116 protein-coding genes and 1 tRNA gene (2 of these 117 only partly in view) are annotated in these 111657 nt (G+C 63.4%); 57 read left to right on the forward strand and 60 right to left on the reverse strand.

Going from position 1 to position 111657, the window contains the following annotated elements; translation table 11 throughout:
• From rpoN to ptsN, 3 genes are all read left to right on the forward strand, one after another.
• Window positions 1-435: the end of an RNA polymerase factor sigma-54 gene (gene rpoN / locus MESAU_RS08905; RefSeq protein ID WP_015315718.1), read on the forward strand. 1089 nt of this gene lie to the left of the window's left edge; the window shows 435 of its 1524 coding nt (coding positions 1090-1524); its start codon lies beyond the left edge, outside the window; it ends in the stop codon at window positions 433-435.
• A 264-nt stretch (window positions 436-699) separates the two neighbouring features.
• Window positions 700-1284: a ribosome hibernation-promoting factor, HPF/YfiA family gene (gene hpf / locus MESAU_RS08910; RefSeq protein WP_015315719.1), complete on the forward strand. Its 585-nt coding sequence runs from the start codon at window positions 700-702 to the stop codon at window positions 1282-1284.
• A 57-nt stretch (window positions 1285-1341) separates the two neighbouring features.
• Window positions 1342-1806, forward strand: coding sequence for a PTS IIA-like nitrogen regulatory protein PtsN (ptsN, locus tag MESAU_RS08915; protein WP_015315720.1), 465 nt, complete (start codon window positions 1342-1344; stop codon window positions 1804-1806).
• 71 nt (window positions 1807-1877) lie between these two features.
• Here the strand turns inward: ptsN and MESAU_RS08920 are convergent, their stop codons facing one another.
• Window positions 1878-2135 carry a BQ00720 family protein gene (locus MESAU_RS08920; RefSeq protein WP_015315721.1) on the reverse strand — a complete coding sequence of 86 codons (258 nt, stop codon included), beginning with the start codon at window positions 2133-2135 and terminating at the stop codon, window positions 1878-1880.
• A gap of 64 nt (window positions 2136-2199) precedes the next feature.
• On the reverse strand, window positions 2200-2625 hold the full coding sequence (locus MESAU_RS08925; protein ID WP_013893014.1) for an Hsp20 family protein: 426 nt from the start codon (window positions 2623-2625) through the stop codon (window positions 2200-2202).
• 333 nt (window positions 2626-2958) lie between these two features.
• Here MESAU_RS08925 and MESAU_RS08930 point away from each other — a divergent pair, with 333 nt between their 5' ends.
• Window positions 2959-3903: a nucleoside hydrolase gene (locus MESAU_RS08930; RefSeq protein WP_015315722.1), complete on the forward strand. Its 945-nt coding sequence runs from the start codon at window positions 2959-2961 to the stop codon at window positions 3901-3903.
• Between the two features lie 280 nt (window positions 3904-4183).
• Here the strand turns inward: MESAU_RS08930 and MESAU_RS08935 are convergent, their stop codons facing one another.
• The 9 genes from MESAU_RS08935 to MESAU_RS08975 form a co-directional block, all read right to left on the reverse strand.
• Complete coding sequence (locus tag MESAU_RS08935) at window positions 4184-4798, reverse strand: LysE family translocator (protein WP_015315723.1); 615 nt, start codon at window positions 4796-4798, stop codon at window positions 4184-4186.
• An 89-nt stretch (window positions 4799-4887) separates the two neighbouring features.
• Window positions 4888-6333 (reverse strand): amidase, encoded by a 1446-nt coding sequence (locus tag MESAU_RS08940; RefSeq protein ID WP_015315724.1) that lies wholly within the window; start codon window positions 6331-6333, stop codon window positions 4888-4890.
• Between the two features lies 1 nt (window position 6334).
• Window positions 6335-7240 carry a ribokinase gene (locus tag MESAU_RS08945; protein WP_015315725.1) on the reverse strand — a complete coding sequence of 302 codons (906 nt, stop codon included), beginning with the start codon at window positions 7238-7240 and terminating at the stop codon, window positions 6335-6337.
• 86 nt (window positions 7241-7326) lie between these two features.
• Window positions 7327-7809: a hypothetical protein gene (locus tag MESAU_RS08950; protein ID WP_015315726.1), complete on the reverse strand. Its 483-nt coding sequence runs from the start codon at window positions 7807-7809 to the stop codon at window positions 7327-7329.
• Window positions 7784-8302 (reverse strand): hypothetical protein, encoded by a 519-nt coding sequence (locus MESAU_RS08955; protein ID WP_015315727.1) that lies wholly within the window; start codon window positions 8300-8302, stop codon window positions 7784-7786. The genes MESAU_RS08950 and MESAU_RS08955 overlap by 26 nt, the downstream gene beginning before the upstream one ends.
• Window positions 8269-8661 (reverse strand): hypothetical protein, encoded by a 393-nt coding sequence (locus MESAU_RS08960; protein WP_015315728.1) that lies wholly within the window; start codon window positions 8659-8661, stop codon window positions 8269-8271. Before MESAU_RS08960 ends, MESAU_RS08955 begins: the two co-directional genes overlap by 34 nt.
• Window positions 8662-8681: 20 nt before the next feature.
• Complete coding sequence (locus MESAU_RS08965) at window positions 8682-9152, reverse strand: hypothetical protein (RefSeq protein ID WP_015315729.1); 471 nt, start codon at window positions 9150-9152, stop codon at window positions 8682-8684.
• A 222-nt stretch (window positions 9153-9374) separates the two neighbouring features.
• Window positions 9375-10253, reverse strand: coding sequence for a methylated-DNA--[protein]-cysteine S-methyltransferase (locus MESAU_RS08970; protein WP_015315730.1), 879 nt, complete (start codon window positions 10251-10253; stop codon window positions 9375-9377).
• Window positions 10254-10462: 209 nt separating this feature from the next.
• Complete coding sequence (locus MESAU_RS08975; protein WP_015315732.1) at window positions 10463-10957, reverse strand: DUF2244 domain-containing protein; 495 nt, start codon at window positions 10955-10957, stop codon at window positions 10463-10465.
• Between the two features lie 22 nt (window positions 10958-10979).
• Here MESAU_RS08975 and nth point away from each other — a divergent pair, with 22 nt between their 5' ends.
• The 3 genes from nth to MESAU_RS08990 all read left to right on the forward strand — a co-directional run bounded on the left by nth (window position 10980) and on the right by MESAU_RS08990 (window position 12615).
• The gene (gene nth, locus MESAU_RS08980) at window positions 10980-11792 is read left to right on the forward strand and encodes an endonuclease III (RefSeq protein ID WP_015315733.1); all 813 of its coding nucleotides are present in this window, start codon (window positions 10980-10982) and stop codon (window positions 11790-11792) included.
• Window positions 11793-11866: 74 nt separating this feature from the next.
• On the forward strand, window positions 11867-11971 hold the full coding sequence (locus MESAU_RS29975; protein ID WP_245262998.1) for a YdeI/OmpD-associated family protein: 105 nt from the start codon (window positions 11867-11869) through the stop codon (window positions 11969-11971).
• A gap of 110 nt (window positions 11972-12081) precedes the next feature.
• Window positions 12082-12615 carry a GNAT family N-acetyltransferase gene (locus MESAU_RS08990; protein ID WP_015315734.1) on the forward strand — a complete coding sequence of 178 codons (534 nt, stop codon included), beginning with the start codon at window positions 12082-12084 and terminating at the stop codon, window positions 12613-12615.
• A gap of 183 nt (window positions 12616-12798) precedes the next feature.
• Here MESAU_RS08990 and MESAU_RS08995 read toward each other — a convergent pair whose 3' ends face one another.
• Entirely contained in the window at window positions 12799-13563 is a 765-nt protein-coding gene (locus MESAU_RS08995; protein ID WP_015315735.1) for an IclR family transcriptional regulator, read from the reverse strand.
• A gap of 184 nt (window positions 13564-13747) precedes the next feature.
• Between MESAU_RS08995 and MESAU_RS09000 the strand changes: the two genes are divergently transcribed.
• The 5 genes from MESAU_RS09000 to MESAU_RS09020 all read left to right on the forward strand — a co-directional run bounded on the left by MESAU_RS09000 (window position 13748) and on the right by MESAU_RS09020 (window position 18989).
• Window positions 13748-14725 (forward strand): Bug family tripartite tricarboxylate transporter substrate binding protein, encoded by a 978-nt coding sequence (locus tag MESAU_RS09000; protein WP_015315736.1) that lies wholly within the window; start codon window positions 13748-13750, stop codon window positions 14723-14725.
• A gap of 151 nt (window positions 14726-14876) precedes the next feature.
• Window positions 14877-15413, forward strand: coding sequence for a tripartite tricarboxylate transporter TctB family protein (locus MESAU_RS09005; RefSeq protein ID WP_015315737.1), 537 nt, complete (start codon window positions 14877-14879; stop codon window positions 15411-15413).
• A gap of 4 nt (window positions 15414-15417) precedes the next feature.
• A complete protein-coding gene (locus MESAU_RS09010) occupies window positions 15418-16941 on the forward strand; it encodes a tripartite tricarboxylate transporter permease (protein WP_015315738.1) in 1524 nt (507 codons plus the stop codon).
• Window positions 16942-16956: 15 nt separating this feature from the next.
• Window positions 16957-18141: a CaiB/BaiF CoA transferase family protein gene (locus MESAU_RS09015; RefSeq protein ID WP_015315739.1), complete on the forward strand. Its 1185-nt coding sequence runs from the start codon at window positions 16957-16959 to the stop codon at window positions 18139-18141.
• Window positions 18138-18989, forward strand: coding sequence for a citryl-CoA lyase (locus MESAU_RS09020; RefSeq protein WP_015315740.1), 852 nt, complete (start codon window positions 18138-18140; stop codon window positions 18987-18989). The genes MESAU_RS09015 and MESAU_RS09020 overlap by 4 nt, the downstream gene beginning before the upstream one ends.
• 3 nt (window positions 18990-18992) lie before the next feature.
• On the opposite strand, the gene MESAU_RS09025 is transcribed toward MESAU_RS09020, so the two are convergent.
• Together MESAU_RS09025 and MESAU_RS09030 are read right to left on the reverse strand one after the other, a co-directional pair.
• On the reverse strand, window positions 18993-19469 hold the full coding sequence (locus MESAU_RS09025) for an NUDIX hydrolase (protein WP_015315741.1): 477 nt from the start codon (window positions 19467-19469) through the stop codon (window positions 18993-18995).
• 126 nt (window positions 19470-19595) lie between these two features.
• Entirely contained in the window at window positions 19596-19904 is a 309-nt protein-coding gene (locus MESAU_RS09030; RefSeq protein WP_015315742.1) for a hypothetical protein, read from the reverse strand.
• A gap of 71 nt (window positions 19905-19975) precedes the next feature.
• Between MESAU_RS09030 and MESAU_RS31085 the strand changes: the two genes are divergently transcribed.
• Together MESAU_RS31085 and MESAU_RS09035 are read left to right on the forward strand one after the other, a co-directional pair.
• Window positions 19976-20308, forward strand: a complete 333-nt coding sequence (locus MESAU_RS31085) for a hypothetical protein (protein ID WP_015315743.1) — start codon at window positions 19976-19978, stop codon at window positions 20306-20308.
• A gap of 36 nt (window positions 20309-20344) precedes the next feature.
• Window positions 20345-20926 carry an invasion associated locus B family protein gene (locus tag MESAU_RS09035; protein ID WP_015315744.1) on the forward strand — a complete coding sequence of 194 codons (582 nt, stop codon included), beginning with the start codon at window positions 20345-20347 and terminating at the stop codon, window positions 20924-20926.
• 58 nt (window positions 20927-20984) lie between these two features.
• On the opposite strand, the gene coaBC is transcribed toward MESAU_RS09035, so the two are convergent.
• From coaBC to ubiE, 3 genes are all read right to left on the reverse strand, one after another.
• Window positions 20985-22457, reverse strand: a complete 1473-nt coding sequence (gene coaBC / locus MESAU_RS09040) for a bifunctional phosphopantothenoylcysteine decarboxylase/phosphopantothenate--cysteine ligase CoaBC (protein WP_015315745.1) — start codon at window positions 22455-22457, stop codon at window positions 20985-20987.
• 88 nt (window positions 22458-22545) lie between these two features.
• Window positions 22546-24120 (reverse strand): 2-polyprenylphenol 6-hydroxylase, encoded by a 1575-nt coding sequence (ubiB, locus tag MESAU_RS09045; protein ID WP_015315746.1) that lies wholly within the window; start codon window positions 24118-24120, stop codon window positions 22546-22548.
• Between the two features lie 70 nt (window positions 24121-24190).
• Complete coding sequence (gene ubiE / locus MESAU_RS09050) at window positions 24191-24967, reverse strand: bifunctional demethylmenaquinone methyltransferase/2-methoxy-6-polyprenyl-1,4-benzoquinol methylase UbiE (RefSeq protein WP_015315747.1); 777 nt, start codon at window positions 24965-24967, stop codon at window positions 24191-24193.
• A 133-nt stretch (window positions 24968-25100) separates the two neighbouring features.
• On the opposite strand from ubiE, the gene MESAU_RS09055 reads away from it, so the two are divergent.
• From MESAU_RS09055 to MESAU_RS09065, 3 genes are all read left to right on the forward strand, one after another.
• Entirely contained in the window at window positions 25101-26075 is a 975-nt protein-coding gene (locus MESAU_RS09055) for an adenosine deaminase (protein WP_015315748.1), read from the forward strand.
• Window positions 26076-26217: 142 nt separating this feature from the next.
• The gene (upp, locus tag MESAU_RS09060) at window positions 26218-26847 is read left to right on the forward strand and encodes a uracil phosphoribosyltransferase (RefSeq protein ID WP_015315749.1); all 630 of its coding nucleotides are present in this window, start codon (window positions 26218-26220) and stop codon (window positions 26845-26847) included.
• A gap of 121 nt (window positions 26848-26968) precedes the next feature.
• The gene (locus MESAU_RS09065; protein WP_015315750.1) at window positions 26969-27532 is read left to right on the forward strand and encodes a TIGR02281 family clan AA aspartic protease; all 564 of its coding nucleotides are present in this window, start codon (window positions 26969-26971) and stop codon (window positions 27530-27532) included.
• Between the two features lie 6 nt (window positions 27533-27538).
• Here MESAU_RS09065 and deoA read toward each other — a convergent pair whose 3' ends face one another.
• The 6 genes from deoA to MESAU_RS09095 all read right to left on the reverse strand — a co-directional run bounded on the left by deoA (window position 27539) and on the right by MESAU_RS09095 (window position 33778).
• The gene (gene deoA / locus MESAU_RS09070; protein ID WP_015315751.1) at window positions 27539-28858 is read right to left on the reverse strand and encodes a thymidine phosphorylase; all 1320 of its coding nucleotides are present in this window, start codon (window positions 28856-28858) and stop codon (window positions 27539-27541) included.
• Window positions 28858-29667, reverse strand: coding sequence for a purine-nucleoside phosphorylase (locus tag MESAU_RS09075; protein WP_015315752.1), 810 nt, complete (start codon window positions 29665-29667; stop codon window positions 28858-28860). Before MESAU_RS09075 ends, deoA begins: the two co-directional genes overlap by 1 nt.
• Before the next feature lie 13 nt (window positions 29668-29680).
• Window positions 29681-30073: a cytidine deaminase gene (gene cdd / locus MESAU_RS09080; protein WP_015315753.1), complete on the reverse strand. Its 393-nt coding sequence runs from the start codon at window positions 30071-30073 to the stop codon at window positions 29681-29683.
• Between the two features lie 63 nt (window positions 30074-30136).
• Window positions 30137-31108: an ABC transporter permease gene (locus MESAU_RS09085; RefSeq protein WP_015315754.1), complete on the reverse strand. Its 972-nt coding sequence runs from the start codon at window positions 31106-31108 to the stop codon at window positions 30137-30139.
• A 1-nt stretch (window position 31109) separates the two neighbouring features.
• Complete coding sequence (locus MESAU_RS09090) at window positions 31110-32249, reverse strand: ABC transporter permease (RefSeq protein ID WP_015315755.1); 1140 nt, start codon at window positions 32247-32249, stop codon at window positions 31110-31112.
• On the reverse strand, window positions 32246-33778 hold the full coding sequence (locus tag MESAU_RS09095; RefSeq protein WP_015315756.1) for an ABC transporter ATP-binding protein: 1533 nt from the start codon (window positions 33776-33778) through the stop codon (window positions 32246-32248). Before MESAU_RS09095 ends, MESAU_RS09090 begins: the two co-directional genes overlap by 4 nt.
• Window positions 33779-33994: 216 nt before the next feature.
• Between MESAU_RS09095 and MESAU_RS09100 the strand changes: the two genes are divergently transcribed.
• Entirely contained in the window at window positions 33995-34201 is a 207-nt protein-coding gene (locus tag MESAU_RS09100; RefSeq protein ID WP_123151274.1) for a SlyX family protein, read from the forward strand.
• 22 nt (window positions 34202-34223) lie between these two features.
• Complete coding sequence (locus tag MESAU_RS09105) at window positions 34224-34622, forward strand: hypothetical protein (protein ID WP_015315757.1); 399 nt, start codon at window positions 34224-34226, stop codon at window positions 34620-34622.
• On the opposite strand, the gene MESAU_RS09110 is transcribed toward MESAU_RS09105, so the two are convergent.
• The 4 genes from MESAU_RS09110 to MESAU_RS09125 form a co-directional block, all read right to left on the reverse strand.
• Window positions 34601-35077: a GNAT family N-acetyltransferase gene (locus tag MESAU_RS09110; RefSeq protein WP_015315758.1), complete on the reverse strand. Its 477-nt coding sequence runs from the start codon at window positions 35075-35077 to the stop codon at window positions 34601-34603. The genes MESAU_RS09105 and MESAU_RS09110 overlap by 22 nt on opposite strands.
• Before the next feature lie 101 nt (window positions 35078-35178).
• Window positions 35179-36168, reverse strand: a complete 990-nt coding sequence (locus tag MESAU_RS09115; protein ID WP_015315759.1) for a BMP family lipoprotein — start codon at window positions 36166-36168, stop codon at window positions 35179-35181.
• A gap of 243 nt (window positions 36169-36411) precedes the next feature.
• Window positions 36412-36735, reverse strand: a complete 324-nt coding sequence (locus MESAU_RS09120; RefSeq protein ID WP_015315760.1) for a hypothetical protein — start codon at window positions 36733-36735, stop codon at window positions 36412-36414.
• Window positions 36736-36866: 131 nt separating this feature from the next.
• Window positions 36867-37595 (reverse strand): hypothetical protein, encoded by a 729-nt coding sequence (locus tag MESAU_RS09125; protein WP_041163322.1) that lies wholly within the window; start codon window positions 37593-37595, stop codon window positions 36867-36869.
• 372 nt (window positions 37596-37967) lie between these two features.
• Between MESAU_RS09125 and MESAU_RS09130 the strand changes: the two genes are divergently transcribed.
• Window positions 37968-38057: transfer RNA gene (locus tag MESAU_RS09130), tRNA-Ser, on the forward strand.
• A gap of 396 nt (window positions 38058-38453) precedes the next feature.
• Here the strand turns inward: MESAU_RS09130 and MESAU_RS09135 are convergent.
• Window positions 38454-40220, reverse strand: coding sequence for an ATP-dependent nuclease (locus tag MESAU_RS09135; RefSeq protein ID WP_157163626.1), 1767 nt, complete (start codon window positions 40218-40220; stop codon window positions 38454-38456).
• Between the two features lie 541 nt (window positions 40221-40761).
• Here MESAU_RS09135 and MESAU_RS09140 point away from each other — a divergent pair.
• Window positions 40762-41064, forward strand: a complete 303-nt coding sequence (locus MESAU_RS09140; RefSeq protein ID WP_015315762.1) for a DUF982 domain-containing protein — start codon at window positions 40762-40764, stop codon at window positions 41062-41064.
• 106 nt (window positions 41065-41170) lie between these two features.
• On the opposite strand, the gene MESAU_RS09145 is transcribed toward MESAU_RS09140, so the two are convergent.
• Window positions 41171-41407, reverse strand: coding sequence for a DUF6894 family protein (locus MESAU_RS09145; RefSeq protein WP_015315763.1), 237 nt, complete (start codon window positions 41405-41407; stop codon window positions 41171-41173).
• Window positions 41408-41630: 223 nt separating this feature from the next.
• Here MESAU_RS09145 and MESAU_RS09150 point away from each other — a divergent pair, with 223 nt between their 5' ends.
• From MESAU_RS09150 to MESAU_RS09185, 8 genes are all read left to right on the forward strand, one after another.
• The gene (locus tag MESAU_RS09150; RefSeq protein ID WP_015315764.1) at window positions 41631-42350 is read left to right on the forward strand and encodes a Crp/Fnr family transcriptional regulator; all 720 of its coding nucleotides are present in this window, start codon (window positions 41631-41633) and stop codon (window positions 42348-42350) included.
• Window positions 42351-42721: 371 nt separating this feature from the next.
• Window positions 42722-42811, forward strand: a complete 90-nt coding sequence (gene kdpF / locus MESAU_RS09155) for a K(+)-transporting ATPase subunit F (RefSeq protein ID WP_015315765.1) — start codon at window positions 42722-42724, stop codon at window positions 42809-42811.
• A 20-nt stretch (window positions 42812-42831) separates the two neighbouring features.
• Window positions 42832-44535 carry a potassium-transporting ATPase subunit KdpA gene (kdpA, locus tag MESAU_RS09160; protein ID WP_015315766.1) on the forward strand — a complete coding sequence of 568 codons (1704 nt, stop codon included), beginning with the start codon at window positions 42832-42834 and terminating at the stop codon, window positions 44533-44535.
• Window positions 44536-44542: 7 nt separating this feature from the next.
• Window positions 44543-44758, forward strand: coding sequence for a hypothetical protein (locus MESAU_RS09165; protein ID WP_015315767.1), 216 nt, complete (start codon window positions 44543-44545; stop codon window positions 44756-44758).
• On the forward strand, window positions 44755-46848 hold the full coding sequence (gene kdpB / locus MESAU_RS09170) for a potassium-transporting ATPase subunit KdpB (RefSeq protein ID WP_015315768.1): 2094 nt from the start codon (window positions 44755-44757) through the stop codon (window positions 46846-46848). Before MESAU_RS09165 ends, kdpB begins: the two co-directional genes overlap by 4 nt.
• An 11-nt stretch (window positions 46849-46859) precedes the next feature.
• Entirely contained in the window at window positions 46860-47423 is a 564-nt protein-coding gene (gene kdpC / locus MESAU_RS09175) for a potassium-transporting ATPase subunit KdpC (protein ID WP_015315769.1), read from the forward strand.
• Window positions 47424-47480: 57 nt separating this feature from the next.
• A complete protein-coding gene (locus MESAU_RS09180) occupies window positions 47481-50216 on the forward strand; it encodes a sensor histidine kinase (RefSeq protein WP_015315770.1) in 2736 nt (911 codons plus the stop codon).
• Entirely contained in the window at window positions 50213-50902 is a 690-nt protein-coding gene (locus MESAU_RS09185; protein WP_015315771.1) for a response regulator transcription factor, read from the forward strand. The genes MESAU_RS09180 and MESAU_RS09185 overlap by 4 nt, the downstream gene beginning before the upstream one ends.
• Before the next feature lie 24 nt (window positions 50903-50926).
• On the opposite strand, the gene MESAU_RS09190 is transcribed toward MESAU_RS09185, so the two are convergent.
• From MESAU_RS09190 to MESAU_RS09225, 8 genes are all read right to left on the reverse strand, one after another.
• A complete protein-coding gene (locus MESAU_RS09190) occupies window positions 50927-52363 on the reverse strand; it encodes an MFS transporter (protein ID WP_015315772.1) in 1437 nt (478 codons plus the stop codon).
• Between the two features lie 277 nt (window positions 52364-52640).
• Window positions 52641-53123: a DUF992 domain-containing protein gene (locus MESAU_RS09195; protein ID WP_015315773.1), complete on the reverse strand. Its 483-nt coding sequence runs from the start codon at window positions 53121-53123 to the stop codon at window positions 52641-52643.
• A gap of 90 nt (window positions 53124-53213) precedes the next feature.
• Window positions 53214-53690, reverse strand: a complete 477-nt coding sequence (locus MESAU_RS09200) for a DUF992 domain-containing protein (protein WP_015315774.1) — start codon at window positions 53688-53690, stop codon at window positions 53214-53216.
• A gap of 208 nt (window positions 53691-53898) precedes the next feature.
• Window positions 53899-54741 carry a tetratricopeptide repeat protein gene (locus MESAU_RS09205; protein WP_015315775.1) on the reverse strand — a complete coding sequence of 281 codons (843 nt, stop codon included), beginning with the start codon at window positions 54739-54741 and terminating at the stop codon, window positions 53899-53901.
• A gap of 139 nt (window positions 54742-54880) precedes the next feature.
• The gene (gene rpsU / locus MESAU_RS09210) at window positions 54881-55147 is read right to left on the reverse strand and encodes a 30S ribosomal protein S21 (RefSeq protein ID WP_010911429.1); all 267 of its coding nucleotides are present in this window, start codon (window positions 55145-55147) and stop codon (window positions 54881-54883) included.
• A gap of 175 nt (window positions 55148-55322) precedes the next feature.
• A complete protein-coding gene (locus MESAU_RS09215; protein ID WP_015315776.1) occupies window positions 55323-55709 on the reverse strand; it encodes an SET domain-containing protein in 387 nt (128 codons plus the stop codon).
• A 127-nt stretch (window positions 55710-55836) separates the two neighbouring features.
• Window positions 55837-56595, reverse strand: coding sequence for an SDR family oxidoreductase (locus tag MESAU_RS09220; protein WP_015315777.1), 759 nt, complete (start codon window positions 56593-56595; stop codon window positions 55837-55839).
• Between the two features lie 102 nt (window positions 56596-56697).
• Window positions 56698-57072 (reverse strand): DUF2568 domain-containing protein, encoded by a 375-nt coding sequence (locus MESAU_RS09225; protein ID WP_245262952.1) that lies wholly within the window; start codon window positions 57070-57072, stop codon window positions 56698-56700.
• Window positions 57073-57269: 197 nt separating this feature from the next.
• Here MESAU_RS09225 and MESAU_RS09230 point away from each other — a divergent pair, with 197 nt between their 5' ends.
• From MESAU_RS09230 to MESAU_RS09265, 8 genes are all read left to right on the forward strand, one after another.
• Window positions 57270-58523 carry a sarcosine oxidase subunit beta gene (locus MESAU_RS09230; RefSeq protein WP_015315779.1) on the forward strand — a complete coding sequence of 418 codons (1254 nt, stop codon included), beginning with the start codon at window positions 57270-57272 and terminating at the stop codon, window positions 58521-58523.
• Window positions 58524-58525: 2 nt separating this feature from the next.
• A complete protein-coding gene (locus tag MESAU_RS09235; RefSeq protein ID WP_041163669.1) occupies window positions 58526-58948 on the forward strand; it encodes a hypothetical protein in 423 nt (140 codons plus the stop codon).
• Between the two features lie 11 nt (window positions 58949-58959).
• Window positions 58960-59256, forward strand: coding sequence for a sarcosine oxidase subunit delta (locus tag MESAU_RS09240; RefSeq protein ID WP_015315781.1), 297 nt, complete (start codon window positions 58960-58962; stop codon window positions 59254-59256).
• The gene (locus MESAU_RS09245) at window positions 59253-62246 is read left to right on the forward strand and encodes a sarcosine oxidase subunit alpha (RefSeq protein ID WP_015315782.1); all 2994 of its coding nucleotides are present in this window, start codon (window positions 59253-59255) and stop codon (window positions 62244-62246) included. Before MESAU_RS09240 ends, MESAU_RS09245 begins: the two co-directional genes overlap by 4 nt.
• Window positions 62239-62820, forward strand: a complete 582-nt coding sequence (locus tag MESAU_RS09250) for a sarcosine oxidase subunit gamma (RefSeq protein ID WP_015315783.1) — start codon at window positions 62239-62241, stop codon at window positions 62818-62820. Before MESAU_RS09245 ends, MESAU_RS09250 begins: the two co-directional genes overlap by 8 nt.
• A gap of 58 nt (window positions 62821-62878) precedes the next feature.
• Entirely contained in the window at window positions 62879-63103 is a 225-nt protein-coding gene (locus MESAU_RS09255; protein WP_041163323.1) for a hypothetical protein, read from the forward strand.
• A 76-nt stretch (window positions 63104-63179) separates the two neighbouring features.
• Window positions 63180-63965 carry a ThuA domain-containing protein gene (locus MESAU_RS09260; protein ID WP_015315785.1) on the forward strand — a complete coding sequence of 262 codons (786 nt, stop codon included), beginning with the start codon at window positions 63180-63182 and terminating at the stop codon, window positions 63963-63965.
• Window positions 63965-65014 carry a Gfo/Idh/MocA family protein gene (locus tag MESAU_RS09265; protein WP_015315786.1) on the forward strand — a complete coding sequence of 350 codons (1050 nt, stop codon included), beginning with the start codon at window positions 63965-63967 and terminating at the stop codon, window positions 65012-65014. Before MESAU_RS09260 ends, MESAU_RS09265 begins: the two co-directional genes overlap by 1 nt.
• A 49-nt stretch (window positions 65015-65063) precedes the next feature.
• Here MESAU_RS09265 and MESAU_RS09270 read toward each other — a convergent pair whose 3' ends face one another.
• From MESAU_RS09270 to MESAU_RS09295, 6 genes are all read right to left on the reverse strand, one after another.
• On the reverse strand, window positions 65064-65312 hold the full coding sequence (locus MESAU_RS09270; RefSeq protein WP_015315787.1) for a DUF680 domain-containing protein: 249 nt from the start codon (window positions 65310-65312) through the stop codon (window positions 65064-65066).
• Between the two features lie 187 nt (window positions 65313-65499).
• Entirely contained in the window at window positions 65500-66144 is a 645-nt protein-coding gene (locus tag MESAU_RS09275; RefSeq protein WP_015315788.1) for a TetR/AcrR family transcriptional regulator, read from the reverse strand.
• Window positions 66145-66235: 91 nt separating this feature from the next.
• The gene (locus MESAU_RS09280; RefSeq protein ID WP_015315789.1) at window positions 66236-67012 is read right to left on the reverse strand and encodes an SDR family NAD(P)-dependent oxidoreductase; all 777 of its coding nucleotides are present in this window, start codon (window positions 67010-67012) and stop codon (window positions 66236-66238) included.
• Window positions 67013-67015: 3 nt separating this feature from the next.
• Window positions 67016-68050, reverse strand: a complete 1035-nt coding sequence (locus MESAU_RS09285; RefSeq protein ID WP_015315790.1) for a phosphotransferase — start codon at window positions 68048-68050, stop codon at window positions 67016-67018.
• Window positions 68047-68532, reverse strand: a complete 486-nt coding sequence (locus MESAU_RS09290; protein ID WP_023770549.1) for a MaoC family dehydratase — start codon at window positions 68530-68532, stop codon at window positions 68047-68049. The genes MESAU_RS09285 and MESAU_RS09290 overlap by 4 nt, the downstream gene beginning before the upstream one ends.
• Window positions 68533-68571: 39 nt before the next feature.
• The gene (locus MESAU_RS09295) at window positions 68572-69387 is read right to left on the reverse strand and encodes an SDR family oxidoreductase (RefSeq protein WP_015315792.1); all 816 of its coding nucleotides are present in this window, start codon (window positions 69385-69387) and stop codon (window positions 68572-68574) included.
• Window positions 69388-69500: 113 nt separating this feature from the next.
• Here MESAU_RS09295 and MESAU_RS09300 point away from each other — a divergent pair, with 113 nt between their 5' ends.
• From MESAU_RS09300 to MESAU_RS09325, 6 genes are all read left to right on the forward strand, one after another.
• A complete protein-coding gene (locus tag MESAU_RS09300; RefSeq protein WP_015315793.1) occupies window positions 69501-70742 on the forward strand; it encodes an acyl-CoA dehydrogenase family protein in 1242 nt (413 codons plus the stop codon).
• Between the two features lie 45 nt (window positions 70743-70787).
• On the forward strand, window positions 70788-71825 hold the full coding sequence (locus MESAU_RS09305; protein ID WP_015315794.1) for a zinc-binding dehydrogenase: 1038 nt from the start codon (window positions 70788-70790) through the stop codon (window positions 71823-71825).
• A gap of 209 nt (window positions 71826-72034) precedes the next feature.
• Window positions 72035-73201, forward strand: coding sequence for a glycosyltransferase family 87 protein (locus MESAU_RS09310; RefSeq protein WP_015315795.1), 1167 nt, complete (start codon window positions 72035-72037; stop codon window positions 73199-73201).
• Window positions 73194-74180 carry a glycosyltransferase family 2 protein gene (locus MESAU_RS09315; protein WP_015315796.1) on the forward strand — a complete coding sequence of 329 codons (987 nt, stop codon included), beginning with the start codon at window positions 73194-73196 and terminating at the stop codon, window positions 74178-74180. The genes MESAU_RS09310 and MESAU_RS09315 overlap by 8 nt, the downstream gene beginning before the upstream one ends.
• Window positions 74177-74995 (forward strand): ChbG/HpnK family deacetylase, encoded by an 819-nt coding sequence (locus MESAU_RS09320; protein WP_015315797.1) that lies wholly within the window; start codon window positions 74177-74179, stop codon window positions 74993-74995. Before MESAU_RS09315 ends, MESAU_RS09320 begins: the two co-directional genes overlap by 4 nt.
• The gene (locus MESAU_RS09325) at window positions 74992-75399 is read left to right on the forward strand and encodes a GtrA family protein (protein WP_015315798.1); all 408 of its coding nucleotides are present in this window, start codon (window positions 74992-74994) and stop codon (window positions 75397-75399) included. The genes MESAU_RS09320 and MESAU_RS09325 overlap by 4 nt, the downstream gene beginning before the upstream one ends.
• Before the next feature lie 6 nt (window positions 75400-75405).
• Here the strand turns inward: MESAU_RS09325 and MESAU_RS09330 are convergent, their stop codons facing one another.
• The 3 genes from MESAU_RS09330 to MESAU_RS09340 form a co-directional block, all read right to left on the reverse strand.
• The gene (locus MESAU_RS09330; protein ID WP_015315799.1) at window positions 75406-78537 is read right to left on the reverse strand and encodes an efflux RND transporter permease subunit; all 3132 of its coding nucleotides are present in this window, start codon (window positions 78535-78537) and stop codon (window positions 75406-75408) included.
• Window positions 78534-79694 carry an efflux RND transporter periplasmic adaptor subunit gene (locus MESAU_RS09335; protein ID WP_015315800.1) on the reverse strand — a complete coding sequence of 387 codons (1161 nt, stop codon included), beginning with the start codon at window positions 79692-79694 and terminating at the stop codon, window positions 78534-78536. Before MESAU_RS09335 ends, MESAU_RS09330 begins: the two co-directional genes overlap by 4 nt.
• Window positions 79695-79894: 200 nt before the next feature.
• Window positions 79895-80722, reverse strand: a complete 828-nt coding sequence (locus MESAU_RS09340; RefSeq protein ID WP_015315801.1) for a MurR/RpiR family transcriptional regulator — start codon at window positions 80720-80722, stop codon at window positions 79895-79897.
• A gap of 145 nt (window positions 80723-80867) precedes the next feature.
• On the opposite strand from MESAU_RS09340, the gene MESAU_RS09345 reads away from it, so the two are divergent.
• The 14 genes from MESAU_RS09345 (at window position 80868) to MESAU_RS09410 (ending at window position 96040) form a co-directional block, all read left to right on the forward strand.
• On the forward strand, window positions 80868-81686 hold the full coding sequence (locus tag MESAU_RS09345) for an N-formylglutamate amidohydrolase (protein WP_015315802.1): 819 nt from the start codon (window positions 80868-80870) through the stop codon (window positions 81684-81686).
• A gap of 22 nt (window positions 81687-81708) precedes the next feature.
• Window positions 81709-83250 carry an amino acid permease gene (locus MESAU_RS09350; RefSeq protein ID WP_015315803.1) on the forward strand — a complete coding sequence of 514 codons (1542 nt, stop codon included), beginning with the start codon at window positions 81709-81711 and terminating at the stop codon, window positions 83248-83250.
• 95 nt (window positions 83251-83345) lie between these two features.
• On the forward strand, window positions 83346-84716 hold the full coding sequence (locus MESAU_RS09355; protein WP_015315804.1) for a glutamine synthetase family protein: 1371 nt from the start codon (window positions 83346-83348) through the stop codon (window positions 84714-84716).
• Between the two features lie 83 nt (window positions 84717-84799).
• Complete coding sequence (locus tag MESAU_RS09360) at window positions 84800-85231, forward strand: DUF7662 domain-containing protein (protein WP_015315805.1); 432 nt, start codon at window positions 84800-84802, stop codon at window positions 85229-85231.
• Window positions 85228-85647 carry a type II toxin-antitoxin system VapC family toxin gene (locus MESAU_RS09365; RefSeq protein WP_015315806.1) on the forward strand — a complete coding sequence of 140 codons (420 nt, stop codon included), beginning with the start codon at window positions 85228-85230 and terminating at the stop codon, window positions 85645-85647. Before MESAU_RS09360 ends, MESAU_RS09365 begins: the two co-directional genes overlap by 4 nt.
• The gene (locus MESAU_RS09370) at window positions 85648-87045 is read left to right on the forward strand and encodes an aldehyde dehydrogenase family protein (RefSeq protein ID WP_041163324.1); all 1398 of its coding nucleotides are present in this window, start codon (window positions 85648-85650) and stop codon (window positions 87043-87045) included.
• A 16-nt stretch (window positions 87046-87061) separates the two neighbouring features.
• Window positions 87062-88234 (forward strand): iron-containing alcohol dehydrogenase, encoded by a 1173-nt coding sequence (locus MESAU_RS09375; RefSeq protein ID WP_015315808.1) that lies wholly within the window; start codon window positions 87062-87064, stop codon window positions 88232-88234.
• Window positions 88235-88477: 243 nt separating this feature from the next.
• Window positions 88478-89584 carry an ABC transporter substrate-binding protein gene (locus MESAU_RS09380; RefSeq protein ID WP_015315809.1) on the forward strand — a complete coding sequence of 369 codons (1107 nt, stop codon included), beginning with the start codon at window positions 88478-88480 and terminating at the stop codon, window positions 89582-89584.
• 64 nt (window positions 89585-89648) lie between these two features.
• Window positions 89649-90566, forward strand: a complete 918-nt coding sequence (locus tag MESAU_RS09385) for an ABC transporter permease (RefSeq protein ID WP_015315810.1) — start codon at window positions 89649-89651, stop codon at window positions 90564-90566.
• On the forward strand, window positions 90563-91354 hold the full coding sequence (locus tag MESAU_RS09390; protein WP_015315811.1) for an ABC transporter permease: 792 nt from the start codon (window positions 90563-90565) through the stop codon (window positions 91352-91354). The genes MESAU_RS09385 and MESAU_RS09390 overlap by 4 nt, the downstream gene beginning before the upstream one ends.
• A gap of 30 nt (window positions 91355-91384) precedes the next feature.
• Entirely contained in the window at window positions 91385-92449 is a 1065-nt protein-coding gene (locus MESAU_RS09395) for an ABC transporter ATP-binding protein (RefSeq protein WP_015315812.1), read from the forward strand.
• Between the two features lie 159 nt (window positions 92450-92608).
• Window positions 92609-94162 (forward strand): cation:proton antiporter, encoded by a 1554-nt coding sequence (locus MESAU_RS09400; protein WP_015315813.1) that lies wholly within the window; start codon window positions 92609-92611, stop codon window positions 94160-94162.
• A 116-nt stretch (window positions 94163-94278) separates the two neighbouring features.
• A complete protein-coding gene (locus MESAU_RS09405; protein ID WP_015315814.1) occupies window positions 94279-95187 on the forward strand; it encodes an endonuclease/exonuclease/phosphatase family protein in 909 nt (302 codons plus the stop codon).
• Window positions 95188-95194: 7 nt separating this feature from the next.
• Complete coding sequence (locus tag MESAU_RS09410; protein WP_015315815.1) at window positions 95195-96040, forward strand: EamA family transporter; 846 nt, start codon at window positions 95195-95197, stop codon at window positions 96038-96040.
• Between the two features lie 4 nt (window positions 96041-96044).
• On the opposite strand, the gene MESAU_RS09415 is transcribed toward MESAU_RS09410, so the two are convergent.
• The 14 genes from MESAU_RS09415 to MESAU_RS09480 form a co-directional block, all read right to left on the reverse strand.
• The gene (locus MESAU_RS09415; protein ID WP_015315816.1) at window positions 96045-97262 is read right to left on the reverse strand and encodes an MFS transporter; all 1218 of its coding nucleotides are present in this window, start codon (window positions 97260-97262) and stop codon (window positions 96045-96047) included.
• A gap of 90 nt (window positions 97263-97352) precedes the next feature.
• Window positions 97353-97670, reverse strand: a complete 318-nt coding sequence (locus MESAU_RS09420; RefSeq protein ID WP_015315817.1) for a Dabb family protein — start codon at window positions 97668-97670, stop codon at window positions 97353-97355.
• 11 nt (window positions 97671-97681) lie between these two features.
• On the reverse strand, window positions 97682-99310 hold the full coding sequence (locus tag MESAU_RS09425) for a GMC family oxidoreductase (protein ID WP_015315818.1): 1629 nt from the start codon (window positions 99308-99310) through the stop codon (window positions 97682-97684).
• 12 nt (window positions 99311-99322) lie between these two features.
• Entirely contained in the window at window positions 99323-100084 is a 762-nt protein-coding gene (locus tag MESAU_RS30910; RefSeq protein WP_015315819.1) for a 3-ketoacyl-ACP reductase, read from the reverse strand.
• A 205-nt stretch (window positions 100085-100289) separates the two neighbouring features.
• A complete protein-coding gene (locus MESAU_RS09435) occupies window positions 100290-101807 on the reverse strand; it encodes an FAD-dependent oxidoreductase (RefSeq protein ID WP_015315820.1) in 1518 nt (505 codons plus the stop codon).
• A gap of 107 nt (window positions 101808-101914) precedes the next feature.
• Window positions 101915-103030, reverse strand: a complete 1116-nt coding sequence (locus tag MESAU_RS09440; RefSeq protein WP_015315821.1) for an ABC transporter ATP-binding protein — start codon at window positions 103028-103030, stop codon at window positions 101915-101917.
• 4 nt (window positions 103031-103034) lie between these two features.
• On the reverse strand, window positions 103035-103976 hold the full coding sequence (locus MESAU_RS09445; RefSeq protein WP_015315822.1) for a carbohydrate ABC transporter permease: 942 nt from the start codon (window positions 103974-103976) through the stop codon (window positions 103035-103037).
• The gene (locus MESAU_RS09450; RefSeq protein WP_015315823.1) at window positions 103973-104923 is read right to left on the reverse strand and encodes a carbohydrate ABC transporter permease; all 951 of its coding nucleotides are present in this window, start codon (window positions 104921-104923) and stop codon (window positions 103973-103975) included. The genes MESAU_RS09445 and MESAU_RS09450 overlap by 4 nt, the downstream gene beginning before the upstream one ends.
• Before the next feature lie 88 nt (window positions 104924-105011).
• Window positions 105012-106265, reverse strand: coding sequence for an ABC transporter substrate-binding protein (locus MESAU_RS09455; RefSeq protein ID WP_015315824.1), 1254 nt, complete (start codon window positions 106263-106265; stop codon window positions 105012-105014).
• Between the two features lie 58 nt (window positions 106266-106323).
• On the reverse strand, window positions 106324-107835 hold the full coding sequence (locus tag MESAU_RS09460; protein ID WP_015315825.1) for an aldehyde dehydrogenase family protein: 1512 nt from the start codon (window positions 107833-107835) through the stop codon (window positions 106324-106326).
• 17 nt (window positions 107836-107852) lie between these two features.
• Entirely contained in the window at window positions 107853-108629 is a 777-nt protein-coding gene (locus MESAU_RS09465) for an enoyl-CoA hydratase/isomerase family protein (RefSeq protein WP_015315826.1), read from the reverse strand.
• On the reverse strand, window positions 108622-110223 hold the full coding sequence (locus MESAU_RS09470; protein WP_015315827.1) for an acyl CoA:acetate/3-ketoacid CoA transferase: 1602 nt from the start codon (window positions 110221-110223) through the stop codon (window positions 108622-108624). Before MESAU_RS09470 ends, MESAU_RS09465 begins: the two co-directional genes overlap by 8 nt.
• The gene (locus MESAU_RS09475) at window positions 110220-111236 is read right to left on the reverse strand and encodes a Gfo/Idh/MocA family protein (RefSeq protein ID WP_015315828.1); all 1017 of its coding nucleotides are present in this window, start codon (window positions 111234-111236) and stop codon (window positions 110220-110222) included. Before MESAU_RS09475 ends, MESAU_RS09470 begins: the two co-directional genes overlap by 4 nt.
• Window positions 111233-111657: the 3' end of a LacI family DNA-binding transcriptional regulator gene (locus MESAU_RS09480; protein WP_015315829.1), read on the reverse strand. It continues 634 nt past the right edge of the window; 425 of the gene's 1059 nt are visible here — the last part of the coding sequence; the start codon falls outside the window, past its right edge; the stop codon is at window positions 111233-111235. Before MESAU_RS09480 ends, MESAU_RS09475 begins: the two co-directional genes overlap by 4 nt.

The raw sequence follows: 111657 nt of genomic DNA on the forward strand, positions 1-111657 counted from the left end.
GTGGCCTCGGAAATCGTGCGCCAGCAGGACGCCTTCCTGGTCCATGGCGTGCGCCAGCTGAAGCCACTCAACCTGCGCACGGTGGCAGACGCCATCGGCATGCACGAATCGACGGTCAGCCGGGTGACCGCCAACAAATACATGCTCACCCCGCGCGGCGTGTTCGAGCTGCGCTATTTCTTCACGGCCTCGATCGCGGCATCGGGTGGTGGCGATGCGCATTCCTCGGAAGCGGTGCGTGATCGCATCAAGCAAATGATCGACGAGGAGAAGCCCGTCGATGTGCTGTCGGACGATGCTATTGTCGACATGCTCAGGGAAAGCGGCGTCGATATCGCCCGGCGCACGGTCGCCAAGTACCGGGAGGGCATGAATATTCCCTCCTCGGTACAGCGCCGGCGCGAGAAACGGGCGCTCGCCAGCGCCGGCCGCTAGGCGTTCACGATTTCCACAGCTTTCAAGTTTCATTGACAAGCCACGGTGAAGTGGCTAGAAGCCCGCCCGCATGAGACGGGCTTGATGCCCGCTAGCGGATGGTCCGTCACGACAATGACCCGGGACGGTCAAGAAGGCGGCTTGTGATCAACCGGAAAGTTCGGATTTAAATCGGCGCGAGTGACGCCGCAAAGCTTGTGCGCACGGATCACGAGTATAAACTCGGGCCAGTTTGAAGCCTGAGCAAGGAAGGTCAGTTTTCAGATGAATCTGCGCATTTCGGGAAAGCACATGGATATCGGCGATGCGTTCCGTACACGCATCAACGATCGTGTCGGTGAAGCGATCGGCAAATATTTCGATCGCGGCTTCGCGGGGCATGTCACCGTCATCAAATCGGGCTCGCGCTATTCCGCGGATTGCATGATCCGGCTGGATTCCGGCGCCTCGCTGCAGGCCACCGGCGATGCCCAGGACCCGACACTCGCCTTCGAGGCCGCGGCCGATCGGCTGGAGACCCGGCTTCGGCGATACAAGCGCCGTCTGAAATCGCACAATTCAGGCAATGGCAATGGCGAGTTGACCGACATCGCTTACACGGTGATGGCACCGCTTGCCGATGACGATGAGGAAATCCCGGAGGATTTCGCACCGGCCATCGTCGCCGAATCGACCATGACGCTGAAGACCATGTCGGTGGCCTCGGCGGTCATCGAACTCGATACCAAGGACAGTCCCGTGCTTGTTTTCCGCAATGCCGGAACCGACCATCTCAACATCGTCTATCGCCGGCCCGACGGAAACATCGGCTGGATCGATCCGTCCACGACCAAAGTCGCACAGGGATAAAAGCCAGCCGCACGAGGGGTGGGGACTGGCGCGGCAGGCGAACAAGGATTTTCAAGCATGGATCTGAGCGATCTTATCAGCGTTCCGGCGATTTTGCCGGCGTTGAAGGCGAACTCCAAGAAGCAGCTACTGCAATTGCTGTCCGAGCGGGCAGCAACGATTTCGGGCATTCCGGAACGGGAGGTGTTCGACACCATCCTGCAGCGCGAGCGCCTGGGCTCGACCGGCGTCGGCAACGGCATCGCCATCCCGCACGGCAAGCTCGCGGGCGTGAAGCGCATCGCCGGCGTTTTCGCCCGGCTGGAGACGCCGGTCGATTTCGAATCACTGGATGACCAGCCGGTCGATCTGGTGTTCCTGCTGCTGGCGCCCGAAGGGGCGGGTGCCGATCATCTCAAGGCACTGTCCCGCATTGCGCGCGTGCTGCGCGACGCCGACACCGTGGCCAAGGTCAGGGGCACGCGCGACGCCGCGGCGATCCATGCGCTTTTGTCGGATACGCAGGCCTCGCACGCGGCCTGAAGCCATCTTTTTAAATATTGCTCCAAGGGCCGCCATGAGCGGCCCTTTTCAGTTCAGCCAACCAATTGTCTTTAATGAATGGCGACGGTGGTCAGGTCGTTTTCCATGGCGCCGGCCAGCGCGCGGTCACGCGCGTCGGAAAGCAGGATCGGCTGGCCATTGGCCCCAAACAGGGCCCACAGCTCCATGCCGGGCGCGATTTCACCGATGTTGGGGAAGCGGCCGAGCAGTTCGTCGCTCGAGACCTTGCGCAGATAGGCGACAGAGCCTTCGCCGAGATGGGCGAATTCGCCGCTGGTCATGGTGATGGTTTCGTCAGTTCTGGTCATTTCAAGCCTCCTTGGCGCGAGGACGCCGCTCAAGGCCATCCCGCATGAGAGCCATCGGTGAAGATCAGTCTTTCACCGATATGTTTATTTTCCGTACCAGCCGTTCCGACTCCGGCCGATCAAGGTCGATCGACAAAAGGCCGTTCTTCAGCTCCGCCGCGATCACACGCATGCCGTCGGCCAGCACGAAGCAGCGCTGGAACTGGCGTGCGGCAATGCCGCGATGAAGGAATTCGCGCTCGGTATCGTCGGTCTGGCGACCGCGCACGACCAACTGGTTTTCCTCCGTTGTCACATCGAGATCGCTTTCGGCGAACCCGGCGACGGCGAGTGTAATGCGCAGCCTTTCGGCCTTGCCGTCGGCACCGCTCAGGCGCTCGATGTTGTAGGGAGGGTAGCTGTCACCGGACTTCGCCAGACGCTCCAGGGTCTTTTCCATGGCGTCGAAACCCAGGAGAAGCGGGCTGGAGAAAGGCGTCATTCGGCTCATGTTACACTGTCCTCTCAAGAGCGACATAAACTGGAAAAACCCAAATGGCATTTTTCCCGATGGTCTTGATATGGTCCGCCCCGCGACCAAGTTCAAGCCACCAAAAGACCCGCCCAAGGAGACCATGTCGCGGACCCACGGAAATAGCCCAGGATCATCGTGGACTCACAGGAATAATCGACATGGCGCTTGAATCGACGCGCGGATGCAAGGAGAAGCGCGCAGGCCGGAACCGTCCCCCGTCAAGCGGTTCAGCAGCTTTGCAGCCGGTTGGCGTCTTTCGGGCGCAGGACCGGCCCGGTGAGCTGATGGCCAGCCAAACAAGGAATTGAAATGCCCCAACCACGCAAGATCATCATCGACACCGATCCCGGCCAGGACGACGCCATCGCCATTCTGCTGGCGCTTGGCAGTCCTGAACTGGAGATCGCCGGCATATCGGCCGTCGCCGGCAACGTGCCGCTGAAGCTCACCGAAAAGAACGCCCGCAAGATCTGCGAACTGGCCGGCCGGCCCGAAATCAAGGTCTACGCCGGCGCCATCCGTCCGTTGGCGCGCGAACTGGTCACGGCCGAGGAGGTCCATGGCAAGACCGGCTTGAACGGACCGGATTTGCCCGAACCGACAATGAAGCTGCAGGACCAGTATGCCGTCGATTTCATCGTCGAGACGCTGATGAAGGAAGAGAGCGGCACCATCACGCTCTGCCCGCTCGGACCGCTCACCAATGTTGCGCTGGCGCTGATCCGAGAGCCCCGGATTGCGCCGCGCATCAAGGAAATCGTGCTGATGGGCGGTGGCTTCTTCGAGGGCGGCAACGTCACGCCCACGGCCGAATTCAACATCTATGTCGATCCGCATGCCGCCGACGTCGTCTTCCGGTCCGGCATCCCGATCGTGATGATGCCGCTCGATGTCACCCACAAGGCGCTGACCACGTCCAAGCGCATCGAGGCGTTCCGCAAGCTCGGCACCAAGGTCGGCATCGCCGCCGCCGAGATGTTGGAATTCTTCGAGCGCTATGACGAAGGCAAATACGGCACGGATGGAGGGCCGCTGCACGACCCCTGCGTCATCGCCTATCTCCTGAAGCCCGACCTGTTCAAAGGCCGCCATTGCAACGTCACCGTGGAAACCGCCTCCGAACTGACCATGGGCATGACCGTGGTCGACTGGTGGGGGGTCACCTCCAGGGAAAAGAACGCCATGGTGATGCGCGACATCGACCATGATGGGTTTTTCGCGCTGCTGGTGGAAAGGCTGGGGCGGCTTAACTGACGTTTGGAATCGCCGACAAGCGCGCGGTGTCACCGGCGCGCGTTGTCACCCATTGAGCAATCGATAGGTGTCGACGCCGCGCTTGTGGTGTTGACGTTCAATAGGAACGAGTGAGCCAAAAGAAAGTGGTGCCGATCACTGCGTCGCTGTACTCGTATTGCCAAATAAGCAAGCGATCCCGAAAGGAAACGTTTGATTTGCGCATAGTGAAGAGTTGTGCAGCAGCGTACAATTCTTCAATATGTCTCCGCAAAAATTTATGGAGAAGGCGCTTTCGCCGTTACTTTGCCTTCGAAAACGCCAGCCACAGGCCGCCGCCGACCATGAAGCTGCCGCTGATCCGCGACAGGAGCTTGATGCGGCTGGCCGACAGCATGCGCCCGGCGCGGCCGGCGGCGAGCGCATAGGTCGAGTCCGACATGGCGGCGAAGATCATGGCGGTCAGGCCCATGATGACGATCTGCAGTGGGTAGTTGCCGGCGGGAGAGATGAACTGCGGAAAGAAGGCGCCGAAGAAGATCAGCGTCTTTGGATTGCTCAGCGCCACGGCCAAGCCCTGCAGGAAGAAGCCGCCGCGTGGTTTGCGGGCGGTTCCGTCGGCGTTCAGCGTGCCCTTCGAGCGGAACATCTGCACGCCCATCCAGATCAGGTAGGCCGCGCCGATCAGCCTGACCCACTCGAACCAGTGGCCCATGCCCGAAATCAGCGTGTTGAGGCCGATGCCGACGATGGCGATCATGACTGCAAGGCCGGCTTGCGTGCCGACGACGTTGGCGAGGCCGGCGCGGGAGCCGTGGCGGATGCTGTTGGCGATGATCAGGGTCACCGTCGGCCCAGGCACCAGGATGATCACGATGCAGGCAAGAACATAGGCGGCGTAGAGTTCCAGCGACATGATTTTCCTCGCATGCCGCTATCGCGGCCTGTCAGGCGACAATCAATGCATGGCGGCGAAGACAACGCAAGCTGGCGCGCCGGTCTGGCTCAGGCTCCGGCGGGCCAAGGCAGCGTCGTCTCATAGGCAGCCGCGGCCTTCAGCACGGCGAGGTCGCCGCGTGGCTTGCCGACCAGCTGCATGCCCATCGGCCGGCCCCTGTCGTCGAAGCCGACGGGAACATTGACCGCCGGGCAACCGCCCAGGGTGGCGAAGGCCGAAACCTGCATCCAGCGATGATAGCTGTCCATTGCCCGCCCCCCGACCTCGCGCGGCCAATGGGTGCCGACATCGAACGGAAAGACCTGCGCGGTCGGCAGCGCGATGAGGTCGAAGCGGTCGAAGATCGACAGCAGCGTGCGGTACCAGGAGGTTCGGACGACCGAGGCCGCGCGTATCTGCGGCGCCGTCAGCCGCATCGCGTTTTCCACTTCCCATACGGCTTCCGGCTTCAGCAGGCCACGCCTGGCGGGGTCGTCATAGTGTACTTTCAGAGCGCAGCCGCTGCTGGCCTGGCGCAGCGTCACGAAGGCCTGCCAGAGTGCCTCGAAATCGAAATCCGGTCGCAAGGGCTCGGTCAGGAAAGATACATCCGTGAACCGTGCGAGTGCTGCCTCGCATAAGTCGAGGATGCCGGGCTCGATCGGCAGATGGCCGTCGAGATCGCCGAGCCAGGCGATACGGCCACCGGTCGCCGCCGTCGCCAGGCCTTCGAGGAAGGAGCCTTGCTTCTCATAGGAGAGAGGCGCCTGCGGATGGTAGCCGGCCTGCACGTCGAGCAAGAGCGCCATGTCGGCGACGTTGCGGCCCATCGGCCCCTCGACGCCCATCTGCGCGTGGAAGACCTCGAAGTCGGGACCGCTGGGCACGAGCCCCTGTGACGGCCGGAAACCGTAGACATTGTTCCAGGCCGCCGGGTTGCGCAGCGAGCCGCCGAAGTCGCTGCCATCGGCGACGGGCACCATGTCCAGCGCCAGCGCCACCGCCGCTCCGCCGCTTGAGCCGCCCGCGGTCAGCGCCGGATCGAAAGCGTTCAGCGTCGGCCCGAAAACATTGTTGTAGGTGTTGGAGCCGAGCCCGAATTCGGGAACGTTGGTCTTGCCGATGATGATGGCGCCGGCGTCGCGGATGCGTTCGACGAAGAAATCGTCTTCCCGCGGCACGAAATCGGCGAAGATCGGCGAGCCGAACGAGGTCCTGAGGCCGGTGGTCGAGGCAAGGTCCTTGATGGCGATGGGTAGGCCAAAGAGCGCGCCGGTGCCATCGGTCCGGCTGATATCGGCGGCATCGGCCTCGCGCAGTATGTCGGCACGGTCGCGCAACGAGACGATGGCGTTGACCAGCGGGTTGACCGCATCGATGCGATCGAGGAACGCCGTCACCACCTCGCGCACGGAGAGCTTCTTTCGGCGGATCGCGTCTGCAAGTTCGACAGCCGACAGGCGGCAGATGTCGCTGGCCGCCGGTACGGCATGCTTCGTGCGGGGACGCATCATTTCAACCGGCCTCTTGCAGCGCCTGGTCGACATCCTTGGCCAGTGGGATCGCCGGTTGGGCGCCGGGCTTAAGGCAAGCCAGCGAGCCGGCGGCGCCGGCACGCGCCAATGCCTGTTCGAGCGTGAGGCCCGACGACAGGCCGGCGGCGAAATAGCCGCAGAAAGTGTCGCCGGCCCCGACCGTGTCGACCGGCGTGATCTGCAAAGCAGGGAGGGTCAGGAATTCGCCTGGCGTTGCCGCCATCACGCCGTCGCCGCCGAGCGTGACGACGATGATGCGTCCAGTCTTGCTGGCATAGTCGCGCATGCGCGCTGCACGATCGCGGCCTTTCAGGGCAAGGGCTTCGCCATAGAGGTCGAATTCGGTTTCGTTCGCGACCGCATAGTCGGCCTTGCCGAGGAAGGCGGCTGCCCCGCCATGGAAAGGGGCCGTGTTGAGGACAGTGATCGCGCCGGCCACCCTTGCCTGGTCGAGGGCCGCATCGACCGTCGCGAGCGGAATCTCGTGCTGCAGCAGCACGACGTCGCCCTTTGTCAGAAAAGCCTTGGAGAGGTCGCCGGGCACCACGGAAGCGTTGGCGCCGGGCACCACGGCGATGATGTTTTCGCCGTCATCGCCGACCATGATCAGCGCCGTGCCGGTCGAGGCAAAGGTCTCTCCCACGCCCGACAGGTCGACCTTGGCCTCGCGCAGCAAAGCCAGTGCCTCGGGGGCGAAATTGTCCTTGCCAACGGCGCCGACCATGCGCACCTGAGCGCCGGCACGCGCGGCGGCGAGTGCCTGGTTGGCGCCCTTGCCGCCGGGGGCCGTCGTGAAGCTGGAACCGCTCACCGTCTCACCGGGGCTCGGCAAGCGGTCGACATTGGCGATAAGGTCGAGGTTGATCGAACCGACTACGATAATCAAGAAGTGCCTCCTGCTGATGCGCGGAAGCTATCCTGCCAAGCCGTTCGATGCCAGACCACGCGAATGGTCCAGCGTGATTTGCCGCCTCATTCACAAAGCACAGTGACGATGCCCTGATAGTTGCCGGCGGGAAAGATACCGCTCGACTTGGTGGCGGTGAGGTCGATCTGCATGGCGTGGGTGCCATTGGCGACCCTTTGCGGCACGCCCCCATTGTTGTCGACCCCCGAGCCATCGAGGCGGAAGACCGAGGCGAAGGTCACGTTGGTGCCGCCGCCGCTCGGCGCGGAAGAGAATGCGGCAGGCGCCGGCGCTGAAACCGAATAGCAGTCCAGCAAGTTGAGCAGCGAGCACAGCAGGGAACTTGCCACCACGGTGGCGCTGGCGCTTGATCCGCCTGCCTGCTTGGAGCCCAGTATGCCGATAGCCGGATTGGCGGTCATCGTGCCCGATGCCCCGACCATGATGGTGCAGGTGCCGATGATCGCGGCCTGCGCCGGAAGGCAGCAGCCGGCGAGAGCGGCCATCGCGAGCAGCGCGCGGCTATTTCTTCTTCTTTTTCTTTCCATCGCCGCTTCCGGTCCTGATGCTCCAGCCTTCGTTGGCCCATCCGGGTGACGCGGCCACGGGCGTGGGAGCGCTGGCGGCCACGCTCGCGGTCGGCCCGTCACCGCCCAGGCCCATCTTGAGGAGCTTCAGCTCCAGCTGCAGGCGCTCGACCTCAAGCTCGTAGAGGCGGCTGCAATCGACGCGCTTCGGCGTACGCCCGATCGGAATCACCACGCGGCCGTAGGTGGCGACGTCGTTGTTCGCCTGATTGTTGCCTCTGATGACGCCCAGGTCGAGATAGGCACCGGTGCCCGATACGGCGGACCGGCAGGTGGTTCCGTCGGAAGCGTGGACCTCATCCTGCCCTTGGGGCAAGGTCACGCCGGGCAAGTTGAAGCCGCTCTCATTCTGATTGAGGTTGTAGACATCCTCGGCCAGAACCGGCGAGATCCCTGCCCAGGTTGCCGCAAACGCGACTGTCAGGACTTGCGGTGCCCAAAAAACTTTCCGCATATCTGTGCCCTTATCTGCGTCTGTTGATTGGGAAAGGGGATGCTCTCGGTACAGATACGCACTTTACGCTCGGCAGCGCCGCCGAAGGGCACGACCACAAGGACAGGACGGGAAGCCTGCGAGCCCAGTTGGAAAACGCTCGGAGAGATCTTGGCATCCACTGGCTGAAAATTCTGATCGTAAACGTGGATTTCGACCTTGATCTTCTGGCCGTAGGGATTGGCGGGAAACACGCGGACCGCGAAGGCGTCGGTGAAACTGTTGACCTCACCCCGCATCGGCGACATCGACTGGGCGTTGGCGGCAAGGGCCGGCAGGCCGACGGCCAGCGCCGCCGCCAGGATTCGTGCATGTTTCAAGGACCCCTCCTTCGCGACGGCTATTCGCAACGCAGTGTTACCGTTGCCTGATAGTTTCCGGTGGCGAAGCGGTTGCTGCCGCCCTTGGTGCCAGCGAGATGGACCGAGACAAGGTCGGCGCCGGGGACAGCGAGGGCGGTGGCGGCCCCCGTTTCAGCGGTCGTGTGGGCGCCGCTGGCCGAATAGGTCGGTGTCCAGGTGGTGGCGGTGCTGTCGGCGGCGGGCACGGTGGTGAGGGTCACCGGATCTACGCTAAGTGAAACACCTCCGGTGGTGGTGAGCGTGACTGTTCCAGCCGAACCGCCGCTGTTGTGGGAGCTCAGCGACTGAAGGTCGGCGCTCACCGTCATGGTGCCGTTGGTGCCGACGACAAGCGTACAGGTCGCGGTGACCGTGCCATTGAAGATGACATTCTGCGTTGTGGCCATCGCCGCGTGGTCCAGGCACGTGACCAGCAAGGCTGCACCAAACACGGTGCGGAACAACTTCATCGAGATTCTCCTATTAAGTCGGATCGCCCGAATTAATATGGGTCATCATCGCTTTATCGTGGTTAATTTAGCGTAAACTTAAATACGATATCGAAATAACGCTCGTGAAGAAACCGGCGGTTGTCCACGGTTGTATCCAGAAGTTCCAAAATCAAGCGCAATAATACTGCGTATTTCCAAATACTCATATATTTTCTGTGGCAGAAAGCAAAAATCGACATTTCACGACGAAATCTGCCCCGCCTCCCAACCGAGGATGGCGCGCTTGCGGGTCAGGCCCCAGTGATAGCCGGTGAGATCGCCTGATTTGCCGATGGCGCGGTGGCAAGGCACCACGAAGGAGAGCGGGTTGGCGCCGTTGGCGGCGCCGACCGCGCGGCTGGCGCTCGGCGCACCGATGCTGGCCGCGATCGAGGAATAGGTACGGGCCTTGCCCATCGGAATCTGGAGCAGCGCCTCCCAGACGCGGACCTGGAAGTCGGTCCCGATCATGACGACATGAAGCGGCTGATCGGCGCGCCACAGCGTCGGCTCGAAGATGCGCGCGGCATAGGGCCCTGTCGCTTCCCTGTCCTCGATATAGAGCGCGTTCGGCCAGCGGCCGGACATGTCGGCAAAAGCGGTGCGTTCCTCGCCCCCGTCGCAGAAGGCGAGGCCGGCAAGCCCGCGGTCGGTGGCCATGATCAAGGCAGTGCCGAACGGGGAGGTGTGATAGCCGTAGCGGATGGTGAGGCCAGCGCCGCGCGTCTTGTAGTCGCCCGGTGACATAGCCTCATGGGTGACGAACAGGTCGTGCAGCCGGCCGGGGCCGGACATGCCCAGTTCGAAGGAGGTTTCGAGCAGAGGCATGCCGGAATCGAGCAGCCTGCGCGCATGGTCCAGCGTCACCGCCTGCAGGAAGGCCTTGGGCGACAGGCCGGCCCAGCGGGTGAAGAGTTTTTGCAAGCCGGTCGGCGTCTCGCCGACCTCCTCGGCCAGTTCTTCCAGCGATGGCTGGTCGCGATAGTCGAGACTGATCTTTTCGATGGCGCGGCGTACGATTTCGTAGTCGCTGCCCTCAGGCGTGATGTCCTTCTTGAGGACTGCCGTGTGTGTGCTCATGGACTGTCTCCTTGGGCTGGAATATCGCCCCTCGGGGCGCCGATCGCCACCCGAAACCTGCCTTCTTGCAGCACTTGCCCAGATAGACTCGGGATTCGAGCCAGGGAGCCGCTGATGGCTGGCGAAAAAGTCCATCTGACAGGGGCAAAAGAGACCTTGCTCATGACACTCTACGGCAAGGCTTTCCCGGAAATTCCCTGGAATTGCTTTTAGCGCGCCTTGGCGGTCGCCAGCGCGCGCGAGAAGGCGGTGGCGAAGCTCTCGCGCGAATCGGGGTCGAGGAAGCCGCCGATCGGCACGTTCTGGCCTTGTGCCTCCACGGTCATTCTGATGATGCCGATCTCGGCGTGCCGGGCGATCGAAAACCGTACCCAGAACGGATTAAAGCGATGCGCTTCCGACCTTCCCGAGGGGGCCGTCTTGCGAATGTCGAGGCTGGTGCGCGAGACCGACACTTCCTCGCGGGCGCGTGCAGCCCGGTAATTGACGCGGAAGGCGATGTAGACGGCCACCACGTCGAGGCCGAAGAAGCCGAACACCGGCCAGGCACCGCGCGACAGGAAAAACGCACCCGTCACCAGCCAGCCGACCATCAGTGCGCCCATCAGGATCAGGAAGCCCGTCCTGCCCAGCGACCGGTGCGGGGTCAGCAACGCGTGAAAGAAGGGCTCGTCAGCCTGAAACGAGGCGTTTGTGTCACTCATGACAGACTATTATAGGAGGGAAATGGCGCGTCCCAAGTCCAATGAGTCTTCCATGCCCGAAAAAGAGCTGCCGGCCGGACGCCGTGATGGCTCCAATGCCAAGGCGCGCCCTCGGCCGGCGCGGCGCTCGTCCCGCTACAGCCCGGCTGAAGTGCATGAGATTTTCCGGCGTTTTTCGGTGCAGCGGCCGGAGCCGAGGGGCGAACTCGAACACGTCAATGCCTTCACGCTGCTGGTGGCGGTGGTGCTTTCGGCGCAAGCGACCGATGCCGGTGTCAACAAGGCAACGCGGGCTCTGTTCAAGGTTGCGGACACGCCGCAAAAGATGCTGGCGCTCGGTGAAACCAAGGTCGGCGACCATATCAGGACCATCGGTCTCTGGCGCAACAAGGCCAAGAACGTCATCGCCCTATCGCAGGCGCTGATCCGCGACCATGGCGGCGAGGTGCCGGATGACCGCGATGAACTGGTCAAGTTGCCCGGTGTCGGGCGCAAGACCGCCAATGTCGTGCTCAACATGGCCTTCGGCCAGCATACGATGGCGGTCGACACGCATATCTTGCGCATCGGCAACCGGCTTGGCCTGGCGCCCGGCAAGACGCCGGAACAGGTCGAGCAGGGGTTGTTGAAGATCATCCCGGACGAATATATGCGCCATGCGCATCACTGGCTGATCCTGCACGGCCGCTATGTCTGCAAGGCGCGCAAGCCGGATTGCCCGGCCTGCGTCATCGCCGATATTTGCAAGGCAGAGGTGAAGACGACCAGCATTCCGGCGCCCTTGGTGCCGATCGCCCCGCTTGAAACTGTCGCCGCCGACGATCAGGCGCCGTAGCCGCGCGCCATCGCCGCCGCGAACACCGGGATCAGGCTCGGCCGGACTATCAGAAGAACGACTATCTGGGCTGGATCGGCCGCGCCAAGCGTCCGGACACCAGGCGAAAGCGGCTCGACCAGATGCTGGACGAGTTGCAGCGAGGCGGTGTCTACATGAATATGGTCTGGCACGGCTGAAGTTCTGCTTCGATTACTTAGGCCTTCCCTGGATGATGGCGCGTATCGCCCTGGCCCTTGCACCGCACCAGCGATTTGCTAAGCGCTGAAGATCAGCGAGGCATATCGTCATGAAAAATCCGCACGGTGTTCCGGTCATCGAGACCGAGCGAACCATTCTAAGGGCGCACCAACTGAAGGATTTCGACGCCTATATCGCCATGTGGGCCGACCCCGTCGTCACGCGCTTCATCGGCGGCAAGCCGCGCACGCGTGAGGAAAGCTGGATGCGCTTCCTGCGCCATGCCGGCCTGTGGTCGCTGCTTGGCTACGGCTTCTGGGCCATCGAGGAGAAAGCGACCGGCCGTTTCATCGGTGAGGCCGGGTTCCACGATCTGAAGCGCGACATGGAGCCGTCGATCGAAGGCATCCCCGAGGCGGGGTGGGCGCTCGCCCCGGCCGCGCACGGCGCCGGTCTTGCCACGGAGATCGTCAGCCGCGTGCATGGCTGGGGCGACGAGACGTTCGGCCGTGCCAGAACCGTCTGCATCATCGATCCCGAAAATACGGCTTCGCTGAACGTCGCCAGGAAGTGCGGCTATATCGAGCTGACGCAGACCCTCTACCATGATGCGCCGACCATGCTGCTGGAGCGGCTGCCCTGAGGGGGTGTCAGGCGAGGCGAGGGCGCCGACAATCACCCGGCCAGGCGCTACAAACGCGCAATCCGGACGGAAAACCGCTGCACACCTTGACCTGCCGCAACCGGCCTTGGGCGCGCAGCTTCCTTACAGGGGCGGCGAGCGGAAGTTGGAGGCCTTTCCGACGCCATAACCGCGGAGCTAGGGCTAAGCCTCCGTCGCGAGGCTCGCCTGCTCCAGCATGGAGGCATCCTCGCCGAAGGCGCGAGTGGCGCGGGCCGCCGCCTCGAGCAGCGGGCGCTTCATGCGCTCAAGGAACGCAGCGTCGACGCGCGTGCTTGGACCAGCCAGCGTCAAGGCGCCAAGCAGCGCGTGTCCCGGCCCGAAAACCGGCGCCGAGACGCCTGCCGTTTCGGGGTCGCGGTCACCCACAGCGAGACAATTGCACGTTTTGCGGATGGTTTCGTAGGGTTCGCCCTGCTGTCCCGAAAACGCCGCCAGCACGCGCCCGCCCGAACCGGCCAGCAGAGGCAATACGTCGCCTTCGCGTATCGTGTAGCGGATCGGATGCTTGGATTCGACCCGGTAAAGACAGGTGCGCACGTCTCCCGAGCGGACGTAGAAGGCAACACTCTCCCAACTTCGTTCGGAGAGAGCGCGCATGATCGGCAACAGGATGTCCACCGCCACCACCGAACGCTGGTAAAGCGCGCCCAGCCGAAAGGCGGCGGGTCCGACGCGATAGCGCCCATCGTCCAGGCGCTCGAGCAGTTGCCCGCGCAACAGCGAATTGGCGAGCCGCAGGATCGTGCTTTTGTAAAGACCGGTGCGCATCGCGATTTCAGCAAGACTTAGCGAGCGGTCGGCCGTGCTGAAGGCATCGAGGATGGCGATCGCCCGGTCGAGTGCCGCAACACCTTCGACGGAGGTACGCCGGATTTCCGCATCAGCCGAGTTGCCTGGTAAGTCCATTGCGGTTCCCAATTCGGTGAAGCCCGAGCGGAACAACTCTGTCGCGCCACCGGACCGTTCTGTCCAGCAGAATGTCGTTCCTGTTGACGGAACAAGGTAAAATCTGCTTGAACTTGATCACGGGTCTGTGAACAGGCGCGTTTTGGCAGGCACCGGAGGAGGTGTCGTGATCTGGAGGAATCCCATGCTGAACAGACGCAGATTTTTGATGAGTACGGCGGCGGCTGGCGCGGCCGGGCTGGTGGCATCGCATTTCTCACCCGCCTTCGCCGAAGGTGCGCCTCAAGTCCAGATCTTCGTGCCGGCGGCGCCCGGCGGCGGCTGGGACCAGACGGCGCGCACGATGGATCAGGTGCTGCGCGGCGAGAAGCTCATCTCCGGCTCGCAGATCACCAATGTCGGTGGTGCCGGCGGAACGGTAGGGCTGCCGCAGTTCATCAATCAGTGGAGCGGCAAAGGCAATGCGCTCATGGTCGCGGGCATGGTCATGGTGGGCGCCATCATCGCCAACAAGGCGGCCAACAACCTGACCCAAGTCACGCCCATCGCCCGTCTCACCGGGGAGTTCGAGGCGCTGGTGGTGCCGGCGGACTCGCCGTTCAAGACGGCCGCCGATTTCGTCGCGGCACTCAAGGCCGATCCGACGAAGGTTCCTGTCGCGGGCGGCTCGGCCGGTGGGTCCGACCACATCCTGTTCGGCCTGATCGCCAAGACGGTCGGCGTTCCGGCTCCCAGCCTCTCCTATGTACCGTTCGCGGGCGGCGGCGAAGCTCTGTCGGCATTGCTCGGCAACCAGGTGGCGGCCGGCATTTCCGGCTTCGGCGAGTTCTCCGAGCAAGTCAAGGCGGGCGCGCTCAGGTTGCTCGCCATTTCGGCCGACAAGCGCCAGGACGGCATCGACGCGCCGACGCTCAAGGAAGCCGGTATCGATGTGGAACTGTTCAACTGGCGCGGCGTCTTCGCGCCGCCCGGCATTTCCGACGCCGACAAGGCGGCCATGATCACGCTGGTCGAAGCCATGGCCAAGAGCGATGCATGGGCGACCGAATGCAAGAACCGCAACTGGACGTCCATCCTGCTCACCGGCGACGACTATGCCAAATTCGTCACTGAGGATTCGGCTCGCATCGAGGCCATCCTCAAGGATCTCGGTCTCGCCTGATTTCCCCAAGGGGGCGGCTCGTGCCGCCTCCTCCTTTTCTCGACGCATCGATCGCATGCGGCCATGCAGCGTGAAGGTACGACGAAGCCGGCTGCTGGAGGCGGCTGTTTTGGCCACCTGATCGTAGCCATCCATAGCGGGGAGGACATTCATGAGCACCACCGACCAGCAGGCAGTGCCGCCGCGACTTGCCGTACCGGAATTGTTGATCGGCGTCGGCCTCCTGGCCTGCGCCGGGGCCGTGGCCTGGCAGACGCTGGCGATCCCGGTCTCGCCGCTCTATTCCAAGGTTGGTCCGACCGTCTTTCCCTATCTGACCATGGTCGGCCTGATTGTGCTTTCCCTGCTGCTCATCCTCGCCGCGCTTCGCGGCGGCTGGCAGCCGGAGGAGGAAAAGGAAACGCCGACCGACTGGAAGGCGATGGGCTTCGTCGTCATCGGTCTGCTGGCCAATCTTGTGCTCATCCAGCCGCTCGGTTTCACCGCCGCGTCGGTCATCATGTTCGTTCTCGTCTGCTACGGCTTCGGCAGCAGGCATACGCTGCGCGATGTGCTCACCGGCCTGGTGCTGGCGCTGGCTGCTTATTTCGGCTTTGCCAAGGCGCTCGGCGTCAACATCGGCGCTGGTGTCGTCGAGAACCAGCTGAACATGGTGATCGACGCGTTCACCAGCACGCTGGGAGGCTGACGCCATGGATACGCTCGGCCATCTCGCACACGGTTTCGCGGTCGCTTTCAGCCCGACCAATCTTTTGTGGTGCCTGCTCGGGACGACGCTTGGCACCGCCATCGGCGTGCTGCCTGGCCTTGGGCCAGCACTGACCATCGCGCTGCTCTTGCCGATCACCTATCAGGTGGCGCCGGAGGCGTCCTTCATCCTGTTCGCCGGTATCTATTACGGCGCCATGTATGGCGGCTCGACGACGTCGATCCTTCTCAACACGCCCGGCGAGAGCGCAACCATCGTGACGGCGCTGGAAGGCAACAAGATGGCCCGCTCCGGCCGCGGCGGCGCAGCACTCGCCACCTCGGCGATCGGCTCGTTCGTCGCCGGCACACTCGGCACGCTCGGCGTCGCCTTCCTGGCCCCGGTCGTGGTCAAGTTCGCGCTGGCCTTCGGCCCGGCGGAGTATTTCTCGCTGATGGTGCTGGCATTCATCACGGTTTCGGCGGTGCTTGGGTCGTCGTCGGTGCGAGGCTTGACCAGCCTGTTTGCCGGCTTCGTAATCGGGATGATCGGCGTCGATCTGCAGACGGGCCAGCCGCGCTTCACCTTCGGCATGACCGAGTTGCTCGACGGCGTCGACGTCATCATCGCCGCCGTCGGCCTGTTCGCGGTTGGCGAGACGCTCTACATGGCCTCGCGCCGCTATGCCGGCAAAGACGAGATCGTGCCGCTGAAAGGCTCGCTCTACATGACGGCGGCCGAATGGGGGCGTTCGTGGAAGGCCTGGCTGCGGGGAGCGGCGATCGGCTTCCCAATCGGCGCCATGCCGGCCGGCGGCGCCGAGATCCCGACCTTCCTGTCCTATGCCATCGAAAAGAAACTGTCGAAGCACAAGCAGGAGTTCGGTACGGTCGGCGCCATCGAAGGCGTTGCAGGGCCGGAAGCCGCCAACAACGCGTCCGCCGCCGGCGTGCTGGTGCCGATGCTGACGCTTGGGCTGCCGACCTCGGCGACGGCGGCGATCATGCTCTCGGCCTTCCAGAGCTACGGCATCAACCCCGGACCGCTGCTGTTGACGACACAGGCCGATCTCGTCTGGGGGCTGATCGCCAGCCTGTTCATCGCCAATGTCATCCTGGTCATCCTCAACCTGCCGCTGATCGGTCTGTGGGTGCGGCTGCTGAAAATTCCCGCGCCGCAGCTTTATGCCGGGATCCTGGTGTTCGCCACTGTCGGCACCTATGGCATCTCGCAGTCGCCGATCGATCTCGTCATCCTCTATCTCCTGGGCGCCGCGGGCTTCCTGATGCGGCGGTTCGATTTTCCGACCGCGCCCGTCATCATCGGCATGATCCTGGGACCGCTCGCCGAAACCCAGTTCCGCCGGGCGATGACCATCTCGAACGGCGACTGGTCGGTGTTCTACAAGCATCCGTTGTCGCTGACCCTGCTGACGCTCGCCTTCATCGGCCTGGTCGGGCCGCATGTCTGGGCCTTCATCGAAAACCGGCGGCGGCGCGGTCCCGAACATGTGCCGGGCGATGCCTGAGCGATCTGAAAAGATATGACAGACCTGCTTTCCGGTATCCGCGTCCTCGACCTGACCAATGTGCTCGCCGGGCCGTACTGTGCCTATCAGCTGGCCTTGCTGGGAGCCGACGTGATCAAGGTCGAGGGGCCGCAAGGCGGCGATCTGGCGCGCCAGCTCGGCGGCTCTCCAAAGCTCAACAATGCCGGCATGGGCGCATCCTTTCTGGCCCAGAACGCCGGCAAACGATCGGTCATGCTCGACCTCAAGAAGGACACGGATCGCGGGCGCTTCCTCGACCTGGTCGCCAGCGCCGATGCGCTGGTGGAGAATTTTCGGCCCGGCGTGATGAAACGCCTCGGGCTTGACTACGAGATGCTGAGGGTGGTCCGCCCAGGCCTCGTCTATTGCGCGATATCGGGTTTCGGGCAGAGCGGGCCGATGCGCGACAACCCGGCCTATGACCAGATCATCCAGGGTCTTTCCGGGATCATGAGCATAACCGGCACGCCGGAAACCGCGCCGCTGCGCGTCGGCTATCCCGTCGCCGACACGCTGGGAGGCTTGGTCGGCGCGTTCTCGATCGCCGCGGCGCTGGTCAGGCAGAAGACATCGGGCGAGGGCGCGTTCCTCGACGTGTCGATGCTCGAATGCACGCTTTCCGCGCTTGGCTGGCCTGTTTCCAATTACCTGACGGCAGGGGTCGATCCCAAGCCGATGGGCAATGAGAACATGACGGCGGCTCCCTCCGGCGCCTTCCGCACCGGCGACGGGCTCATCAACATCGCCGCCAACAAGCAGGAGCAGTTCGTGACGCTGTGCCGGCTGATCGGACGGCCGGAACTGGCGTCGGACCCGCGCTTTGCCGAGCGCGAGACCCGCAAGCAGAACCGTGCCGCGCTCAAGGTCGAGATCGAGGATGCTCTGGCAAGCGATCCGGCGGCAATTTGGGAAGAGACGCTCAACCGAGCCGGCGTGCCGGCGGGCCGGGTACTGACGATCCCGCAAGTGCTGACCGAACCACAAGTGCTCGAACGCCAGGTGACGGCTCGTTTCGAGGATGTGGCTGGCATGGATGGGCCGCTGACCGTCCTGCGCGGCGGGTTCATGGTAGACGGTACGGCACCGTTGCCGACGCGGCCGCCGCCTGTGCTGGGCGAGCACATGGACGAGGTGTTCGCCAGCCTGCCGCCGCGCGCCAAGGCAAAGGCCCTGACATGAGCGGCGTGGAGAAGAAAACAGGCCGCGCGCGCGGCGAGGAATGGTGGCAGACCGGCATCATCGAGATGAGCCCCGGTGTGATCCGGCTGCGCGGCTACGAGATCCAGGACCTGATCGGCCGCGTCAGCTTCCCGGCTGTCATCTGGCTGATGCTGCGTGGCGAATTGCCCAGCGAGGACGAGGCGGCACTGCTCGGCATTGCCTTGGGGGCGGCCGTCGACCACGGGCCGCAGGCGCCGTCGATCGCCATCGCCCGCATGGCGGCGACCTGCGGCGTCGGCATCAACAGCGCCATGGCCTCGGCCATCAACGTGCTGGGCGACGTGCATGGTGGCGCCGGCGAGCAGGCGCTTTCCTTCTATGGCGATATTGCCGTGGCGCTCGATGGCGGCACGGGCCTCAACGAAGCGGTTTCGACACGTCTCGACCGGCTCTTCGGGCAGGAGAAGGGCTATGTGCCGGGGCTTGGCCATCGCTTCCATCCTGTCGATCCGCGCGCGCCGCGCCTGCTGGAACTGGTCAGAGATTTTGCCGCGCGTGGCGTGGTCAACGGCCGCTTTGCCGACATTGCCGAGGCGATCGAGGCCGACGTCGCGCGGCGCAAGGGCAAAAAAATCCCGCTCAACATCGATGGCGCCACCGCCGTCATCTATGGCGAACTCGGCTTTCCGCCGCCGCTGACGCGCGGACTCTTCGTGCTGTCGCGTTCCGTCGGCATCCTGGCGCATGCCTGGGAGCAATCTCAGCAGTCCGAGCGCAACAAGGGGCCGCTGCCGCGCGAATGGCTGTGGGCCTATAGCGGCCCGCCGGCACGGCCGCTTCCTGAAGATGAGGGCGCGGACAATTGAGGCTTATGCCTGCTCGAGCGGCGCGGGTCCGGGAAACTTCAAGGTGTTCACCAGCGTCGAGAGATCGGGCTCGTCGATGAGCATCGCGGCGTCGGCCGGCGCCAGCCAGGCCCGCTGCCGCCGCTTGGCTTCCTGCCAATCGGCAAGCTCTTCCGTCACTTCCAGCAGAAACACGACGACGTCGACGCGGACAAAGCGGTTGGCCAAGCGTTTCCAGTAGGAATAGGTGCCCGCCGGCTGCTTCAGCGTCTTGCCGAGCACGCCGGCTTCCTCCAGTGCCTCGATGGTGGCTGCCTTGCGTCCGCTCTTGCCTTTCATCGGCCATCCCTTGGGCACGATGAAGCGTCTCGTGGTTCTCGATGTGACCAGCATCACCTCGATGCCGCCATGCGCGTTCAGCCGGAAGGGGATCGCCGCCACCTGGCGGATCCTTTCGCCTTTACTGGCCAGGCGTACGGCCTTCTTCTTGGTGGCTGCCATCTCGATAATCCAGTCGCTGCAATGCCCCTTAACGTGCTGCGACGCCTTTGCAAAATCCAAACTGCCGCAGGGGCACCTGAAGTGCCCTATCATGTAAGTCGGCTAAATAAAAGAAGCTGCCGTTCGTCAGCGGCAGGTGCTCACGGCGGTGTTGCCGATTATCTGCGTCTGGCAGCTCGGCCTAACCTGCGGCACGACCGGCGGCGGTTGCTGGACGATGATGCGATCCTGGGCACGATACTGCTGTTGCTGCTGCTGAAACTGCTGCCGCTGAACCCGGTTTTGCAAGGCCTGCAGATCGTTCTGCTGGATGACTGTGTTGTTTCTGACCGTGGGATTGAGCACCTGCGCGGAAGCGGGCATCGCAAAGCCGGCGCAAACCGCTCCAGCCAGCACCACCAATCTTGATATCATCGATGAACGACGCGCACACATCCATCTATTCCTGCAAAAAAATCTCATCACACCAGATATATAGGGCTTTTGCCCGACGATGCCATGCGAGAATGCCGATCACCCTCACACCAACCGCGCCCGCTCAAGGGCTGCCACCCGCGCAGGCTGCGTGTTTCCGGCAAGGAAGAAGGGTCGGTTGCAGGTTTCAACTTTTTTCCACCAAGGAGTGGGAGATCGAAGGCCGCTTCGGCGCGGCGGAGAATCTGCTGGCACCCCCTGCATTGCACTTGACGGAGGCGATCGATTCGCCGCTCTATCGGGTCGGCGCCGGCCTCGAGCTGAATTGCGTCGATGGCGTCGGCATGTCCGTCAGGTATAATGGCGCCTTCGGGGAAACGGTCAAACAGAATGCAGTCAGCGCGTCTTTCAAGGTCAGTTTCTAGGCTGGCTCGAGGCGGAGCCGGGCGGGAGAGATCTTGATGAGGAAATACGCGTATTTTGCAGCAGTGCTGGGTGCTGCCTGCATCGCAGGCCTGCCGGCCATGGCGGCGCAAACCAAGGGCGACAAGGTGGCGGCAACGCCGCCCGCCGCAGCTGACGTGCCGAAACTGCCGGGTGGTGCTTCGGCCTTGTCCGAAACCCATGGCGACTGGACGGTCAATTGCCAGATATCGGGCACGAACAAGGTCTGCAGCCTGTCGCACCAGCAGTTCAACAAGCAAAGCAACCAACGGCTTTTGGCGATCGAGCTGTCGAGCAAGACCGGCGAGGATGCGACCGGAACGCTTGCCCTGCCTTTCGGTCTGGCGCTTGCCAAGGGTGTCGCGCTGACCATCGACGATCAGAAGCTCGACGGCAGCCTGCCGTTCAGCACCTGCCAGGTGGTCGGCTGCCTGGTGCCGGTGGCGTTCGATGCCAATGTCACGCCGCTGCTCAAGAACGGCACCACGCTCAAGATCGATGCGTTCGCGGCCGACACGGGGCAAGTCGTAAGCTTTTCCATTCCGCTCAATGGCTTCGGCGGTGCGCTTGCTCGCACGGCGGAGCTTTTGGCCAACTGACGGCTTGGCTCACCGCAAGCGACAGTGTGTTGGCGGCAAACGCTTCCGCCGGCACTTGTCAGACGACGATGGTTTTCAACCGCTCGGCGATGAGCGCGGCAAGCCGTGCCGCCACCTCGTCCTTGGTCATTTCAGGCCATTCCTCGACGCCGGCCTTCGACACGATCCGCACCCGGTTGCGATCACCCCCCATCACGCCTGAAGGACCGATGCCGCTTTGGTGCGACACATCGTTGGCGACGATGAGATCGGCCCCTTTCTTCGTGAGCTTGGCCTCGGCGTTGCGCAACAGATCCTGCGTTTCGGCGGCAAAGCCGACGACCAGGCCTGGTCGATGCTTGTGATGGCCGACACCCGCCAGTATGTCGGGGTTTTCGACCATGCGCAGCACCGGCGGGCCTTCGCCCACGACCTTCTTGATCTTCTCACCGGCTGAATTCTCGGTGCGCCAGTCGGCAACGGCGGCGACGAACACCGCGGCGTCGGCGGGCAGAAGCTGTTCCACAGCGTCGCGCATTTCCTGCGCCCGTTCGACATGGAGGGTCTTCACTCCGGCCGGATCGGCGATGGTGACGGGACCGGAGACGAGGCGCACATCGGCGCCGAGCCTTGCCAATGCCGCGGCGATGGCGTGGCCCTGCTTGCCGGACGAGCGGTTCGCGATATAGCGCACCGGGTCGATTGGCTCGTGCGTCGGGCCCGACGTGACGATGATCTTGCGCCCCGCCAGTGGCCTGGGGCCGGCATCGAGCAGCGCCTCGACCGCGGCGACGATCTCAAGCGGTTCGGCCATGCGGCCTTCGCCGGCCTCATTGCTCTCTGCCATCTCACCCTTGGCAGGGCCGACGAAGGTGATGCCGTCCTTGCCCAAGCTCGCGCGGTTGCGGCGGGTGGCGGGATGCGACCACATCCTGGGGTTCATCGCCGGGGCCATCAGCACCGGCTTGTCGGTGGCGATGAGCACGGTCGAGGCCAGATCGCTGGCATGGCCATTGGCGAGCTTGGCCATCAGGTCGGCGGTGGCGGGCGCCACCACCAGGAGGTCCGCCTCGCGCGACAGCCTGATGTGGCCGACATCGTGCTCGTCATTGCGGTCGAACAGGTCGATGAAGACATGGTCGGCGGAGAGCGCACCGACCGAAAGCGTGGTGACGAACTCCTGCGCCGCCGATGTCATGACGACGCGCACCGCCGCGCCGCGCTCGCGCAGCCGGCGAATGAGATCGAGCGCCTTGTAAGCGGCGATGCCGCCGCCGATTATAAGCAGGATGCGCTTGTTGGAAAGCGTGCCTCGCGGCAAGCTCTTGCCTGCTAATGCTGACGCCGGGGTCGGGGTGCCTTGCGAAGTGGCCAGTTTGTGCAGCGCTTTCTCGATCTGGTCGAGACGGCCAACAGGGCCGACCTGGCCGTTGACGGCGGCCCGGATCATCACCCGCGCCTGTTCTTCCATGGAGCGATCGTTTTCCGCCGCCAGGCGGCGCAGCAACTCCTTGACCTCATCGTCCAGGTTGCGGATCGTGATGCTGGCCATGTGATTGCACTCTACTCATCCTACTTGATGGCGATGATAGCAATGCAATCAAATTGCCGCAAGCAGCTGGCTTGCCGCGATTGCGGGTCTAATGAAGCTTCCAGGCAATGTAGACCAGCGTCAGCGCGATCACCCATAATGCGACACGGCCGGAACGGCTGTAGCGCGCTTCGGCCTTGCCTATGGCGCGGGCGGTCGCCTCATCGAAGCGCAGGCCGTGCTCGGCCATCAGGTCGATCTCTCGCGACAGCCGTTCCGTACGGGCCGCGAGTTCCGGCGCCTGGCGGATCAGCGTCAGTATTGCCTTGCCGCCGTCGCGCGCGTCGGCCAGCAGGCCGCGCGGCCCGAGGTTCCCGGCTATCCAGCCGCCGACCACCGGTTCGGCGGTCTTCCACATGTTGAAAGCCGGATCGAGCGTGCGCGCCACGCCCTCGACAACCACCATGGTCTTCTGCAGCAGGATCAATTCCGGCCGTGTCGCCATGTCGAAGAGTTCGGTCACCTCGAACAGCAGCGTCAGAAGCTTGGCCATCGAAATAGTTTCGGCGGGTTGGCCGTGGATCGGCTCGCCGATGGCGCGGATCGCCTGCGCGAAGGCAGAGACATTGTGCTGGCGCGGCACATAGCCGGCCTCGAAATGGACTTCGGCGACGCGCAGATAGTCGCGTGTGATGAAGCCGTAGAGGATCTCCGCGAGGAAGCGGCGCTCCTTCTTGCCGAGGCGCCCGGCAATGCCGAGATCGACGGCAACGATGGTGCCGTTCGCCTCGACGAACAGATTGCCCGGATGCATGTCGGCGTGGAAGAAGCCGTCGCGCAGCGTATGGCGCAGGAAGGACTGGATGAGGTTGGTGGCGATTGCCTTCAGGTCATGGCCGGCGCTTTGCAGGCCGGCGATGTCGTTCATCTTGACGCCGTCGACCCATTCCATGGTCAGCACGTCGCGGCCGGTGCGTTCCCAGTCCACCGAAGGGACGCGAAAGCCAGGGTCTTCCCTGGTGCTTTGGCCAAGTTCCGAGAGCGCGGCCGCCTCGAGGCGCAGGTCCATCTCGATCCTGGTGGTCTGCGCCAGCGTCTCGGTCACCTCGACCGGCCTCAGCCGGCGCGACGACGGTATGTATTTCTCCTGCAGGCGGGCGGCGAGGAAATAGCTTTCGAGGTCCTGGAAGAAGCGGCGGCGCACGCCCGGCCGGATGACCTTGACCGCTACCTTCCTGGCGACGCCACCATCGACGGTTTCAGCGGCATGGACCTGAGCGATGGAAGCCGCGGCGACCGGGTCGCCGAACTGCTTGTAAAGATCGCCGAGTTTGCGCCCGAGCGAGGCTTCGATGGCGGCCACCGCTTCCGCCGTCGGGAAGGTGTGCATCTTGTCCTGCAGCATGGCGAGATCGAGCGCCATGTCGTTGCCGACGACATCGGGCCGCGTCGCCAGGAACTGACCAAGCTTGACGTAGGATGGGCCGAGCCGGACCACCGCCTTGGCCAGCCGATCGCTGCGCTCATAGGCGAGCGCGCGACGGCGGGTGAACAGCCGCGCCAGCCGCCAGCCGAATTTCGGCAGGCCGGATAGTTCCTCGCCGGGCAAGGCGGCAACGACGCCCTCGCGCACCAGCACCCAACCGGCCCGTACGAGCCGGAACGCCGCGCTGACGGTGCTCATGGCCGCGTCCGCCCTACCGGTTCATCGAACTGGCGCAAGGCTCGTCGCGTGAGGAAGATCGGCGACGGCTTCAAAGCTTCCAGCCCGAATGCAGGGCCGCTATGCCGCCGGAATAGTTGCGGAAGGAGACGCGGTCGAAGCCGGCCCGAGAAATCATCGCCGCGAAGTTTTGCTGATTGGGGAATTTTGCGATCGATTCGACCAGATAGGAATAGGGCTCGCCGTCCCCGGTGACCAACTTGCCGATCCTGGGGATGGCATTGAACGACCAGGCTTCGTAGACCTTGTCGAGGAGCGGCATCTCGACCTCGGAGAACTCCAGGCACAGGATACGGCCGCCGGGCTTCAGCACGCGGAACGCCTCGCCCAGGGCCACGTCGATATGCGGGACATTTCGAATGCCGAACGCGATGGTGTAGGCGTCGAAGCTGGCGTCGGGGAAGGGCAGTTCCTCGGCGTTGGCCTCGACGAAATCGGTGTTGCCGGACAATCCCTTCTTATCGGCCCTGTCGCGCCCGACGGCGAGCATCGAGCCATTGATGTCGAGCACGGTGGCATGGGCATGGCCATGGCTGGCATCGACGATGCGAAAGGCGATGTCGCCGGTACCGCCGGCAACGTCGAGCACGCGCCAGCCCGCGCGCTTGGGCGGATTGAGCCAGGCGACCATGGCATCCTTCCACAGCCGGTGCAGGCCAGCAGACATCAAATCGTTCATCAGGTCGTAGCGGTCAGCGACCTTGTGGAAAACATCGTTGACCAGGGATTGCTTCTCGCCTTTCCCTACACGCTTAAAACCATAGGAGGTTTCCATGCCGCCGGCGGCCGTGGTTCTCTCAACTGACATTTTTTTGATCCGTCATAAAACCGGCGGGACCATAGCCGATCGATGATGCGGGCGCTATTGTTTAAGGCGCGGTGTTCAGCCGCGCTTCCAGGTGGTGGGTTTCAAGACCTGGACTGACCGACGGGATGTTTGAATGCCTCTGAAAGCGGAACTGCACTGCCACATCGAAGGGGCAGCGGCGCCCGATCTCGTCATTCGCCAGGCGCAGAAATACGGCAAGGACACCTCGCCTTATATCCAGAACGGTTCTTTCGTCTGGCACGATTTCACCTCCTTTCTCGCCGCCTATGACTTCTCCGCCGACCTGTTCCGGACCGAGGAGGATTATGCGCGGCTGGCCGACCACTATCTGACCAGCCTGGCCCGCGATGGCGCCATCTACTCCGAGGTGTTCACCTCGCCCGACCACGCGACGAAAGCCGGGCTGTCATCCAAGGCCTACACCGATGCGCTCGGCGAAGGCATGCTGCGCGCCAAGGCAAAGACCGGCATCGAGGGCCGCATGATCGTCACCGGCGTGCGCCATGTCGGTGTCGAGTCGATCGAGCGCGCGGCACGCTTCGCGGCGCGTTGCGGCCATCCGCTGGTTACCGGGTTCGGCGTCGCCGGCGACGAGCGCATGGGCGAGATGGAGGACTATGTCAGGGCTTTCGAGATCGCGCGCGAGGCCGGGCTCGGCATCACCGTCCATGCCGGCGAACTGACGGGCTGGGAAACCGTCCAGGCGGCACTCGACCATATCCGCCCGTCGCGCATCGGCCATGGCGTGCGCGCCATCGAAAACCCCGACCTTGTCCGGCGCATCGCCGACCAGGGTGTCGTGCTGGAATGCTGCCCCGGCTCCAATATCGCGCTCAAGGTGTTCGACAGTTTCGCCGACCATCCCTTTCCCGCCCTGCAGGCGGCCGGCTGCAAGGTGACGCTCAACTCCGACGACCCGCCCTATTTCTGGACCTCGCTGAAGCGCGAATACGATATCGCCGCCGAACATTTCTCGATGAGCGAAAAGGCGCTTGCCGCCGTCACCAGGACCGCCATCGAAGCCGCCTTCGTCGACAGGAAGACCAAGACAGCGCTTCTTGGTCGGTTGGACGCGAAAGTTCGGTGAACAGTGAGTAGTCAGTAGTCGGTAGTGACGGTGCACGCATCGAGCGGTTGAAGGCCGGCGCTTTCACTGACGCAGGGACTCGCAAATCGGCTCACTATTCACTACTCACTGTTCACCACTCACTATTCCGTCGGAGCACATCATGAAGGGCGTCACCGTCGTCGATCATCCGCTTGTCCAGCACAAGCTGACCATCATGCGCAAGAAGGAGACCTCGACGGCCGGCTTCCGGCGGTTGCTGCGTGAGATATCGCTGCTGCTCGGCTATGAGGTCACCCGCAATCTCGAACTGACGACGACAACGATCGAAACGCCTATGGAGACGATGGAGGCTCCGACGCTGGAGGGCAAGAAGCTGGTCTTCGCCTCGGTGCTGCGCGCCGGCAACGGCCTGCTCGAAGGTTTGCTCGACCTGGTGCCGGCGGCCCGCGTCGCCCATGTCGGCCTCTACCGCGATCATGAAACGCTGGAGGCCGTCGAGTATTTCTTCAAGGCGCCGAGCGACCTCGCCGACCGGCTGGTCATCGTCGTCGACCCGATGCTGGCGACAGCCAATTCGGCGATCGCGGCGATCGACAAGTTGAAAGAGCGCGGCGCCACCAACATCCGCTTCCTGTGCCTGCTGGCGGCGCCCGAAGGCATCGAGCGCTTTACCAAGGCGCATCCGGATGTTCCGGTCTTCACCGCGTCCATCGACCGCCAGCTCAACGAGAAGGGCTACATCATGCCCGGCCTTGGCGATGCCGGCGACCGCATGTACGGGACGAAGTAATACCCGAGCAATGTGCTTGGTATTTTTTACCAGGCGTTTACGCAAAGACGTGGTTCCGGCGCGCGTTAAAGCGGCAAACACCATCCGGCGCTAATGATCAGCTCTTCACAAAGGCCGATCCATGCTGCGCAAGCTTCTCATTCTCAGCGTCTTTGCCGGTGCGTCGGCATCGATCCCGGTCGTCTACCAGTCGAATCCGCGAATATTCGAAAACCTGCTGAAATCGGCGGTGACGGCCAAGCCAGCGGCCGAGACGCAACCGGATGTCAGCCTGGCCTCCGTTCCCGACAAGCCGGTAGCGCCGCTGCCGACCGGCCGGAAGGTCGTGGTCGCGGCGGACGGGCGCGGACACTTCTCGTCGACCTTCAGGCTCAACGGCCGTCAAGTCGACGGCATGATCGACACCGGTGCGACGCTGGTCGCGGTCAATATGTCGACGGCACGCCGGATCGGACTGTCGCTCAATCCCTCCGATTTCAGCCACGAAGTCAACACCGCCAACGGCACCATCAAGGCAGCCGTGGTGACGATTGATCGTCTGCAGATCGGCAGCATCAGCGTCGAAGGTGTGCAGGCGATCGTACTCGACGACAGGGCACTGCGCACCAACCTGATCGGCATGAGCTTTCTCAACAGACTCGGCAAATACCAGGCCGAAAACGGCACATTGCTGCTGGTTCAGTAGGTCCACTCAGCCACGCGGCAGAATCCGCCGGATGACCGACTTGTCGGCGGCCGGCTTCGAAGCGCCGATCGCATAGGCTGAAAGCACGGTCGCGGCTGCCGTCTCGGCATCGGACGGTGAGCGGGCGTGGATCAGCGCCAGCGCATCTCCGGCGCGTACTTCCGCGCCTATGGGCAGCAGCCTGGTGATGCCGACCGAGGGGTCGATCCTGTCGTCGGGCCGGGTGCGCCCGCCGCCCAGGCCGACGACCGCGAGACCGATGTCGCGGGTGGCGATGCCAGTGACGAAACCCTCCGACGTCGCCTTCACCGCGATTTCCGTTGCTGCTTCCGACAGATATTTCTCTGGCTTCTCGATGAAATCGGCGGGGCCGCCAAGCACCGTCACCATGCGCGCGAAGGTGGCGGCTGCGCGGCCGCTGGCGAGTGTCTCGGTGGCGCGTCGCATGCCGTCCTGGTTCGACGACACCAGTCCCGCCGACTGCAGCATTTCGGCTGCCAGCGCCAGCGTCACGTCCTCCAGCCGCCGGTCGCGCAGGCGGCCGGTCAGGAAATCGACGGCATTGCGCACCTCGACGGCATTGCCGGCGGCGGAGGCAAGCGGTTCGTTCATGCCGGTGATCAGCGCCGAGACTTTCAGTCCGGCGCCGCTGGCGACCTCGACGAGGCTATTGGCAAGCGCGGTCGCATCTCGGGATTTCTCCATGAAGGCGCCATTGCCGACCTTGACGTCGAGCACCAGCGATTGCAGGCCCGCCGCGAGCTTCTTCGACAGGATCGATGCGGTGATCAGCGGCACGGACTCCACGGTTCCGGTCACGTCGCGGATGGCGTAGAGCCGGCGATCGGCAGGTGCCAGGTCGGCGGTTTGGCCGATGATGGCGCAGCCGGTTTCAAGCACGGCTTTGCGGAACAGCGTGATGTCGGGTTGGCTGATATAGCCGGGAATGGCATCCATCTTGTCCAGCGTGCCGCCGGTATGGCCGAGGCCACGGCCCGAGATCATCGGCACATAGGCACCGCAGGCGGCAACGATCGGCGCCAGCATCAGCGAGACATTGTCGCCGACACCGCCCGTGGAATGCTTGTCGGTGACAGGGCCTGGCAAATCCGACCAGTCGAGCACGTCGCCGGAATCGCGCATGGCCAGCGTCATCGCCACCGCCTCGTCGCGGTTCATGCCGTTGAAGAACACCGCCATGGCAAAGGCCGCGACCTGGCCGTCGGTGACGGTACCCGACGTCACGCCGTCGATGAAGGCGGCGATCTCGTGAGGCGCCAGCCTGTGGCCGTCGCGCTTGTGACGGATGATTTCCTGTGGAAGCATCAGCTCTCCAGCAGCCCGTCACGGAACACGCGCTGCAGCACCGTTGCCAGCCGCGATCCGCCAACCGGCGCCATGTCCTTGGTTTCCTGGTGCGAAAGCTCGGCTCCGGTCATGCCGGCGGCCAAATTGGCGATGACCGAACAGGCAGCGACGCGAAGGCCGAGGAAACGCGCGAGAATCACTTCCGGCACGGTCGACATGCCGACGGCGTTGGCGCCCATGATGCGCGCCATGCGGATTTCGGCCGGCGTCTCGAAGCAGGGGCCCGAGAACCACATGTAGACGCCCTTGTGAAGCGCAGTGCCGGTCGCCTTCGCCGCGCCTTCGATCGCGTCGCGGATGCCGGCATCATAAGCTTCGGTGAGGCCGACGAAACGGCGGTCGCTGGGCTCGCCGATCAGCGGGTTGGTGCCGGAGAAGTTGATATGATCAGTGAGCAGCATCACCGAACCCGGCGGCATATCCGGATCGACCGAGCCGGCCGCGTTGGTGAGGATCAGTTTCGTGATGCCGATGCCGGCGAGCACTTCCAGCACCGGACGCATCGCCGCGGCGTTCCCATGCTCATAGTAGTGGGCGCGGCCGGACAGCATAAGCACGGGAACGCCGGCAAACAGCCCGGCGACCACTTGGCCGGCGTGGCCGCTGACACCGCTCCTGGGAAAGCCGGGCAGGTCGGCATAGGAGACGCGGATCGGATTCTCGATCCGGTCGACCAGGCCGCCCAGGCCCGAACCCAGCACAAGCGCGGTCGACGGCGCCAGGCCGTCCAGCCTTTCGATAAGGTGGTCGACCGTTTTTTGCGTCATATCAGCCAGCTCTTCATTTCAGAATGTCGCCGCGGAAGCCGTAGGGCAGCATGTCGCCCATGGTCACGGTTTCGGCCACCCCAGTGTTGTCGCAGAGATAGAGCTTCGTTTCCGGGCGGCAGAATTCGGCCAGTCGCTGGCGGCAGCCGCCGCAAGGCGAGCATTTGGCCATGCGTTCGGCAAGGACAGCGATTTCAACGATCTTGCCGCCGCCGCCCATGATATAATGGCCAAGCGCGGTGGTCTCGGCGCACCAGCCTTCCGGATAGGAGGCGACCTCGATATTGGCGCCTGTGAAGACGCGTCCGTCCTCAGTGCGTATGGCGGCACCCACCGGGAACTTGGAATAAGGCGCATAAGCCTTAGCCATGGCAGCCTTGGCCGCTTCGAACAGATCATGCGACATTCAGATGTTCTCTCCGATGATCGTGTGCAAACCCGGCGCTCGTCCGCGCCGAACTGTCGACCTTTAGCGTTCCTTGACATAGGGCACGCCGCCGGCGCGCGGCGGGATGGCCTTGCCGATGAAGCCGGCAAGCAGGATGACGGTGAGGATATAGGGCAGGGCCTGCATGAACTGCACCGACACCTTGCCGACAATGGGCAGCGGTGTTCCCTGCAGGCGGATCGACGCCGCGTCGAGGAAGCCGAACAGAAGGCAGGCGAACATGGCGTTGACCGGCTTCCATTTGGCGAAGATCAGCGCGGCCAGCGCGATGTAGCCCTTGCCTGCGGTCATGTCCTTCACGAAGCCGCCATTCTGCACCATCGAAAGATAGGCGCCTGCAAATCCGGTCAGGATGCCCGTGCAGATCAGCGCGCGATAGCGCAGCCAGGCGACCGAGATGCCGGCGGTGTCGACCGCGGCCGGATTCTCGCCGACCGCGCGCAGCCTGAGGCCAAAACGCGTGCGAAACAGCACCCACCAGGTGAACGGCACCATCGCAAAGGCGAAATAGACGAGGATCGAATGGCCGGAGATCAGTTCGGCATAGATCGGACCGATGATCGGCACGCCCCTGATTGCATCGGCGCCGGGCCAGATGATCGCCTCGAATCGTTCGCCCGGTTGCAGCGCCGGCGTGCGGCCACCCTGCTGGAACCATGCCTGGCCGAGAATGATGGTCGATCCAGCGGCGACGAAGTTGATCGCAACGCCCGAAACGATCTGGTTGCCGCGATGGGTGATCGAGGCAAAGCCGTGCACCAAAGCGAAGGCGACAGAGATCAGGATCGCCATGCCGAGACCGATAAGCGCCGAATGGAACACGGAAGCCGCGGCAGCACCCGCGAAGGCGCCGACCAGCATCTTGCCTTCGAGGCCGATGTCGAAAATGCCGGCCCGCTCCGAATAGAGGCCGGCGAGGCAGGCAAGCAGCAGCGGCACCGACAGGCGGATGGTAGAGTCCAGCACCTGGATGATCGCGTTGAAGATATCCATCTCAGGCGCCCTTCCCGTTGACAGCCTGCATGCCCACCGATTTCGGGCTGAACGAGGCGAACAGAGCCTGGATATAGGGCCTGAACATATGCTCCAGCGCGCCGGCGAAGAGGATGACCAATCCTTGAATGATGACGATCATGTCGCGGCTGATTGCCGGCATCTCGAAGGCGAGTTCGGCGCCGCCCTGGTAAAGCATGCCGAACAGGATCGCCGCCAGCACGATGCCGACCGGATGCAGGCGGCCCATCAGCGCCACGGCGATGCCGACGAAACCGGCGCCCGAAACGAAGTCGATCGCGACATTGTGCTGGTCGCCCATCACAGGGTTGAGCGCCATCATGCCGGCCAGCGCGCCCGAGATCATCATCGCTGTGATGATGATGCGCGTTTCCGAAATACCGGCATAGCGGGCCGCCTTCGGGCTGTGGCCATAGGTGCGCATCTCATAGCCGAGCTTGGTGCGCCAGATCAGCAGCCAGACCAGGAAAGCCATCACCAGCGCCAGCAGGAAGCAGATGTTGAGCGGGGCCGAGCGGATCTTGGCGCCGAACAATTCGATGATCCAGTTCAGTTTCGGCAGCTCCGCGCCGGCGAGGAAGTTGCGCGTCTGCGGCGCCTGCGACCCTGCCGGCTTCAGCGGGCCGACCAGCAGGTAGACCATGATCGAGGCGGCGATGAAGTTGAACATGATCGTCGTGATGACGATGTGCGAGCCCCGCTTGGCCTGCAGATAGGCGGGAATCAGGGCCCACAATGCGCCCACGAGCGCCGAAGCGACGATGGCCAGCGGAAATGTCAGCCACCAGGGCAGTGTGCTGTCGAAGGAAAGGCAGACGATGGCGATGCCGAGGCCGGCGATGTAGGCCTGCCCCTCGGTGCCGATGTTGAACAGTCCGCAATGCGCCGCCACCGCCACCGAAAGCCCGGTGAATATGAAGGTCGTGGCGTAGAAGAGGGTGAAGGCGATGCCGGTGCCCTTGCCGAAGGCGCCTTCGACCAGGATGACGGCGGCACGGAAGGGGTTTTCGCCGACCAGCATGACGACGAAGCCAGCGACGATGAAGGCGACCGACAGGTTGATCAGCGGGATCAGCCCGTAGTCGGCCCAGGCCGGCAATTTGGCGTAAGGCGTGCTCATTGCGCCGCCTCCCGATGCTCGACACCGGCCATCAGCAGGCCAAGCTCGCCTTCGGTCGCGTCGGGGCCGCGCTCGCCAACGACCCGGCCGGCAAACATCACCAGGATGCGGTCGGAGAGCGAGCGGATCTCGTCTAGCTCGACCGAGACCACCAGCACCGCCTTGCCCTGGTCGCGCATGGCGATCAGGCGCTTGTGGATGAACTCGATGGCGCCGACGTCGACGCCCCGCGTCGGCTGGCCGACGATCAGCACGCCGGGGTCCTGCTCGATTTCACGCGCGAGCACTATCTTCTGCTGGTTGCCGCCGGAAAAATTGGCCGTCTTCAGGCGCGGATTGCCGGGACGAATGTCGTATTTCTCGATCTTGTCCCTGGCATCGGCCATGATGGCATCGATGTTGAGAAACGGTCCTCTGAGGTAACGGGGATCGTCGTGGTAGCCGAGGATGGAATTCTCGTTCTCCTCGAAGGCCAGCACCAGCCCGACATGGTGGCGGTCTTCCGGTACGTGGGCGAGGCCGCGGTCGCGCAATTCGCCGGGATCGGCCTTGCCGGTGAGATCGATCGGCTTGCCGTCGAGCGTCACGGACCCGGAAACGGCGCGCCTGATGCCGGAAATCGCCTCAAGCAACTCGGATTGCCCGTTGCCGGCGACGCCGGCGATGCCGACGATCTCGCCGGCTCTGATATCGAAGGAGACGTCGTCGACCATGGTGACGCCACGGGAATCCCTGACCGTCAGGTTCTTGACCGCGAGCTTGACGGCACCGGCCTCGGCTTCGCCCTTTTCGACCCTCAAGAGGACACGCCGCCCGACCATCAGTTCGGCCAGTTCCTCGACGGTGGTTTTCCTGGTCTCCCGGGTCGCCACCATCGTGCCCTGACGCATCACCGACACGGTGTCGGTGATGGCCATGATCTCGCGCAGCTTGTGGGTGATCAGCACCACCGTCTTTCCCTGTTCCTTCAACTGCCTGAGGATGCGGAACAGGTGGTCGGCCTCGGCCGGCGTCAAAACGCCCGTCGGCTCGTCGAGGATCAGGATTTCGGCGCCGCGATAAAGCGCCTTCAGGATTTCCACACGCTGCTGCAGGCCGACCGGCAGTTCTTCGATGATCGCATCGGGATCGACGTCCAGCCCGTATTCGCGCTCCAGCCGGTCAAGCTCGGAGCGCGCCTTGGCGATGCTGCTCTTCAGAAGCGCATCGGTTTCGGCGCCGAGGATGATGTTCTCCAGCACCGAGAAATTGTCGACCAGCATGAAATGCTGGTGCACCATGCCGATGCCGAGCGCGATCGCGTCGTTGGGTGTCTTGATCGATGCCGGCTTGCCGCCGACGCGGATCTCGCCGCTGTCGGCCTGGTAGAAACCGTAGAGGATCGACATCAGCGTCGACTTGCCGGCGCCGTTCTCGCCGACGATGCCGTGGATGGTGCCGCGCGCGATCTCCAGATTGATGTCGCGGTTGGCGCGCACCGCGCCGAAACTCTTGTTGATGCCGATCAGTTCGATTGCGGCTTGCGCCATGCAGCCTGTCCCACTCTTATTTTTTTATCGCTTGGTCAAAACGCCTAGCATGGCACTCCGCCCATGCCAATTGTCCGGAGCAGCATCCACTCTCGACAAATCCCCGCGCGCTTGTCAATTTCGAACGTGGCCGAAGCTCTCACATTCGCTACTATGGCGAGGTCGATTTGACGTTGCGGCGCAAGGTGTCGCGGTACAAACTGGGGACTTTGCATGATCATGCCCGCCGACCGGCTGACGACGCTGGAAATCCGCGCCGCGGAGCAGGAGAAGACCATCGAGGAACTGTCGGGCCAGATCGCCGAGCAGTGGAAGGTGATCGAACGCATGCAGCGCAAGCTTGATGCGCTGACAGACCGCTTCCTGGCGCTTGAAGAGCAGGCGGCACCGGATGTGCCGGTGACCAAGCCGCCACACTGGTGAGGAGAGGGGGAGGGCACGGATCATGGCCGGTGAGAGCGATCGTATCGCAAGGGCCGGCGACTATGTGCTGGGCCTGATGAACGATGCCGAGCGCGAGCGGGCCGAGCGCGATCTCGAGATCGACCCTGCGTTCCGCGACGCGGTGGTGCAGCTGGCCGAGCGCATGCATGTCTTCGATCGCGCCGAAAAACCAGCCGGCGTCAATCATTGGGAACTGGTTACGCAGCGACTCGCCGAATTGCCGCAGATGCGAGGCGTTGGCTTGGGCGGCAACGATGCCAAGTCGCCGACAGTGATCCGAAGCCTGTCCCGACAGCCGTACGGCGTTGGCGTGCATTCGCTCGGCGGTAGGCGTGGACTTGTCGTCATGGCCGGGCTGATTGCGGCCTTCGCGCTCGGCTATCTCCTGGGCACATTGTGATCGAGCCGGCGCGACATCAGCATCATCGTTTCGCCGTCCTGTTCGCACAGCTCGATCGCGTCCCAGCCGAGCGCCACGTAGAACTCGCGCGCTTGCCAAGTGTAGAGGTAGAGCGTCTCGACGCCGGCTGACGCTGCATGCGCTTCGATCGCCTTGACCAGCGCGGTGCCGGTTCCCTTGCCTCGATGGCCGGCATCGACGACAAGCCCGGCCAGCCACGGTGTCAGATCATGCGCCGGTTCCAGTTCGTGGCGGACCAGCAGGCAGGTGCCTATCGGCACATCGTTCACAGGGGCAACCAGAGCCTTTTCGAGGCCGTCGCTGGTCAGCAGGTTGCGGAGCCCTGCCGCATCCTCTTCCAGCGTCCTTCCCGTGCCCTCGAAGAAGGCGGCAATCCGCAGTCGCGCGACGACTTCGATGTCATGCCCGCGCATGGGTTCGATCGTTGGCTGCATTCCTCGCTCCACGCCATTTGCGAGCTTCGTTCGATCGGCAAAAGCAAAACCGCCGGGCTTTCGCCCAGCGGTTGCAGATCATGGCCGTACGCTGCCGCCGATCAATAGGGGCAGGCGTTGTCGGCTGTGTAGTCGTGCACCTTGACCGTGCCGGCGATGATGTCGGCCTTGGCTTTTTCGACGGCCGCCTTCATTTCGTCGGTCACCAGTGCCTTGTTGTTGTCGTCCATGGCGTAGTCGACGCCGCCTTCCTTGAGGCCGAGATTCTCGACACCACCCTTGAAGGTGCCGTTCTTGCCATCCATGAAGGCGGTGTAGACGGCAACGTCGACGCGCTTCAGCATCGAGGTCAGCACCTTGCCGGGCTGCAGGCCGTTCTGGTTGGAATCGACGCCGATGCCGAGCTTGCCGGCATCGGCCGCCGCCTGCAGCACACCGACGCCGGTGCCGCCGGCGGCCGCGTAAACCACGTCGGCGCCCTGGTCGATCTGCGTCTTGGCGATCTCGCCACCCTTGGCCGGATCGTTCCACGCCGCCGGCGTATCGCCAGTCATGTTCTGGATGACGTCGGTCGCGCCAGCGGACTTGGCGCCGCCGACATAGCCGCATTCGAACTTGCGGATCAGCGGGATGTCCATGCCGCCGACGAAGGCAACCTTCTTCGACTTCGACGCCATCGCGGCCATGATGCCGACGAGATAGGAGCCTTCATTCTCCTTGAACACCAGCGAGCGGACATTGGGCAGGTCGACCGCATCGTCGATGATGGCGAAGTTGAGGTCCGGGTATTCGGCCGCGACCTTCTTCAGCGCATCCTCCCAGGCAAAGCCTGCCATGACGATCGGGTTGTGGCCGTCCTCGGCGAAGCGGCGCAGCGCCTGCTCGCGCTGCGAGGCGTTGGACACTTCGAACTCGACATAGGCGACGCCGGTCTCGGTCTTGAATTTTTCGGCGCCATGGTAGGCAGCCTCATTGAAGGATTTGTCGAACTTGCCGCCCAGATCATAGAGGATGGCCGGCTGGACATCCGCGGCGAAAGCCGGAAGAACCATTGCGGTTGCGGCCAGAAGGCCGAGAACGATACGTTTCATGTGATCCACACCCTGTCGGTTATTTTTTCCGTTGCACACCGCCTGCAGCCCGGTTCTCCGGCAAGCAAACGACGTTAGCCAGGAGTGTATTGCCCTCCCGCTCCCGGGCAATCTGGCACGGCCCGAAACAAAATTCACGCGGAATTTTGACCTTTTGGAAAAGCGTGCCACGGGCAAGCCACGCCGCGATCCGATCTTGCGTGCAGCTTTCAGCAGCCGGCCGGAATGGTGCGGGAGATGGGTTCAGTTCGCGGCGAACTGTCCCGTGCGCCGCTGCCGCCGATAGCCGATGGCGTACAGCAGGAAGGCCAGCACCGCGAAGACGGCAAAGCCCGGCTGGTTGAGCACCCAGGCGATGACTGTGTCCCACAGCAGCGGACTGGCCTTGGCGCGGACGAAGGTTTCGAAGGCGGCCCGCGTGTCCGGCGAGACGGCCAGCCAACTGGCGTTGAGCGGGGTCAGCACAAGGGCCGAAGCCGCCACCGTGCGCGTCGTGTCGAGCACCGCCATGATGACGGAAACCGATAGCGCGACCATGGCCGCAAGACGAAAGACGAAGCGAAACATCAAGGCTCTCCCCCGGTTCCCCCTGGACGCTGACCAGAAGACCGCCGGCACATGTCCGAAACAGAAATAGAATGCGTGCGGTTCAGCTGCAATCGCGATACGCGAATTTAAGGCCCGCGCTTTTCTGGGCCCTATGCGACCGGCTCGCGCCTGGGGCGGTGAACGAGCCAGACGGCAAGAATGCCTCCGGCAATGGCGCCGACCACCAGCCCGGCCAATCCGATGAAGGCGGCAAAGTAGCCGCAGCCGCCCTCGAAGCAACTGACCTCGGCGACATCGGCGATCACCGAGCCAGCCAGGAAGCCGCCAACCACGCCAATGATCGCGCCCAGGACGATGCCGAGCAAGGCAGCCACGATGGAAACGAAGACCGACGGCGCTTCGATCAGCGACCTGGCATAGACGCCCTCGGCGCCGGACCCACGGCGCAGCAGATAGATGCAGAGCAGGCCGATGGCGATTTCGACGCCGCCGATAAGCAGGCTCCTGGCGGAAAAGACGAAATCGGGCACGGCGAGCACATAGGCCTGCCTCGCCAGCACCCAGGCGATGGTCGCCACCTGCCAGATGATGAACTGGCGCGGGAAGCGCGCCGAGCGGCCAAAGGCAAGGCCGAGCAAATAAAGCCCCCACAGGATGGTGATGATGTCGACGGCAAGCCCGCCAAGGAGGAAATAGAAAATCCTGTCCGGCAGGCCGGAATTGCCGGTCAGCCACCAGGCGGAGGCCAGGCCGTAGACCGACCACGCCATGACGAAGATGAGCCAGCCCACCGGCACGTAGGACAGCCCGCTGTCCGGGCGCCCGATTGGCGCCTGCCCCGGCATCCCGCCGCCCGGTTGTTCACTGCCTGATGTCATGCCCGGACGATGCCCCCCCGCAAAGCCTCCGTTTCACTCGACAGGTGGCCCGCGACGAAGTCAAGCGCGGCCGGCCTTGCGGGCTCGCCTGTGCACATCATTCGGGGCGTCGGCACCTCGAAACGGATGCCGCGGCGGCCTCGCGAAGCGCTGTGTGGCCGGCAAAGCGAATAGACTGTCGTTATGGCTTGGCATTCGGCGCGGGATCGACTAGATGAGCCCCGCGCCTGTTGCTTTGACGGCTCAGGTGCCGGGGAGAGGTGTCCGCTGGTTGGCGGCACCCATAGCGCGGAAATCGCTACTCCTCCCTGAAGGGACTGCATTGTCCCCAACCCGCGCGGCGAAACCGGCCGTCGCGAAAAATGCAAGGACGGAGAGGTGGCCGAGTGGTTGAAGGCGCACGCCTGGAAAGTGTGTTTACGGGAGACCGTAACGCGGGTTCGAATCCCGCTCTCTCCGCCAGCTTGCTAAATCGCCACTAACGTAGTGAAAAATGGACGCTTTCAAGAGAGCGTTCTCGCTGCGGTGCCCCACAACGGTGCCCCAATAGTCGAGCCTGCGCCCAGAAGAGTTAGCTATCGTTCCGACTCAAGGTTATGGGTGGGAATCAGATGTCGGCGCTCTCCAAGCGAGGGGCAGGCAACCTCTTCGGCACGAACACCGGGAACCTTTTTTGTGAGATTTCTGGCCCCAAGCCCGATTTTTAGGTTCGCTTGCGCGTGATGGACCAGGTATTCGGCCTGACGGTTTATGATGGCAAGGGTACGGGGGGAAAGCTTGCAGAAGCCCCTGCGAGATGGGGCTCAAATAGGCGACCCCCAAATTAAGACCGGGGTCCGGCTTTTTGTGGCTGCATGTTCACTTGCTGTTCCACAGCGCTATCGCTTCGCAAAGCTGATCCAATCGCGCCGTCAAATCTAAGTGCCCACTCATGTCTCCGGCTTCGAGTTGTGCGACTGCGCTGTGTGCAATGGCGATCTTGTCGCCTCCAAAAGACTTTAGCTCGGGCAGCGCGACGATATCGTCGTAGGAATCCGCTTTCACCGCCTCTCCCGCCAATTTGTCGAGGACTTTCGGCGGAATGTAGTTTTCAACCTCCCGGCCCTCAGTGATCCAGACGTACCCTCCCAAAGCCTCAAACTCCTGCTTCAGGCGAAGCTTCGTGTGGTTGAGGTGCATGCGAGGTTTTCGAGCCTTCTTGCCTTCTGAAGCTGGCTTACCGCGGTGGCGGTCACTGTCAATCAACAGCGCTGCATTTCGGTTCAAAGCGAGAAGGGAGATAAGTTTGTCGCCCTCACCTGGGGCTAGACCGTGCAGATGCGAAAGGAGCTTGCCTCCATAAAACATGACCGAGTAATGAACGCCTTCCTTAAGACGATCACCGGTATTTAGAGCGATCCATTTATTGATGTAAATTCTATCAGATGGCCCTTCTACCCAGACTACCCCGTTAGCCTGCAGTATGTCGGAGGCGCGAATATCCAAATCATCCAATATTTCTCGTCCGTTTCCATATCCAATTGCAACTCTAGCGGACGCAGATACCCCATCATGCTTTATGTGAATTATTTGGGTGTCACTACGCTTCGTAGACCAGTCAATGCCTATCGGTGAATGAGTGGAAATTATCAACGAAAATTTTCTCTCCTCTCGCTGCCTTGCAAGGAAATTCAGGAGTCTGCGCAGCAGGGCAGGGTGAAGGTTATTTTCTGGTTCCTCTAAAGATAATAATACCTTCGACCAATCAACATTGTCGATTTTTGGAAGTAGACGCAGCGTCGCTAGGATAATGAAGATCGACTTCAGGCTGCTTCCCGATTGAGATAGCCTTATGTCTCCTTTCGAATCCTCCCTCAGAAAAATCTCCCACACCCCACCTTTATTTTCACGACAGGTGATAGCTGTAAATAAACAGTCTCCAAGATATATTTCATTCAACTCACGGAGGAGCTCAATCTCAACCTCGTTCCGAGGAAGGTCGTCGCTGTTTATGAAAGCTCTAACAAGGTTAGTCAAACCGACACCGTTGGGAGATATCGTCCTTTCCCCTGCTCTCGGTTCAGGTCTAACATCGCGCTCGGCAGCAACTTGTACTAATCGAATGTTTTCGAAGGGAAAACCCAATGTCTGTGCTAAATTCTGGCGGAAATTGCTTGGAACCGCTATCAAGTCTCGGTCGGTACGCGGTATTTCCGCGAAGTCTGCTTTCCAGTCTGGCCCGTACCAAATCACCCCCCGCTTGGACAGCAGGCGCTTTCCGTAGTGCCAATGATTTCCAGGTAGGGAACCTCCACTGGTAGATTCCTGAAAAATACGCCTTAGAGCCGGTTCTGTAACTTCCCGCTCAATAAGGACGGAGAAGGGTCTTCCGGAGACGTCGTGATCAGCGCCGACGTACTTTTCACCTCTGGAGATGCACACATTAATAGCGTCAACGAGAGATGACTTGCCGCTGTTATTTCTGCCGATGATTACGTTTATCGGGCGGAAGCTAATTGGATCGAACGCCTCACGACCGAAACTTTTGAAATTCCTAATGGAGAACGCAATACCATCTAATGGGTGTTCCAACTCACCGCCCCCAAGCGTTTTCGGTATCCTAAGGGCGTCATCGGTGTCCGACAATCTATTTGGTCGGCAACTTCACGGCCTGCACAAGGGTCCTCTTCGCCTTCTCCGGGGCCTGGCTAGGACCTTCTCAGCTGCGGCAATTGCACCCTTGAGGCGGCACACGATAGGCCACTTGCGGGCGTCTGCGTCCTTTAGGTCGGCAGCGTGGAGAGGGTAGGTGAGCTTGCCTCGCCCGATTAGATCACGAACCTTCGCTGGAACCCTAACGCGGACCCGCCACCGCTGTCCGTGCCATTCGGAGGAGAGTGTCCCGCTCTCTCCGCCAGCTTCCCTTTTCAGCAGGCGCTTCTGGGTGCAGCCTAGCATACTAGCATCTCGACTATCGAACCTTGATCCGTCTTCTCGCCGGTCCGACGGAGCAGCAGCCATGGCCGGTGGATCAGGATGCAAGATTTCCGGCGCACTCACGCGTGCGTTCCGCAAACGGTCCTGTTTGCTCCGGAACCTCCTAGCTCGCGATGCGTTACCCGGCGTCTCATCATAGATCCCCGCCAGGATTTTCTCCGAGAACCGCGTCCAATCAGGAGCCCGCTTCATGCATGACAAGCTGTTTCATTCGCCCGTCGCACTGACCGTCGGTCTCGGCTTCAAGCGCGAAATCGCCTCGCTGGCCGAAATGCACGATTTCCTGACCAACTGGACGACCTCCCGACGTGGTCCGCTTTATCGCAATGCCGTCGAGGCGTGCGGCCTGGCCCTGGAAGGCTGCATCACGAGGGACCAGGCGCGCCATGCGCTTGTTGAATTCGCGGAAGCCACCGGTATTCTCTGGCCCGAGATCGAGCCCGTCATCGTGGCGCGGGCCGTCGCACGCGGCCATGGCGGCTACGCCGCCTGATCGTTCGAGCTGTCATTGCGATGGCCAGTTCGTACGGCCGTCCCCTGAAAGCCCGGCTTGGCCCTCCGAGCCGGGCTTTCCATTCCATCTTGCGGAGGGGCCGCGGTCAATCGCACCAGCTTGACGAGATGACGAGCGATGCTTCGAAGACATGGCGCCCGCTCTCGTCGCGCACCTTCACGGTGATGGCCGTTCGGTCGTTTTCGATCATCTCGTCGCGAATGATGTCGGGCAGGATGAGGATTGCCTCGCGCCGCAGACGCTCGCGCGTGTCGAACACCTGACCATGGTCGTCCACCGTCAGGCCATCGCCATTGTAAAGGTCGAGAAAGTATCTGGGCATGATGCGGCCGGATCTCGAGCTGATGAATTTCCCAAAAGAGACTTGATCGACAATTCGCGGGCTAAGCCATTGTTCCATCAGAGATGATCTTCGCCGGCGAATAAGCGCCTTCTAACAAATGTTAATGCCCGCCAGCGCCCGACGACCTAGTGCTTCGGCAGCCGCCCCTTGCTTCGACAGAACAGTTGGCGATCGGCTCTGAGCCCTTTCGCTGGAGATAGCGGTGCTGGAATCCCTGTATCTGAATCTCGCCCAGCACGACGCGCTTTCCGATGCCGAAAAGGCGCTGCTGGCGGAAGCCATGACTTTCGAGCGGCATTTCGCGGTCGGCCAGGATATCGTCGCCTCGGGCGCGCGGCCGACCCATTCGACTCTGATTCTCGACGGATTGGCGGCGCGCTACAAGGTGCTCGAGAATGGCGGCCGGCAGTTCACCTCGCTGCAGGTACCTGGCGATTTCGTCGATCTCCACGCGTTCCTCCTGAAGACGATGGATCACGGCATCGTTGCCATGTCGCCCTGCCATGTCATGTTCGCCGATCACAGCCGGCTTCGTGCCATCACCGAGGAAGCGCCGCATCTGACGCGGCTGCTGTGGCTGGATACGCTGGTCGACGGCGCCATCCATCGCGAGTGGATCGTGGCGATGGGCCGCCGCTCCAAGACCTCACACCTGGCCCATCTCCTCTGTGAGCTTTTCGTACGGCTGCAGGTGGTGCAGCGCACCAACGGCATGAGCTTTCACCTGCCGCTCTCACAGGCCGAGCTGGCCGATGTGCTCGGTCTTTCCGTCGTACACATGAACCGCGTCATCGGCGCCTTGCGCAAAGTCGGCGTCGTCAATTGGGCAAATCACACGGTGACAATCCTGGATTGGCACAGGCTCCAGGAAATCGCCGAGTTCGATCCGACCTATCTCAGCCTGACGCGGGAGCCGCGGTAGAGCGTTCCCAGCAAGGCCGCAAAGCGCGGCGGCATATCCTTCCCGGCAATCCGCGTCGACAAGCTGCTCTTCGACGGCGAGCCGCGCCGGAAACCTTTATAGAATTCCTATTTCTTTCCCATCCGCCCCGTCTCGAACCTTTATGGCGATCGGGTCCATATTCACGTCGAGCAAAAGCCGTCGGACGCCGCCCAGTGCGGCGCGCTGTCTCACAGTATTGCCGACCTGTCTTTGGCGGGCGAACAGTAGAAACTGGAAGCAACGAAAAGCACAATGGACATTATTGTTCTTGGGATCGGGGTTTTGTTCTTCGGCCTGTCCATCGTCTACGTCAAAGCTTGCGACAGAATTTAAGCTGAAGGATCGAACCTATGCTTGTCGATTACATCCTCGGCGGTGGCGTGACCTTGTTCCTGCTCGCCTACCTCACCTACGCGCTCATTCGTCCAGAACGCTTCTGAAGGCACGGAAAGCCACAGCCATGACACTGAACGGATGGATACAGATCCTCCTCTATTGCGGGATCCTCGTTTTGCTGGTGAAGCCGCTTGGCTTCTACATGCACCGCGTCTTCAATGGCGATCGCACGCCGCTTTCACCGGTCCTCGGCCCGCTCGAGCGCGGGCTCTACCGCATTTGCGGAACCAGCGAGCGCGAGGAGCAGCACTGGACCACCTATGCGGTGGCTCTCCTGATGTTCAACCTGGCGGGCTTCCTGGTGCTCTATGTCCTGCAACGCCTGCAAGGCAGTCTGCCCTACAATCCGGCCGGCATGAGCGCGGTCGACCCAGCGCTCGCCTTCAACACCGCCGTAAGCTTCACGACCAACACCAACTGGCAGAACTACGGCGGCGAAAGCACGATGTCCTACCTCGTGCAGATGGCCGGGCTGACGGTCCAGAATTTCGTTTCGGCCGCCACCGGCATCGCCATTGCAATCGCGCTGATCCGCGGCTTCGCCCGCGCTTCCGGAAGATCGATCGGCAATTTCTGGGTCGATATGACGCGCGCCACGCTCTATGTGCTCTTGCCGCTCTGCGTCGTGCTCACCCTGGTCTATGTCTGGCTCGGCATGCCGCAGACGCTGGGGCCTTACGTCGACGCCACGACGCTTGAGGGCGCCAGGCAGACCATCGCGCTGGGGCCGGTCGCCTCGCAGGTCGCCATCAAGATGCTCGGCACCAATGGCGGCGGTTTCTTCAATGCCAACGCGGCACATCCATTCGAGAATCCCGACGCCGTCTCCAACCTGATCCAGATGCTGTCGATCTTCGTCGTCGGCGCCGCATTGACCAACGTCTTCGGCCGCATGGTCGGCAATCAGCGCCAGGGCTGGGCGATCCTCGCCTCAATGGGCGTGCTGTTCATCGTTGGCGTCGCCGTCTGCTACTGGGCGGAAGCCGCGGGCAATCCGCTGGTGCATGCGCTGGGCATCGACGGCGGCAATATGGAAGGGAAAGAGACCCGCTTCGGCATCGCGCTCTCGGCTTTGTTCGCCGTCATCACCACGGCCGCTTCCTGCGGCGCGGTCAACGCCATGCACGATAGCTTCACCGCGCTCGGTGGCATGATCCCGCTCATCAACATGCAACTCGGCGAGGTCGTCGTCGGCGGCGTCGGCGCCGGCTTCTACGGCATGCTGATGTTCATCCTGATCTCAGTCTTCGTCGCCGGCCTGATGGTCGGCCGCACGCCGGAATATCTCGGCAAGAAGATCGAGGCGAAGGAGGTCAAGATGGCCATGCTGGCCATCCTGTGCCTGCCACTGGCGATGCTGATCTTCACGGCGATCGCGGTGGTGCTGCCGAGCGCGGTGGCGTCGATCGCCAATGGTGGGCCGCACGGCTTCTCCGAGATCCTCTACGCCTACACCTCGGCGGCGGCCAACAACGGTTCGGCCTTCGGCGGCCTCAGCGGCAACACGCCCTGGTACAACATCACGCTCGGCATCGGCATGCTGATGGGCCGCTTCCTGGTCATCATCCCGGCGCTCGCCATCGCCGGCGCGCTGGCGGCGAAGAAGACCGTCCCCGGCTCGGCCGGCACCTTCCCGACCGACGGTCCGCTGTTCGTCGGGCTGCTGGTCGGCGTCATCGTCATCGTCGGCGGCCTGACCTTCTTCCCGGCGCTCGCCGTCGGACCTGTCGTCGAGCACCTGGCGATGATCCATGGACAGACATTCTGAGGCAGACATGTCCTGGTTCAGCAACAAGCGCCGCAATATCAGGCATCGGGCCGATCCGGGGAAGGAGGGGCTGCCGCCTCCCTTCCCGACCATGTCGACGTTTCTTGGGCTTGCCGCCGCCATGATCGCGCTTTGGCTGCTGGCCTACGGGCTTCCTCATCTTTTTTCGGCATCCGACCAGTCGCCGCCGCACACCAACACTGAAGCCGGAGCTTCAAAATGAGTCAGTCAAAGTCAGCCAGCATCATGGATGGCGGCATCCTGTGGCCCGCCATCGGCGGCGCCGTCCGCAAACTCGATCCGCGCACGCTGGCCCGCAACCCGGTGATGTTCGTCGTCGCCGTCGTCTCGGCGCTGACATCGGTGCTGTTCGTCAAGGACCTCGTCACCGGCGGCGGTGATTTGCTGTTCACGCTGCAGATCATCATCTGGCTGTGGTTCACGGTGCTGTTCGCCAATTTCGCCGAAGCCGTCGCCGAAGGGCGCGGCAAGGCGCAGGCGGATTCGCTGCGCAAGGCTCGCACCGAAACCCAGGCTAAGCTTTTGACCGGCGTGGACCGCACCAGGTTCAAGCTGGTACCCGGCACCAGCCTGAAGGTCGGCGATATCGTTCTCGTCGAAGCCGGCGACATCATCCCGTCCGATGGCGAGGTGGTGGAAGGCGTCGCCTCGGTCAACGAGGCGGCGATAACGGGCGAATCCGCGCCGGTGATCCGCGAATCCGGCGGCGACCGATCGGCCGTCACCGGCGGCACGCAGGTGCTGTCGGACTGGATCCGCGTGCGCATCACCGCCGCCGCCGGCCACACGTTCCTCGACCGCATGATCTCGCTGGTCGAAGGCGCCGAGCGCCAGAAGACGCCCAACGAGATCGCGCTCAACATCCTGCTCGTCGGCATGACGCTGATCTTCGTGCTGGCTACAGCGACCATCCCGAGCTTTGCCCACTACTCGGGTGGCTATATTTCGGTGACCGTGCTCGTCGCGCTGTTCGTGACGCTTATCCCGACCACGATCGGCGCGCTGCTGTCGGCCATCGGCATTGCCGGCATGGACCGGCTGGTGCGCTTCAATGTGCTGGCCATGTCGGGTCGCGCCGTCGAAGCCGCCGGCGACGTCGACACGCTGCTCCTCGACAAGACCGGCACCATCACGCTCGGCAATCGCCAGGCGACGGAATTCCGCCCGGTCAAGGGCGTCAGCGAGCAGGAACTGGCGGACGCGGCACAGCTTGCCTCGCTCGCCGACGAGACGCCTGAAGGCCGCTCGATCGTGGTGCTGGCCAAGGAGAAATATGCCATCCGTGCCCGCGACATGGCGACATTGCATGCTGCTTTCGTGCCCTTCACCGCCCAGACCCGCATGAGCGGCGTCGACATCGACGGTTCGTCGGTACGCAAGGGCGCGGTGGATTCCGTGCTCGCCCATGTCAGCCAGGCGACATCGGCCAGCCGCGCGACGCGCCCGAACAGCGACACGATCAGGGATTTACAGGCGATCGCCGACGAGGTTGCGAAATCCGGCGGCACGCCGCTGGCGGTCGAGCGGGACGGGCGCCTGCTGGGTATCGTGCACCTCAAGGACATCGTCAAAGGCGGCATCCGCGAGCGTTTCGCCGAGCTGCGCAAGATGGGCATTCGCACGGTCATGATCACCGGCGACAACCCGATGACGGCAGCCGCCATCGCGGCCGAAGCCGGCGTCGACGACTTCCTTGCCCAGGCGACACCGGAGGACAAGCTGAAGCTGATCCGCGACGAGCAGGCCAAGGGCAAACTGGTCGCCATGTGCGGCGACGGCACCAACGATGCGCCAGCCCTTGCGCAAGCCGATGTCGGCGTCGCCATGAACACCGGCACGGTCGCTGCTCGCGAGGCCGGCAATATGGTCGACCTCGACAGCGATCCGACCAAGCTCATCGAGATCGTCGAAATCGGCAAGGCGCTGTTGATGACGCGCGGCTCGCTGACTACCTTCTCGATCGCCAATGACGTGGCCAAGTATTTCGCCATCATCCCGGCCATGTTCGCCGTCTTCTACGTCGCGCCCGGCCAGACCACAGGTCCGCTGCAAGCGCTCAACATCATGCATCTGGCGACACCGCAGAGCGCCATCCTGTCGGCCATCATCTTCAACGCGCTGATCATCATCGCGCTGATCCCGCTGTCGCTGCGCGGTGTGAAGTACCGGGCGATCGGCGCGGGTGCGCTGCTCAGCCGCAACCTTCTCGTCTACGGTCTCGGCGGCATCGTCGTGCCGTTCGTCGGCATCAAGACAATCGACATGGCCGTCACCGCCCTTGGCCTTGCATAAGGATCATTCCGATGCTCAAGCAGATCAGACCCGCGATCATCATGATCGTTTTCTTCACCGTGCTGACCGGGCTCGTCTATCCCATCGGCATGACCGGCATCGCCCAGGCGCTGTTCCCGCGCCAGGCCAATGGCAGCCTGATCGAGAGGGGCGGCAAGGTGATCGGCTCCGAACTGATCGGCCAGGCTTTCGCCAGCGACACGTATTTCCACGGACGGCCGTCGGCTGCCGGCAACGGCTACGATGCCAGCGCCTCCGGCGGCTCCAACCTCGGTCCGACCAACCCGAAGCTGATCGAGCGCATCAAGGGCGACGCGGAAAAGCTGATGGCTGAGAACCCGGACCAGCCGGTGCCGATTGACCTGGTGACGACGTCCGGCAGCGGCCTTGATCCGCAGATCAGTCCCGAGGCCGCTTATTTCCAGGTTCCGCGCGTGGCCAAGGCAAGGCGCATCGACGAGGCCAAGGTCAAGGCGCTCGTCGACGGCCAGGTCGAGGACCGGGAATTGGGCGTGCTCGGCGAGCCGGCGGTTAATGTGCTGGCCCTCAACCTGGCGCTGGATGCCGCGAAGTAGGTGATGTCCGGCGCCGGGGATCGACACGGTCCCCGGCGCCATTCATGATCGGACCCGATGCCGGACGACAGAAGCTACGTCGAAAACAGACCATCTCCCGACGCGCTGCTAGAGCATGCCGTGCGGGAAGGGCGCGGCCGTCTGCGCATATTCCTGGGCGCGGCACCTGGTGTCGGCAAGACTTACGAGATGCTGATGTCGGGTCGTGCCAGGGTGGCCGACGGTGCCGACGTGGTGATCGGCGTGGTCGAGACGCATGGCCGCAAGGAAACACAGGCCCTGGTCGAGGGGTATGAAGTCATTGCCCGCCGCAGGGTCGACTACAAGGGGCGCGTCCTCGACGAGATGGATATCGATGCCATCCTTGCCCGGCGTCCGGCGCTGGTCCTGGTCGACGAACTCGCCCACACCAACGCGCCCGGCAGCCGCCACCCCAAGCGCTATCTCGATGTCCAGGAAATCCTGGCGCGGGGCATAGACGTCTATACGACGCTGAACATCCAACATGTCGAAAGCCTGAACGACGTCGTCGCCCAGATTACCCGGGTCAGGGTGCGCGAGACGGTTCCAGACTCCATCATCGACCAGGCGGATGATGTCGAGATCATCGATCTGACGCCCGACGACCTGATCAAGCGGCTGGAGGAGGGCAAGGTCTATTTCCCCAACACCGCGCAGCGCGCCGTCGAGAACTATTTTTCGCCCGGCAATTTGACGGCGTTGCGGGAACTGGCGCTGCGCCGAACCGCCCAGCGCGTCGACGAGCAACTGCTCAACCACATGCAGTCCCACGCCATCCAGGGTCCGTGGGCGGCGGGGGAGCGGGTTCTTGTCTGCGTCGATGCCCGTCCGGGCGGGGCAGCCCGCATTCGCTACGCACGCAGGCTGGCTGACAGGCTTCGTGCGCCATGGACGGCGCTTCATGTCGACACGCCCCGCTCCGCCGGCATGTCCGAGGATGACAAGGACAGGCTCGCCACACTGCTGCGCCTTGCCGAGCAGCTCGGTGCCGAGGTGACGACCATCCCGGGCCAGAGCGTCGCGCAGGACATCGTTCGCCATGCGACGGCCAACAATTTCACCCACATCGTGGTCGGCAGGCCGACCCGGTCGCGCTGGCGCGAACTGATCGAAGGGTCGCTCACCTATGATCTGATCCGCAATGCCGGCGACATCAGCGTCCATGTCATCTCCGGAACGGAGCGGGACACCGAAACGTCTTCCAGGAGAGTGAACGCGGCAGCCGAGGAAAGGCATTTCCAGGCCAAGCCGTATTTGCTCGCCACGGCTTACGTTGCCGGATCATTGGCCGTCAGCACCGTTCTCGACCAGTTCCTCGACGTTCGCAATCTGGCGATCGTCTTCCTGCTCTCCGTGCTGACGTCGGCGGTGGCTGGTGGTCTCTGGCCGGCGCTTTACGCCTGTTTCCTCAGTGTCCTTGCCTTCAACTATTTTTTCCTCGAGCCACGCTACACGCTGACGATCCGCGATCCCGAGAGCATCGTCGCGATTGCCGTCTTCGTCGCCGTTGCCGTCATCGCCAGCAACCTGACGGCGCGCGTGCAGCGTCAGGCCGCCGCCGCCCGCTCGCGGGCGCGGGCAACCGAGGACATCTATCTGTTCTCCAAGAAGCTCGCAGGCGCCGGCACGCTCGACGACGTGCTCTGGGCCACCGCCTTCCAGATCGCCTCGATGCTGAAGCTGCGCGTGGTGCTGCTGCTGCCGGAAGAGGGCACGATCACCGTCAAGGCAGGCTATCCGCCCGACGACACGCTGGCCGAGGCCGACATTGCCGCCGCACGCTGGGCCTGGGAGCACAACCGTGCCGCCGGACGCGGCGCCGACACGCTTCCTGGCGCCAAGCGCCTCTATCTTCCCTTGCGCACGGGACGCACCGCAATCGGCGTCGTCGGCCTCGACAATGACAAGCAGGGCCCGCTTCTGACGCCCGAGCAGCAGCGGCTGCTCGACGCGCTGGCCGATCAGGCGGCGGTGGCGATCGAACGCATCCAGCTCGTTGCCGATGTCGACCGCGCCAAGCTCGCGGCCGAAGCCGACCGGCTGCGCTCGGCGCTGCTGACCTCGATTTCGCATGACCTGAAAACGCCGCTCGCCGCCATCATGGGCGCGGCCGGCACGCTCAAGGAATTCGCGCCCGACCTCCCTGAGCAGGACAGGGCCGAGCTCCTGTCGACCGTGATCGACGAATCGGAGCGGCTGAACCGCTTCATCGCCAACCTGCTCGACATGACCAAGATCGAATCCGGGGCGATGGAGCCGAACTACGCCCTCCATTATGTTGGTGATATCGTCGGCACGGCGCTCGACCGTGCCCGCAAGATCACCAGCGAGCACAAGATCGAGGTCGATATTCCGCCCAACTTGCCGATGCTGCGGCTCGATCCCGTGCTGTTCGAACAGGTCCTGTTCAACCTTCTCGACAATGCCTCGAAATATTCGCCGCCCGGCTCGACGATCCGCGTCCAGGCCTGGGCGGACAATGGCTCCATCATCGTGCGGATCATGGACGAGGGACCGGGCATTCCGGCGCAGGACCTGGAACGTGTCTTCGATACCTTCTACCGGGTGCGCAAGGGCGATCAGGTGCGCGCCGGCACCGGGCTCGGCCTGTCGATCTGCCGTGGCTTCGTCGAGGCGATGGGCGGCACGATCGCGGCCGCCAACCGGACCGACCGCCCCGGTGGCGCCTTCACCGTCACGATGCCGGTGCCGGCGCAAGCGCGCGATATCGGCAACCGCGGCGACGAGCCCGGCATGGATCAGCCTCGATGACCAATTCGAATGTCAGGATACTGGTCGTCGACGACGAGCCGCCGATCCGCAAGCTGCTGCGGGTCGGCCTTGGCAGCCAGGGTTACGCGGTCAGCGAGGCGCCGAACGCCAAGCTGGCGATCGAGCTGATGGAACAGGAGAAGCCGGACCTGGTGCTGCTCGATCTCGGCCTGCCCGGCATGGGGGGCCATGACCTCCTGCGCAAATGGCGTGAGGAGGGCGTCGACGTTCCCGTTGTCATCCTCTCCAGCCGCACCGACGAGGCCGGCATCGTCAGCGCGCTCGAACTCGGCGCCGACGACTATGTCACCAAGCCGTTCGGCATGAACGAACTGGTGGCACGCATCCGGGTGGCGCTGCGCCACAAGTTCCAGCAACAGGGTGAGAAGCCGATATTCCAGAGCGGTGACCTCAGCGTCGATCTGGTCAAGCGCGTCGTCAAGGTCGAGGACAGGGAGGTAAAGCTCTCGCCGAAAGAGTACGACATACTGCGCATCCTGGTGCAGCATGCCGGCAAGGTGCTGACCCACCACTTCATCCTGAAGCAGATCTGGGACGATTCGACAGACGTGCAGTACCTCAGGGTCTATGTCCGCCAGCTCAGGCAGAAGATCGAAAAAACCCCCGACCAGCCGCGCTACATCACCACCGAGACCGGTGTCGGCTATCGCCTGCGTGTCGAGTGAAATAGCCTGTCCGATAAACCTGCGTCAGCCGATGGCCTCCAGAGGCCGATTTGCCGCCGCCGATATCCGCAAGGCGGCGAGACAGCCCAGAATGCCGAGTGGCACGAAGGCAAGGAACAGCCAGCTCGCGACATTGGCCGCCGCGTCGTGATTCAGGCCTTGCGAAAAGCCGCTGGTATTGGCGACGATGCCGGCAATAGCGGCGCCCACGGCATAGCCGATGCGCTGCATGGTCGGCACCGCCGCCGAGGCGATGGTCTGCTCGTCGTCCGGTGCGGAGGCGACGATGACGCGGGTCAGGAACGGCCAGGCAATGCCGAAGCCGCCGCCCTGCAGCAGGGCGCAGACCAGGATCAGCGGGATCGAGCCCAGCGGTATCGTGTAGGCGAAGCCGGCGATGCCCGCCGCGATCATCAGCGCGCCGCAGACGATGATCAGCCTTTCGCGTCGCGGCGGCGCGTTGGCGACGAGGATCGACAGGATCGACCAGGCGATCGATTCGGCGGCGATGATGTAGCCGGTGGTCAGCAGCGGAATGTCGTGCAGGCTGGTCAAGAGCAGCGGCCCGTAGACGCCGAAGGAGCAGGTCGCGATGGAAAAGGCGGCGACCATCGTCATGCCGGCGCCGACCGGCGTGCGCCAGGAGAACAGCCGCGCCGGGAACAGCCTGGAGCGCGGCTTCAGCGCGTCGACGTAGAAAAACAGCGCGAGGCCCGTCAGGCCCAACAAGATCAGCAGCGAGGAACGCAACAGGGCGATGTCGACGCCGGCCGAGGCGATCAGCAGCACGGCGACGGCAAGACAACCAAGCGCCACGAAAGGGAAGGGCGGCGCCTTGCCGGCACTCGTGCTGGGTTTCTTCGCCTCCGGCGTGTTGAGTACGAGGAAGCTTGCCAGCGCCATGGCGGTGCCACCGAGTGTGAAGACGCCGAAGGCCCAGCGCCAGGACAGCAATTCGGTCATAACAGCGCCGAGCAACGGTCCGCTGAACGCCGCGACGCCCCAGATAGCCGACATGATACCGAAAAGCTGCGGCCAGATGGCACGCGAAAACAGCCGCTCGACCGAGACGAAGGCCAGCGATACCAGCGCGCCGCCGCCGAGGCCCTCGATCAAGCGGCCGGCAAGGAACAATTGCATCGACGGCGAGGTGGCGCAGATCAGCGCGCCGGCGGCATAAAGCAGGGCCGCGACCACCATGTTGGTGCGCAGCGGAACATAACTCACCAGGCGTCCGGCGGCGGCACCGGCGACGATGGCGCCGAGTTCGTAGATCGCCAGGGACCAGCCGACGAGCTGTACGCCGGCCAGTTCGCTGACCATGGCCGGCATGACCGTCGCCACCATCGTCTCATTGGTGGCGTGCAGCAGGATGCCGAGGCTGATGAAGCAGAAGCGGGCGAGGTCGCCGCTTGCCCACAATGCGCGCCAGTCGACCTTGTTGCTGGTGATTTCAGTCATGTTCACCCCTGCCTTTGCCTATCTCGCTTGTAGCGCATGGTGCCAGAGGCCAGTGCGGGCTTCCGGCAGGACCATAAGGATCGACAGCGCCGTATCCAGGCGCTGTCTACCCAAGGGCAGGCTTCTAAAACCTCAAGCATGGTTGAGTTCAAGCGGCTTTTTTGCAGACGTCGCGAAGCCTCTCAATTTCGTCATCCTCGGGTCTGCGCCGCGTCGCTACGCTCCTAGCTCCGCCCGTGGATGACGAATCGCTGCGGAAGCCGCCCTCATGGCCCAGTCAATTCTCGGTGCTGCGCAACTGGAATTGGCTGACGCCGATGGCGAGATTGATGCCGGTCTGCGTCTGCAGGCTGAGCGGCTGCAGGGTAAAGGCCTGCGAGGAGCCGCCGACCAGGAGATTGGCGCCGGCGCCGACGGCGGCGGTCACTTCGGCGCTGGCGCCGATATAGTCGCCGGCCAATGCACCCGGCGCGTAGATGTTCTTCAGCGGCGTCAGCACCAGCCAGCGCATCACCGCCTGCTTGGTCGTGCCGATGTCGAGGCCGTATTTGTTGACGGCCCCGAAATAGGCTTCCGGCGCGAAGCTCTTGTCGGCCGGGGTGAAGGTGCAGCTCAAATCCTTGCTCGAGCCGAAGATGAAGCCGGTGCCGCCCGATATGGCGCATTCAAGCGCACCGAGTTCGATGCCTTGGTCCTGCGCTCGTGCGGCGCCCGCAAGCATGATCGTGGTCGCGGCAGCGGCGATGGCTGTCCTGAACATGGCGGTCCCTCAAAATCAAACGGCGCGGAACCATACTATCTGGTTCCGCGCCGCAGGGTGAGGGGTCGTGGAGCGCGTGGCTCCGTGCAATCACTTGAGCGAGTGGATCAGCTCCAGCGAGGTGACGGCGACCGCCAGGTTGACGCCGGTCTGCGCCTGGACGCTGAGCGGCTCCAGCATGAAGGCGCTGTCGAAGCCGCCGACCAGCAGGTTGGCGCCGCCGCCGGTGACGACGCTCGCCTCGGCGTTGACGCCGTAGTAGCTGCCGGCAAGGTCGCCCGCGTCACGGTCGCGGGTCGCGGCAAACACCGCCCAGACCAACTGGCCCTGGTGCGTCTTGCCGAGATCGACGCCGAGCTTCGAGATGACGCCGGTGTAAATTTCAGACGGCCCGTGATGATAGGGCCGGAACACACAGGACACGCCCTTGTTGGAGGTCACGAGATAGCCGGTGCCGCCATCGATGGTGCAGTCGAGCGTGCCGAGCTGCAACCTGCCGGCGCTGGCCGGGGCGGCAGCGAACATAGTCGTTGCAACGGCGGCAGCGCAGACGAGTTTCTTGATCATGGGAGGGTCCTTTCGCAATCGGTCTTCAGTAACGTCTCGAGCGCCGCGACCGTTCCGCCGAAAACTTGGCGCGAACAAGGCGAGGGTTAACGGCTTGTCGCGGGGGTTAATACAGGGTTGCCGGATTGGCGGCGATCTTCAACGCCGCGTGTCCTTTCGGATACGCACGATGCAGTGCGCACCTTGCCGTGGGCCTGATGAGCCGACGTCAGCTGACGCGGGCGAGGCCGTCCTTGGCCGGCTGGTAGCTGGGGTTGAGGCGCACAGCCTCGCGATAGGCCTTCGCCGCCTTTGCCTTGTCGCCGCGCCGTTCGTAGATCAGCGCCTGGTTGGCCCAGGCCTCGGCGTTCTGGCCGTCGAGCTTGATGGCCATGTTGAAATCGGAGAAGGCGTTATCCTCGTCGCCGGTCGCCAGATAGGAGAGGCCACGGCCGTTGTAGGGTTCGGCGGCGTCGGGGGCCAGCGAGATGGCGGTCGAGAAATCCTCAATGGCGAATTTGTGCTGGCCCTGGCTCTGATAGATCAGGCCGCGATTGTGATAGGCGCGGGCGTCCGTCGTGTCGAGCTGGATCGCCTTCTGGAAGTCGTTGAACGCATCCTGGGTGCGGCCCGCCTTACGGTAGAGATTGCCGCGGCCGATATAGGCGGCGTCATAATTGCCGTTGATCTGGATCGAGCGATTGTAGTCGGCAAGGGCTGCTTCCTGGTTGCCGAGGAAACGCTGGATGAGGGCCCGGTTCGAATAGGCCTGGTAGAAATTCGGATTGAGCTGGATGGCCTGGTTGAAATCCTTGAGCGCCGCCTGGTACTGGCCGCCGCGGCCATAGGCCGAGCCGCGGACATTATAGCCTTCCGGATCCTGGGGATTGCGCTGGATGACCGCCGACAGCGAGGAGATATTCTCGCTCGACCCTTGCGCCTTGTCGATGTTGTTGAATTCACCGGCCGGCCCCGATGTCTGGCAGCCGGCAAGCATCAGTCCGGAAAGCAGGGCCGCTGTCAGGGCGAAACCACGCAATGCGGTCCCGCGCTCCACGCTTGTTGCGTTCATGTCTGCCCTGTCCTCACTTGCGCCGTCGTTCAGGTCCGGTTCCCCCCTCCGGGCCGGTCACATCAAAATAAAAGGGTGGCGGCGATTCCGCATCGCGCCACCCTGGTATCCTTCGAAAAGGACGAAATATTGGCGATAATCAGCGCGGCGGACGCGCTGCACCGGCGGCACCGCCAGCAGCGACCGGACGTGGGGTCATTGGCAGCAGGCCTTCGCGCTGTGCGCGCTTGCGGGCCAGCTTGCGGGCGCGGCGAACGGCTTCGGCCTTTTCACGGGCGCGCTTCTCGGAAGGCTTCTCGTAGTGGCCGCGCATCTTCATTTCGCGGAAAATGCCTTCGCGCTGCATCTTCTTCTTGAGCGCGCGAAGCGCCTGATCAACGTTATTGTCGCGGACGAGTACCTGCACGGGCAATCCTGTCTTTCGGGTTTGATATCAACAGGCAAGCAGCCATAGCCGCAAGCCTCCGCGGCGCTCGACACCACGAATTGTGGCGGCTGATAGCAGAATCAAGCCTCGCTGTCCACAGTCGAAATGAGAGACGACAGCCAAATTGCCACGTCGCCTGGAGATAGTGTGCCCGTTACACCGTCGCCAAGTGCAGCCGCTCGAAATCCTCGAAGAACTCACCGTAGTCGCAGGTGATCTCCTCGCCGATGGCGATATCCCGGGTCGCGGTCGCACCGCCATATTGCGAAAAGTCGGTGTTCGGTGTCGCCGAATGGTTCATGAAGCGGCCATTGTCGACCTCGTAGACGATGAAACCGGGCTTGTCCGGGCTCGGATAGGCATAGCGGTCGAGCAATTCCTTCAGGGGCTGGGGTGCGGCCTCATATTTGTCCATCGGAATCAGCCGGTCGAAATCCGGATCCAGGCGCCAGATCGAGGCGCCCTTCCGGATTGGTTCGGCGGCGAACATGCCGACGCCTTCGATTGCGCTCTGGGCGACATAGGTTCGGACCAGCATCATGGTTTCACAACCCGTCTTGGCAAGAAGACCCGTTTCGACAGGAAACGGAATCGCCAAATCGCGCCGAAAAAGCAAGAGCGGCGGCCTGCGTCACAACGACGAACAGGCAGTTCTCCGTAAAAATCCTTCACGTCCGGTTGATCGACACACCGCCATCGGCAAACAACGCGGTACCCGTGGTGAAGCTCGAGGCGTCAGAGGCAAGGTAAAGCGCCGAGCGGGCGATCTCTTGCGGCTGGGCCATGCGTTTCAGGGCATGGAGGCCCTCGACGAAGGCGCGGGCCTCGGGTGTGGTCGTCGTCGCACCCGGTGTGTCGGTGCCACCCGGCAGCAGCGCGTTGACGCGCAGTCCCTTCGGTCCATATTCGGCGGCCAGCACCTGCGTCAAACCGATCAGGCCTGCCTTGGCGGCAGCGTAGGCGGCCATGCCGGGCATGCCGGCGGTGTAACCGACAAAGCTCGATGTGAAGATCAGCGAGCCGCCGCCGCGCTCCAGCATGGCCGGTATCTGATACTTCGCGCCGAGAAAGGCGCTGGTCAGATTGGTATCCATCGTCCCGTGCCATGTCTGTGCCGACATGTCGGGGACGGAGCCCATCAGTCCGACGGAGCCGGCATTGTTCAATGCGATGTCGAGGCCGCCGAAGCTGCCGACCGCCAGCTCGACGAGGGCTTTCGCATAGGTCTCGTCGGTGACATCTCCCGCGAGAGCGACGGCCGTGCCGCCGGCGTCCTCGATTTCGACTGCGAGTGCATCGAGCTCCGCTCGGCGGCGAGCGGAAATGACGAGCCTGGCGCCTTCCTCGGCGAACAGCTTTGCCGTGGCGCGGCCGATGCCGGAACTGGCACCGGTGACGATGGCGATCTTGTTGGCGAGTGCGAGCATGTTTGGCATCCTTGTCCTTCGCGCCAGCTTCGCCGGCGATCGGATGCTTGGTCGCAAATCGGCAGAACAGCAGCCACCCGAAAGCTGCAGAGATCCGCGCCACTACTGCCGCAGCAGCCATGCCAGACGATCCAGCGAGAACGCGTAGCTGATGACGATCAGCAAGGCCATGATGATGGCAGTAATGGTATGGCCCGCCAAATGGAAACCCGCGGCGCCGCCGAACAGGACGATGAATTCCAGCGCCAGCCTGATAGCGCCCGGTACAGGCACCGGTGCCCGGCCCGACCGGCTTGGATCGTTGAGGACCGCGAAGATACCCCATGCCGCGGCTGCGGCGAGCGGCAGGGCAATGGCGAGGACCCAACGCCACGCTTCGTCCGAAAGGCTCCAGCCTGCCGTGCCGAGGCCAAGCAAGGCGGCAAGCTCCAGCAGGAAGCGCAATGTGAGGTTCCACCGGGCGTTGCCCATCATCATTCTCCGAATCCCAGCGCCGAGAAGTGTGACTGAAGGCAATCATGGGGGCCAGGCCGGATAGCTCTTTTTCAGCGCGGCGCAAAACGGCAAGCGCCGTCGCAAACAGCGCAAGGGTGGCAGCGCAGTTTCGCTAGTGATACACCTCGCGCGCCGGGGCTTGATGATGAACGCCCGGCTGCCATTTGCGAGGCTGGAACGTGAAGAAATATTCGGTATTCGCCATCGCCCGCGAGGCCATGCGCGGCCACAAGGGCTGGGAGGAACAATGGTCCTCGCCGGAGCCGAAGAAGGAATACGACGTTATCATCGTCGGCGCCGGCGGCCATGGGCTGGCGACCGCCTATTACCTCGCGACCGTGCACGGCATCACCAATGTCGCGGTGCTGGAAAAGGGCTGGCTGGGCGGCGGCAATACCGGCCGCAACACCACCATCATCCGTTCCAACTATCTCTATGACGAGAGCGCCGGCATTTACGACCACGCGCTGAAGCTGTGGGACGGGCTCTCCCAGGAGCTCAACTACAACGTCATGTATTCGGCGCGCGGCGTCATGATGCTGGCGCATAATGTGCACGACATCCAGGTGCTGAAGCGCCATGTGCACGCCAACCGGCTCAACGGCATCGACAATGAATGGCTGACACCCGAGCAGGCGAAAGAATTCTGCCCGCCGCTCAACACGTCCAAGGACGCACGCTATCCGGTGGTCGGTGCGGCGCTGCAGCGTCGCGGCGGCACGGCGCGCCACGACGCGGTCGCCTGGGGTTATGCGCGCGGCGCCTCGGCGCGCGGCGTGCACATCATCCAGAACTGCGAGGTGACCGGCGTCAAGCGGGCCGCCAATGGCGCGGTGACGGGCGTCGACACGACGCGCGGCTTCATCGGCGCCAAGAAGGTTGGCGTCGTCGCCGCCGGACACTCCTCCGTCATCATGAACATGGCCGGCTTGCGCATGCCGCTGGAAAGCTATCCGCTGCAGGCGCTGGTGTCGGAGCCGATCAAGCCGGTCGTGCCTTGCGTTGTGATGTCGAACACGGTGCACGCCTATATCTCGCAGTCCGACAAGGGCGAACTGGTGATCGGCGCCGGCACCGACCAGTATGTCTCCTATTCGCAGACCGGTGGGCTGCACATTCTTCAGCATACGCTCGACGCCATCTGCGAAATGTTCCCGATCTTCACGCGCATGAAGATGCTGCGGTCGTGGGGCGGCATCGTCGACGTCACACCCGACCGCTCGCCGATCCTGGCCAAGACGCCGGTGCCCGGCCTCTACGTCAATTGCGGCTGGGGCACGGGCGGCTTCAAGGCGACGCCGGGGTCCGGGCATGTCTTTGCCCACACCATCGCCAAGGACGATCCGCACCCGATCAACGCGCCCTTCACCATCGAGCGCTTCCGCACAGGCCGCCTCATCGACGAGGCGGCGGCCGCGGCGGTGGCGCACTGATGATGATGGCCGAGGTGGCAGTCGCGGTGCCGCTGATGCTGGCGGGGGAACAGGGCATGTTCCATGTTCCGACGGCGCAGGAAGTGCGGCTGCAGCCGATCAGCCGTGCGGGAAACGAGACCGGCTGGCCGTTTTCTGTCGACGAGGGAATGCTCGCCTGCGTCTGGAGTGTCGGCCAGAAAGTGGTGATGTTCTTCGAAGGCAGGCCGTATGGGCTGGATGAAGACGAGGATTTCCAGCCGCGTGGCGTCATCGTTACGACAGATCCGATGCAGCTGACGCTCGGCAACATGGCCAACCGCGATCTGTTCAGCGCGGCGACGAGCGTCGAGGAGCGGCTGCGGCTCGTCGCTCCCTTCATGACTATGGGCCAGAAGCTTTGCGATCAACCGGCTGGCGCGCGCGTCGGCCACGGCGAATTGTAGGAACAAACACGATGCTTCTCATCCGCTGCCCCTATTGCGAGGAAGAGCGCCCGGAACTCGAATTCCGCAACGCCGGCGAGGCGCACATCGCACGCTCGGCCAACATATCAGGCGAGAGCGACGACGACTTCGAGAAGTTCTTCTTCATTCGCTCCAATCCAAAGGGCATTATCTATGAGCGCTGGCGCCACATGCATGGCTGCGCGCGCTTCTTCAACGCGGTGCGAGACACCGTCACCGACAAGTTCGTCATGACCTACAAGGCCGGCGAACCGAAACCCTCCAAGCTGCCCGGAGTAGCGAAATGAGCGGCGCGTTGCGCATTCCCGGCGCCGGACGCCTCAGCCAGGCCAAGACCGCGCGGTTCAGCTTCGACGGCCAGTCCTATGAGGGCATCGAGGGGGACACTCTGGCCTCGGCGCTGCTCGCCAATGGCGTGCATCTGGTCGGCCGATCGTTCAAGTACCACCGCCCGCGCGGCATCCTGTCGGCCGGCGCGGAAGAGCCCAACGCGCTGGTGCAGATCGTGCGTGACGACGCGCGCAAGACGCCGAACGTGCGCGCCACCGTGCAGGAGCTCTATGACGGGCTCGCCGCCAATTCGCAGAACCGCTGGCCGTCGCTGTCCTTCGATGTCAGCGCGGTCAACGACCTGGCCTCGCCGCTGTTCTCGGCCGGTTTCTACTACAAAACCTTCATGTGGCCGAAGGCGGCCTGGAAGAGCCTCTACGAACCCAAGATCCGCGAAGCCGCCGGCCTCGGTGTTTCGCCCGACAAACCCGATCCCGACCATTATTCGTCGCGCTACGCCCATTGCGACGTGCTGGTGCTGGGCGGCGGCGCGGCCGGCATCGCGGCGGCACTTGCCGCGGCGGAGACCGGCGTGCGCGTCATCCTGGCCGACGAGCAGGCCGAGTTCGGCGGCAGCCTGCGCTTCGAATCTGGTGCGAAGATCGACGGCCAGGACGGCTTTGCCTGGGCACAAGCGGCGATCGCCAGACTGAGCGCGATGGACAATGTCCGGGTGCTGCCGCGCACCACGGCGTTCGGCTATTACGCGCAGAATTTCGTCGGTCTGGTCGAGCGCGTCAGCGATCACCTGAAGGTCCCCGGCCACGATCTGCCGCGCGAACGGCTCTGGCAGGTCCGCGCCAAGCGCGTGGTGCTGGCCTCCGGCGCCATCGAGCGTCACATGGTGTTTGCCAACAATGACAGGCCCGGCATCATGCTGGCGGGTGCGGCGCGCACCTTCCTCAACCATTATGGTGTCGCGGTTGGCCGGAATGTCGGCGTCTACACCGCCAACGATTCGGCTTACGGCGCCGCGATCGACCTGAAGAAGGCCGGCATCAACGTGGCGGCGATCGTCGATTTGCGTGACAACCCGACCGGCCCGGTGATCGATGAGGCCAGGGCCCTCGGCATCGAGATCAATTTCGGCCGTGCAGTGATCCGCGCCGGCGGCAAGCTACGCGTGTCGTCGATGACGGTGCAGCCGAAGAATGGCGGCGGCGAACGCACTATTCCCGTCGATGCGATCCTGATGTCCGCCGGCTGGACGCCGTCGGTGCATCTGTTCTCGCAATCGCGCGGCAAGGTTGCCTTCAACGACGAGACCAAGCGCTTCGTGCCTGGCACCTACGCGCAGGACTGCGTGTCGGTCGGCGCCTGCAACAGCACCGACGGCCTGACGGCGACCGTGGACGAGGCCTATGCGGCGGGCGCCAAGGCGGCGAAAGAAACAGGCGGCAAGGCGTCCAAGGGCACCAAGCCGAAGGTCGAAGCCTCGGAAAGCTGGTCGCGCGGCATGCTGGGTGCTGGCCCCGGCGCCGGGCCGGACACGACGGTGAAAGCCTTCGTCGATTTCCAGAACGACGTGACCGCCAAGGACATCCGCCAGGCGGTGCATGAAGGCATGCGCTCGATCGAGCATGTCAAGCGCTTCACCACCAACGGCATGGCGACCGACCAGGGCAAGACCTCTAACATGCACGGACTGGCGATTGCCGCCGAAACCCTGGGCAAGCCGATCCCGGAAGTCGGCCTGACCACGTTCCGCGCGCCCTACACGCCTGTCACCTTCGGCGCGATCGTCAGCCACGCGCGTGGGCCGCTGTTCGACCCAACACGCAGAACCGCGATCCATCCCTGGGCCGAGGCGCAAGGCGCGGTGTTCGAGGATGTCGGCCAGTGGAAGCGCGCCTGGTACTTCCCCAAGGCAGGCGAGGACATGCATGCGGCGGTCGACCGCGAATGCGTCGCCGTCCGCAACCAGGCCGGCCTGTTCGATGCGTCGACGCTGGGCAAGATCGAAGTGGTCGGCCCCGACGCGGCGAAGTTCATGGAACTGCTCTACACCAATCCGTGGGAGAAGCTGGAGCCCGGCCGCTGCCGCTATGGCATCATGCTGCGCGAGGACGGCTTCATCTATGATGACGGCGTCGTCGGCAGGCTGGCGCCGGACCGCTTCCATGTAACGACGACGACGGGCGGCGCGCCGCGCGTCATGAACCACATGGAGGATTACCTCCAGACCGAGTTCCCGCATCTTAATGTCTGGCTGACCTCGATCACCGAGCAGTGGGCGGTCATTGCCGTCCAGGGGCCGAAGTCGCGCGAGATCATTGCGCCGCTGGTCGAAGGCATCGACATGTCCGACGAGGCGCTGCCGCACATGTCGGTGCGCGAGGGCAAGATCTGCGGCGTGCCGACGAGGCTGTTCCGCATGTCGTTCACCGGCGAACGCGGTTTCGAGGTCAATGTGCCGGCCGACCATGGCCAGGCGGTCTGGGAAGCGTTGTGGGCCGAGGGCCAGAAGCATGGCGCCACCGCTTACGGCACCGAGGCGATGCACGTGCTGCGCGCCGAGAAGGGCTACATCATCGTAGGCCAGGATACGGACGGTACGGTGACGCCAAACGATGCCGGTCTGGACTGGGCGGTCGGCAAGAAGAAGGCCGATTTCGTCGGCATTCGCGGCCTGACGCGGCCTGATCTCGTCGCCAAGGGCCGCAAGCAACTGGTCGGCCTGAAGACCAAGGATCCAAAGGTGGTGCTGGAAGAAGGCGCGCAGATCGTCGAGGATCCCAAGCAGGCGATCCCGATGAAGATGATCGGCCATGTCACCTCGAGCTATTGGTCGCAAAATTGCGGCCGTTCCATCGCGCTGGGGCTGGTGGCCGGCGGCCGTGACCGGATGGGCGACACGCTCTATGTACCGATGCCGAACGGGGTCATCGAAGTGGAGGTTACCGGCATGGTGTTCTTCGACGAGACGGGAGGGCGCCTCAATGGCTAAGGCTGCTGCAAAGACGGCCACGATGGCTTCATCATCAGCAGAGCGGCGTCCGGCATTGGCCGGGCGCACTGTCTCCGCAACGAGTGTCAAGGTCGAAGTGCTGCCGCCGGCCGAGCGTATCTCGCTGCGCGCCCCGGAGGCTTCAGTCGCCGCTTTGTCGAAGGCGCTCGGCCTGACCTTGCCGAAGAAGCCGAAAACCTCGGCGTCGAAGGGCGGGCGTACGGCGTTGTGGCTTGGCCCGGACGAGTGGCTTGTCATCGACGAGGCCGGCAAGGACCCACTCGCCGATTGCGCAGGAGTTTCCGCCTTGCATTCGTCGGTCGGCATCTCGCATCGCAACATCGCGATTTTAGTCGCCGGTCCGGCGGCGGAAGCCGCGATCAATTCGGGCTGCCCGCAGGACCTGTCGCTCGACGCCTTCCCGGTGGGCGCCGCTTCGCGCACCATTCTCGGCAAGGCCGAGATCGTGCTGCTGCGCACGGCCGACGAGGCCTTCCGGGTCGAGTGCTGGCGTTCCTTCTCGGACTATGTCTTTACTTTCCTGTCCGAGGGAGCCCGCGACGCCGCCGGCTGACCCCGGAACGTTTGCCGCCCGCGTCCGTTGAGCGGCGACAGTCGAGGGAGAGATGCCGATGCCGTCGAAGTCCGCGCCGAAATCGCCGAAAACCGCGGCGGTCCGTTCGCTCGAACATGAGCGGCATTACGAGGCTGACGCCGAAGAGGAACTTGAGGAAGGCCTCGAGGACACGTTCCCGGCCAGCGATCCCGTGTCGATTACCGGGTCGTCCATTCCTGGAGCACCGGCGAAACCCGGCAAGGCCAAGACCGTCCCCGGCCGCAAGACCCGCAAACCCTGATTTCAGAATTTTTGGCTGACGGCCTCTTCCCAAGACCTCCGTGGATGCGATATTCAAAGCGCTTTGGAGAGGAAAAATGCCTGTTAGAGCCGTTGTCTGGGGTGAAAACGTCCATGAACAGACCAATGCTGCCGTGCGCGACCTCTATCCGCTGGGTATGCATGGCACCATTGCCGCCGCACTCAACCAGGACAAGGGCGTCGAAGCGACCACCGCCACCTTGCAGGAACCCGAGCATGGCCTGAGCGAGACGCGCCTGGCCGCCACCGACGTGCTTTTATGGTGGGGCCATGCCGCCCACGGCGAGGTCAAGGACGAGATCGTCGAGCGCGTGCAGAAGCGGGTCTGGGAAGGCATGGGGTTGATCGTGCTCCATTCCGGCCACTACTCGAAGATCTTCAAGCGGCTGATGGGCACGCCCTGTTCGCTGAAATGGCGCGAGGCGGGCGAGCGCGAGCGTGTCTGGGCGATCAACCGCGGCCACCCGATCGCGCAAGGCATCGGCGAATGCCTGGAGATCGGCGAGACGGAAATGTATGGCGAGCCGTTCGCGGTGCCGGAGCCGCTGGAGACGGTATTTGTCTCCTGGTACCAAGGCGGCGAGGTGTTCCGATCGGGGCTGACCTATCAGCGCGGGGCGGGAAAAATCTTCTACTTCTCGCCGGGCCATGAGACCTATCCGATCTATCACAATGAAGGCGTTCAGCAGGTGCTGCGCAACGCCGTGCATTGGGCGCACAACCCGGCCCCGGCCTGGTCCGGCATCACCAATGCGCCAAACGTGTCGACGGACAAGGCCAAGGAGAAGATCGTCCAGAAAGGCCTGCGCCTGCATGCGGACGGTGACAGGGGACTGAGCTGATGCACCGCCTGCTTTTGCTCGGCACCGGTTGGATCGCGGCGCATCATATCGAGGAGTTCGGTCAGGTCCCGGGCTGCGCCATCGTCGCTTGCGTGGACCACCTGCCGGGCCGCGCGGCGGCGTTCGCAGCCGCCAACAAAATAGGCACTTTCTTTGAAAGCCTCGATGCGGCGATCGCTTGGGGTGAGTTCGATGCCGCCATCAACGCCACGCCCGACCAGGTTCACAAGGCGACGACGCTGGCCCTGCTGGCCGCCGGGAAACATGTGTTCTGCGAAAAGCCGCTGGCGCCGAACCACGCCGATGCGCTTGCGATGAGCGATGCCGCCGAGGCGGCCGGGCTCGTCAACATGGTCAACCTGACCTATCGCAACACTCCGGTGATCCAGGAGGCGCGGCGCATGGTGCAGGCCGGCGAGATCGGCGAGTTGCGCCATGTCGAGGCGAGCTACCGGCAAAGCTGGCTGGTCAGCAAGTTCTGGGGCGATTGGCGGGTCGACGACAAATGGCTGTGGCGCCTGTCGGGCCGGCACGGTTCGACAGGCGTTTTGGGCGACGTCGGCATCCATATCCTCGACTTCGCGACCTATGGGGCGGCCGAGGATATCGTCAGCCTGCATGCCGATCTGGTGACGTTTCCGAAGGCGGAGGGCGACCGCATCGGCGACTATGTGCTCGACGTCAATGACAGCTTGGCGATAACGGCGCGGCTCGGTTCAGGCGCGCTGGCCACGATCATGGCCAGCCGCTACACGACAGGCCACGGCAATGATTTGTCGCTGGCCCTGCACGGTACCAAGGGCGCGATCAAGGTCGAGACCGACGGCAAGGTTTCGAAACTGTCCGCTTGCCTGGGTGACGACGTCGATCAGCACCGTTGGCGGACGCTGACGCCACCTGGCGTCAAGCACAACGCCCGGCGCTTTGTCGATGCGCTGGACACGGGACAGAACGGCGATCCGTCGTTCCGGCGGGCCGCCGACATGCAAAGGCTGATCGACGCGGCCTTCGAAAGTTCAGCGACCAAGTTGCCGGTCTCGATCGGCTGAAATCATCATCCGGCCGGCTGAGCCGGCCAGAACCGACTTTCGGAAAATCTCAGTAGGCGCTCGGCATGATCCAAGGGTTCACCGTGATGCCGAGCCGGGGACCCTTGCCGTCGGTCGTGGCTTCCGTGGAGGCCTTCTTGTCGACTGAGCCGGTCGAAGCGCAATCGAGCTTCATATGGGTCTTGGTGTCGACGCAGGTCGCGGCGGGAACGTGCTTGACCGCGTGGGTGCCGTTGGCGGCAAAGGCCGAGCCCGAAAGTGCCAGCACGGCGGCGAGGGTGAGGAGTGTCTTTTTCATGGCCTGTCTCCGGTTTCGGCGGGTGAATTTTTTTCGTACATGTACGTTATTCCGTACAAATACGTCCGTCGATCGCGAAGTTCAAGAGAAAATCGTACGCGTACGGTAGTTTTTTGTTAACCAAGAAAGTCGCCGCGGAAGGCTTGGAGGGGCGGTGCGGAATCTGGGAGAACAAAGGATATAGCGCTCAGCAGTTGACCGGTGTCTCGGTCAATGGCGGCACATCTTGCGTGCTGAGCGTGGCAAGGGTGAAGTCGCACATTCGCTTCACGAAAGCCTGCGGGTCGCCGAACGGGTAGAAGGGGAAGGTGATCAAAAGCGAGATCGTGCCATGGCCGACGGCCCACAGTATGGTGGCGATGGCGCGTGGATCGCCATGCAATTTGCCGGCGGCGACACAGGCCTCGACCCTGCTGATCAGCGCCTTCATTGCGGGGTTGCTTTCCTCCATGTCCTCGTAGCTCCTGCCTTCCGGCAGCTTGGTCTTTTCGGTCATGAAGACGGTGCGGTATTCGTTGGGGTTGCCGAGCCCGAAGGCGGCATATTCGGTCATGACCGCCTGCAAGGCCTCGATCGGATCGTCTGACGGGTGCTCCTCGATGCGTCGGGCGAGCGTTTCGAACGCGTCCTCGGCCAGGGCGAACAGGATGTCCTGCTTGTCGGCGAAGTAGGAATAGACCGACATCGGCGCATAGCCGACCCGCTTGGCCAGCTTGCGGATGGTCAAGCCTTCATAGCCTTCTTCCTGGACGAGCTTGTGCGCGGCCGCGACAAGCTCCGAGCGCAGTTCGGCCTTTTGTTTCTCGCGGCGTTTCTGGACGCTCAGCGGCAAGTCCGTTGCCCTTGTCTGGTTGGTGCCTGGCTAAATTATATACGCTGTACGGAAACGGACAAGGGCGCCGCGGGTTCCCACGCGGCAGGCGTCAGATCGCGCCGACACCGCCATCGATGGCCAGCGCATGGCCGGTCATGAAGGAATTGGCCGGGTCGGCGGCAAACAGGATGGCCGTGGTGATCTCGTCGACTTCCGCCACGCGCTTCATCGGTATGCCACGGGTCAGCTCGGCCAACGCCTCTGCCTCCGGAATGCCGGAGACGCTCACGAAACCGTCTATCATGCCCGTTCTGGTGTGGGCGGGGCAGATGGCATTGATGCGCAGACCCTTGCTGGCATATTCGACCGCCGCCGACCGGGTCAGGCCGATCACGCCATGCTTGGCGGCTGCATAGACCGAAAGCTTCGGCGCGCCCGAAAGGCCGGCGGCCGAGGCAATGTTGACGATGGCGCCGCCCTTGCCGGTCGCCTTGAACTGCCGCTCCATTTGCGGGATCTGGTGCTTCATGGCGTAGAAGACGCCGAGCAGGTCGATCTCGAGCACCCGGCGGGCTTCGTCCGATGGAACCTGCGGCAGGCGCACGAAGCTCTGAACGATGCCGGCATTGTTGACGGCGACATCCAGGCGGCCAAATTTTTCCAACGCCAGCGCCACCAGTGCTTCCGACAGTGCCTCCTCGGCAATGTTGCCTGCCAGCATCGCGGTCTCGGTATCGAGCGTCTCGGCGAAACTCATCAGGGCCGTTTCATCCAGGTCCGAGAGAACCAGCCGGGCGCCTTCGGCGGCAAAGCCCTTGGCGGCGCCACGGCCGAGGCCGCCGGCCGCGCCCGTGATCAGCACCGTGGTTCCATCAAAGCGGCCCATTGCTTAGTCTTCCTTGTCGATCAGCTCGGCGGCGAAGTGCGACAGCAGCTTCACCGCCTCGCCATAGGTCCTGGCTTTTTCCGGATTGGAAGCATTGCCGTCCAGCGCCCGCCTGTAGACACCCTGGCAGATTGCAGCCAGGCGGAAGAAGGAGAAGGCGAGGAAGAACGTCCAGTTGCCGATGCCGGCGAGGCCGCGCCGCCGGCAATAGGCAGCGACATAGTCTTCTTCCAAAGGCAGGCCGAGGGCCGGGCGATCGATGCCGCCAAGGCCGCGAAAGCCGGAGGCATGCGGCAGGCGCCATTGCATGCATTGATAGGCGATGTCGGCGAAGGGGTGGCCCGATGTCGACAATTCCCAATCGAGCACCGCCAGTACCCTCGGCTGGTCCGGCGCAAAGATCAGATTGTCCAGCCGATAGTCGCCATGCACCAGCGATATCAGGCCGTCATCGACCGGCAGGTGGGTTTCCAGCCAGGCGATCAGCCGGTCCATGTCGGCAATGATACCGGTTTCGGAAGCACGGTACTGGCCGGTCCAGCGTGCCAGCTGCCGCTCGAAGTAATTGCCGGGGCGTCCGAAATCGCCAAGACCCACGGCCTCGACATCGACATCGTGCAGGGCGGCGAGCGTGGCGTTCATGGCGTCGTAGATCGCGGCGCGTTCCTCGTTGCCGTGCGTCTCCGGCAGTGCCGGATCCCAGAAGATGCGGCCGTCCAGGAAATCCATGACGTAGAACATGCGGCCGATGGGCGAATCCTCGGTCGACAGGTGCAGCATTTCGGGCACTGGTACGGCGGTGCCGGAAAGCGCCTTCATCACACGGAATTCGCGGTCTACTTGGTGAGCCGATTTCAGGAGTTGGCCTGGCGGCTTGACGCGCAGCACGTAACGGCCGCTTGCCGCCGTCAGGAGATAGGTCGGGTTGGATTGGCCGGATTTGAATTTTTCGATGGCCGCGAGTCCGGAAAAACCCGGGATATGCGCGTCGAGGTAAGGCGCGAGCGTCGCCTGGTCGAGCGCGTTGGCGTCGCTCATGCTGTCTCGGGCTGGCGTTCAAGCAAGGTCAGCGTCAGCCAACGGGCGGTGAGCGCCGGTTTTTTGGAGCCTTCGATCTCGATGGTCACGTCGTGCGCCGTCTGCACCCAGCCCGACGGCCTGACCTTGACGTCGGCCAGCACGAAACGGGTGCGGATGCGCGCGCCGGTCTTCACCGGGGCGAGAAAGCGCAGCGAATCGAAACCGTGATTGACGCCCATCTTGCCGTTTTCCAGCGGCGGCATTGTCTCGAACGTCATCGCCGACAGCAGCGACAGCGATAGGAAGCCATGCGCGATGGTGCCGCCGAACGGCGTTTCGCGCTTGGCCCGCTCCGGATCGCAGTGGATGAACTGGTGGTCGTCGGTGGCGTCGGCGAACTGGTCGATCATGCGTTGCGTGACCACCCGCCAGGGCGAAACGCCGACCTCCTTGCCGACACTGGCCAGAAGCACATCGAGACTGATTGGTTCCACGCTCATGTCCTCCAGTTCACCTCCGGCTTCTGCGGCCGGAAAATGTCATTCCTTGAACAAGGTCAACCCATGCTGCACCGACTGCCCGCCGTCGATCGGAAGGATGGCGCCGGTGACATAGCTGCCTGCACGGCTGCACAAATAGAGCGTTGCGCCGGCAATGTCATCCGGTGTGCCGATGCGGCCGATCGGGACATGGCCGCCGACATGCCTGGCCTGCTCGTCCGTGCCGGTGGCAAATGCGGTCATACGGCTCTGGAAGGGACCGGGGGCAAAGGCGTTGACGGTGATGCGGCGGCCGGCGAATTCGAGCGCCAGCGTGCGTGTCAGGTGATGAACGGCCGCCTTGGAGGCGGTGTAGGAATAGGCGTCGTCGGCCAGCGGCTGCGTTCCCATCACCGAGCCCAGATTGATCACGCGGGCAGGATCTTCGTCGCTGGCGGCGGCATCGAGCAGCGGCAGCAATTCGCGTGTCAGATGGAAAACCGCGGTGACATTGACGCCGAACACCTTGGCCCATGCCGAATAAGGGAAGCTCTCCAGCGGCGCACCCCAGGACACGCCGGCATTGTTGATGAGGATATCGAGTTTGCCGGTGCGCGCCTTGACTTCGCCGACCAAGGCGGCAATGGCGGCCTCGCTGGAGACGTCGCCGGCAAAGCCTTCCGCTTGGCCCGAAGCGCCAAGCCCGTTCAACTCACTGGCCACCTTGATGCAGTCCTCGCCCTTGCGCGAGGCGATCATTACGCTGGCGCCGGCCTTGATCAGCGCGGTCGCCGCCATGCGGCCGATGCCGGTCGCGGCTCCCGTCACCAGCGCGGTCTTGCCGGTGACCGAAAACAGCTCGTCCAGATAGCTCATGACAATCCTCCGCACGGCCTGCGGGCAAACAGTTCGCGTTGACAAGGCTATCCGAAGTACGGTCATCCTTGCCACTGACAAAATGCCCGGCCTGCATGAAGGGTTAGCGACCGATGACGGAGATGAATCTCGGCATGACCGAACGGTTGAAGCCGATCCACGCCCGCGTCGCGGCCATGGTGCGCGACGAGATCATGCCGCTCGACAAGGAATTCCTGAGCGAGGTCGGCAAGGCCGGCGACCGTTGGGTCTACAGCAAGCGCCAGGGGGAGATCCTTGAGGGGCTGAAGAAGACCGCACGGGAGCGCGGCCTGTGGAACTTCTGGCTGACCGGCTCGGAGCGCGGCTACGGCCTGTCCACCGTCGAATACGCCTATTTGGCCGAGGAGATGGGCAAGGCGCATCTGGGCGCCGAAACCTTCAACTGCTCGGCACCCGACACCGGCAACATGGAGGTTCTGGAACGCTACGGCTCGGCCGAGCACAAGCGGGAATGGCTCGAGCCGCTGCTGGACGGAAAGATCCGCTCGGCCTATCTCATGACGGAGCCGGACGTCGCCTCCTCCGACGCCACCAACATTTCCATGCGCTGCGAGCGACAGGGCGGCGACTATCTGCTCAACGGCGAGAAATGGTGGGCGTCGGGTGCCGGTGACCCGCGCTGCGCCATTTACATCGTCATGGTGCGGACCGCCGGCGATGAAGAGCCACAGCACCGCCGCCATTCGATGATCCTGGTTCCCTCGGGCGCGAAGGGTGTGACCAAGGTCCGGGCGATGCAGGTCTATGGCGACGATGACGCGCCGCATGGCCACATGCATCTTCGCTTCGACAATGTGCGGATATCGACGTCGAACCTGATCCTCGGCGAGGGCAGGGGCTTCGAAATCGCGCAAGGCCGGCTCGGCCCCGGCCGCATCCATCACTGCATGCGCGCCATCGGCCAGGCCGAGATGGCGCTGGAGATGCTATGCCAGCGTTCCCTACGCCGCGAGGCCTTCGGCCAGAAGCTGGCGAAACTCGGCGCCAATCTCGACATCATTGCCGAATGTCGCATGGAGATCGAGATGGCCCGGCTGCTCTGCCTCAAGGCGGCATGGATGATCGATCAGGGCGACTCGCGGGCCGCGGCCCCCTGGATCAGCCAGATCAAGGTCATCGCGCCGCGCGTGGCGCTCAAGGTCACCGACGAGGCGGTGCAGATGTTCGGCGCGCAAGGCATCAGCCAGGATACGCCTCTCGCACGCTCGTGGACGCATCTCAGGACGCTGCGCCTCGCCGACGGGCCCGATGCAGTGCATCGGCGGCAGGTGGCACGCATGGAGCTGAAGAAATACACGCATGAAAAGATCTGAGCGCTGCCCGGCAGCGTTGCCGCTGACAAACAAGGAATACCGTCAATGACGATCCCCTCCGAAATGAAGGCGCTGCTCTTGGTCGGTGACGGCTATACGAGGACGCCGAGCGGCAGTGCGCTCGAGGCGATGGAGCCGTATCTCGAGCCGGGCAGCATCCCTGTGCCTGCGCCCGGACCTGGCCAAGTGCTGATCAAGGTCAGCCTCGCTTCGATCAATCCATCGGATGTCGCCTTCATCAAGGGCCAGTACGGCCAGCCGCGCGTTATGGGCCGTCCGGCCGGCTTCGAGGGTGTCGGCACGGTCGTCGCGGGCAGCGAGGAGCCCTATCCCAAGAGCCTTGTCGGCAAGCGCGTCGCTTTCGCCACCGGTCTGAGCAATTGGGGCTCGTGGGCTGAATATGCCGTCGCCGAGGCGGCGGCCTGCATTCCGCTTCTCGATACGGTTCGAGACGAGGATGGCGCTGCGATGATCGTCAATCCGCTGACCGCGATCGCCATGTTCGACATCGTCAAGCAGGAAGGCGAAAAGGCCTTCGTCATGACCGCCGGTGCGAGCCAGCTCTGCAAGCTGATCATCGGGCTGGCGAGGGAGGAAGGGTTTCGGCCTGTTGTCACGGTGCGCCGTGACGAGCAGATCGCGTTGCTGAAACAACTTGGCGCGGCGCATGTCCTCAACGAGAAGGTGCCTGATTTCGAGGCCACGCTGCGCGAGGTGATGAAGGCCGAACAGCCGCGCATCTTCCTCGATGCGGTCACCGGGCCGCTGGCATCAGCCATCTTCAACGCCATGCCAAAAAGGGCTCGCTGGATCATCTACGGCCGGCTCGATCCCGAGGCAACGATCATCCGCGAGCCCGGCCAGCTGATCTTCCAGCACAAGCACATCGAAGGCTTTTGGCTTAGCGAGTGGATGCGGCAATCCAGGGATCGGCGAGGTCCGGCAGTCCTCGAGGCACAGAAGCGTTTTTCGGACGGACGCTGGTCGACCGACGTGACGGCGGTCATTCCGCTGGCCGAGGCAATGGCGCGAATGCCGGCGGAACTGGCCAAGCCCAACGGCAAGGTGTTCATTCGGCCCTGATGCCGTCTTATGCGGCCCGGGAAGGGCGATCGCAGGCTTTCTGGACCTTTTCCCAGTTCGGTCGGCCATCCTTGGCGATCCCCGAAATTGATCGCCGCGTCTTTCGACCCCTATGCCTCGTCGCTTTGTCCGTGATATGTCGCCGCCATCGAATGCCGGGACGGCGCCAAGGCTGAGGCGCCTTCCCCCATGGCGTGCGGGGTGAATTGATGACGATTTCCAAGCCGGTTTTCGATCGTTTGGGGCTGGGCATGTGGATCGGGGCATTCCTGATCGTTCTCGGCCTGGTGCTATGGTCGCCCGGCACGCGCACGGTGACGCAGGCCTATGGATATGGCAGCGAAGCGTTCCTGACCGGGCGGCCGCTGTACAATCTTCAATCCGAGATGGGGTACCTGTATGCGCCAGCCTTCGCCGCGCTCTACCTGCCGGTGCTGAAGCTCGGACCCTATCTGGGCGGCGTGGTGTGGCATGTGGTGGGCTTCGCAGCGCTCACCTTCGCGGCGATGCGGCAAGTGCGCAAAATCGGCGGTGAGGAATTGCCATGGCTGCTTTCCTTCGGCCTCTTCCTTGCCCTGCCGATGGCGCTGGGTGCGATCCGCAACGGCCAGGCGACGATCCTTTTGACCGCGGCCTGCTGGCTCCTGACCCTGTCGGCGCTCGAAGGGCGGCGCGCCGAAACCTTCTTCTGGGCTTCGGTCGCCATCATCGCCAAACCGACCGCGATCATCATGCTTTTGCTGGTGGGAGCCCTGCGCCTGCGGCTGATACCCGTGCTCGTGCTGGCAGTGCTGTTGGTACTGGCCATACCGTACGCGTTCGCGCCTGCCGGCTACCTCAACCAGCAGTACGGCGATTTCGCCCGCATGTTGACCTCCATGGCCGTCGACAAGTCCGGCCACTTTGTCCCTACCGACTTCACGGCGCCTTTCACCTCGGCCGGGCTGCCCATGCCTGAGTTCGCCGCCACGATCGTGCGCATCGTCGGGGCATTGCTTACGCTGTCGACCGTCCTCTGGTTCGACCGCAAGCTCCAGCCTGGAATAGCCGCACTGGCGATCTTCCTGGCGGCTGCCTTCTACATGTGCGTCTTCAATCCGCGTGTCGAGCCAAATACCTATGCCATGATCGCCGTGCCCGCCGGCCTCGCTATCGCCACACTATGGCGGGAGGAGCGTGGCGGCGTCCTGGCCTCGGTGCTGTCGACGGTATTGTTCCTCACAGGTTTGACCAGCGTCGAGCGCCACATGCATGATTTCTTCTATCCTTGGTTCCGGCCGATCGCGGTCACCTTCATCGCCTGTTCGCTGATCTGGTGGTTCTGGGCCAAGGCGCGCGAAAAGATCGTGAGCGTCGGACCCGTTGCACATGGCTGATCCGCGTCAAAAACTCGACATCGTGGCGCCCTTCTTCAACGAGGCGCAATCGGCGCCGGCCTTTGCCGCCCTGCTCGACAGGCTCGAGGAAGCGGTATCAAGCCGTTTCGGCATGGCCGTCCACAAGATCCTGGTCGACGACGGCAGCCTCGACGATGGCGCCAGGCGATTTTCGCAAGCCCTGTCGGGATCGTGGGAGATCGTTCGCCTCAGCCGCAATTTCGGCAAGGAGGTCGCGGTGCTCGCCGGCCTCGACCAGTCGCGGGGCGACATGGTGCTGATCATGGATTCGGATCTGCAGCATTCCATGGATATCAGCTTGAAGATGATCGCCGAGCTGGTGGAAAGCCCAGACATCGACGTCGTATACGCGCAGAACGACCGCCGCGAGGCGAGCTGGCGGCGCAGCCAGCTGGCGCGACTTTTCTACAGCCTGATCAACAGCAGCCAGCGTTTCGACATTCCGGAGAACGCCGGTGATTTCCGCGTCATGCGCGGTCCCGTGGTGCGCGCGCTGACCAGCCTGCGCGACAAGCGGCGCTTCAACAAGGGCCTGTTCGCCTGGGCCGGTTTCCGTCAGAAAGCCATATCCTATTCGCCGGAAAACCGCGCCATCGGCACGTCGAAATGGAGCCGGCTCAACCTGATCGCCTTTTCGCTGGAAGGGTTTACATCGTTTTCCGTCATTCCGCTGCGCATCATCAGCTTGAGCGGGATGCTGGCGGCGCTGGCGGGCGTCGTTTACGGCGCCAAAGTGTTCTTCGAGGTGATGTTCTACGGCGTTGCCGTGCCTGGTTACCCCAGCCTGATGGTCGCCGTCGTGCTGCTCGGCGGTCTCAACCTCACCTTGCTCGGCCTGATCGGCGAATATGTCTGGGTCACGCTGTCGGAGAGCAAGGACCGGCCGGTCTATCTGGTGCGCGATGTGGTGCTCAGCGAGACCGCTCACGACAAGCCGCCGGGCGCGTCCCGCGGATGACGCGGCGCATTCGCCTGATCGCCGATGACTACGGGCTGGCACCAGGGGTTTGCGCCGGCATTCTCGACCTGCTCGACCGCGGACGCCTGACCGGCACCAGCTGCATGACCGGTTTTCCGGAATGGGCCGAGGCGGCGGCGCGCATAAAGCCGCTGCGCGGCCGCGCGGCGATCGGGCTGCACCTGACCCTTACGGACCAGCCAGCGGTCACAGGCAAATCGAGCCTGGCGCCCGGGGGCCGGTTGCCGCCGCTTCGTTCGCTCGCCCTGCCGGTCCTGCGCGGGCGAGTCGACGAGCGCGACGTCCATGCCGAACTCGACGCGCAATATAGCCGTTTCGTCGAGGCGCTGGGCCGCAAGCCCGACTTCATCGACGGTCATCAGCACGTGCATTTCCTGCCTGTCGTGCGCGGCTGGCTGCGGACACGTTTTCCCGACACTGCCGGCAGGCCGGTGTTGCGCGGCGCTCCGGCGCTGAGCGATGCCGCCGCCGCACCGAAAATCGCGGCAATCGCTGCCGTGGCCGCCGGTTTCAACCAATCGATGCAGCGCGCCGGCTTTGCCGTTTTGAAGCCGCTCGCCGGCATCTATGACTGGCGGCAACCCGAAAAGTTCGCCCCCCTGCTGGAGGCTGCCGTCGAGGCGCTGTCGGACCGTGGGCTGTTCATGTGCCACCCCGGCCATGTCGACCAAACGCTGTGCGCGCGTGACCCCATGCAAAGCGTGCGCGAAGTGGAATTCGGCGTTTTGGCTTCGGATGCGTTCGGCGCGAGCCTGGCCCGAGCCGGTGTCGAGATTTTGGACGGCCGGGAATGAATGGCGTTCAGCCACGGCGTTCGACCGGCAGCAAGATCGTCCGTTTTGCGCTGGTCGGACTGGCAAATACGGCCATCGACCTTGCCGGTTTTTTCCTGCTGCTCAAGCTGCACGCCCCGCCGTTGTCCGCCAATGTCATCTCTTGGTCGATTGCCGTCGTCTTCTCTTTCGTGGCGAATGGCTTCTGGTCGTTCGAACGCAATCACGCCATTCGGCTGCATGATGCCTTCCTGCGCTTCGTCTCGGCTGGGGCGTTGATTTCGCTCGGCGTGTCCAGCCTGTCGATCGCACTCTTCGCCGGCATCGGCGGTGTGTGGCCGGCAAAGATCGGCGGGGTCATCGTGGCGGCCGTGCTGAACTTCCTTGCCTCGCGTTGGTCGATCGAGGGCCGGCTGCTGAAATAGGTATCTCTATTCCGCCGGTTCCACATTGGTGTAGGCGGCTTCCTCGAGTTCGCGCTTCAGCCGTGCTTCCTCATGGGTCTTCGGCGTGACGAAGCGGCCAAGCAGAAGATAGGCGACCGGGGTCAGGAACAGTGTCGAGATGGTGGCCAGGCCAAGCCCGCCGACAATGACCCAGCCGAGCGCCACGCGTGCCTCGGCGCCCGCACCGGCGGCCAGCACGAGCGGCACACCGCCAAGTATGGTGCAGATCATCGTCATCATCACCGGCCGCAGGCGGATGGTGGAAGCCTGCTCGATAGCTTCGCGCACGCCCAGGCCTCGATCTCGCAGCTGGTTGGCGAATTCGACGATCAGGATGCCATTCTTGGCCATGACGCCGACCAGAAGCACCAGGCCGATCTGGCTGTAGGCGTTGAGGCTGGTGCCCGAAAGCAGCAGCGCGAAAATGGCGCAGGCGAGGCCGAGCGGCACCGTCGCCATGATGATGACGGCGCTGACGAAACTCTCGAACTGAGCGGCCAGCACCAGGAGGATGATGACCAGGGCGAAGCCGAAGATGGTGACCATGGCGCTGTTGGTTTCACCCAAAGTCGCTGCCTCGGCCAGGGGCAGGATGCGGCTTCCAGGCGGCAGGAGCGGCGTGGCGATCTGCTCGGCGCGTGTCAGCGCATCGCCAAGCGCGAAATTGCCAGAAAGGTTCGAGGTGATCGCCACCGAAGGCTGCTGCTGTTCGCGCGACAGCGACGGTGGTACGGCGCGCTCGGTCAGGGTGGCGATGGTCGACATCGGCACGAAGCGGCCATCCGCCGTCTTGAGGAACACATTTTCCAGATCGGTCGGATCGTTGATCGGATTGGTGGTCGAGACCAGTTTCACCCCGTAGCTGCGGTCGGCGATGTAGACATCGACGACGTCGTTGCCGTCGAGCATGGCTTGCATGGTGTTGGCGAGCCCCGTGATGTCGATGCCGAGATCGGAGGCGCGCTCACGATCTATCGCTACGGCCAGTTGCGGCTGCGTCGGGTCGATCGACAGACGCGGCGTCTGAAAGCGCTCATCTTTCTGCATCTCGGCGATGATCTTGACCGCTGCATCGCCAAGCGCCTTTCGGTCGTTGCCAACCAGAGCGAATTGCAGGCCGTTGCCGGCGCCGCGGATGCCGAGACTGTTGGGTTGGACCGGGAAGATCCGCACGCTGGGCACCTGCCTGGTCAACTGACTGATCTCGGCCATGATCTCCTGCTGGCTGCGGCTGCGCTCGTCCCACGGCGCCAGCGTCATCACCATGAAGCCCGAATTGTAGGAACCGTTCTGGCCGGCGTTTTCGAAGGTCGAGCGGATCTCGCCGGAATCGCGCATCGGCTGGATCAGCCGCTCGATCTTCTGCATCTGCTGCGTCGTGTAGTCGAGACTGACGCCTTGCGGGGCGTTGATGCGCAACAGCACGGCGGCGCGGTCCTCGGTCGGCGTCAGTTCCTGGCGGATGGTGCCGAACAGCGCGAAGGCGACGCCGGCAAACAGCACCGCGACCAGAACCACGATCCAGGGCGCATCGAGGCAAGCGTGCAGCGCGCGCTTGTAGCCGGCATTCAAGACGCCGCCGATGCGAGCGCCGATGCCTTGGCCGCCTTCGTGGTGAAGCGGCGCGCTGGTCAGCATGCGCGAGGCAAGCATCGGGCAAAGCGTCAGCGCGACCACGCAGGACAGAAGCACCGACATCGCAAGCACGAAACCGAATTCGCGGAACAGGCCGCCGGTCTGGCCGGGCAGGAACGAGATCGGCACGAAGACGGCGACAAGCGTCAGTGTCGTGGCGACGACGGCGAAGAACACTTCCTGCGCGCCGAGCACGGCCGCTGCACGCGGCCCCATGCCTTCGTTGCGCCGTCGCACGATGTTTTCCAAGACGACGATGGCGTCGTCGACGACAAGGCCGGTGGCCAGCACCAAAGCGAGCAGCGTCAGGATGTTGACGGAGAAGCCGGCCAGATAGATGGCGGCGATGGTGCCGATCATGGCGACCGGCATCGACAGGCCGGGGATGAGCGTGGCGCGCCAGTCGAGCAGGAAGATGTAGATGACGATCAGCACCATGGTAACCGACAGGCCAAGCGCGATCTCGACCTCGTGCACCGCACCCTTGACGAAGACAGCGTCGTCGCTGGTGATCTTGATCGACATGCCCTTGGGCAGATTCTCCTGCAGCTTGGCGACGGCGACCTGGACGCCCGTCGAAATGTCCAGCGTGTTCGATTCCGCCTGGCGGATAATGCCGAGGCCGATTCCGGTCTTGCCGTCCGAACGCAGCGTCGTCTGGCCAACATCGGGGCCGAGCGTGACGGTCGCTACATCGCGGATGCGCGTCGTGCCGCCGATGATGATGTTTTCGAATTCCTCGGGCGTCGTCACGTCGGCCGTGGTGCGGACGATCAGGTCCTGGTTGGTCGTTGTGATCGACCCGGCTGGGGAATCGAAGGCGACGGAGGCAAGCGCCGCCCGGAGGTCGGCGACCGTGAAGCCGAGGCTGGCGAGCTTGTTTTGGTCGACATCGATGCGAAAGATCTTGTCGCGGTCGCCATAGACCTGAACGTCGGCGACGCCGGGCACGGCGGCCAGTTCGTCCTCGATCTGGTCCTGGACCACCACCGTCATGTCCTGGATCGACATGGTGTCCGAAGTCACCGCCAGCCGCATCACCGCGTCGGAATTGGCATCGGCCTTGACGATGCGCGGCGGATCGGCGGTATCGGGCATCTGGTTGGCGACCCGGCCGACGGCATCACGCACATCCGAGGCGGCGACGTTGAGGTCGACACCGTCGTTGAACTCGATGGTGACGCGGCTCGAGCCGAAGGAGGAGGAAGACGAGATCGACTTGACGCCGGAGACGCGGGCGACGGCGCCCTCGATCGTGTCGGTCAGTTCGCGGTCGACGGTTTCGGCGGCCGCGCCTTCGAAGGTCGTGGAGACCGTGACGACGGCGCGGTCGACGTCGGGCAATTCGCGGATTTCGACACCGTAGAAGGCAGCGAGGCCGGCAACGGCTATAAGGGTGTTCAGCACGAACGCCATGACCGGCCTGCGGATGAACAGCGCGGTGAAGCCGGTATCGCTGGCGGCGTTGACGGAGCCGGTCATGAGCCTTCCGCGGCGTTGGCGGCGCGCTGCTCCTGGCCCGCGATGCGAACCTCGCCGCCTTCGCTGACACTTTGGGTGCCTTCGGTGACCACCATGTCGCCGCTGTCGATCTCCGCGTCGATCAATACGGTCTCGGTGTTGCGCTGGATGATGCGCACCGGCACGCGCCTGGCCTTGCCGTCCTCGACCTGCCAGACATAGGCGCCGTCCGAACCCCACAGGATCGCCAGCGGGCTGACGGCCGGATAGGTCTCGCCGGGGAATTTCATGGTGATGGAGAACGACATGCCGGCGCGCAGCGAATCGGCCGGATTGGCGATGGTGGCCTTGACCAGAAGTGTGCGGCTCTTTTCGTCGATATGATTGTCGATCGCCGAAACCGTGCCGGTGTACGCGTTGCTCGGATTGGCGATCGGCGTCGCCGTCAATTGCGCGCCGACCTTGACGGCGGCGGCGAAGCGCTCGGGTACCTGGAAATCGACCAGGATAGAGGACCGGTCGTCAAGCGTGGCGATCGCCGACTGGTTGGTGACGTAATTGCCGGCCGAGATCGGCAGGATGCCGACCGTGCCGGTGATCGGCGCCAGGATCGAGCGGCGCCGCAGTGCAAGCTCGGCATCCTGAAGCGCCAGCTTGGCGCCGGCCAGAACCACTTCGGCATCGGCGACCGCGACCGGTGTCGCCGCGTTGGAGGCACGCAGCGACTTGACGCGGTCGAGCTTGGACTGAGCATCCTGCAAGGCAAGCTTGGCGCGGTCCTGTGCGATGATCTCCGTCTCGGAATCGAGCGTTGCGATGATCTGTCCCTTGTCGACATGAGTGCCGGATTCGACCAGCAACTCGGCAAGGCGACCGGAACTGTAGGGATTGACGGTTACCGAGGCGTTGGCGCGGCCGGTGCCGATCGCCTGCAGGCGGTCGTTTATGGTGGCCGTACCGGCAGGCAAGGCGACGACGTTGACCTGCCGGAGTCCATTGCGATTGCCAGCCTGTTTCGCGCCGTCCGCACCGCTTCCGGTGGGAGGCGTTGCCGCGTAGGCCCAATCCATCCCCCAGCGCGCCAGCACTTCCGGCGCGCCTGGATAGAAGCGTGCCCAGGCGGCCGCGGCGGCGACCACGATCACAAGCGCAACGACAATTTGCTTCCAGGTCCGCATCGACACTCCGGTTTCAGGAATCGTCAGCCATTCCCGAAGGAACGGCACAGCGACGATGCGGGCAGGCGGCAAAATCCGGCCACGCCACACCCCGATATCAGCGGTTTATGGCAATTATCACGCAATCGTGCACATTAAATCTCGGTAACGTGAAACCGAGACGGCCGCGAAGCCGATGCAATGATCCGGAGGATTCTGCCTTATCGCAGGCCTTCCATCTCGCGGATGCGCCGGGCGCCGTCGGCCTCGAGTTGCCTGGTGACGGCGCCGATCAGCGTTTCGGCGACGACGAAAAGCGCCGCCGAGGAATCCCATGCGGAAGGCACGGCGGTTCGTCCGGCGATGACATGGCGAGCAAAGCGGGCGATCGGCGACAGCCACTGGTCGGTGAACAGTACGATCTGAACGCCGCGCTGATGCGCCTTCTCGGCGAAGCGGACGAGGCTGTCCTGGTAGCGCCTGATGTCGAAGATCACCAGCACGTCGCGCTTGCCCATGTCGATCAGCCGGTCACGCCACATGCTCTCCTGGCCGGCGAGGTGAAAGACATCGGGCTGGATGACGGCGAGATGGGCGGCCATGTAGCGCGCCAGGGGGTCGGTAAAGCGGCCGCCGATCAGGAATGTCTTGCCACGCCGCTCGGCCAGCCTGGTGGCAATGTCGGCAAGCTGCTTGTCGGACAGGTGCCTGAAGGTCTCGCGCATATTGTCGAGCGTTGCTTCCAGCATGGGCGACACCGTGCCGCCACTAGGCGAGGGCGGGTTGAGCGTTCGTATCGCCGGCGATTGCAATTGCGCCGCCAGTTCATCCTGCAGGCTCGACTGGAACTCGGGGTAATTCTGGAAGCCCAGCCGGGCGACGAAACGCAGGATCGTCGGCGAGGAGACGCCGGCCGCGGATGAGAATTCGGCGACTGTCTTGAGGCCGATCATCGGATAGCTCGCGATCAGCGTCTGTGCTGCGCGCCGTTCGCCGGCGGGCATCGCGCCGATACGGTCGGCAATCAATTCGGCAATGTTGGAAATCATCTTTTCCCCACCCTTGGCCCGCCGACCGTCTTTTCCCCAGATCGCATTTGACAAAGCCAAACAAACTGTATGAAATCATCCACCGGGACGCAATGAAACAAAATACGTAACATACGATACAGCGCTCCCAGGGGACGGCAGGACTATGGAGACAGCGCGGCCCGCCAGCCTTGCATCGTCTGATACCGTGAGGGTGACGAACCCCGGCGGATCGAGCCCCTTCGTGCTGACCTGCGATCACGCTTCCAATTTCCTTCCGGCTGAATTCGGCACGCTCGGCCTTGCCGTCGACGACCTGTCCCGCCATATCGCTTGGGATCCCGGCGCACTGCCGGTTGCGCTGCGGATGGCGCAGGCGCTCGATGCGACGCTGGTCGAAACCCGCATTTCGCGTCTCGTCATCGACTGCAACCGGCCGCTCGATGCGCCGGACCTGGTGCCTCCGGTCAGCGAAACCACTGCCATACCGGGCAATACCGGCTTGTCGGAAAAACAGCGCGCGGCGCGGGTCGCCCTGTCATGGCAACCGTTCCATGGCGCCATCGAGCGCATCGTCGAGGACCGGCTGGCGCGCGGCCAGGAGACCCGCTTGGTTTCCCTTCATTCCTTCACGCCGGTCTACAAGGGCCGCAATCGGCCCTGGCATATCGGCATCATCCATGACGATGATCGCCGGCTGGCGTCGCCGCTGATATCGGCGCTGCAACGGCTCTCAGGCATCACCGTCGGCATCAACGAACCCTATTCGCCGGCCGACCGCGTCTATTTCACGCTGGAACGGCATGCGCGCTCGCGCGGGCTACCCTGCGCGATGATCGAAATCCGCAACGATGAAATCTCCGGCGAAACCGGGCAGCGGAAATGGGCGGATATGCTCACGGGCATTTTTTCGGATCTGGAGCCAGAGGAGGCCAAGGGCTCTCGACGAAGCGCAGTCGGAAAGTCAGTTCAATCGGCCAGCTAAGAACCAATAGGGGAACTCTGACATGACAACACCTGATCACTCTGACAAGTCGGAGGACACAAAAATCCTCCACAGTATGGGCTACGCCCAGGAATTGGCGCGCCGCATGAGCGGCTTCTCCAACTTCGCCATTTCCTTCTCGATCATCTGCATTCTGGCGGGCGGCATTACGTCTTTCCCGCTGGCCATGGCGACCGGCAGCGGTTTCGAGGCGACCATCGGCTGGGTCATCGGCGGCGTCTTTGCGCTCGTGGTCGCGGCGTCTCTCGGCCAGATTGGATCGGCCTATCCGACAGCCGGCGGCCTCTATCACTGGTCCTCGATCCTGGGCGGACGCGGCTGGGGCTGGGCCACGGCCTGGATCAACTTGCTCGGCCTGATCTTCGTCGTCGCTTCGGTGAATGTCGGCGTCTACCTGCTGTTTCAGGGGCTCGTTGCTGGCCCGATCTTCGGCTGGGACACATCGGCCTGGGGCTTCTGGCAACAGACGGCGGCAGTCGTCTTGATTACAGTTACCCAAGGTCTGTTCAATCATCTCGGCATCAAGACGACGACGATGTTGACCGATTTTTCCGGCTACCTCATCCTCGTTGTCGCGGTCGTGCTGACGCTGACCTTCCTGATCTGGGGCGCGCATGGCTTCGATCTCGCGCGGCTGACGACTTTCGTCAACACGACCGGCGATCTCGGTGGTGGCTATGTTCCGACGGCCCGCACCGCACTCGTGGCCTTCCTGATTGGCCTTCTCTACCCGCTTTACACGATCACCGGCTTTGACGCCTCCGCGCATACCGCCGAGGAAACGCACAATGCCCGCGTCGCTGTGCCCAGAGGCATGATCCACGCGGTCCTCTGGTCTCTCGTCTTCGGTTTCGTCATGGCGGTCTCCTTTGTCCTTGCCAGCCCCGATCTCGTGGCGACCGCCAAGGACGGCGGCAATGCCTGGTTCAACCTGTTCAACAATCTGCCGGCGCCAACCTGGCTCAAGGCTCTGCTCGGCATCGCCATCGTGCTGTCGAACTATCTGTGCGCGCTAGCAGGGCTCACTTCGACCTCGCGCATGATCTTTGCCTTTTCGCGTGACGGAGGTCTGCCGGGGTCTTCTTTATGGAAGCAGGTTTCGCCGACCTGGCGCACGCCCGTCCCGGCCATCTGGCTCGGCGTCGTTCTGTCGATTGCCGCCACGCTCTATTCGCCGGCTTTCGCGGCGCTGGCAGCCGGCTGCGCACTCTTCCTCTATGTCTCCTACGCCATGCCGATCGCGGCCGGACTTCTTGCGGAAGGAAAGAGCTGGACCGAGTTCGGACCATTCCGGCTCGGCATCTGGTCAAAGCCGTTCGCCGTCATCACCGTGCTTGGTGTTCTGGTGTTGATGTATGCCGGCATCCAACCGCCCTTCGACATCTTGATCAACTATGCGATCGGATTGATCGTTCTGCTTGTCGTTTTGTGGTTTGCCGTCGAGAACCGCCGCTTCCAGGGGCCGCCCATCGGCGAGACGGCAATCGCCAAGCGCAGGGCGATCATCGCAGCGGCCGAAAAGGCCGTCGGCGAATCCGCCTAAACAACCAATCAAGCCGTGGCGGGTTCGCTCGCCACGGTTTTTTGTTCTCGTTCATGTGACAAGCCCGAAACGCCAAGCACTGGAGTGCCAAAGGAATGGCCGGAAGTTTCTCGTTCGATCAGTTGAAGAAAGCGGTCTCCAGCGGCGAGATCGACACGGTGCTGGCATGCATTGTCGACATGCAGGGCCGGTTGGCGGGAAAGCGGTTCCTGGCGCAATACTTCGTCGATTCCGCGCATGACGAGACGCATGGCTGCAACTACCTGCTGGCGGCCGACATCGATATGGAGCCGGTGCCGGGCTACAAGGCGGCAAGCTGGTCGAAGGGCTATGGCGACTTCGTCATGAAGCCGGACCTGGCGACGCTGCGGCGCATTCCCTGGCTGGAAAAGACGGCGCTCGTCATTTGCGACGTGCTCGACCACCACACCCATGACGACCTGCCGCATTCGCCGCGCGCCATCCTGAAGAAGCAGGTCAAGCGGCTGAGCGAGCGCGGCTATATCGGCTATTTCGCTTCCGAGCTCGAATTCTATCTGTTTAACGAAACCTACGATTCCGCCCGCAAGAAGCATTGGCAGGGGCTCGATACAGCCTCGCCCTATATTGGCGACTACCAGATCGGCATCACCACCAAGGAAGAAGGCGTCATGCGCCGGCTTCGCAACGAGATGGAAGCCGCCGGTATTCCGATCGAGAATTCCAAGGGCGAGTGGGGTCCGGGCCAGGAAGAGATCAATGTGCGCTACGCCGAGGCGCTCGACATGGCCGACCGCCACGTCATCCTGAAGAACGGCGCCAAGGAGATTGCCGAGTCCGAAGGCAAGGCGATTTCCTTCATGTCCAAGTATAATTACGGTCTCGCCGGCAATTCGAGCCACATCCACAATTCGCTGTGGAGCGCGGACGGCAAGACGCCGCTGTTCTTCGACAGACAAGCCGACTGGACCTTGTCGACGCTCGGCCAGCAATGGGCGGCCGGGCAGCTGAAATACGCCAAGGAATTCACCTGGTTCCTGGCGCCCTACATCAATTCCTACAAGCGCTTCCAGGCCGGCACTTTCGCGCCGACCAAGATCATGTGGAGCGAAGACAACCGCACCGCCGGCTTCCGCCTGTGCGGCGAGGGCACCAAGGGCATCCGCATGGAATGCCGCATCGGCGGCGCCGACCTCAATCCCTATCTCGCCTTCGCGGCGCTGATCGCGGCCGGCCTCGCCGGTATCGACGAGAAGCTGGAATTGCAGAAGCCTTTCGTCGGCGACGCCTATCAGGCTTCTCGTTTGCCGGAAATTCCAAAGACGCTGCGCGACGCGACCGAGACGCTGGCGAAATCGAAGATGCTGAAACAGGCGCTCGGCGAGGATGTGCTCGAGCACTATGTCCACACAGCGAAGTGGGAGCAGTTCGAATACGATCGGCGTATCACGGATTGGGAACTGCACAGAGGGTTCGAGCGATATTAAAGCTTTATGCAGCTTTATTGTTGACAATGTAGTTAATGTAGCTCATATGAAGGCTGCAAGCTGCAATTGTTGGGGAGTTCGCAATGTCCAAATATGCGCCGCTGAAGGAATTTCTGGTCGCCCAGAATGCCGACCGTGTGCCTATGTCGTTCGATGAGATCGAGAGCGTGCTTAGTCTGCCGTTGCCGGCATCGAAGCGATACCCCGCGTGGTGGAGCAACAATCCGAGCAACAATCCCATGACCAGGGAGTGGCTCGAGGCCGGATTCGAGACCGAATCCGTCAACGTAGGCACTGGCAAGCTTGTCTTTCGCCGCGTTCGCAAGATGCCGACCGGTGACGCCGCACCCGCTGTGCGTACGCACCGTCACCCTGGATTTGGTTTCATGAAGGGCTTGATAGCTATCGAGGCCGGGTTTGATGTCACCAAACCGTTCGATGATGAGCCTTGGGATCGGGGTTATCTGGGCGGTGAAACTCAGGCGCAGCATGGCAAACACATGATGCGCAAATGAGTGAAGAGCCGAGCCTGCTGCTGGACACGTGCGCGATGATCTTCATTGCAAACGACAGCAAAATCGACCCTCAGGCAAGCCAGGAGATTTCCGACGCGGCCTATGATGGCCGCCTCTATCTCTCGCCGATGTCAGCATGGGAGATCGGCATCGGTGTGGCCAAGGGCCGGCTCAACTTGCCCATAGCGCCGCTCGATTTCGTAGAGCGGTTCATTGAGCGCATGTCCGCAAAACTCAGCGCGATTTCGCCGGCCATTCTGATCGCGTCTTCCAACTTGCCGGGTTCGCCCCATGGCGATCCTATGGATCGAATACTGATTGCCACTGCAAGGGCCTTGGACATGGTTCTTGTGACGCGAGACGAGCCCATCCTTCGCTACAGCCGCAACGGACATCTGCGTACATTAGCCTGCTAAATGGAGCACCTTTTGGAAACCGTAAAACTCAAATCCCCCATCGACGGCTCGATCTATGCGGAGCGGCCGGTCGCTACCGACCAGGCGATCAACGCCGCGGTCGAGCGTGCCAAGGCGGCGCAGAAGAAGTGGGCGCAGTCGCCGATCGTCGAGCGCGGCAAGTACATGCTGGCGATGCTGGAAGCACTGGTCGCGATGACCGACGAGATCGTGCCGGAGATCGCCTGGCAGATGGGGCGTCCCGTTCGTTATGGCGGTGAGTTCGGCGGCGTCAAGGAGCGTACCAACTACATGGTCGAGATCGCGGAAGCGGCGCTCAAGTCCGTGCCGGCCTCCAACCCGAAGGACGGCTTCCGGCGCTATGTGAAGAAGGATCCGCTTGGGGTGGTCATGGTGATCGCGCCATGGAACTATCCCTATCTGACAGCGGTCAACACCATCGTACCGGCGCTGATGGCCGGCAACGCTGTCATCCTGAAACATGCCGCGCAGACGTTGCTGGTCGGCGAGCGCTTTCAACAGGCTTTCGACAAGGCCGGCCTGCCAAAGGGCGTGTTCCAGAATGTCGTGCTCAACCATGCACAGACGGAAAAACTGCTGGGTTCCGGCAAGATCGACCATGTCAATTTCACCGGCTCGGTCGCTGGCGGCCGTGCTATCGAAAAGGCGGCGGCAGGCACCTTCATGACGCTTGGGCTCGAACTTGGTGGTAAGGATCCGGCCTATGTGCTGCCTGACGCCAAGATGGATCATGCCGTGGCCAATCTGGTCGACGGCGCCTTCTTCAATTCCGGCCAATGCTGCTGCGGCATCGAACGCGTCTATGTGCACGAGAAAGTCTATGACGAGTTCGTCGAAGGCTTCATCGCCGAGACCAGGAATTATGTCGTCGGCGATCCGCTGGAGCAGGCGACGACGATGGGACCGATGGCGCAGGCGCGCTTTGCCGACCTGATCCGCGAGCAGAAGGCCGAAGCGCTGCGCAAGGGTGCCAAGGCGCACATCGACATGAAGGTGGCTAGCGACAAGGCCGGCTCGCCCTACCTGGCGCCGGAAGTGCTGACGCAAGTCGACCACCAGATGAGCGTCATGCGTGAGGAAAGCTTTGGCCCGATCGTCGGCATCATGAAGGTGCGCAACGACGAGGAGGCGATCGCTTTGATGAACGACAGCCCCTACGGGCTGACGGCCTCGATCTGGACGCGCGACATCGAGCATGCGGTGGCGATCGGCGACCGCGTCGAGACCGGCACGGTGTTCATGAACCGCTGCGACTATCTCGATCCCGCGCTGGTCTGGACCGGCGTCAAGGACACCGGCAAGGGCGTTGCCCTGTCGGCGCTGGGCTATGACAATCTGACCCGGCCGAAATCCTTCCATCTGCGTGAAGCCATCTAATTTTCGAAAGACAAAAATGTCCAAGCTCATCTCCAAATGGAACTACCCTACCACCGTTCGCTTCGGCGCCGGGCGCATCAAGGAACTGCCGGAGGTGCTCGCGGCCACCGGGATCAAGCGGCCGCTTTTCGTCACCGATCCGGGATTGGCGAAACTGCCGGTCGTCGCCTCGACGCTCAGGATTCTCGACGAGGCCAAGGTGCCCTATGGCGTGTTCTCCGAGGTGAAGCCGAACCCGGTCGAGTCCAACCTCACCGCCGGCATCGGGGTGTTCAAGAGGGGCAAGCATGACGGCGTCATCGCCTTCGGCGGCGGCTCGGCGCTCGACCTCGGCAAGCTGATCGCCTTCCAGGCCGGCCAAGTCAGGCCGGTCTGGGACTTCGAGGATGTCGGCGACTGGTGGACGCGCGCCAACTCTGACGCCATCGCGCCAATCATCGCTGTGCCGACCACCGCCGGCACCGGCTCGGAGGTCGGCCGCGCCGGCGTCATCACCAACGAGGAGACGCATACCAAGAAGGTCATTTTCCATCCGAAGTTGTTGCCGGCGATCGTCATCGCCGATCCGGAGCTTTCGGTCGGCATGCCTTCCTTCATCACCGCCGGCACCGGCATGGACGCGCTCGCCCATTGCCTCGAGGCCTATTGCGCGCCGGGCTACCATCCGATGGCCGACGGCATTGCCGTCGAAGGCATACGCCTGGTGTTCGAGAACCTGCCGAAGGCTTATGCCAATGGCAAAGATCTCGTCGCCCGCGCCCACATGATGAGCGCGGCCGCCATGGGCGCCGCGGCCTTCCAGAAGGGGCTGGGTGCCATCCACTCGCTGTCGCATCCGATCGGCGCGCTCTACGACACCCATCATGGCATGACCAATGCCGTGTTCATGCCATATGTGCTGGCCTTCAATCGCGACTCCATCGAGGAGCGTATCGCCCGGCTCGCCGCCTATTGCGGCATCAAGGGCGGTTTCGACGGCTTCGCCAAGGCTGTTATCAAGCTGCGCAAGGAGTTGAAGGTGCCGCACGCGCTGCCGGGCCTGATCAAGGGGCTCGACATGGACAAGAAGCGCAAGGGCCTGATCGCCGACATGGCGGTGGTCGATCCGACGGCCGGCGGCAACCCGGTCAAGCTGACCAAGAAGGCGGCGCTGACACTGCTCGAAAACGCCATCGCCGGGACGGTCTGAGGCCGGTTCCTGGATGCGGAAGTTGATCGGGAAACGAGGGGAAAGGAGAGGGGAAGGGGCGATATAGGGGCGGATTAATGATTAGCCGGAAAATTAAGTGATGGCTAATTGCTACAGTCCGTTAAAAAGAGTTAACTTTTCACGCTGCGAGGCGCCGGTTTCACAAAGCTTTCATCTGGCTGTCACACGAAAACGATACCGCATCGCAGACGTCCAACGGCGTCAGTTCAATGGAGAGAACACATGTTCAAATTCACGGGGAAAGTGCTTTCCCTTTCGGCCGCGACCCTGATGGTGTCGTCGGTGATTTCGTCCGCCGCTTCGATGGACGATCTCATCAAGGCCGCCAAGGCCGAAGGCCAGCTCACCACGATCGCCTTGCCGCATGACTGGTGCGGCTACGGCGACGTCATAGCCGGTTTCAAGGCGAAGTATCCGGAAATCACCGTCAACGAACTCAACCCCGACGCCGGCTCCGGCGACGAAGTCGAGGCGATCAAGGCCAACAAGGACAACAAGGGTCCGCAGGCTCCTGATGTCATCGACGTCGGCCTGTCCTTCGGCCCGACCGCCAAGGCCGATGGCCTGTTGATGCCATACAAGGTGTCGACCTGGGACTCGATCCCGGACAGCGCCAAGGATGCCGATGGCGCCTGGTACGGAGACTATTATGGCGTTCTCTCGTTCATGGTGAACAAGGACCTGATCAAGGAGTCGCCGAAGGACTGGGCCGATCTCCTCAAGCCCGAATTCGCCAACGCGGTCGCCGTTGCCGGCGATCCGCGCGCTTCGAACCAGGCCATCCAGGCCGTCTACGCCGCAGGCCTTTCCGGTGGCGCGGCTGCTGGTGAAGCCGCTGGCACCGCCGGCCTCGACTTCTTCAAGAAGCTCAACGCCGCCGGCAATTTCGTGCCGGTCGTCGGCAAGCCGGCAACGCTTGCCCAGGGCCAGACCCCGATCCTGATCAACTGGGACTACAACGCGCTCGCCGGTCGCGACACGCTGAAGGGCAACCCGCCCGTCGACGTCATCGTGCCGAAGACCGGCGTTGTCGCCGGCGTTTATGTGCAGGCGATCAGCGCGTTCGCGCCGCATCCGAATGCAGCCAAGCTGTGGATGGAATATCTCTATTCCGACGAAGGCCAGATCGGCTGGCTGAAGGGCTATTGCCACCCGATCCGCTTCAATGATCTTGCCAAGAACGGCAAGATCCCCGCGGACGTTCTGGCCAAGCTGCCGCCGGCGGAATCCTACGCCTCGGCCGCCTTCCCGACGCTCGACGAGCAGGGCAAGGCGAAGGAGACCATCAGCAAGAACTGGGACGCCGTTGTCGGCGCCAACGTCAAGTAAGGCTTGAAATCCACCGGGCGGCCGCGAGGCCGCCCGGTTTCCCCTCGAAGACGGTAGCCGGCGCATGACCGATCTTACGCTTTCAAATCAGTCCGTCACCACCAAGCCCGCGCCGCCGAACGAGGCGACCACTTTCCGCTTTCCGATGCAGTGGATTGGCGTGGCGCCTTTCTTCATCTTTGTCCTGATGTTCCTGATCCTGCCGACGATCTATCTCGTCCTGGGCGCTTTCCAGAATGGCGACGGTCAGCTGACGCTTGATAATATACTGCAGCTGGTCAGCGATCCCTCGATCAGCGCTTCCTACTGGGTTTCGATCAAGATCAGTTTCTGGTCGGCTGTCATCGGTGCCTTTGCCGGGCTCGCGATTGCCATCGCCATCGTGCGCGGCGGGCTTCCCAACTGGACCCGCTCGGCGGCCCTGACTTTTTCGGGCGTCGCCTCGAATTTCGCCGGCCTGCCGCTGGCCTTCGCCTTCCTGGCGACCCTCGGCCGCGTCGGCATCGTCACGACGCTTCTGCGTGACGTTCTCAATGTCAACATCTACGCGATGGGCTTCAATTTCCTCACGACATCGGGTCTGATCGCGGTCTATCTGTTCTTTCAGATTCCGCTGATGGTGGTCATCATCGTGCCGGCCATCGACGGCTTGAAGAAGGAATGGGGCGAGGCCGCCGCCACGCTTGGGGCCACCCAGTCGCAGTATTGGCGCATGGTGGTCATCCCGGTCTTGTGGCCGAGCTTCCTCGGCACCGTTATCCTGTTGTTCGCCAATTCCTTCGGCGCCATCGCCACGGCTTATGCGTTTGCCGGCCCGGCACTCAACATCGTTCCCATCAAGCTCTATTCGCAGATCAATGGCGACGTGCTGCACAACCCGCAGCTCGGCTATGCCATCGCCTTCGGCATGATCGTCATCACGGGCTTGGCTAACGTCTTCTACATCTGGTTCCGGACCCGGTCCGAAAGGTGGCTCAAATGAAGTCGGGCAAATTCTGGGCCTGGGTCGTCTTCATTGTCGGCGCGGCCTATTTCTTCATTCCGCTGATGGCGACTGTCGAGTTCTCGTTGCGCATGCGCCGCGGCGTCCATTCCTTCGATGCCTACCAGATCGTGCTGGGCGACGCTCGCTTCCAGTCGACCTTCCTGTATTCGGTGGTAGCGGCCGTCTTCACCATCATCCTCGGCGTGCTGATCGTGGTGCCTGCGGCATACTGGATCCGGCTGCGCCTGCCGCAGCTCAGGCCGATCGTCGAATTCATCACGCTGTTGCCGCTGGTCATTCCGGCCATCGTCATCGTGTTCGGCTATATCAGGATGTACGGCTCGAATTCCCCGCTGCCGTTCCTGGGCAGCAATATGGGCGCCAATGCGCTGCTGGTGATCGGCTATGCGACGCTGGCTCTGCCCTACATGTATCGCGCCGTCGATACGGGGCTGCGCACCATCGATGTGCGGACATTGACCGAAGCAGCGCAGATCCTGGGCGCCGGCTGGGGCACGATCATTGGCCGGGTGATCCTGCCCAATGTCCTGATCGCCGTGCTGTCGGGCGCCTTCCTGACCTTCGCCATCGTCATCGGCGAGTTCACCATGGCGAGCCTTCTCAACCGTCCGGCCTTTGGCCCGTATCTGCAAAACGTCGGCGCCAACCGCGCCTATGAACCGGCAGCCCTTGCCATCATCGCCTTCGCCATTACCTGGGGCTGCATGTCGCTCATCCAGATCCTGTCTCGCTTCGCGCCGAAATCGGCGAACCGCCCGAATTGATCGAAAAGCACTGACCTGAGAGAAAAAGCCATGGCCGAGCCATTCCTGTCCATCCAGCATGTGCGAAAGTCCTACGGGTCCAACACCGTGGTGCAGGATTTCAGCCTCGACGTCGAGCCGGGCGAGTTCGTCTCGTTCCTGGGGCCATCCGGATGCGGCAAGACGACGGTGCTGCGTATGGTCGCCGGCTTCGAGGAGCCGTCGGCCGGCAAGATCGTCGTCGCCGGCAAGGACATCACGCGGCTGAAGCCCAACCAGCGCAATGTCGGCATGGTGTTCCAGGCCTATGCGCTGTTCCCGAACCTCACCGTGGCGCAGAACATCGCTTTCGGGTTGAAGGTTGCCGGCATGCCGAAGGCCGACGCCGACAAGCGCGTCGCCGAGATGCTCGACATGATCAGACTGCCGCAGATGGCGGACCGCTATCCCTACCAGCTCTCCGGCGGCCAGCAGCAGCGCATCGCGCTGGCGCGCGCGATCGCGCCGAAGCCGAAGCTCCTGCTGCTCGACGAGCCGCTGTCGGCGCTGGACGCCAAGGTGCGCGTGTCGCTGCGCGAGGAAATCCGCTCGATCCAGAAGAAGCTCGGCATCACCACCATCTTCGTGACCCATGACCAGGAAGAGGCGCTGTCGATCTCCGACCGCATCGCCGTCATGTATGGCGGCAAGGCCGAGCAGGTCGCGACGCCGTTCGAAATCTACAACCGGCCGGCGACCAAGTTCGTCGCCAATTTCGTCGGCACGCTGAACGTGCTCGAAGGCAAGGTCACCGACGCCGCCTCCGGCAAGGTGCAGGTCAATACGCAGGAAGTCTCGCTCAAGGGCAAGCTCAACGGCTCGAAGTCCGGCGACACGCTGTCTCTGGCGCTGCGGCCCGAGGCGATTTCGCTCGGCCGCCAGCCCGGCCGCGACTCCAGCCTGACCGGAGAGATTTCCGAAGTGCACTTCCTCGGCTCGGTTATCCGGGTCCGTGTCGGCATCGGCGGCAACACGGTGTCGCTCGACACGTTCAACAACTCCGCCACCCCGCCGCCCGCAGTCGGGGAGAAAGCCGAGATTTCGTTCTCGTCGAGCGATATGCTGGTGCTGCACTAGGTAGTCCGCTGTCGGAAGGCGCTCCCAAACGGGCGCTCCAGCCGTCGGGATTTCTCATGCTGCCGGCGGACGACACGGTCCGTGCCAGAGATGTCCCTGTTGTTCCACGACCATGACTTTGGCACTGCCAATCGCCTCGTTCGGCGGCTACGATAGAGCATGGCTCTTTTCGAACTGACGCTTATCCTCCTGTTGATTGCAGTCGCGCTGACGGCGCTGTCGCGCCGGCTGCAAGTTCCTTATCCGTCGCTGCTGGCGCTGGCGGGCGCGGGCATCGCCTTCCTGCCCGGCATGCCCACCATCGAAATCGACCCGGAACTGGCGCTGGCCCTGTTCATCGCGCCGGTGCTGCTCGACGCCGCCTATGACACCTCGTTGCGCGATCTCAATCGCAACCGGCTGCCGCTCGCCCTGCTGGCCTTGGGGGCGGTCGTTTTCACCACCGCAGCGGTTGCGCTGCTCGGCTGGAAGATGGCAGGCCTGCCGATCGCCGCGGCCGTCGCCCTTGGCGCCATCGTAGCGCCGCCCGATGCCGTCGCGGCGTCGGCCGTGCTCGGACAATTCAAGGTGCCGCATCGCATCACCACCATCCTGCAAGGCGAGAGCTTGCTCAACGATGCAACCGCGCTGCTGATCTACCGTATCGCTGTCGCCGCCGCACTCGGTCCGTTCCTGTTGAGCAGCGCCGCGCCCATGGTCGCCCTGTCGACCGTTGGTAGCCTGGTGGCCGGCTATGTACTCGGTCGGCTGTCGCTTGCCACGCTGAGCCGCATCGAGGACGCGGCCAGCGGTACCGTGGTGCAGTTCGCCGGCACGTTCGGTGTCTGGATCCTGGCGGACAGGTTGGGTCTCTCGGCGATCATCACCATCGTCGTCTACGCCATGACCATCGCACAGACCGCGCCGCGCCGAATGTCAGCAAGAAAGCGTGTCAGTTCCTATTCGGTCTGGGAGACGGCTGTGTTCGTGCTCAACGTGCTGGCCTTCGTGCTGATGGGTCTGCAGGCTCGGTCGATCGTCGGACGGCTCGCCGGTACGGGAGAGCTCGACGCATTCGTCTTTGCCGCGGCTGTGCTGGCGGTCGTCATCGTTTCGCGCCTGATCTGGGTGCTGGGCTGCGGTGCAGTCATCAGGTGGTTTGCCCGCTTTGGCGGCGCCGAGCATCAGCCGGATACGCCGTCCTTTCGCGGCGGCGTGCTCATCGGCTGGTGCGGCATGCGGGGACTGGTAACCCTTGCCGCGGCATTCGCCTTGCCGGTCGAATTTCCTGCTCGCGACCCGATCGTGCTCGCCGCCTTCACGGTCGTGCTCGGCACCCTGGTGCTGCAAGGAATGAGCCTGAAGCCGCTGCTGCGCGTCCTGAAGCTGGATCCCGACGAAACGGTCGACCGGGAGGTAGCGAAGGCGCGCGTCGTGGTCATGCAGGCCGCGCTTGATGTATTGAGCGGCAAAACCTCGAGCGCCGCAGCCGCGGTGCGCGAGCAATATGCCGCCCAGCGCAAGATCGCCAAAAATCCCGAGGATGCCCAGGCCGCGACCGAATATGACAGGCTGCGTCTCTATGCCATCAAAAGCCAGCGCGATGCCCTGGAGGAGCTGCGCCGCAACGGCACCATCGGTGACGAAGCCTATCACCGTCTGGAGGAAGAGATCGACTGGACGGAACTTGCGGCATCGCCGGCAGGCCGGTTCCAGCCGCTGACCACCGACTAGCAGATACCGCGTCTCGGCCGCTGCCCTGCTGGCCCAAGCCCCGTCCGTCCTCCTGCACATTGCAAGCGATCGGCCGAACCGTTACTGCCAACACCGAAAAGTGAGCCGGATAAGCAATGAAGCTGGTCAGCTACAACATCCAGTACGGATTCGGCAGCGACGGGCGCTACGATCTTTCGCGTGCGGCACGCCTTGTCGCTGGCGCCGACATCATCGCCTTGCAGGAGGTCGAGCGGCACTGGCAACGCAGCGATTTCGACGACCAGCCGGAGCGGCTTTCCCAATTGCTGCCTGGGTATCACTGGGTCTACGGCCCAGCCTTCGACATGGATGCCAGCGAGCTGCGCGACGGCCGCCTGGTCAATCGCCGCCGGCAGTTCGGCACCATGGTTATGTCGAAGCTGCCGATCGTCTGGTCGCGACTGCACGCGCTGCCGATGCGCCGCACGCTGCGGCCGCTCAACACCCGCAACGCCGCCCTCGAATGCATGATCCGCACGCCGGCCGGGCCGGTCAGGGTGCTGTCGCTGCATCTCGCGCACATCGCGGCGGAAGAGCGGCTGGAGCAGATCGATTATCTCATGGCCGAGCATCGCCGGGCACCATCGGAAGGCGGACCGTGGAGCGGAGCGGACGATGAACCTTCGCGTAACTGGACACATGGGGAAGTCGAGCCGGAAAATCCGCTGGCGACGATCTGGATGGGCGATTTCAACATGGAACCCGGCAGCGCCGAATATCGCCGCATTGTCGGCAGCACGCCCTATCATCGGGGCGCTGCCTATCTCGACGGCTTCGTCGATGCCGCTTCTGTCGCCAGCGAGCCGGTGGCGGATTTCCATACGCATGAGAAGATCATCGACGGCAGGCTGGCAAAGCGCCGGCTTGACCATTGCTTCGTCGGCGGCATGTTGGCCGGGCGTGTGCGTTCGGTTGGATCAGACATGGGCGAGGTGGCTTCCGACCACTTCCCGGTCCGGGTCGACATCGATCTCGAGACGCCCTTCGGCTTGGGAGGTCGATGAGCTCCCCATGACGCTTTTCGTCTTCTTCGCGGTGCTTGCCGCGGCCGCCATGCACGCGATCTGGAACGCACTGGTCAAGGTGCATCTCGACCGTTTTCTGTCGATCACGCTGATGACGCTCGGCATGGGCACTGCTGCCATCGTCGTGCTGCCATTCGTCGAGATGCCGAAGGCGGAGGTCTGGCCCTACATCATCGCTTCGGTGATCTTCCACATGGGTTATCGCACCTTCCTGATCGGCGCCTACCAGGCCGGCGATTTCGCCCAGACCTACCCGCTGGCGCGTGGCACGGCACCCCTGCTGGCCGCGATTGGCGGCATGTTCGTCGTCGCCGAAGTGCCGGCGCCGCTTGCCATCCTTGGCATCCTGCTGTTGTCGGCCGGCACGCTGGTGATGTCGTTTCGCGGGGGCGCGCATCTGGAGAAGCTGAATCTGCGCGCGGTCGGCTATGCGCTGGGCACGTCGATCTTCATCGCCAGCTACACGCTGTCCGACGGCAGCGGCGCGCGGCTGGCGGCAACGGCGCAGAGCTATGCCGCCTGGCTGTTCATCTGCGATGCATTTGGGGCGCTGGTGCTGTGCCTCGTTTTCCGAGGGCCCAAGGCGCTGCCCGTTCTGGCGCGCGACTGGAAAACGGGACTGTTCACCGGTGTGCTTTCCGGCGCCGCCTACTGGATCGTCATGTGGGCGATGACCAAGGCGCCGATCGCCTCGGTGGCGTCGCTGCGCGAGACCTCGATCCTGTTTGCCATGATGATCTCGGTCTACGCCCTCGGCGAAAAGATGACAGGCTGGCGCGGCGCCGCCGCGCTCAGCATTGTTGCGGGCGTCATCGCGTTGAGGATGGGTTGACCTCTCAGCCGAGCACCGTCATTACCTGGCCGCGCCGCTCCGGACTGAAGCGGATGACGACGATGATGCAGACGGCGACCACGCCGGCAAAAAGCGCCAGCGCATAGCCATAGCTGCCGCCGGGGGCTTCGGCGATCCCGGCCTGATATGGACCGCCATAGGAAGCGGCGAGATTGCCGGCCTGGTAGATGAAGCCGGGCAAGGTGGCGCGCACCGCACCGGGAGAAAGCTCGTTGAGGTGGACCGGGATGACGCCCCAGGCGCCCTGGACCGCGACCTGCATGACGAAGGCGCCGATGGCCAGCATGAACGGCGTTGAACTGTAGGCCCATAGCGGGATCGCCGGCAGGGCGATGATGCAGGCGAGTGTAATGGCGTTGACGCGGCCGATCTTCTCCGACAGCGCACCGAATGCCAGGCCGCCGACGATGGCGCCGATGTTGGCAACGATGGTGATCCAACTCACCGTATGCGGATCGAAGCCGTGCTGCTTCTTCAGGAAGGTCGGATAGAGATCCTGCGTGCCATGGCTGAAGAAGTTGAAGAACATCATCAGCACGACGGCATAGAGCGCGACGCCCCAGTGCTTCTGCAAGGTCTCCAGCATCCCCGGTCGAGCGGTTTTCTGTGCCTCGACGAAGGCAGGAGATTCCGGCACATGCGAGCGGATGAACAGGACGACCAGCGCCGGGACGAAGGAGAGCAGGAACATGGCGCGCCAGCCGATCGTGTAGCCGCCGATCGTCTGCTGGTAGAGCAGGCCATAGACCACCGCCGCCAGCAGGTAGCCGGCCGGATAGCCGCATTGCAGGATGCCCGAGACAATACCGCGGGCGCTCGGCGGGACGGATTCCATGGCAAGCGAGCTGCCGAGGCCCCATTCGCCGCCCATGGCGATGCCGAACAGCGCGCGCAGCGCCAGGAAGATGCCGAGATTGGGCGAGAAGGCGGCGAGCGCCCCGATCACCGAATAGCTGACGATGTTGAGCATGAGAATGGGCTTGCGCCCGTATTTGTCGGCTAGCATGCCAAAGAAGAACGCGCCGATGAAGCGCGTGGCCAAGGTCAGGAACAGTGCCTTTGAGACTGCCGGGACATCCGTCTGGAATTCAGTCGCAATATCGGTGAGCAGGAATGTCAGAAGGAAGAAATCAAAAGCATCGAGCGTCCAGCCCAGGAATGAGGCCAGGACGGTTTTCTTCTGCTCGGTAGTGAGGTTCAAGGCGTCCTCCTTTGCATCCCCCAAAGGAACGATATGTCGCCCTGTCGGCAAAAGAGAACAGCGATCGGCCGGCTTTCGAAAGGCCGGCGGTCACTTTTTCGTAAGATCGAGATCGAAGACCATCAATCCGTCCGCGCCGCCTTCGAGAGCCGCGACCAGGCGAGCGCCGGCACGCTGATGCGCCTCATGGACGAGATAGGCGTCGCGCGCCGCGGCATCGCGGAAATCGATGGTGAAGCCATAGGTGAACCCGCGCGCGAAAGGCTCTGGGCTGACATTGGTGCTGAACTGGACGGTGTCCATGCCTTCGACCACCTGTCGCAACGCCTCGAGGCCGGCGTGGATGGCCGTGCGCTCGGTCGACGACACATCGCTGCGAAATCTGGCGAAAACGCAGTGCCTGATCATTTTACCACTCCCTATGCAGCACGATTGCCGGAAAACACTGCCGGCGGCAGCGGCTCGCGGCCGAGGATCAGGTCGGCACCCTTTTCGCCGACCATGATCGTCGGCGCATTGGTGTTGGAGGAAGGCACGCGGGGCATCACCGAGGCGTCGCAGACGCGCAGGCCCTCGATGCCGCGCAGTCTCAGGTCCGGCGTCACCACCGCCATCTCATCATGGCCCATGCGGCAGGTGCCGACAGGATGGTGATCGGTCTTGGAGGTGCGGCAGGCATAGTCGATCAGCTCATCGTCGCTGGCGAGCGACGGGCCGGGCAGCACCTCGCGCAGCACGTAAGGGGCAAGCGCCTTCTGCCGCATGATCTCGCGCGCCAGCCGCAGCCCTCTCAGCGACATGTCGCGGTCATAGGGATCGGACCAGTAGTTGGGGTCGATCAGCGGGTGGTCGGAGGGATCAGCGCTTTTCAGCCGCACCGTGCCGCGCGAGCGCGGGCGCAGGAAGGCCGAGTTCAAGGTGACGCCCGGGTTTTTCAGCTTCTCGACGCCAGCCTCGATGCCGGAGCCGAGGCCCAGATGGAACTGGATATCGGGCGAGGCGGCGGTCGGGTCGGCGTACCAGAAGCCGCCGGTCTCGAACAGGCTGGACGCCACCGGCCCCTTCTTCAACAGCAGATATTGCAGGCCAGCCCAGGCCGTGCGGTGCAGCTTGGCGTAATTGTCGTAGGTGTGGTCGCCGGTGCATTCGGCGATGACGAACAGGTCGAGATGGTCCTGCATGTTGGAGCCGACGCCGGGCAGATCGTGCACCGGCGTGACGCCGACCGATTTCAGATGGTCGGCCGGGCCGATGCCCGACTGCATCAAAAGCTTAGGCGAACCGATGGCGCCGGACGAGACGATCACCTCGCGGTCGGCGCGCAGGATTTTTGTCTCGCCGCCCGGCCTGTCGACCACCTCGACGCCGATGGCGCGGCCGTTCTCGACGACGATGCGGGTGACCAGCACGTCGGTCCTGACGGTGAGGTTCTTGCGAGCGCGGATCGGCCTGAGATAGGCGACCGAGGCGGAGGAGCGCCGGGCATCCTTCTGGGTCAACTGGTAGTAGCCGACGCCTTCTTGGGCAGCGCCGTTGAAATCCGGATTGAAGGGAATGCCCATCTCCTGGCCGGCGCGGAAATAGGCTTCGCAGATCGGCAACGGCGCAATCGGGTTCGACACGCCGAGCGGGCCCTGGTCGCCGTGGAAGTCGTTGGCGTAGCGCTGGTTGTTTTCGGCCCGTTTGAAATAGGGCAGCACGTCGCGGTAGCCCCAGCCGGCCAGCCCTTCCTCCTTCTCCCAGGCGTCGTAGTCGCGCGCATTACCGCGCGTGTAGATCTGGGCGTTGATTGAGGAGCCGCCGCCGACCACCTTGGCCTGCGTGTACCAGAAGACGCGGTCGTTCATGTTTCTCTGCGGCACCGTCGACCAGCCCCAGGACGCAATGCCCTTGGTCATCTTGGCAAAGCCCGCCGGCATGTGGATATAGGGATGCCAATCCTTGCCACCGGCTTCGAGCAGCAGCACGGAGTTGGAGGGATCCTCGCTCAGCCGGTTGGCCAGCACGCAGCCGGCAGGGCCGGCGCCCACGATGATGTAGTCGGTCATTGTCTCATCCACTCACAGCCGAGGCACGGAAAGCGCGCCGTCGACATTGATGATCGAACCGGTCGAAAAGCCCAGTCTCCCGGCAGCGAGCGCGGCCACCATGGCGCCGATGTCGGAAACTTCGCCCCAGCGTTTCGCCGGCACCAGGCCGCTGTCTATCAAAGCGTCGTATTTGGCGGTCACGCCCGCCGTCATGTCGGTGCGGATAATGCCCGGCCGCAGCTCGAACACGCCGATGTTTTCCGGGGCGAGCCTGAGCGCCAGATTCTTCACCCACATCGAAAGCCCTGCCTTCGATATGCAATATTCGGAGCGTTCCGGCGAGGCCATCTCGGCGCTGACCGAGGTGATGGTGATGATCGATTTCGCTTCATCGCTGGGCTGGCGGAGCATCGCCTTGGCGACCGCCTGGCTGAGAAAGACGGTGCCCCGCAGGTTGACGCCGATCGCGCGGTCGAAATTGTCGGGTTTGAGGTCCAGCAGGTCGCCCCGCACCACGGCGCCGACGCCGGCATTGTTGACCAGGCAGTCTATGCGGCCGAATGCGCGCATGGCGGTTTCGACCAAGGCGGCGTGGCTGGAAAGATCGGCGATGTCGCAGCTGACATAGGCGAATTTGGCGCCGCGTTTGGCGACGTCTTGCGCAAGCTCGTCAGCGGGTTTCGCGGCAACATCGGCGACAAGGATGTCAAAGCCGGCATCAGCGAGTGCCTGAGCGCAGGCAAGACCAATTCCGCGCGCGCCGCCGGTGACGATGGCTGCGGGGCGGGTCATCGGATACTCATCCTTATGTCAGCGCCGCCCCTCATCGCCCTGCCGGGCACTTCTCCCCGTATAGTGACGGGGAGAAGGACGCTGTTATCGCCTGCTTCACCATGCGCCAGCATTGCAGAAAAAGCGCCGAGATTGCGGCCAGCGTGCTTCTCCCCGTTTACGGGGAGAAGGTGCCGGCAGGCGGATGAGGGGCGGCGCTGACCGATCATGCGGCGAGGTCCGTCTTGCGGATGTGCTCGGCGACGCGCAGCGCCTGGGCGGCGATCGACAGCGCCGGGTTCACGGCGGCCGAGTTCGGCAGAAAACCGGCGTCGACGACGAACAGGTTCCGGTGATCGAAGGCACGGCACAACGGATCGAGCGGCGACGTCGCCGGATCCTCTCCGATTTTCACCGTGCCGCACTGGTGCGAGGGCGTGCGTTTGTCGAAAGGGCGCGACAGCACCAGGGGATAACCGCAGGCGCGAAAATTCTCGCGCATCACCTTGGTCAGCCCGTCGAGCGACTGCATGTTGGAGCGCCGCCATTGCATGACGATGTCCTTGCCGTCGGCCATGATGCGGCTTTCGGGATCTGGCAGGTCCTCGCACATCAGGTACCAGTCGACCGCATGGCCGGCCATGAAATCGAGCGCGAATTTCGGCACTCGTTTCACATTGGCCTTGAGCATGTTGCCGTCGATCTTGCCGAGAAGCTGGACATTGCCGAGCGGTTTGCCGCCCTTGCCGTCGGAGAGGTAATAATCGTTGAGCATCAGCGTCTTCTGGTAGACGGCATCGTTCCGGCGGCGCGGATCGATCGCCAGCATGGCGCTCGAATTGTGGTTCATGAAGTTGCGGCCGACCTGGTCGGAGCGGTTGGCCAGGCCCTTGCCGCCCCCCTTGCCATTGCTGGGTGAGGGCGAGCGCAGCAGGATGACCGCTGAATTGACCGCGCCGGCCGACAGGATGACCAGTTTTGGCGACAGCTTTTTCAGCTCGCCGCTCTGGCGGTAATGAACCGCTGATACGGTTTTACCGTCCGGAGCAGTCTCGAGATATTCGACATGGGCGCCGGTTTCGAGCTTGATGTTAGGATCGTTCAGTGCCGCCGCCAGCGGTGCGGTCTGGGCGTCCATCTTTCCCTGGCCAGTGTTCGGAAAAGCGTCCCAGCCGGTCCTGCCTTCTCTGAGCCAGGTGTCGATGTCGACGCCGAGCGGCAGCGAGGCCGGATGCAGGCCCAGCCGCTTGAGCTCGGCTCGGGCACGGGCGATCGGCGCCTCGTCGGGCACAGGCTTATAGGCATAGGGGACCGAGTGGAACGGCTCGGTCGGGTCTTCGCCAAGCGCGCCGCGGACGCGAAAAAGCTGCTCTGCCCTGGAATACCAAGGCTCGAATTCGTCATAGGAAAACGGCCAGGGCGGCGAGACGCCGCCGAAGTGCTCCATGGCGGAGAAATCCTCTTTGCGGTAGCGGATCAGCACCGCGCCGAAGAATTTCGAATTGCCGCCGACATAGTAGTAATTGCCCGGATTGAAGGACGCGCCACCGGCCTCGCGCCACATCTCCTTCGGCCGGTAATGGCCGTCGACGAAGATCGAGCGCGTGTCGCGCGCATGCGGCGTTGCCGGCAACGGCTCACCGCGTTCCAGTATCAGGATCGAGGCGCCACTGCCGGCTAAGCCGGAGGCGATCGTGGCGCCGCCGATGCCGGAGCCGATGATGACGATATCCGGGTTTGTCATGGCCTAAAGCGCGCCGCTTTTGAATGGACACATGCGACGCGCTTTAGGTCTATTGTCTTGATGCATGTCGTTGCCCCAAAACCGGACCCACTTTTGGGCGACGCGCATTAGCGAATACGGCTCTGGGTCGCCGGATCGAAGAACACCGCCTTGGTCAGGTTGAAGGCGAGCGGCGTGTTGGTGCCGGGCTGGATGTTGGCATCTGCGCGCAGCCGCGCCACCACGCCTTTACCGCCGAGGTTGGTGACGGCGAAGGTATCGGAACCGGCCGGCTCCACAACCTCGATATGGCAATCGGCGGTGGCGATTTGCGAGGCGTTGCGCTCGGCGCCTTCCGGATCGGTGAGCGCCTCCGGACGAACGCCGAAGATGACCGGCTTGCCCTTGAACGCCGACAATCCGGCGGGGGCATTGGCCATCGGCAGAGTGATCGGCTGGCGTGCCTCGCGATCGAGCACGACGGCCAGGTCGCCGCCATTGCCGTCGATGGTCGCCGGGATCAGGTTCATCGCCGGCGAACCCATGAAGTCGGCGACGAAGACATTGCTGGGGTTGTTATAGATCTCGGCCGGCGTGCCGAATTGCTGCACCTCGCCATCGCGCATGACGGCGATCTTGGTCGCCAGCGTCATCGCCTCGATCTGGTCGTGGGTGACATAGACGATGGTTGTGCCGGTGGTGGCATGCAGGCGCTTGATCTCGATGCGCATGTCGACGCGCAGCTTGGCGTCGAGGTTGGACAGCGGCTCGTCGAACAGGAACAGCTTGGGGTCGCGCACCAGCGCCCGGCCCATGGCGACGCGCTGGCGCTGGCCGCCCGAAAGCTGGCTTGGCTTGCGGTTCAGCAGATGGCCGATCTGCAGCACCTTGGCCACCTTGTCGATCGCCTTTTGGCGTTCGTCGGCCGGCACGCCGCGCATCTCCATGCCGAAGGAGATGTTCCCGGCGACCGTCATGTTCGGGTAGAGCGCGTAGCTCTGAAACACCATGGCGATGTCGCGCTTGGACGGGTGCAGATCTGTGATGGTGCGGCCATCGACGCGGATATCGCCGGAGGTGATCGTCTCCAGTCCGGCGATGGTGTTGAGCAAGGTGGACTTGCCGCAGCCGGAAGGACCGACCAGCACCAGGAAGCCGCCCTTTTCCAGTTCGAGATTGATCCCCTTCAGGATCTCGACCTGGCCGAAACGCTTCCTCAGACCATCAATTTCCAGAAAAGCCATTGGGTTATCCTTTGACCGCGCCCGCCATCAGGCCACGCACGAAATAGCGGCCGGCGAGCACGTAGACGAGAAGGGTGGGCAGTGCCGCGATCATCGCGGCCGCCATGTTGACGTTGTATTCGACGACGCCTGTCGAGGTGTTGACGACGTTGTTGAGCGCCACCGTCATCGGCATGGCGTCGCCGGTGCCGGCATAGGCGGAGGCGAACAGGAAGTCGTTCCAGATGTTCGTGAACTGATAGATGACGGTGACGACGAAGATCGGCATCGAATTCGGCAGCATGATGCGCCGAAAGATCTGGAAGAAAGAGGCGCCGTCGACCTGCGCGGCCTTGACCAGTTCGGTCGGGAACGCCTCGTAATAGTTGCGGAAGAACAGCGTGGTGAAGCCGATGCCGTAGACGACGTGGACGAACACCAGGTTCACCGTCGGGTTGCCGAGGCCGAAGCTGGTTCCGACCGTGTTCTGCAGCGTCACGCCGAACCGGCCGAGGCTGCCCAGGATCGTCGCCATCGGCAGCAGTACCGACTGGAACGGGATGAAGCAGGCAAACAGCATCAGCCCGAATACCAGGGTCGCGCCGCGAAAACGCCATTTGGTCAGCACGTAGCCATTGAGCGCACCGAGCATGGTCGAGATCAGCACGGCCGGAACCACCATCTTTATGGAGTTCCAGAAATAGCCCTTGATGCCGGCGCAGGTGAGGCCTACGCAGGTCTCACCCCAGGCCTTCAGCCAGGGGTCGAAGGTCGGCGCCTTTGGCAGCGCCAGCATGTTGCCGTTCTGGATCTCGTCCATGGTCTTGAACGAGGTCACCAGCATGACGAACAGCGGCATCAGGTAGAACAGCGCGAACAGCGCCAGAAGCCCGTAGATGACGATGCGGTTGACGATCTTGACGTTCATGCCGCTGGCCTGGCGAGCGGGAGTGGTCGCGGCGCTCATCGCGACTTCTCCCTGAGTTCCGAATAGAGATAGGGCACGATGATGGCGACGATGGTCATCAGCATGATCACGGCGCTTGCCGAACCGACCGCCATTTCGTTGCGCTTGAAGGTGTATTCATACATGAAGTTGGACGGCAGCCAGGCCGAGCCGCCGGGGCCGCCGCTGGTCAGTGCCACGACCAGGTCGTAGGATTTGATGGCTAGGTGCGCGAGCACGATGAAGGCCGACAGGAAGATCGGCCGCAAGAGCGGAATGACGATGCGGCGATAGAGCTGGAAGGTGGTGGCGCCGTCGATCTGCGCCGCCTTCATGATCTCGCCGTCAATACCGCGCAGGCCGGCCAGGAACATCGCCATGATGAAGCCGGAGGCCTGCCAGACGCCGGCGATGACCACGGTGTAGATGACGAAATCCTTGTTCTTGATCCAGTCGAAATGGAAGCTCGTCCAGCCCCATTGATGCAGCGTCTGTTCAAGACCGAGGCCGGGGTCGAGGAACCATTTCCAGGCAACGCCGGTGACGATGAAGGAGAGCGCCATCGGATAGAGGTAGATGGGGCGCAAAACGCCTTCGCCGCGAATCTTCTGATCGAGCAGGATGGCCAGGAACAGGCCGAGCGCCAGGCAGATCAAGATGTAGAGAAAGCCGAAAATGCCCATATTGGTGATCGACGTGTACCAGCTCGATGGCGGGTCGGTGTCGAAGGTCCAGCCCCACAATCGCTGATAGGCGCGTGCGCCTGTTATGGCATAGGACGGGAAGGTCTTGGAGTTGGTGAAGGACAGATAGATCGTCCACAGGATGAAGCCGTAGACGAAGACGATGGTGATGGCGAAGCTCGGCGCCAGCACGATCTTGGGCAAGGCATCCTGCAGGCGCGAGCGCACCGAGGTGCGCGACCGCTCCGGCGTCAGCTTGATCTGGGTTGTCGCTACACTGCTCATGGGGTTCCTCCCGTCGGCATCCGGCCGATCGGCCTCACGGACCGGAAACCTTCCCCGCCGGAGCGGGGAAGGTGTTTGTGGCCGGCGCTTACTTGGCGTCGTCGATCGCCTTGACCAGTTCGGTCACGGCTTCGTCCGAGGTCTTGATCTGACCGTGGACGAACTTCGAGACGACGTCCTTGTAGGCATTGGCGACAGCCGGAGGCGCGCCATAGCCCTGGGCCAGCGAGCCGAACAGCGTGCCGCCTTCATTGGCCTTCTTCAGGTCGGCGATACCCTTCTTGCCGCAAGCGTCGAAGTCGGTGTCAGGCACGTCGGTGCGGGCCGGAACCGAACCCTTGACGACGTTGAAGGCCGACTGGAAGCTCTTCGACAAGGTGGCGGTGGCCAGAGCGATCTGGGCGGCCTTGCGGTCGTCCGGAACGTTGAACATGCCGAACATGTCGGAGTTGTAGATCACCGAGCCGTCGGTGCCCGGGAAGCGATAGCAGAGGAAGTCCGTACCCGGTGTCTTGTTGGCGGCGTGGAACTCGCCCTTGGCCCAGTCGCCCATGACCTGCACCAGCGCATCGCCCTTGATGACCATGGCGGTGGCCAGGTTCCAGTCGCGGCCAGAGAAGTTCGGGTCGACATAGGTGACGAGCTTGGCCAGATTGTCGAACGACTTCTTCATCGTGTCGGACTTGAGCGACGCGTCGTCGAGGTCGTTCATCGCCTTCTTGTAGAACTCAGGTCCGCCGGTCGACAGCACGACGGAATCGAACATGGTCGCTTCTTGCCAGTTCTGGCCACCAAGCGCGAGCGGGGTGACCCCGGCCGCCTTGGCCTTGTCGAGCAGGGCGATGAAATCATCGAAAGTCTTCGGCTCGGTGCCGCCGATCTTGTCCATCACCGCCTTGTTGATCCACAGCCAGTTGACGGAGTGGACGTTGACCGGAGCGGCAACCCACTTGCCGTCATAGACGGAGAACTTCTGCAGCGCGGCCGGAACCGACTTGTCCCAGCCTTCCTTCTTCGCCGTCTCGGTGAGGTCGCCCATCACGCCGGCAGCGGCATAGTCGAGCACGGTGTAGCCGAGCATCTGCGAGGCGGTCGGATAGTTGCCGGCCGCGACCATCGCCTTCAGCGCGGTCATGGCGGCATCGCCGCCGCCGCCGGCCACGGGAACGTCCTTCCAGGCATAGCCTTCCTTGGCCAGATCGCCCTTGAGCACGTTGAGAGCAGCTGCTTCGCCGCCCGACGTCCACCAATGCAGCATCTGCACTTCCTTGACGTCCTCGGCATGGGCCGCGAAAGCCAGGCCCGAAGCGAGCGCCGTTCCGATAAGCAGTTTGCGCAACATGTACTTCCTCCCTTGTTGCATTACACGACCGGTGGCAGCCCACCGGGTTCTTCCCAACTCAGCCGACCCACCAACCGGTGCGCTGGCCGCGATGAAACTGGATTGTCTTTTCCTCGGTATAGTCCTCAACAGCGCGCTTGCCGAGTTCGCGGCCCAAGCCCGACTGCTTGTAGCCGCCGAACGGCAGTTCTGGATAACCTTCCATGAACGTGTTCACCCAGACAGTCCCCGAACGCACGCCCCGCGCCACCGACATGCAGGTGTCGATGCTGGCGCTCCACACACCCGCCGACAGACCATAGGGCGTGTTGTTGGCGATGCGCAACGCCTTTTCAATCGATTCAAAAGTCAGCACCGAGAGCACCGGCCCGAACACTTCCTCGCGCGCGACCGTCATGTTTTCGGTGACGTTGCGTAAGATCGTCGGATCGAGATATTGGCCGGCATTGGAAGGGCGTTGCCCGCCGCCGCTGTAGATACTGCCGCCCTCGCTCGCGGCAGCCGCGACGTAATCGGTCACCTTGGCCAAATGGTCTGACGAAATCATCGCGCCGACCTTGGTTAGGTCGTCGAGCGGATCGCCCACGGTTACCCTGGCGGTCAATGCCTTCACGGCGCCCAGGAAGTCGTCGGCGATCGCCTCATGCACGATCAGCCGGCTGCCGGCATTGCAGCACTCGCCGGCGTTGAAGAAGCCGCCGAATACCGCGGCATCGGCAGCGGCTTTAAGATCGGCATCGGGGAAGACGATCTGGCCGTTCTTGCCGCCGAGTTCCATCGAAACTCTCTTAAGGGAATTCGAGGCCGCAGCCATGGTCATCTTGCCGACGCGGGTGGAACCGGTAAACGAAACCATCTCGACCAGCGGATGGCTGACCATCGGCGCGCCGACATCGGCGCCGAGACCTGCGAGGATGTTGACGACTCCAGCGGGAACGCCGGCTTCCAACAGGATATCGCCAAGCACGAAAGTCGAGGCCGACGTCATTTCGCTTGGCTTGACCACGGCCGTGCAGCCGGCGGCGAGCGCGAAAGGCAGTTTCTGGCTGACGATGAGGAATGGGAAATTCCACGGCGTGATGATCGAGACGACGCCGATCGGCTCACGCAGGACGACGCCCAGCATGGCATCGCCAAGATTGGCGTAGCTTTCGCCGTGCAACGTTCGGGCCAGTGAGGCGGCATAGCGCCAGATGTCGACGGCGCCGCCGATCTCGCCGCGCGCCTGGGCGATCGGCTTGCCGGATTCCAGCGCATCGAGCCGGGCGATGTCTTCCAGCCGGATCTCGATCAGGTCGGCGGCCTTAAGCAGGATCGCGGCGCGTTCGGACGCTTGCATGCGCGGCCAGGGGCCGGTCTCGAAGGCCCTGTGCGCCGCCTGCACCGCGGCTTCCACTTCGGCGGCACCCGCCTGAGCATAGTGTGAAACCATGAAGCCGTGGCCGGGGCTCTTGCGTTCCAGCATGCGGCCATCGCGGGCATCGACATGCTTGCCGTCGATCAGAAGCTTGTATGCCTTGGGGGCCACGGAGGCCTCGGCAGGCATGGGAATCTTCAGAGGTGCATTCATGTGATTTCCACTCTGTCCTACGAACGCGAAAACACGGGCTTCTGCTTGGTCTTGAAGGAGCCGACGCCGGCCTTGAGATCACCGGTGAGCGCGATGAAGCCGCTGGCCAAGGCTTCTGTTGCAGCGGCGCTTTCCTCGCCTTCCGCCACCGCAATCATCAGCTTGGCGGCTTCGGTGGCCAGCGGTCCGCGTTCGGCGATTTTTTCAGCCCAGATCCTGGCTCCATCCGAGGCCTTGCCGGTTTCGACGACGCGGTCGACGACGCCTAGCGCAAGCGCTTCCGGCGCCAGAAAAATCTCGCCACCGACAGCCATGCGACGCACCGTCTGGGCGCCGAAGCGACGCACCGCGCGCTGGGTGCCGGACCAGCCGGGAACAACGCCGATCGAGGTCTCGGGGAAGCCGAGCTTCACCTGCGTTTCCGCGACGCGGAAATCACAAGCCACAGCCAGTTCCAGCCCGCCGCCGAGCGCGTGGCCGGACAGAACGGCGATGGTCGGTTGCCGCAGCCGCGCCAGCCGGTCGAAGACACGGTGGCCGTAGCGCACCCATTGCACCTGGAAATCGGCGGCGCTCATGCTCCCCCAGGCCTCGACGTCGCCGCCGGCGCAAAACCCCTTGCCTTGGCCGCATATGAGGACGACGCGGACATCCTGAGCGCTTTCCGCCTCGTCCAGCGCCGCTTCCAGCGCGCGCAGCATCGGGATATCGAGCGCGTTGAATTTTTCCGGACGGCGCAAGGTGACAATGCCGATCGCGCCATCCTGCTCGAAGGTGACGAGACGCTCAGCCATGCGCGCCTCCGAGCAAGGCGCCGCCATTCAGCGACAGGCCAATCGGCCGATCCTGGTAGAGCGCCGCCGGCGTCAGCTTGAGGTCGTTGGCTACGTTGAGCGGGATCTCGGCCTGCGCCAGCACATCGCGCTCGAGGTCGATGCCCGGCGCCAGTTCCGTCACCATCAGCCCATCGGGCGTCAGCTTCATGACGCAGCGCTCGGTGACATAGGTGATGTCCTGTCCCTGCGCGACGGCGCGCTTGCCGGAGAAGGAGATGTGCTCGACCTCCTCGACGACTTTCTTGACCTTGCCTTCCGCGTCGATGCGGATGCCGCCATTGGCGAGCGACAGCTTTGCCCCGGCATTGAAGAAGCCGGAAAAAACGATCTTCTTCGCCCGTGACGTGATGTCGACGAAGCCGCCGGCGCCGGCGGTGACATGCGGCCGCGCCGAAAGCCTGGACACGTTGACCGAGCCGTGGCGGTCGATCTGCAGGAAGGAGAGCAGCGAAGCGTCGAAGCCACCGGCCTGGAAATAGATGAACTGGTGCGGCGAGGGCATGATCGCCTCGGCGTTGGAGGCGCAGCCGAACTTGAAGTCGAGCAACGGCACGCCGCCGACCGCGCCCTGTTCGATCAGCCAGGTGACCTTGCCGTGCTGGCCTTCTTCCAGAAGAATACGCGGCACGTTGGCCGAAATGCCGAAGCCGATGTTGACGGCCATGCCGTCGCGAAGCTCCATGGCGACCCGGCGCGCGATCACCTTTTGGACATTCATCTCGGCATTGCGGAAGCTCGACAGCGGCCGGAAGATCTCGCCGGAGATTGCGGGATCGTAGGGCGTCAGCGTCGTCTGCAACTGATCCGGCGCAATGACGATATGGTCGACCAGCACGCCCGGCACGCGCACATCATGCGGCTTCAACGTGCCGTTCTCGACGACGCGTTTGACCTGCGCGATGACGATGCCGCCATTGTTGCGGGCGGCGAGCGCCTGCTCCAGCCCGCCGAGATAGGCCCCCTCATGCTCGTAGGTAAGGTTGCCGCGCTCGTCAGCCGTGGTGGCACGGATGATCGAGACCTGCGGCACGATGGCGCGGAAGTAGAGCCATTCCTCGCCGTCGAATTGCTGCACCGACACGATCGGCTCGGCGGCGGCGGCGTTCATGGCGCAGCCCTGGTGGCGCGGGTCGGCGAAAGTGTCGAGGCCGACCTTGGTCAGCACGCCCGGTCGCTTGGCGGCGGCCTCTCGGTGCATGTCGAACAGGATGCCGGACGGCACGTTATAGGCGGCAACCGCATTGTCGCCGATCATCTTCCAGATTTGCGGCGGCTCGGCGGAGGAGGGACCTGACGGATAGGAGCCGCACAGCGTACGCTTCAAGAGGCCGGGCTTCGCCAGATGATCGATGCCCTTGATGCCATACATGTCGCCGGCGGCGATCGGGTGCAGCGTGGTGATATCCTTCGGATGGCCCTCGCCATCGAAGCGTTCGCCGATCGCGGCGAGCACGGCGTCTGGACAGCCGAGGCCGCTCGACGAGGACACCGAGACGACCATGCCGTCCTTGATCAGGCTGGCGGCCTGCGCCGATGAGACGACCTTGCTCAATTCATGCTCCCGAGTTTCGGGTCGATCTTGACGGTCCTGCCGGAAGCCGCCGATTGCAATGCCGCCTCGGCCGCGGCGAGCGACCAGATGCCGTCTTCTCCGGTGGCGGAAGGCTGGCCCTCGCCACGGACCGCGGCATGGAACCCGCGTAGCGACCTGGCGTATAGATCCTCGCGGTCGAAGCTCAACTGTTCTTCGCCGCTGGCGGTGCGCAGGAGGACCGAGCCGGCCGGCTTCTGCGTCATCACATCGCGGGCGATGAGCGAGCCCTGCGAGCCGTGCACCTCGAAGCCGGTGTCGGCAAACCTGGTGGTGAACCCCTCATGCGATTGCGCAATAAGGCCCGATTTGAAGCGCCAGACGCACATGGCGCCATCTTCCAGCCCGCTCCCGGCCATGCCGGCGGATTGCGTGAAAGCGGAAACCTCGACCGGATCGTCGCCAAGCACGAAGCGCAGCGTGTCTGCATCGTGCACGGTGATGTCGAGCACCACCCCGCCGCCCGCCTCGGGCCTGGCGATGCGCCAGCCCTGCAGGTTTTCGGGCAGGTAGACGGAATGGAAGACACGCGCGGCAATGGGGTTGCCGATGCGGCCCGCGGCAACGGCGTCGCGCATGGCACGGTGCGCGCCGGCATTGCGCAGATGATGATTGGTACCGAGCACGATGCCAGCCTCCTTGGCCGAAGCGACCATCTTGCGCGCGTCATCGCTGGTCAGCGCCAGCGGCTTCTCGCACAGCACATGCTTTCCCGCCTTGGCGGCGGCCAGCGCCTGTTCGAAATGCAGTTCATTGGTGGTGGAGATGTAGACGGCGTCGATGTCCGATCCGAGCAAGGCGTCGAGATTCGACACGGCGGCTGGAATGCCATTTTCCCTTGCATAGGCCGTGGCGCGTTCCGCGCTGGAGCTCATGACAGCCGCGATCTCGCCATCGGGTTGAGCGCGAATGGCATCGATCATGAATTGCCGGGCGATCGTGCTGGCGCCGATCAGCCCCCATTTGACGCTCATGTCGCGGTTCCCGCTGCCACGGGCCTTTTTTGCGTGCGGCGATCCGGGCCGCAGCTTTCCCTGACCACGAGATTGACGGCGCCGACATGATCCTCGGCCCGCGTGGTGCGCGACTGGATCATCTTGATCATGACGTGGGCCGCGCGTTCGCCGAGACCGGCGGAGTCCACCGCTACGCTGGTCAGCGGCGGCATATAATGTTCGGCCTCGACCACATCGTCGAAGCCGACGACAGCGAAATCCGCGCCCGGCTCAAGTCCGCGCTTGCGCAGCGCCAGCATGACGCCAAAGGCAACGGCATCGTTGAAGCACAGCGCCGCGGTCGGCGGCTCGGCCATTGCCAGCGACGTTTCCAGACAGGCCATGCCGCCCTTGCGGTTGGTCTCGCCCTCGATGATAAGCGCATCGCGGGCGTCGATGC

The organism is Mesorhizobium australicum WSM2073, assembly GCF_000230995.2.
GTDB lineage: Bacteria > Pseudomonadota > Alphaproteobacteria > Rhizobiales > Rhizobiaceae > Mesorhizobium > Mesorhizobium australicum.

Coding starts and splice junctions, on each gene's coding strand:
- hpf (WP_015315719.1), top strand. CDS start 700: ATGAATCTGCGCATTTCGGGAAAGCACATGGATATCGGCGATGCGTTC.
- ptsN (WP_015315720.1), top strand. CDS start 1,342: ATGGATCTGAGCGATCTTATCAGCGTTCCGGCGATTTTGCCGGCGTTG.
- MESAU_RS08920 (WP_015315721.1), bottom strand. CDS start 2,135: ATGACCAGAACTGACGAAACCATCACCATGACCAGCGGCGAATTCGCC.
- MESAU_RS08925 (WP_013893014.1), bottom strand. CDS start 2,625: ATGAGCCGAATGACGCCTTTCTCCAGCCCGCTTCTCCTGGGTTTCGAC.
- MESAU_RS08930 (WP_015315722.1), top strand. CDS start 2,959: ATGCCCCAACCACGCAAGATCATCATCGACACCGATCCCGGCCAGGAC.
- MESAU_RS08935 (WP_015315723.1), bottom strand. CDS start 4,798: ATGTCGCTGGAACTCTACGCCGCCTATGTTCTTGCCTGCATCGTGATC.
- MESAU_RS08940 (WP_015315724.1), bottom strand. CDS start 6,333: ATGATGCGTCCCCGCACGAAGCATGCCGTACCGGCGGCCAGCGACATC.
- MESAU_RS08950 (WP_015315726.1), bottom strand. CDS start 7,809: ATGGAAAGAAAAAGAAGAAGAAATAGCCGCGCGCTGCTCGCGATGGCC.
- MESAU_RS08955 (WP_015315727.1), bottom strand. CDS start 8,302: ATGCGGAAAGTTTTTTGGGCACCGCAAGTCCTGACAGTCGCGTTTGCG.
- MESAU_RS08965 (WP_015315729.1), bottom strand. CDS start 9,152: ATGAAGTTGTTCCGCACCGTGTTTGGTGCAGCCTTGCTGGTCACGTGC.
- MESAU_RS08970 (WP_015315730.1), bottom strand. CDS start 10,253: ATGAGCACACACACGGCAGTCCTCAAGAAGGACATCACGCCTGAGGGC.
- MESAU_RS08975 (WP_015315732.1), bottom strand. CDS start 10,957: ATGAGTGACACAAACGCCTCGTTTCAGGCTGACGAGCCCTTCTTTCAC.
- nth (WP_015315733.1), top strand. CDS start 10,980: ATGGCGCGTCCCAAGTCCAATGAGTCTTCCATGCCCGAAAAAGAGCTG.
- MESAU_RS08990 (WP_015315734.1), top strand. CDS start 12,082: ATGAAAAATCCGCACGGTGTTCCGGTCATCGAGACCGAGCGAACCATT.
- MESAU_RS08995 (WP_015315735.1), bottom strand. CDS start 13,563: ATGGACTTACCAGGCAACTCGGCTGATGCGGAAATCCGGCGTACCTCC.
- MESAU_RS09000 (WP_015315736.1), top strand. CDS start 13,748: ATGCTGAACAGACGCAGATTTTTGATGAGTACGGCGGCGGCTGGCGCG.
- MESAU_RS09005 (WP_015315737.1), top strand. CDS start 14,877: ATGAGCACCACCGACCAGCAGGCAGTGCCGCCGCGACTTGCCGTACCG.
- MESAU_RS09010 (WP_015315738.1), top strand. CDS start 15,418: ATGGATACGCTCGGCCATCTCGCACACGGTTTCGCGGTCGCTTTCAGC.
- MESAU_RS09015 (WP_015315739.1), top strand. CDS start 16,957: ATGACAGACCTGCTTTCCGGTATCCGCGTCCTCGACCTGACCAATGTG.
- MESAU_RS09020 (WP_015315740.1), top strand. CDS start 18,138: ATGAGCGGCGTGGAGAAGAAAACAGGCCGCGCGCGCGGCGAGGAATGG.
- MESAU_RS09025 (WP_015315741.1), bottom strand. CDS start 19,469: ATGGCAGCCACCAAGAAGAAGGCCGTACGCCTGGCCAGTAAAGGCGAA.
- MESAU_RS09030 (WP_015315742.1), bottom strand. CDS start 19,904: ATGTGTGCGCGTCGTTCATCGATGATATCAAGATTGGTGGTGCTGGCT.
- MESAU_RS31085 (WP_015315743.1), top strand. CDS start 19,976: ATGCCGATCACCCTCACACCAACCGCGCCCGCTCAAGGGCTGCCACCC.
- MESAU_RS09035 (WP_015315744.1), top strand. CDS start 20,345: ATGAGGAAATACGCGTATTTTGCAGCAGTGCTGGGTGCTGCCTGCATC.
- coaBC (WP_015315745.1), bottom strand. CDS start 22,457: ATGGCCAGCATCACGATCCGCAACCTGGACGATGAGGTCAAGGAGTTG.
- ubiB (WP_015315746.1), bottom strand. CDS start 24,120: ATGAGCACCGTCAGCGCGGCGTTCCGGCTCGTACGGGCCGGTTGGGTG.
- ubiE (WP_015315747.1), bottom strand. CDS start 24,967: ATGTCAGTTGAGAGAACCACGGCCGCCGGCGGCATGGAAACCTCCTAT.
- MESAU_RS09055 (WP_015315748.1), top strand. CDS start 25,101: ATGCCTCTGAAAGCGGAACTGCACTGCCACATCGAAGGGGCAGCGGCG.
- upp (WP_015315749.1), top strand. CDS start 26,218: ATGAAGGGCGTCACCGTCGTCGATCATCCGCTTGTCCAGCACAAGCTG.
- MESAU_RS09065 (WP_015315750.1), top strand. CDS start 26,969: ATGCTGCGCAAGCTTCTCATTCTCAGCGTCTTTGCCGGTGCGTCGGCA.
- deoA (WP_015315751.1), bottom strand. CDS start 28,858: ATGCTTCCACAGGAAATCATCCGTCACAAGCGCGACGGCCACAGGCTG.
- MESAU_RS09075 (WP_015315752.1), bottom strand. CDS start 29,667: ATGACGCAAAAAACGGTCGACCACCTTATCGAAAGGCTGGACGGCCTG.
- cdd (WP_015315753.1), bottom strand. CDS start 30,073: ATGTCGCATGATCTGTTCGAAGCGGCCAAGGCTGCCATGGCTAAGGCT.
- MESAU_RS09085 (WP_015315754.1), bottom strand. CDS start 31,108: ATGGATATCTTCAACGCGATCATCCAGGTGCTGGACTCTACCATCCGC.
- MESAU_RS09090 (WP_015315755.1), bottom strand. CDS start 32,249: ATGAGCACGCCTTACGCCAAATTGCCGGCCTGGGCCGACTACGGGCTG.
- MESAU_RS09095 (WP_015315756.1), bottom strand. CDS start 33,778: ATGGCGCAAGCCGCAATCGAACTGATCGGCATCAACAAGAGTTTCGGC.
- MESAU_RS09105 (WP_015315757.1), top strand. CDS start 34,224: ATGGCCGGTGAGAGCGATCGTATCGCAAGGGCCGGCGACTATGTGCTG.
- MESAU_RS09110 (WP_015315758.1), bottom strand. CDS start 35,077: ATGCAGCCAACGATCGAACCCATGCGCGGGCATGACATCGAAGTCGTC.
- MESAU_RS09115 (WP_015315759.1), bottom strand. CDS start 36,168: ATGAAACGTATCGTTCTCGGCCTTCTGGCCGCAACCGCAATGGTTCTT.
- MESAU_RS09120 (WP_015315760.1), bottom strand. CDS start 36,735: ATGTTTCGCTTCGTCTTTCGTCTTGCGGCCATGGTCGCGCTATCGGTT.
- MESAU_RS09125 (WP_041163322.1), bottom strand. CDS start 37,595: ATGACATCAGGCAGTGAACAACCGGGCGGCGGGATGCCGGGGCAGGCG.
- MESAU_RS09140 (WP_015315762.1), top strand. CDS start 40,762: ATGCATGACAAGCTGTTTCATTCGCCCGTCGCACTGACCGTCGGTCTC.
- MESAU_RS09145 (WP_015315763.1), bottom strand. CDS start 41,407: ATGCCCAGATACTTTCTCGACCTTTACAATGGCGATGGCCTGACGGTG.
- kdpF (WP_015315765.1), top strand. CDS start 42,722: ATGCTTGTCGATTACATCCTCGGCGGTGGCGTGACCTTGTTCCTGCTC.
- kdpA (WP_015315766.1), top strand. CDS start 42,832: ATGACACTGAACGGATGGATACAGATCCTCCTCTATTGCGGGATCCTC.
- MESAU_RS09165 (WP_015315767.1), top strand. CDS start 44,543: ATGTCCTGGTTCAGCAACAAGCGCCGCAATATCAGGCATCGGGCCGAT.
- kdpB (WP_015315768.1), top strand. CDS start 44,755: ATGAGTCAGTCAAAGTCAGCCAGCATCATGGATGGCGGCATCCTGTGG.
- kdpC (WP_015315769.1), top strand. CDS start 46,860: ATGCTCAAGCAGATCAGACCCGCGATCATCATGATCGTTTTCTTCACC.
- MESAU_RS09180 (WP_015315770.1), top strand. CDS start 47,481: ATGCCGGACGACAGAAGCTACGTCGAAAACAGACCATCTCCCGACGCG.
- MESAU_RS09185 (WP_015315771.1), top strand. CDS start 50,213: ATGACCAATTCGAATGTCAGGATACTGGTCGTCGACGACGAGCCGCCG.
- MESAU_RS09190 (WP_015315772.1), bottom strand. CDS start 52,363: ATGACTGAAATCACCAGCAACAAGGTCGACTGGCGCGCATTGTGGGCA.
- MESAU_RS09195 (WP_015315773.1), bottom strand. CDS start 53,123: ATGTTCAGGACAGCCATCGCCGCTGCCGCGACCACGATCATGCTTGCG.
- MESAU_RS09200 (WP_015315774.1), bottom strand. CDS start 53,690: ATGATCAAGAAACTCGTCTGCGCTGCCGCCGTTGCAACGACTATGTTC.
- MESAU_RS09205 (WP_015315775.1), bottom strand. CDS start 54,741: ATGAACGCAACAAGCGTGGAGCGCGGGACCGCATTGCGTGGTTTCGCC.
- MESAU_RS09215 (WP_015315776.1), bottom strand. CDS start 55,709: ATGATGCTGGTCCGAACCTATGTCGCCCAGAGCGCAATCGAAGGCGTC.
- MESAU_RS09220 (WP_015315777.1), bottom strand. CDS start 56,595: ATGCTCGCACTCGCCAACAAGATCGCCATCGTCACCGGTGCCAGTTCC.
- MESAU_RS09225 (WP_245262952.1), bottom strand. CDS start 57,072: ATGATGATGGGCAACGCCCGGTGGAACCTCACATTGCGCTTCCTGCTG.
- MESAU_RS09235 (WP_041163669.1), top strand. CDS start 58,526: ATGATGGCCGAGGTGGCAGTCGCGGTGCCGCTGATGCTGGCGGGGGAA.
- MESAU_RS09240 (WP_015315781.1), top strand. CDS start 58,960: ATGCTTCTCATCCGCTGCCCCTATTGCGAGGAAGAGCGCCCGGAACTC.
- MESAU_RS09245 (WP_015315782.1), top strand. CDS start 59,253: ATGAGCGGCGCGTTGCGCATTCCCGGCGCCGGACGCCTCAGCCAGGCC.
- MESAU_RS09250 (WP_015315783.1), top strand. CDS start 62,239: ATGGCTAAGGCTGCTGCAAAGACGGCCACGATGGCTTCATCATCAGCA.
- MESAU_RS09255 (WP_041163323.1), top strand. CDS start 62,879: ATGCCGTCGAAGTCCGCGCCGAAATCGCCGAAAACCGCGGCGGTCCGT.
- MESAU_RS09260 (WP_015315785.1), top strand. CDS start 63,180: ATGCCTGTTAGAGCCGTTGTCTGGGGTGAAAACGTCCATGAACAGACC.
- MESAU_RS09265 (WP_015315786.1), top strand. CDS start 63,965: ATGCACCGCCTGCTTTTGCTCGGCACCGGTTGGATCGCGGCGCATCAT.
- MESAU_RS09270 (WP_015315787.1), bottom strand. CDS start 65,312: ATGAAAAAGACACTCCTCACCCTCGCCGCCGTGCTGGCACTTTCGGGC.
- MESAU_RS09280 (WP_015315789.1), bottom strand. CDS start 67,012: ATGGGCCGCTTTGATGGAACCACGGTGCTGATCACGGGCGCGGCCGGC.
- MESAU_RS09285 (WP_015315790.1), bottom strand. CDS start 68,050: ATGAGCGACGCCAACGCGCTCGACCAGGCGACGCTCGCGCCTTACCTC.
- MESAU_RS09290 (WP_023770549.1), bottom strand. CDS start 68,532: ATGAGCGTGGAACCAATCAGTCTCGATGTGCTTCTGGCCAGTGTCGGC.
- MESAU_RS09295 (WP_015315792.1), bottom strand. CDS start 69,387: ATGAGCTATCTGGACGAGCTGTTTTCGGTCACCGGCAAGACCGCGCTG.
- MESAU_RS09300 (WP_015315793.1), top strand. CDS start 69,501: ATGACGGAGATGAATCTCGGCATGACCGAACGGTTGAAGCCGATCCAC.
- MESAU_RS09305 (WP_015315794.1), top strand. CDS start 70,788: ATGACGATCCCCTCCGAAATGAAGGCGCTGCTCTTGGTCGGTGACGGC.
- MESAU_RS09310 (WP_015315795.1), top strand. CDS start 72,035: ATGACGATTTCCAAGCCGGTTTTCGATCGTTTGGGGCTGGGCATGTGG.
- MESAU_RS09315 (WP_015315796.1), top strand. CDS start 73,194: ATGGCTGATCCGCGTCAAAAACTCGACATCGTGGCGCCCTTCTTCAAC.
- MESAU_RS09320 (WP_015315797.1), top strand. CDS start 74,177: ATGACGCGGCGCATTCGCCTGATCGCCGATGACTACGGGCTGGCACCA.
- MESAU_RS09325 (WP_015315798.1), top strand. CDS start 74,992: ATGAATGGCGTTCAGCCACGGCGTTCGACCGGCAGCAAGATCGTCCGT.
- MESAU_RS09330 (WP_015315799.1), bottom strand. CDS start 78,537: ATGACCGGCTCCGTCAACGCCGCCAGCGATACCGGCTTCACCGCGCTG.
- MESAU_RS09335 (WP_015315800.1), bottom strand. CDS start 79,694: ATGCGGACCTGGAAGCAAATTGTCGTTGCGCTTGTGATCGTGGTCGCC.
- MESAU_RS09340 (WP_015315801.1), bottom strand. CDS start 80,722: ATGATTTCCAACATTGCCGAATTGATTGCCGACCGTATCGGCGCGATG.
- MESAU_RS09345 (WP_015315802.1), top strand. CDS start 80,868: ATGGAGACAGCGCGGCCCGCCAGCCTTGCATCGTCTGATACCGTGAGG.
- MESAU_RS09350 (WP_015315803.1), top strand. CDS start 81,709: ATGACAACACCTGATCACTCTGACAAGTCGGAGGACACAAAAATCCTC.
- MESAU_RS09355 (WP_015315804.1), top strand. CDS start 83,346: ATGGCCGGAAGTTTCTCGTTCGATCAGTTGAAGAAAGCGGTCTCCAGC.
- MESAU_RS09360 (WP_015315805.1), top strand. CDS start 84,800: ATGTCCAAATATGCGCCGCTGAAGGAATTTCTGGTCGCCCAGAATGCC.
- MESAU_RS09365 (WP_015315806.1), top strand. CDS start 85,228: ATGAGTGAAGAGCCGAGCCTGCTGCTGGACACGTGCGCGATGATCTTC.
- MESAU_RS09370 (WP_041163324.1), top strand. CDS start 85,648: ATGGAGCACCTTTTGGAAACCGTAAAACTCAAATCCCCCATCGACGGC.
- MESAU_RS09375 (WP_015315808.1), top strand. CDS start 87,062: ATGTCCAAGCTCATCTCCAAATGGAACTACCCTACCACCGTTCGCTTC.
- MESAU_RS09380 (WP_015315809.1), top strand. CDS start 88,478: ATGTTCAAATTCACGGGGAAAGTGCTTTCCCTTTCGGCCGCGACCCTG.
- MESAU_RS09385 (WP_015315810.1), top strand. CDS start 89,649: ATGACCGATCTTACGCTTTCAAATCAGTCCGTCACCACCAAGCCCGCG.
- MESAU_RS09390 (WP_015315811.1), top strand. CDS start 90,563: ATGAAGTCGGGCAAATTCTGGGCCTGGGTCGTCTTCATTGTCGGCGCG.
- MESAU_RS09395 (WP_015315812.1), top strand. CDS start 91,385: ATGGCCGAGCCATTCCTGTCCATCCAGCATGTGCGAAAGTCCTACGGG.
- MESAU_RS09400 (WP_015315813.1), top strand. CDS start 92,609: ATGGCTCTTTTCGAACTGACGCTTATCCTCCTGTTGATTGCAGTCGCG.
- MESAU_RS09405 (WP_015315814.1), top strand. CDS start 94,279: ATGAAGCTGGTCAGCTACAACATCCAGTACGGATTCGGCAGCGACGGG.
- MESAU_RS09410 (WP_015315815.1), top strand. CDS start 95,195: ATGACGCTTTTCGTCTTCTTCGCGGTGCTTGCCGCGGCCGCCATGCAC.
- MESAU_RS09420 (WP_015315817.1), bottom strand. CDS start 97,670: ATGATCAGGCACTGCGTTTTCGCCAGATTTCGCAGCGATGTGTCGTCG.
- MESAU_RS09425 (WP_015315818.1), bottom strand. CDS start 99,310: ATGACCGACTACATCATCGTGGGCGCCGGCCCTGCCGGCTGCGTGCTG.
- MESAU_RS30910 (WP_015315819.1), bottom strand. CDS start 100,084: ATGACCCGCCCCGCAGCCATCGTCACCGGCGGCGCGCGCGGAATTGGT.
- MESAU_RS09435 (WP_015315820.1), bottom strand. CDS start 101,807: ATGACAAACCCGGATATCGTCATCATCGGCTCCGGCATCGGCGGCGCC.
- MESAU_RS09440 (WP_015315821.1), bottom strand. CDS start 103,030: ATGGCTTTTCTGGAAATTGATGGTCTGAGGAAGCGTTTCGGCCAGGTC.
- MESAU_RS09445 (WP_015315822.1), bottom strand. CDS start 103,976: ATGAGCGCCGCGACCACTCCCGCTCGCCAGGCCAGCGGCATGAACGTC.
- MESAU_RS09450 (WP_015315823.1), bottom strand. CDS start 104,923: ATGAGCAGTGTAGCGACAACCCAGATCAAGCTGACGCCGGAGCGGTCG.
- MESAU_RS09455 (WP_015315824.1), bottom strand. CDS start 106,265: ATGTTGCGCAAACTGCTTATCGGAACGGCGCTCGCTTCGGGCCTGGCT.
- MESAU_RS09460 (WP_015315825.1), bottom strand. CDS start 107,835: ATGAATGCACCTCTGAAGATTCCCATGCCTGCCGAGGCCTCCGTGGCC.
- MESAU_RS09465 (WP_015315826.1), bottom strand. CDS start 108,629: ATGGCTGAGCGTCTCGTCACCTTCGAGCAGGATGGCGCGATCGGCATT.
- MESAU_RS09475 (WP_015315828.1), bottom strand. CDS start 111,236: ATGAGCGTCAAATGGGGGCTGATCGGCGCCAGCACGATCGCCCGGCAA.